We start from the raw sequence: 107,740 nt of genomic DNA on the forward strand, positions 1-107,740 counted from the left end.
ATTTGCCGACGCCCCCGCAAACCCCGCGGGGGCGTCGGCAAATCACGTGCCTCGACACCGGCGGCGTTTTGCGGGGGACGTCGAGTGCACCGCCGTAGGGGTTTGGGTGGGCTGTTGCGTGGCGGGCGAGGATCTTGTGGGCGGTTGTTCAGTTCGCGGCGGTCGCGCCGACCCGGGGCGCCGCGTCGGTGGCCAGGCCGAATCCCGCGCCCCGGCGGCCCATCAACCGGCGGGCGGCGGTGAGCAGCGGCGCCGGAACCCCGTGGACGATGTGCCCGTCGCCGGGCCGCACCCCGTCGCCGTCCCAGCTCTGGTACGCCGACCACGGCCCCTCGAACGTGCAGATCCGCACTCCCAGATCGCGGTAGAGCGGATGGGTCGGCACGCCGGGGTTGAGCACCACCCGGTGCAGCCCGCGCCGGGCGGCCAGCCGGACGGTCAGCGCGACCGGCCCGACCCCGCCCGATCCGGCGGGCGCCCGGTCCAGGAACAGCCCCTCCACCCCGTCGGCACGCCAGGCGTCCACGTCGGCGAGCACGTCGGCCAGGGAGCGGCTGCCCCAGTCCAGGTCGATCCGGCCCAGGGACTGGTGCAGGGTGCGCCGGTCGCCGGGTTGTTCCCGGACGATCCAGGTCTCGGAGTCGAGTTCCAGTTCGGGCGACGGGTGGGCGTACGGGGGAAATAGGGTTTTCACGGCGTCCTCCGAAGGTCGGCGGCGGTCAGGGCGACGATGAGCAGGCCGGCGAGGTGCGTCGCGGCGAGTACCGCGACGGCGGCGGGCAGCAGCCCGGCCGGCGGGGCGGACAGGGCCAGCACCGCGGCCGCGAGCGGCGGGATGGTGGCCAGGACGGCGGCGATCCCGTGCCGGGACCGGGCCGCCAGCAGGAAGGTGACCGCGAACACCCCGCCGAGCAGTGTTCCGGCGGCGAGTGCCAGCACCGCGTCACGGGCGCCGGGCACTCCGGAGAACCCGTACGGCAGCCGGAACGCGGCCAGCAGCAGCCCACATCCGGCGGCCAGCGGCGGCACCAGCCCGGCCAGGGTGATCGCGGTGACGTTGCGTACGTGCCGGTCGAACTCCTCGGGAGTCTCGGCCGAGTCCAGTCCCGCGTCGAGGCGGGCGGTGTGCCAGCCGATCAGCGCTTCCAGCAGGGGAACGGCCACCAGCAGAGGCAGCGCCGCGGGCACCGGCATGACCGCCGGACCGCCCCGCCAGAGCAGCGCCACACTGGTCGCCTGCGCTGCCCCGATCACCAGGTAGGCGACGCAGCGCCGCCGTTCGGCCGCCCCGAGCCGGGACATCCGTGCGGTCCCGCCGGCGGCCCGGAAGGCGTGCCCGCCGAGCACCGCGGGCTGGAAGGCACGGACCGTGACGGCCACGATCGCCGCCGGAAGCAGGGTCTCCACCGGCACGAGAGCGGCCTGGGCGACTCCCGCGGATCCGGCCATGGTCGCGGCGGCGAGCAGCCAGCAGGGCATGAACCAGCCCGCGACCACCCCTTCGGCCCGGGTCACGAGCGCCGTGGTAACGCTCCCGAGGGTCAGCAGCCCACCCAGCCCGACGGTGGCGGCGAGTGCCCGGTCCGGCCCGAGCAGCGCGTCCGGGGCGATCCACACGAGCGCGAACCAGAGCCCGATCACCCCGGCGAACCCCGCTCCGACGATCCGCGCCGCGGCGCCCGGCCCACCCCGGCGGGCGACGCTCACGCCCACGCAGGTGAGCCCCTGTGCCGCGGTCCACCCGAGCAGAAGCATCACCGCCGGCACCGGCCACGCCACCCGCCCCAGCGACTCGGCCCCGGCGACGGCCGCGCTGAGCGGACCGAGATAGAGACCACACCGGATGACCGCGGCGCTCAGATATCCGCTACGAGCGCGCCGGCCGTGCGTCCCTCGCCCTGATCGCCGCCGTCCCTCTTTCCGGTGCTCCTCCACACCCCTTCCCCGGTACGCCTCCCGAGCGCCCGCCTCGTCGCTAGAGGCGGCGGACCGGCCACCGGATCCGGCGTCGGCTTCCCCGGCACTGTGCGTGCTCCCGCCCTCTGCCCGGACCGCGAGTCCGGCGTCGGCTTCTCCGGGCGCTCGGGTGGCTCCGGTCCAGGCTTTCGATCCGGTGCCGGTTTCTCCGGGGGTGTGTGTCGTACCGGTACCGGCCCAGATCTCGGGCGCGGCGTCGTCCACCGGGGGCCACGTCCAGGACCCGGTCGGGTGGTCGCCGGCTCGGATCGCCGGATCCCATCCGCTCGTGGTCCCGTTCCCGGCCGTCGGAGCCCACGTCTTCACCGCGTCGCCCCGGCCCCAGTGGCCCTCGCCCTCAGCGGAGTCCGGCTCATCCCAGGCCTCGCCCGGCGGCACGGCTCCGATCCCGTCCGCGGTCCCGGCCGGGAAACCGTCCCAGCCGGTGTCCGGACCGGAGGGAACGGCCGTCGGCGCCGGGCCGGAGGGCGCGGCTGTCGGTGCCGGACCGGACCAGAAGGCCCGTCCGTCCACGATCCCCGAGCCCTCCATCGGGTCGGTGATGCTCGCGGCGGGAAGTCCGTTGCCGGCCGCCGCCCACGGGTCCCAGGCCGGCGCCGGGCTCTCCGGGTCCGGGAGCGAGGCCCCGCCCGCCGCGAATGATCCGTCCGCGTGCGGCCCACCGATGCGGCGCCCCTCACCGGCGTGCGCGGCTCCGCCCGCGGCGCCGTCGAGGAACGAGCCCGCGGTGGGATCGGGATGACCGGAGCCGTCACCGTGAGGCGCCGCCGTGCCGGTCTCGGCCGGGTGGGGCGCGGGCGCTTCCGGCTCGGCGGCCGCGTGCCGGCCGGCCCGACGGCGCGGGGGTGACAGTTCCGGCTGGCCGGCGGCGTGGCGGGGATCGGTGGCGGCGTTCTGGCGGCGGCGGTTGCGGCTCCGTACGGAGCGCGTCGTCGTCCCGCCGGTGCCGCGCGGGGGAGTGATCGTCATACCTTCTCCCGAGTTAGCCAGCGCACGGTCGCCGGCGTGGTGATCCGGGGCGCGGGAACGGTGAGCGCCAGTTCGAAGGCCGGCGCCGGCGGTGGCGCGGCCAGGTCGGTGTAGAGGGCGCCGTACACCCGCACCACCCGGTCGACGGTGAAGTGGGTGAGGGCACGCTGGCGGGCCGCGTCGCCGAGGGCCCGGCGGCGACCGGGTGACCGGAGCAGCCCGACGATGGCGATGGCCAGTTCGGACGGGTCGCCGGGCGGCACCAGCAGGCCGGTGTCGCCGAGTGTCTCGCCGGCCGGGCCGACGTCGACGCCGACCACCGCACGGCCGGACATCATGGCTTCGACCAGCCGGTACGGCGGATCGGCCGGCCCCGGAACGTGCGCCACGACCTGCCCGACGGTGTACCGGTCCCGCGGGTCGGCGGGCAGCGGGTGCAGCCGTACCGCCCGTCCGAGCCCGGTCCCTTCGATCTGTTCGGCGCAGTGTTCCTCGTGGGCGGCGGTGACCCCGACCAGGTGCAGTACGGCCCCGGGTACGGCCGCCGCCACCTCGGTGAAGGCTTCCAGCACGCAGGCCAGTCCGCTGTCCGGCCCGCCGCTGCCGGCCCACACCACGGTCGGTGTCTCGGCGGGTTCGACGGCCCCGGGATACTCCCGCGGGTCCACCCCGGCGGGCACCTGGACGAGCCGGGTCGGCTGCGCGCCGTGTTCCAGGGCCCAGCCGTGGTGGTAGGTGGAGAGCGGTGCGATCAGCTCCGCCTCGGCGTACCCGGTGCGGGCCACCGACGTGCGGAACCGCCGCAGCACGGTGCGCACCCCGGCGGAGAGCCGGTCCTCGGCGGGTCGGTGCCGGGGCACCGCGGCGCGTGCCTCGGTGAGCAGCAGCGGGATCCCGGTGCTCCAGCGTCCGGCCAGCGCGGTGAGCAGCGGTGTGGTTCCGCCCACGCAGTGCACCAGTTCCACCGGGGGCAGCGGTACGGCGAGCGCGCGCAGGGCGTGCCGCAGCAGGGTGGCGGCGGTTCGCGCGTCGCGCACGCTGAGCCGGGGCAGCGGCGGGCGCCCGTCGGACGCGTCGGCCTGCCGTTGCCGCCACGCCTCGAGCAGCGCCTCGGTCAGGGGCAGCGACGACAGCGCGCCCGCGTGGACGGTGTCCTCGGTGGGAGGGCACAGCGCGGCGATGCGTCGCAGACCGTCGCCGAACAGGGCGTTGACCGGTGACGTGTCGCCGAGCAGGCCCCGGCAGAGCAGAGCGGCGGCTTCGGTGGCGCCGTCCGGTGCGGCACCGCGCCGCCGGTCGGCACGAGCCTGGTCCCGGCCGAGCGCGATGGCACGGGCCGAGCCGACGTTGAACGGTAGCGGGTACACGGGCGCGGACGGTTGTTCACGGTCCGTGACGGTCAGCAACTCGAAGCGGAACCGGCGCAACCCTTCGACGAGGGTCCGGCACCATCCGCCGAGGGCGTCCCGCCGGTACGGGTACCCGCCGCCGGTGAGCAGACAGATGCGCTCGCGCGACGGGGTCGGATTCACGCTGGAGGCAACGACACAACCTGCCGAACTCACCGGAGCATGTCGGCTAGGCGACACAATTACGTACCTTTTATACCGGTTTGTCGGCCGTCTTTGCCCGTTTTTGCCCGAAAGGCCATGACGTGCGTGCCTACTACTCGCGTTCGTGCCCGCACCGTCCGTCGATCTACGTGGCGCCACGCCCTCCCACCGCCGCCTCCCCCGCCCCGCGCCATCGCCGCGAGCCGGGCCCACGCCGCTCGCGCCGAGTTGCCAGATCTTGCATAAATCGCCCCCGCCTGATGAGATCGACATGCCCACGGAGGAGGCATAACGCCTGATCAAATGCCGTGGTGGCGTGATTCACTTGACTCCGGCACGCCACCGGCATCCCCTCGGCTTGACGGAGAGTGGGTATCGGCGGACTATGGAGTTGTCGCCAGTCGCGCCCACTCATGCCCCGGATCATTCGTGGCTTGAGTCTCCGCACCACCTAGAGCCTCGCTGATTCTTGGCGGGATTCTGTGCTCTCGCGTGCCCGGGAGCATGTGGTGCGTTCAGTTCGCACAGAGTTGGTTACTGCGTACTGAGTCAGCACGCTGGGCGCCACGTTGGCCGGCTATTCCGGCAACGCATCACAAATCGAGACGCAGCGCGTCACAAGGAGTCACGATGGCGAAGGCCCTCTTTGGCCACGTAGGTGCGGCGCCCGACCGGCGCCTCCTCGACGAGGTCACCCGACTGCGTTCCAGGGTGCAGGCCCTGGAGTTCGAGGTCACCCGCCTCCGGGCGGAGAATGATCGTCTCGCCGCGGCGGCGGTGGAGGCAGAGGATTTCGCGCGGCTGACCGAGCCCGCACTGACCTGAGCTCCGTCCTGATGCCGGTGGGTACTCGGGGTAGCCGGCCGGCGTCATCATCCCCTCGCACACCAGACGCACCGAAGAAAAAGCGCGCCTCCACTCCCGTGGCGGCGCGCAGCTTTTTGACCACGTGATTCCGCTGCGGGATAGCACCGGCGGGTAGCCTGCCTCCCAGCAGACGTACCCGGCCGACCTTTCTCGGAGATCCGTGCACCTCAAGAGCCTGACGGTCAAGGGCTTCAAGTCCTTCGCCTCCGCCACCACGTTGCGGCTGGAGCCGGGCATCACCTGTGTGGTGGGTCCGAACGGCTCCGGCAAATCCAACGTCGTCGACGCCATCGCCTGGGTTCTCGGCGAGCAGGGCGCCAAGGCGCTGCGCGGCGGCAAGATGGAGGACGTCATCTTCGCCGGCACGGCCGGCCGGGCGCCGCTGGGCCGCGCCGAGGTGACCCTCACGATCGACAACAACGACGGCGCTCTGCCGATCGAGTACACCGAGGTGTCGATCACCCGGCGGATGTTCCGGGACGGCGCGAGCGAGTACGAGATCAACGGCAACTCCTGCCGGCTGCTCGACATCCAGGAACTGCTCAGTGACTCCGGCATCGGCCGGGAGATGCACATCATCGTCGGGCAGGGCCGGCTCGACGCCATGCTGCACGCCAAGCCCGAGGACCGCCGTGCCTTCATCGAGGAGGCGGCAGGCGTACTGAAGCATCGCAAGCGCAAGGAAAAGGCGATCCGCAAGCTGGACGCCATGGGGGTCAACCTGAACCGCCTGGGTGACCTGACCACCGAGCTGAGGCGGCAGCTGAAGCCGCTCGGCAAACAGGCCGAGGTGGCCAGGCGGGCCGCCGGCATCCAGTCCGATCTGCGTGACGCCCGGCTCCGGCTGCTCGCCGACGATCTGCACACGCTGCGCACCACCCTGGACAAGGAGATCGCCGACGAGTCGGCGATGCGGGAGCGGCGCGGGCAGGTCGAGGAGGAGAACCAGGAGGTTCAGCGCCGGCTCGCCGACCTGGAGCTGGCGCACGCCGAGGACGCGCCGCTGCTGGCCGCGGCGCAGGACACCTGGTACAAGCTGTCCACCCTGCAGGAGCGGTTCCGGTCCACCGAGCAGCTGGCCACCGAGCGGTTGCGGCACCTGGCGGCCACCCCCGACGACGAGCGTCCCGGCCGTGACCCGGAGATGCTGGAGGCCGAGGCCGAGCGGGTCCGCGAACAGGAGGAGGAACTCCGCGAGGCGCTCACCGAGGACCAGATGCGGCTCGCCGAGGCGGTCGAGTACCGGCAGGACCTGGAACGCCAGCTTGCCGCCGCCGAGGGCGAGCTGCGATCCGCCGCCAAGGCGATCGCCGACCGGCGCGAGGGCCTGGCCAAGCTGACCGGCAACGTGAACGCGGCCCGTGCCCGCACCAGCAGCGCCGCCGAGGAGATCGAGCGGCTCGCCGCCGCCCACGACGACGCCCTGATGCGGGCCGAGGCGGCGCAGGCCGAGGTCGACCTGGTCGCCGCCGAGTCGTCCGAGGCCGACCGGGACAACGCCGACCTGGACGCGCGGCACGACGAGGCGGTGGCCGCGCACGACCGGGCCGCGGCCGTGGTCCGCGAGCTGAACGACGCCGAACGGGCCGCCGAGAAGGACGCGGCCGGCTGGAAGGCGCGTGAGGAAGCCCTGGCGATGGGTCTCAAGCGCAAGGACGGCGCCGGGGCGCTGCTGGCCCGGGCCGGTCAGGTGCCGGGGCTGCTGGGCAGCCTCGCCTCGATGCTGACGGTCCGGCCGGGTCACGAGGTGGCGCTCGCCGCCGCGCTGGGCGGGCTGGCCGACTCCGTCGCCCTGACCGGTGTGGACGAGGCGATCGAGGCCATGCGCACCCTCAAGATCGCCGACGCGGGCCGGGCCGACCTGATCGTCGCCGGATCCGCCGGGCCGGGCATGCGGGGTTCGCTCGCGAGCCTGCGGCCGGAGCTGCCGGAGGGCGCCGTCTGGGCGCCCGAGGTGATCGACTGCCCGGAGCGGATCCGGGCCGCGATCAACCGGGCGCTGCGCGACGTGGTGCTGGTCGCGGACCTGGCGGCCGCGGCGAGCCTGATCGCGGCGAACCCCGAGCTGCGTGCGGTGACACCGGAGGGCGACGTGCTGGGCGCCTACGCCGCGGCCGGCGGCTCGGCGAAGGCCACCAGCTACATCGAGGTGCAGGCGGCCGTCGACGAGGCCAAGACGAAGCGGGCCGCCGCCGAGCAGAGCATCGCCGAGCTCAAGGAGCGGCTGGGCGCGGCCCGGGCCGAGGTGGCCGAGCTCAAGCAGGCGGTCAACGTCGCCGCCCAGGCCAAGCGGGCCGCCGAGGGCGAGCGCAACGCGGCCGCCCGCCGGCTCGCCGAGCTGGGCGCCGCCGCACGGTCCGCCAAGGCGGAGACCGACCGGCTCGGGGCGTCGCTGCAGAAGGCGCAGGCCGCCCGGGAGACCGATCTGATGCGGGTGGCCGAGCTGGAGGAGCGGCTGCGGCTGGCCGAGGACACCCCGCTCGACGAGGAGCCGTCCACGGAGGAACGCGACCGCCTCGCCGCACTGGTGCCGCAGTCACGGCAGAACGAGATGGAGGTGCGGCTCTCCGTCCGTACCGCTGAGGAACGGGTCTCCTCGATCGCGGGCCGCGCCGACTCGCTGATGCGCCAGGCCAACGCGGAACGGCAGGCCCGGGAACGGGCCGCCGCGAGGCGGGCCGCGCGCGCGAGAGGCGCCGAGATCGCCCGCGCGGTCGCACACGGCGCGGCGGCCGCGCTGGAGCGCGTCGCGGTCTCCCTGGCCGCGGCGGCCGAGCACCGCGATCAGCTCGCGAGCGCGCGGACCAGCCGGGAGGCGGAGCTCCAGGAGGTACGCGCGACGGCCAAGCGCCTGGTCGCCGAACTGGAGCGGCTGACCAGCGAGGTGCACCGGGACGAGATGGCCCGGGCCGAGCAGCGGATGCGCATCGACCAGCTGGAGGCCAAGGCCGCCGAGGACTTCTCGCTCGACGTGGAGACGCTGATCAGCGAGTACGGCCCGGATCAGCTGGTGCCGCCGACCCAGGCCGACGTGGCGCAGGCGGAGAAGGACGGCAAACCGGCGCCCGGGCCGGTGCCGTTCCACCGGCCCACCCAGGAGAAGCGGGCCAACAAGGCGGAGCGGGACCTCACCCTGCTGGGCAAGGTCAACCCGCTGGCGCTGGAGGAGTTCGCCGCCCTGGAGGAGCGGTACAAATTCCTCTCCGACCAGCTGGAGGACCTCAAGGCCACCCGGCGGGATCTGCTCACCGTGGTCAAGGACGTGGACGACCGGATCCTGGAGGTGTTCACGTCGGCGTTCGAGGACACCGCCCGTGAGTTCCAGGCGGTGTTCCAGGTGCTCTTCCCGGGTGGCGAGGGCCGGCTGATCCTCACCGACCCGGAGGACATGCTCACCACCGGCGTGGAGGTGGAGGCCCGCCCGCCGGGCAAGAAGATCAAGCGGCTGTCGCTGCTGTCCGGTGGCGAGCGCTCGCTGACCGCGGTGGCCATGCTCTGTGCCATCTTCCGGGCCCGGCCGTCGCCCTTCTACATCATGGACGAGGTGGAGGCGGCCCTCGACGACGTCAACCTGGGCCGGTTGATTACCCTCTTCCAGCAGCTTCGCGAGAAGAGCCAGCTGCTCATCATCACGCACCAGAAACGGACGATGGAGGTCGCGGACGCCCTGTACGGCGTCACGATGCGGGCCGGCGTCACCCAGGTGATCAGCCAGCGCCTCGCACGCGACCCGGACGAATGAGGGAAACGCATGCGCGACCGTGCCCGGGCACTGTTGATCGACCTGGACGGCGTGCTGCGCCGCTGGGATCCGGCTCCGATGATCGCGATCGAGATCGAGTACGGGCTCAAGCCGGCCGCGCTGCTGGAGACCTCGATGTCGTGGGACATCTACCGGCCCGCGATGGCCGGCGAGATCACCGACGCCGAGTGGATGAAGCTCGTCGCCGACCGGCTGCCCCTTCCCGAGGCCGAGTCCACGGCGGCGGTCGCCGCGTGGCAGGCGTACCGGGGTGAGGTGGATCCGGAGGCGCTCGCCTTCGTCCGGGAGGTGCGCGCCGCGGGCCGGAAGGTGGGCCTCGCCACCAACGCCACCGACCGGCTCCGCGGCGACCTGGACGCGCTCGGCCTCACCGGCGAGGTGGATCTGGTCGTCAGCTCCTGGGAGACGAAGATCCACAAGCCGGCCCCGGAGTACTTTGAGCAGGCCTGCCAGGCGATCGGCGAGCTGCCGAAGCACGTCCTCTTCGTGGACGACGACGACCGGGTGATCCGGGGGGCGCGCTCGGCCGGGCTGTCCGGCTACCGCTGGGCCGGGCCCGAGCACGTCCCCTATCTGCGCAAGGTCCTCGACCTGCCGGAATGAGGTAGGTCAGGGTCGGTAGCGGGCGGCCGCCACCTCGATCAGTTCACCGTCCTTGGTGGTGCCCTCGATGCGGGCGATCGCGGTCGCGCCCTCCAGGTGGAGGGTGCCGACCGCGTTGCCGAAGTACGGGCCGGCCAGCCGCTTCCAGCGCAGCGCCGGCTTGTGTACCGAGACGGTCCGGGCCAGCCCGCGGACGACCTGCGCCACCGCCCGGGACCAGGCGATCCGCATCAGCGGTCGCATCGGCAGCGGCACCTCGTTGTGGATCGGCGAGCAGGTGAGCTGGTACACCGGCGTGGTCATGGCGTGACCGAAGTCGGCACGTGCCACGTACGAGTGATGAACGTCACCGGAAAGAACGCTGATCGAGGCGGGCGCCGCATACACCCCGCCGGCGCCGACACGGTGGCCCTCGGCGGCCGGATCGCCCTCGCCGAGCCGCCGGAACAACTCGCCCAGCGCCGCGAACGACTTGCCGAACGCGGCCCAGTGCTCCAGGTCGAAGGCCCGCCGGACCTTCTCGCCGAACGCCGCCACCCGGGGCCGGTGCGACTCGGCCACCCGCTCGTTCCACGCCTCCAGGTAGTGGATGGCGGGCGGCATCAGCCACGGCAACGACGAGCCGATCACCAGGTGGTCGTAGTCGCCGTGGGCGCGGTCCAGGAACCAGTTCCACTCGGTGGCCGGCAGCATGGACCGGGCGCCCGGGGTGAGCACCCGGTTGCAGCGGTTGTCCAGCACCACGAGCCGGGTCCGGCCCAGGTCGAGGGCGAAACTCCATTGGTACGGCACGTCGGTGTTCTCCGCCGAGGACGGCTCGTCCACCTGGTGGCCGAACTCGCGCATCAGGCCGGTGGCGTCCTCGGCGGCGATGACCTTCTGGAACAGCGGATCGGCGGCCAGCTCGTCCGGGCTCAGGTTGCCCAGGTGCTGGTAGATCCAGTAGGAGGCGAGACCACCGGCGATCCGCTCCCGCCACCACGGCTCCCGCGCCATGTCGGCACGCCAGGAGGCCGAGGTGTTCCAGTCGTCGATCAACTCGTGATCGTCGAAGACCATCACACTCGGCACGGTGCTGAACAGCCAGCGCACCTCTGGGTCCCGCCACGACTCCAGATACAGCTTCGTGTACTCCTCGAAGGACACCACCTGGTTCTCCGGGCCCTGGTGACCGTTACGCCGGCGGCGCCGCAGGAAACGCCGCACCTTGGCCGAGGTCTCGTCGGCGTAGACCTGGTCGCCGAGCAGGACCAGCAGATCCGGGCGCTCCACCGGGCCGGTCATCAGGCGGCGGGCGTAGGCGTCCAGCGCGTCCGGGGGCAGCCGTCGGCGGCTCGCCTGCGGGGTGGCCTCCCGGCACGAGCCGAAGACCAGGCACACCGGCTGCTCACGGTCGTCGGCGGCCCGGGTCCGGATCACCGGCGCCGGGTACTCCGACTCCGCCTCCGGCCAGACCTGCCGGTCGTCGAGGAACAACCGGTACGGGTTCGCCGAGTCCGGGGCCAGGCCGTCCACCACCACGACGGCGTAGTGGTGCCCGTACGCCGAAAAGGTGTGCGCCGCGCCGGCGCCCGCGCCGTCGACCTCGACCCGCGCCTCGGCCGGCTCGCTGGTCTCCAGCCACAGGGTGGCGCGGTCGCCGACCACCCGGCGCAGCACCGGGCCGATGAGAAGCTGAGCGGTCAACGGGTGGTTCCGGGGGTGTGACACATGGGGAGATCCTCCGCGCTGTTGAGGGGGCGTCCCATCCTCCGCCAGGACGGCCCGGGATCGCCAGTGCGCGGCCTCTCCCACGGCCGGACGGCTCATCTGTCAGGATTCGGGCATGGAATACGTGGTCGCCGCAGTGATCCTGCTCGTCGTCCTGGTCGTGGGCGCGGTCGGGCTGGTGGTGCCGAAGATGCGCCGCCGCGATCTTCCGCCGCCGCCCACCACGGGCGGGACCACCACCCTGGAGCGCCCGCCGGCCGCGCCCACGGTGCCGCCGGTCGAGGAGGAGATCCCGCCGCTCATCGAGCCGCCCGCGCCGGTCGTGGTGGAGGAGCCGCCGGCCCCGGTCGTCGAGGAACCGGTCCTCGAGAAACCGGAGCCCTCGGTCGGCCGGCTGGTCCGGCTGCGCGCCCGGCTGGCCCGCTCGCAGAGCGCGCTCGGCCGGGGCCTGCTCAGCGTGCTCTCCCGGGACCACCTGGAGGAGGACGACTGGGACGAGATCGAGGAGAGCCTGATCACCGCGGACGTCGGGGTCGAGGCCACCCAGGTGATCGTCGAGCGGCTCAAGGAACGGGTCCGGATCCTCGGCACCCGGACCCTCACCGAGGTGCGGGAGCAACTCGCCGAGGAGCTCGTGTCGGCCCTGGAGCCGGAGATGGACCGCACCCTGAAGACCGTCCCGCACGACGGCCGGCCCGCCGTGGTCCTGGTCGTCGGGGTGAACGGGGCCGGCAAGACCACCACCTGCGGCAAGATCGGCCGGGTGCTGATCGCCGACGGGCGCACCGTGCTGTTCGGTGCGGCCGACACGTTCCGGGCGGCGGCCGCCGACCAGATCCAGACCTGGGGCGAGCGGGTCGGCGCGGAGACCGTCCGTGGCCCGGAAGGGGGAGATCCGGCGAGCGTGGCGTTCGACGCCGTGAAGCGGGGTATCGACACGTCCGTGGACACCGTGCTGATCGACACCGCGGGCCGCCTGCAGAACAAGGTCGGCCTGATGGACGAGCTGGGCAAGGTCAAGCGGGTGGTGGAGAAACACGGCCCGGTCGACGAGACCCTGCTCGTGCTGGACGCCACCACCGGGCAGAACGGTCTCGAGCAGGCCCGGGTCTTCACCGAGGTGGTGGACGTCACGGGAGTGGTGCTCACCAAACTCGACGGCACCGCCAAGGGCGGCATCGTCATCGCCGTGCAGCGGAAACTGGGGATCCCGGTCAAGCTGGTCGGTCTCGGTGAGGGGCCGGACGATCTGGCGCCGTTCGAGCCCGCCGCCTTCGTGGAAGCCCTCCTCGGAGCGGACGCGTAGGCTGCGGGTTGTGCTCCGCCTTCAGTCCGACCTATGAGCGGTGGGCGGGGCGGTTGGATGGGAGACCTGGAGGCCGTGAGTGACGCATGAGCCGGTGCGCGAGATACCGCTGCACGGTGGCAACGTCAGCACGGTCTCCAAAGTCGGGAACACCGTCCGGCGTAACGCGGGGCCGTGGACGCCCGCCGTGCACGCCCTGCTGCACCACCTGGAGCGGGTCGGGTTCACCGGTTCGCCGCGCGCCCTCGGCATGGACGAGAAGGGCCGGGAGGTGCTCTCCTACCTGGACGGCGAGTGCGGGGAGTATCCTCTCGCGCCCCACTGGGTCACCGAGGAGGCGCTGGTCACCGTGGCGACCATGCTGCGGATGTTCCACGACGCGCAGTACGGTTTCGTCCCCCCGCCCGGCGCGGTCTGGCGCTCGTTCGGGCCGCCCCCGCCCGACACCGAGGTGATCTGTCACCACGACGCGGCCCCGCACAACGTGGTCTGGCGGCCGGACGGGACACTCGCGCTGATCGACTTCGACCTGGCCTCGCCCGGCTCACGGCTGTACGACGTGGCCTACGCGGCGTGGACCTGGGTGCCCCTGTTCAGCGACCGGGATTCGTACACGCTCGGGTGGAAGCGGCCCAACCGGCCGCGGCGGCTGCGGTTGTTCGCGGACGCGTACGGGTTGATCCCGCGGGACCGGCACCGGCTGGTGCGGACCATCCGGAAGCGGATCGTCGACCATGTCGAGGGCATCCGGCGGATGGCCGCGGCCGGCGATCCGGCGTTCGTCCGGATCGTGCACAAGGGCCATCTGCGTCGCCCGATGCGGGACTTGCGCCTGTTGGATTACGAGCGCCACATCCTCGAGTACGCGTTGCGCTGAGTCCCCCGAAGCGCTGCGACCCGGGCGAATCCGGCGATATCGTGGCAGCTCAGAGGCCGTGACATTCCTGACTGTGAGTTTTTCTTCACACGTCGGAAACAACGCGTGACGTCCCGGAAACCACGCGTAGACCGTGCTCGAAACAGCCGACCGGAAGGCTTCCGCCGAACCGGCCGACAGGCGACGCTGCCCCAGGTCCGGTGTGAGAGGACACCTATTCCGAGAGGAGGCAGCGTGGAGATCAACACCGGCAATACCGCCTGGTTGCTCCTGTCGTCTGCGCTCGTTTTGCTCATGACACCCGGGCTGGCGCTGTTCTACGGTGGCCTCAACCGGTCCAAGGGTGTCCTGAACATGATGATGATGAGTTTCTCCTGTCTGGGGCTCATCAGCGTCCTGTGGATCCTCTACGGATTCAGCCTGGCCTTCGGCGTCAACGAGAGCTCCGGCCTGAACAACATCATCGGCAACTTCGACTACCTCGGCGCCGACGCCGCCAAGATCACCGAGGAGTGGCTGTTCTTCGGGGCCAACACCGGCATCCCGGCGTACGCCTTCCTGGTCTTCCAGATGATGTTCGCGATCATCACCGTCGCCCTGATCAGCGGCGCGGTCTCGGACCGGATGAAGTTCGGCGGCTGGGTCCTCTTCGCCGTCGGCTGGTTCACCCTGGTCTACATCCCGGTCGCGCACATGGTGTGGGGTGGCGGCTTCATCGGCACCGAGATCCGGGCCCTGGACTTCGCCGGTGGCACCGCGGTCCACATCAACGCCGGCGCCGCGGCTCTCGCGCTGGTCCTGGTCCTCGGCAAGCGCATCGGCTGGCCGAAGGAGAACATGCGGCCGCACAACGTGCCGTTCGTCGCCCTCGGCGCCGGCCTGCTGTGGTTCGGCTGGTTCGGCTTCAACGCCGGCTCCGAGCTGACCGTCGACGGCACCACCGTGATCGCCTTCATCAACACGCAGGTCGCCACCGGCGCCGCGCTCGTCGGCTGGGTCGCCGTCGAGTGGATCCGGGACCGCAAGCCGACCCTGGTCGGCGCCTCCTCCGGCGCGGTCGCCGGTCTGGTCGCCATCACCCCGGCCTGTGGCTTCGTCGAGCCGGTCCCGGCCGTGATCATCGGCCTGATCGCCGGTGCGGTCTGTGCCCTCGCCGTCGGCCTCAAGTACCGCTTTGGCTACGACGACTCGCTCGACGTGGTCGGTGTCCACTTCGTCGGCGGCTGGATCGGCTCCCTCGCGATCGGCTTCTTCGCCACCGACTCCGTCAACGCCGGCATCACCGACAAGGCGATCCTCAACGCCAGCAACGGTCTCTTCTACGACGGCGGCGCCACCCAGCTGCTCCGCCAGTTCGAGGGAAGCGCCCTGGTCACCGCCTACTCCTTCGTGGTGGCGGCGGTCCTGGCACTGATCCTCAAGGCGATCAAGCTCGGCCGCGTCAGCGAGGAGAACGAGGTCGGCGGCATCGACATCACCGCCCACGGCGAGAGCGGTTACGACCTCACCCCGGCAGCCGGGGCCGGCGGCGGTGGCGCGTTCGCCATGGCCGGTATCGGCACCAAGGAGACCGTGGACGCTGACGGGAAGGCCTCCGTCAGCCAGAAGGTCTCCGGCTAAATTCCCCCGATGGCTGCTGCGATGGAAGGACTGAGCATGAAGCTGGTGACCGCGGTCATCAAGCCGTACCAGCTCGACGCGGTGAAGGAGGCTCTGCACGCCCTGGGCGTCGCCGGGCTCACCGTGAGCGAGGTACAGGGTTACGGTCGGCAGAAGGGACACACCGAGGTGTACCGGGGCGCCGAGTACACCGTCGAGTTCCTGCCGAAGATCAAGGTCGAGGTGCTGACCGACGAGATCGACGTCGAGAAGATCGTCGACGCCATCGTCACCGCCTCGCGGACCGGCAAGATCGGCGACGGGAAGGTCTGGGTCACCTCGGTCGACGAGGTGGTCCGGGTCCGCACCGGCGAGCGCGGCCTCGACGCCCTGTAAACCCATGACGAACCCGTTGAGTGAGCCGCCGGCCCCACCGGCACGCCCGGCCGCCGGTGGCTCACTCGACAAGCTGAAGGAACACATCGGCGCCGCCGCCCGCGACGAGCGGGCGACGGCGCTCGACGTCTGGCTCAGCCGGCTCTTCCCCTCCCACCTGCCCGGCGTCAGCCTTCTCGCGGTGGGCGGGCTCGGCCGGCGCGACTGCGCGCCGTACAGCGATCTCGACCTGGTGCTGCTGCACCGCGGCGCGGCCGGCATCGACCGGATCGCCTCCGCCCTGTGGTATCCGATCTGGGACGCCCGCCTCGGGCTGGACCACTCGGTGCGGACCCTCCCCGAGGCTCTCTCCGTCGCCCACGACGACGTGAAGGTGGCACTCGGCCTGCTCGACGCCCGGCACGTGGCCGGCGACGCGGACCTCTCCCACGAGCTGATCACGGCCGCCTCGGACCAGTGGCGGCGGACCGCGGTGCGTCTCGTGCCACAGCTCAAGGAACTCACCACCGCCCGCTGGACCAGCCACGGCGAGCTCGCCTTCCTGCTCGAGGGCGACCTCAAGGAGGCGTCCGGCGGGCTGCGCGACGTCACCCTGCTGCGCGGCGTCGGCCGCGCCGGGATCGCCGACACCATGCGGCCCGCGGTCCGCGCCGCCACCCTGCGCCTGCTCGACACCCGCGACGCCCTGCACCTGGCGGTCGGCCGGCGGGTGGACCGGCTCGTCGCCCAGGAACGCGCGGCCGTCGCCGGGCTGCTCGACATCGAGGACCCGGACACGCTGCTGCGCCGCGTCTCCGGGGACGCCCGGACCATCGCCCACGCCGTCGACGACGCCTGGCGCGCCATCGACCGGCTGCGCGGCAGCCGCCGCCGGGGCGGGCCGTCCAGCCTGCCCGGCCGCCGCCCCGTCGCCCGCGACGTCGTCGAACAGGACGGCGAACTGGTCCTCGCCCGGACCGCCATCGGGCCGGTGCCCGACCCCAGCCTGTCGCTGCGGGTGGCCGCCGCGGCCGCCATCGTGCGACTGCCCATCGCCCGGGCCACCAGCGAGTGGCTCGCCTCGTTCTGCCCGCCGCTGCCGACCCCCTGGCCGCCCGCCGCCCGCGCCGCGCTCGTCTCGCTGCTCGGCTCCGGCCCCGGCCTGCTGCCCACCTGGGAGACCTGCGACCGGTACGGGCTGATCGACGCCTGGCTGCCCGAGTGGGCCCGGATGCGCAGCCTGCCGCAGCACCACCCGATCCACCGGTTCACCCTCGACCGGCATCTGGTGCAGGCCGCGTACGAGGCGACCGCCTACACCCGCGAGGTGGACCGTCCCGACCTGCTGCTGATCGGCGCGTTCCTGCACGACGTCGGCAAGGGCCTGCCCGGTGACCACAGCGTCGTGGGCGCCCCGATCGCCGCCGAGATCGCCACCCGGATCGGCCTGCCGCCCGCCGACGTGGCGTGTGTCGAGCGGATGGTCCGGCTGCACCTGCTGCTGCCCGACGTGGCCACCCGCCGCGACCTGAGCGACCCCAAGACCATCTCGTCGGTGGCCGGAAAGGTCGGCGACCCGGCCACCCTCGACCTGCTGCACGCGCTGGCGCGGGCCGACTCCCGCGCCACCGGGCCGGCCGCCTGGTCGGACTGGAAGGGCCGGCTGATGGCCGAACTGGTCGGCAAGGTGCACACCGCCCTCGACACCGGCGCCCTCCCGGAGCCGCCCGAACCCGACCCGGAACTGCTCGGCGGCACGCTGCCGGTGGTGCGCCTCGACGGCGACCGGGTCGCGGTGGCCGCCGCCGACCGGCGCGGGCTGCTCGCCGGGGTGGCCGCCTGCCTGGCGATGCACCGGCTCGACGTGGTCGGCGCCAACACCGTCACGGTCGACGGCCGGGCCATCGTCGAGTTCTACACCCAACCGCGGTACGGGACGCCGTACGATCCGGTGGCTCTCGCGGCCGACCTGCGCCGAGTCGGCGCCGGCGACGTCTCGGTGACCCAGCGGGTCCGCGCCCGCGCGATGAGCGGGCGCGGCGGCACCGCCTCGCCCCGGGTGGTCTGGCAGCGGGACGTGGCCACCGACGCGGTGGTGCTGGAGCTGCGCGCGGCCGACTCGCCGGGCCTGCTGTACCGGGTGACGCACGCCCTCGACGAAGCCGGTGCGGAGATCCGCGCGGCCCGCATCTCCACCCTGGGCGGCGACGTGGTGGACGCGTTCTACCTGGTCGGCGGCTGGTCGGAGGCGGCCGACCGGGATCGGGTGGAAGCGGCCGTCCTGGCGGCCGTCTGACGACCGTGTGGCTTTCGGGTGCGGAGCGCGCCTGAAGTCGACACGCGGTCCTGGCGTCACCCCGGCTGTCGCGTCCGCGTTGATCCGAACGGATCAACACGGTACGGACGGAGAGTCGATGGCTGAGGCGCAGCCGGTCGCATTGCTGGACGATCACGTTGCCCTGGCCGGCGCCGGGGCGGAGGTGTCACTGCCGAACACGGCGATGCGAACCCGATCGGTGGCGGCCCGCCGGGTCCTGGCCCGCGCGGCCGGCGTCACCCTCGAGGAGGCCCTGGAGGCGGCCCGGGCCGGGGACGCGCGCCGGCTGCGGCGGGGCGCCGACCCGGCCCGGCTCGCCGAGCTGGCGCGGACCATCGCCCTCCAGGAGGAGCTGCCCGGCGACCGGGACGACGCGCTGGCCCTGTACGCCCTGCTGCGGTCCCGGCTGCCGGCCGACCACCAGGCCCTGCACGCCCAGCTGGCCTACGCCTGGCAGGGCCCGGAGAAGGCACGGGAGCTGCTCGGGGCGTACCGGCGGATCCCGGCCCCGGCCCGGGAGACGCTGGAGATCGATCTGGCCAACCCGTACGCTGGCGGAAAGGAGCCGGAGGAAGCCTGGCTGGCCCGGTTCGGCCGGCTGTTCCCGGAGCCGCCGCCGGTGCTGGCCGCCGCCCCGGAGCGGGCCCCGTTCGACCGTCTCGCCGGATCGGCCGGGCAGCCCGCGGAGACCGGCGGTGAGCGTGTCACGGTCGTGGTGACCGCCTACCGGCCCGGGCCGGGCCTGCTCACCGCGGTCCGGTCGGTCGCCGCCCAGTCCTGGCCGGACCTGGAGATCATCGTGGTGGACGACGCGTCGCCGCCGGAGCACGACGCGACGCTGGCCGCCGCCGAGGACCTGGACCCGCGGGTGCGGCTGATCCGCCTGCGGGAGAACGGTGGCACCTACGCGGCCCGCAACGCCGGGCTGGAGGCGGCCCGCGGCGACTTCGTCACCTTCCAGGACTCCGACGACTGGTCCCACCCGCGCCGGATCGAACTCCAGCTGCGGCCGCTGCTCGACGACCCGGCCCTGGTGGCGTCCACGTCGGAGGGCATCAGCGTCACCGACCGGCTGGTGATGACCCGTCCGGGGATCCGGCGCGGCCGGGTCAACGTGTCGTCGCTGCTGTTCCGCCGGGACCCGGTGATTCAGCGGATCGGCTGGTTCGACGAGGTCCGCAAGGCCGCCGACTCGGAGTTCCTGGAACGGATCCAGACCGCCTTCGGCAAGCGGGCCATCCGCCGGGTCGGCCGTACGCTGGCCCTGATCCGGCTCTCCGAGGGCTCCCTGTCACGGGCCGAGATCCGGGCCTACTGGATGCATCCGGCGCGGACCGCGTACATGTCGGCGTACCGGTGCTGGCACGCCTCGGCCCGGCCGCCGCACCGGGAGCGGTCCGGCGCCGACCGCCCGTTCGTGGCGCCGGCGCACCTGAGCGGTGCCGCCGCGACCGGCCGGTACGACGTGGTGGTGGCCGCCGACTGGCGTTTCCTGGCCGGAACCCAGCGGGCCGCGCTGGCCGAGATCGCCGCCCTGCGCCGGGCCGGGCTCTCGGTGGCGATCCTGCACCTGGAGGCGCTGCGGTCGGTGCACCGGCAGCGCCGCGGCCTCAGTCCCGGCGTGCAGCGGCTGATCAACGCCGGCCGGCTGGAGCAGGTGCTGGAGACCGACCCGGTGCGGGCCGGGATGGTGCTGGTCCGGCAGCCGGAGGTGCTCCAGTTCGCGCCGGAGGACGGTTGCCGGGTGCGGCCCGGCCGGGTGCTGGTGGTGGCCGATCGAGCGCCGGCCCGCCGTGACGGCGCCGACCGGCGGTACACCGTGGACGCGGTCACCGTGGCGGCGGCCCGGCTCTTCGGAACCGATCCGCTGTGGTGCCCGGGTGACCCGGGCGTGCGCGAGCTCCTCGCCGGCGCCGAGCTGACCGGTTTCGACCTGCCGTCCGTCGTCGAGCCGCAGGACGTGGCCCGGCCGCTGCCCGACCCACGCGGCCCGGCCGTCGTCGGCACCGACCTGTGCGACGCCGGCGAATGGCCCGGCGACCTGGCCGGGGCGCTGGCCGTGCCGCGCCGGTGCGACGGGGCCGACGTCCGGCTGCGGCTGCCGGAGAGCCCGCTGCGCCCGACCGCCCTGCCCGCGTCCTGGCTGGTCTACGAGGCGGCCGACGTGGAACCGCGGACGTTCGCCGCCCAGCTCGACTTCTACCTGCACTTCCCGCCGGAGCAGGCGGTCGAGCCGATGTCGAGGCCGGCCCTGGAGGCGGCCGCCACCGGCTGTGTGGTGCTCGTCCCGCCGCGTCTCGCGGGCGCGTTCGGTGCCGCGGCGGCGGCCTGCGATCCGGCCGACGTGCCGGCCGTGGTGCGCCGGTTCCGGTCCGATCCGGCCCGCTACACCGCCCAGAGCCTGCGGGCCCGGGCCGCCGTCGAGCGCGACCATCGGCCGGGCCTGCTGGCCGAGCGGCTCGGGACTCTGCTCCCGCACGTGCCGGCCGAGGGCGTAACGAGGTCGCGATCCGCCCCGTTACCCCGGGGGAAATGCACCCAGGAGGAGTTGTCAGCATGAGCACCCTGAGCCGAATCCGCCGCCGGCTGCCGCGTTCGACCGGCCCGCGGGCCGTGGTGCCGGCGTCCGCCGGTGTTTGCAGCGCCGGGGCCGTGGCCGCCGCGCTCACCGGGCACGACGGGATCGCCACCGCCCTGCTCGCCCTGCTCGGCGGCGTCATCGTGGCCGCGCTGCTGATGCTGTACCGGCGCCTCGCCAAGGTGCAGAAGGCCGGGGTCGCCGCCCAGTGGGACCTGCGGACCACGGTCGAGGAGATGCAGCGCCGCCTGGTCGCCGCCGTGGAGCGGGAACGCCTGACCGCCGGTGACCGGCACCTGGAGCTGGCCGAGGCGATCGCCCGGGTCAGGCAGCTCACCGACCGCAAGGCCGGCTCCGCCCAGGTGCTGTCGCTGCCCCGCGAGTTCGAGGCGACCGTGCAGCTGTTCCAGGGCTTCATCCCGCGGGCGCCGATGCCGTCGTCCGGGGACTTCGCGCTCAACCCCACCGACCTGCTGGAACTGCTGCACCTGATCCGGACCCGGCGGCCGCGCCTGGTGCTGGAGCTGGGCAGCGGCACCTCGTCGGTGTGGATCGCCTACGCGCTGGAGAAGTCCGGCGGCAGGCTGGTCTCGCTGGACCACGAGCCGGGGTACGCGTACCGGACCCGGGCGGCGCTGGCCACGCACGGGCTCACCGAGATCGCCGAGGTGCGGGACGCCCCGCTCACCCCGGTCGGCATCGACGGCCGCGACTACTCCTGGTACGACCCGGAGGCGCTGGCCGACCTGCACGACATCGACTTCGTGCTGATCGACGGCCCGCCCGCGGCGACCGGACCGGACGCCCGCTACCCGGCCCTGCACATGATCGAGAAGCGGCTCGCGGACCAGGCCACGATCGTCTTCGACGACGCCGGGCGGCCCGACGAGCAGGCCGCGCTGGCCGACTGGACCCAGCGGTACGACGGGCTGACCCGGGAGGGTGAGCTGCTCGGCCGGCACGCGGTGCTGACGTTCGCGCGGCCGCCGGCGATGGCCACCGTACGCGGCTGAGCATGACCGTCACGCTGCCCGGGCGCCGGAGCCGTCCGGCGCCCGCCGCGGCACGGCCGGCGTACCGGGGTGACATCGAAGGGCTGCGCGCCGTCGCGGTGCTGCTCGTCGTCCTGGCCCACGTGGGCGTGCCGGGAGTGGCCGGTGGTTTCCTCGGCGTCGATGTGTTCTTCGTCGTCTCCGGATTCCTGATCACCTCGCTGCTGCGCCGGGAGATCGCCTCGACCGGGCGGGTGGATCTGGTGCGGTTCTACGCGCGCCGGGCCGTACGGCTGCTGCCCGTGGCCACCCTGGTGATCGTGGTGAGCCTGGCCGGGGCCTGGTTCTGGGCGCCGCCCGTCCGGTTCACGTCCTTCGCCCAGGACGCGATGGCCGCCGCCACGTACACGATGAACCTGCGCCTGGCCGGGACGGAGACCGACTACTTCGGGGATCCGGCGCCGTCGCCGTTCCAGCATTTCTGGTCGCTGGCCGTGGAGGAGCAGTTCTACCTGGTCTGGCCGCTGATCCTGCTGGTGGCCCGGGGCCGGTGGGCGCTCGCCGTGCTCGCCGCGGGCACGGCCGGCTCCTTCGCCTGGAGCATTGCCGGCAGCGGATATTTCGGCACGGAGGGGCGCGCCTGGGAACTCGGCGCCGGCGCGATCCTCAGCTACCTGGGAAGCCGGCGGGCAGTGCCGTGGCTCGGCTGGGCCGGGCTCACGGCCGTCCTGCTCGGCGTGTTCACCGCAGGCGAGACCCGCACCTTCCCCGGGCTCGCGGTCGCCGGCACCGTCGCGATCATCGCCGCGAACGGCAACCGGCTGCTGGAGACGGCGCCGATGCGCTGGCTCGGCCGGATGTCCTACGGCTGGTACCTCTGGCACTGGCCGCTGTTGCTCCTCGCGCCCGCCGGCCTCGCCGCCCGGGCCGCCACCGCCACCGTCGCGCTGGGACTCGCCGTCGCCAGCCACCACCTGCTGGAGGATCCGGTGCGCCATCATCGCCTGTGGACCGTACGCCCCCGCCGCGGCCTGTTCCTCGGCATCGCCCTGTCCGCGGCGGCCGCCGCGATCGCCGGCGCCGGCATGAGCCACCCGCCGGCCGTGCCCACCAAAGGCACCGCCGCCGGCGCCCAGCAGGCCGTCGCCGCCGCGGACCGGCCGGCCGTCACCCTGAACCGGCTGCTCCGCGCCGGTCAGACCGCCACCGACCTGCCGCGCAACCTGAACCCCACACTGGAGGCCGCGGCCCGGCAGCGGCTCGCCCCGCAACTCGACGGCTGCCACGCCGGGCTGTCCGGGCCGTTCCGCCCGAAAAGCGACTGCGGCTACGCCGACCGCGCCTCGGGGCGGGTGGTCGTGCTGTTCGGCGACTCGCACGCCCTCCAGTGGTTCCCCACCATGGAAACGCTGGCCCGGCAGCGCGGCTGGCGGCTCCACAACTTCACCCGAAGCTCGTGCAGCCCGGCCGGGATCGCCGTCAACGAGCGCCGCGCCCAGCGCCGCTACCTGGAGTGCGACGACTGGCGGCAGGAGGCGCTGACCCGGATCGCGCGGCTGCGCCCGGCCCTCGTGGTGGTCTCGTCCAGCGTCAACTACCGGCAGGTGCTGGCCGGCGCGCCGGCTGACCCGGACGCCGTCTGGCAGACCGGATGGGTACGCACCCTGACCGCCCTGAAACGGACCTCCCCGAACGTGACGATGCTCGTCGACACGCCGTTTCTCACGGTGGCGCCGGCCGACTGCCTGAGCACCAGGTCCACCGCGATCTCCGCATGCGCCGCCCCGCGCCGCGACGTGCTGCCCGAGCCGCGGTGGCGGGAGATCCAGCGGGCCACGGCGGTCGCCGCCGGCATCTCGGTGGTCGACCCGGTGCCGTGGCTGTGCGCCGCGAAATGCCCGCTGGTGGTCGGCGACACGCTCGTCTATCGGGACAGCAATCACCTGACGGAGGCGTACGCCAAGGTCGTCGCTCCGTTGATGGCGCCGCACCTGCCGCGAGTGTGAGACAGGCGCGTGCCCCCGCCCGGGGGTGATGGGCGGGGGCACGCGTTCGCGGTGCGGGGGCACCGCGGGCGAAGCCGGGAGGGGGTTCCGGCCTCGCCACCGTTCTGATCGGCGGCGGCCGTGCCGATCCGATCGCCGGCCGGGTGCCTTCGCGTCGCGGTCCGGTTGCGCTCACTTCCTTTCCGGTACGCGTGACCGCCTCTGCCCGGGCGGCTTCCCTCGCCGGATGGCCCGGCACCGGACTGATCTCTCGGCTGGGCGGCCGGGATGGGGAGCGATGTCTACACCATGCATGAGGCGAAGACCCATCTGTCTCGCGTCATCGAGCGAGTGGAGCGCGGGGAGGAGATCATCATCGATCGGGCCGGTACCCCGGTCGCACGTATCGTCCCGTTGGTGCGCCGAGTCGATCGGACCGGTATCGGCTCCCTCGCCGGGCAGGTGGATCTGTCGGGTGACTGGGACTCTCCCGAGACCGATGCGGAGATCGCGGACGACTTCGGGATCAAAGTCTGATCTGGTCGATCTCCAGGAGGGTGGCGACCGCGTCGGCGTAGCGGGCGTGCTGGTGGTGGGTCTGCACGAAGGCGAGGCCGCGTTCACTCTGGGCCAGGAGGGCGGCCGGGTCGGCGTGCAGGCCGGTGATCAGGGCCGGGACGTCCGCCCCGGTGGCGTAGACGGCGGCCGTGCCGAAGGCCGGGGAGAAGCGGTGCGGCAGGACCGGCACGCAGCCGGCCGCCATGGCGACCAGCACCTCGGGGCAGGCCGGGCCGGCCGGATCGTCGTCCGGCGGCAGATGCAGGTAGAAGTCGAGCTGTTGGAGGAATCCGCGGGTGTCCAGATCGGAGGCGCGGTAGACCAGCCAGCCGTCGGCCGGGTGCGGCGACTTCTTGTTCAGGTCGAGGATCCGGACGTCGAGTTCCGGGGACCGGGGCAGGGCACCGCGCAGCCGCTGCCACTCGTCCGGGCCGCCCGCGCAGATCCGGCCGATCACCGGGCGGTCGGCGCGCGGGCCGGGGCGGTGCAGTCGCCAGCGGCGCAGGTTGACGGTGCCGGGCAGATCGGCCGGGGCGAGGCGGGCGCCGAACGGCCCGGCGGCCAGCTCGCCACGGGAGGACGGGCCGGTGGGCGCCCACAGCGGTTCGACGCCGAAGAGCCGGCGGGCCTCGGCGGCGCAGTGCGCGGCGGCCGGGCTCCAGGCCGGATCGGCTTCCACGACCACCAGTGCGCCGCGGACCGCGGACGGGGTGCCGGGCGCGAACCCGAGCACGGCGGGGCCGTGCACCAGGATCAGCCGGGCGTACACCTCGTCGGCGAGCATCACCTGGTCCACCACCCCCGCGTTGATCATCTGCTGGAGGGCGGGGTCGATCCGGGCCGGGCGGCTCGCCACCCCGGCCAGTTCGTCGAGGTGCAGCACGGCGACCGAGCGGCCCGGCCGGAGCAGGGCCTGGACCCGTTCGGCGGCCGGCCAGGACAGGTCGCCGCGGGCGCTCCAGTCGCCGGCCAGGATCACGTCGAAGGTGGACCGCCGGGCCGCGGCGTCCCCGGCCAGACCGCGGGGCACGGCGAACGGCCGGCGGCCCGGGACGCGCGGCCGGACGGCCGGCTCCTGCCCGGCGGCCACCCGGGAATGCCAGGCCTGGAAAGCCGAGAGGTACGCGTGCCGCGCCGGGATCATCCAGCCCGGCCCGATCTCGGTGCTGGACAGGGACCCGGACGTGAGCCGGATCAGTGCCAGCGGCTCGCCGTCCAGGTGCCGTATGGCGGGGCGGCCGAAGACGGCACGGGCACGTTCCACGTACTCGGCGTCGGCGCCCTTGCGTACCGGGTCGAGGTGGCCGAGCCGGTCCAGGGCGGCCTCCCGGCGGATCATCAGCGACGACAGGTTGTACGACCGGAAGGCGGTGTACCCGGGCCGGGTCACCACCAGGTCCTCGGTCACCCGGATGGCCGCCGACGTGGTCGCCACCGGGCCGTCCGCGGCGAGCAGCGGGGTGACCTGGCGTTCCAGCCGTAGCGGGTGCGACCAGTCGTCGGAGTCCTGGAAGGTGACGAAGTCGCCGCTGGCGTAGTCGAGTCCGGCGTTGCGGGCCCGGTAGGTGCCGCCGTTCGCGGGCATCCGGATGATCCGCACCCGTGGGTCGAGCGACGCCGCCAGGGCCAGGATCGACCCGTACGCCTCCCCGGACCCGTCGTCGACGACGAGGATCTCGTGGTTGGTCCAGCTCTGCGCCACCAGCGACCGGACCGCGGTGATCAATTCCGGTCCCGGGCGGTACGTGGTGACGATCGTGGTGATCCGGTGCGCCGACCCGGTGCGGGTCACCGGCCCGGACCGGATCCGGTCGAAGGAGGTCGCCTCGTCGCCGTCCAGCGACAGCCCCGGGGCGGGCAGCAGACCGGCGAACCGGCCCGGCCATTCGTCCTTGGTGGCCAGGTCGACGACGAGCGCCTCGCGGACCGGATCCGGCACCTCGGGGTAGTCGGCGAGCAGTTTGGCCACGCGTACCGGGTCGCCGGCCGCGAACGCGATCTGGGCGTGCAGCCCCTGATGGGCGGGCGCCACCCCGGCCGGGCCGAAGGTGCGCAGCAGCGAGTCGAACAGGGCCAGCCCGTCGGCCCGGTCGCCGGGGTACAGGTCCTGGCACGCGACCACCCGGGCCAGCTCACCGAGCGCGAAGGCGTCGGCGTCCGGGAACAGCCGGCCCTCCCGGGCGGCGACGACCAGCTCGTCGGCGGAGCGGCGGGCGGCGGCGTACGCCAGCAGCGTCCGGGCGGCCGCCGACCGGGTGTGCAGGGCGGCCGTGGCGGGCCCCGTGGGCGCCACCGCGGTCAGCTCCCGCCAGTGCCGCTCCAGCAGGTCGGCGCCGTACGCCTCCGGTGTCGTGTGCTGCCTGCGCATGACCCCCCTCAACTGTCGGGAGGATCAACGCGCCGGGGCCGGGGAGCGTGACGCCGGGTGCGGGCGGTTCGTTGATCCGACCATGACCGCGACCGTCCACGACGTGGCGATCCTCTCGGACTTCCGGTATCCGGGCGGCACGTCGGCCAGCATCGCCGCGGAGGTCCGCGCCCAGGCCCGGGCCGGCCTCACCACGGTGCTCGCACATGTGAGGTCGCCGCACCTCAAACGGAACCGGCCGTTCCATCCGCTGCTCACCGAGCTGATCCGGGACTCCTCGGCGCACCTGGCCGCCGAGGGTGAGGAGATCACCGCCCGGCTGCTGGTGGTCCGCCAGCCCCGGATCTTCACCGAGGACCTGAGAAGCGTGCCGCGGATCCGGGCGGGCCGTGCCGTGATGGTGCTCAACCAGGCGCCCGGCGACGCCGGCGACCCGGCGCGCTACTACGACTTCGCCGAGGTCCGGAAGCGGGTCGAGGGGTGTTTCGGCGCGGGCATCGAGTGGGCGCCGATCAGCCCGCAGGTCCGCGCCGAGGTGCTGCGGTCCGAGCCGGGGGCGGTGCTCACCGCCACCGACTGGCACGAGATCATCGACGGGTCCGAGTGGTGGACCGACCGGCCTGGCCCGGTCGGCACGGTTCCGGTGATCGGCCGGCACGGGCGGCCCGATCCGGTGAAGTGGCCGCGGACCGTGCGTGAGCTGCTGGCCGCCTACCCGGACACGCCCGACGTGCGGGTCAGCATCCTCGGCGGTGGTGAGCTGGCGGTCGCGAAGCTCGGCCGTACCCCGGCGAACTGGGAGATCATCGAGTTCGGCGCCCGGCAGCCGGCCGAGTTCCTGCGCGGGATCGACTTCTTCGTCTACTTCCACGACCCGGACCTGATCGAGGCGTTCGGGCGGACCGTCATGGAGGCGATGGCGGCCGGGGTCCCGGTGGTCATCGGTGATCACTTTCGGCCATTGTTCGGCGATGCGGCGCTTTACACCACCCCCGAGGGAGTGCTCCCGCTCATCCGCGGCCTGTACGCGGACCGCGCCCGGTACCGTGCCGTGGCGCTGCGGGCCCGCGAGTTCGTCGAGTCCCGCTTCGGCTACCGGTCGCACCTGGCCCGGCTGGCCGAGCGGGGTGTCCGCCCGGGCGCCCCGCCCCCGGCCGCGCTGGCACCGCCCCCGCCCCCGCCGCCCCGCTCGGTGCTGCTGGTCAGCGACAACGGGGCCGGGCTCGGCCACCTGTCCCGGCTGATGGCGATCGGCCGGCGACTGCCGGAGGACACCCCGGTGGTGGTGGCCACCCAGTCGCACGGCGCGCTGGTGGCCCACCGGGAGGGATTCCTCACCGAGTACATCCCGTCCCGGGGCGTGCTGGGCCTGCCCCGCGACGACTGGGCCGAACTGTTGCGCAGCCGTCTGGAGCACCTGATCGAGCTGCACCGGCCGGCCGTCGTGGCGGTGGACAGCGTCCCGCACGACGGCATCGTCGCGGCGGCCCGGGCGCACCGGGAGATCACCTGGGTGTGGGTGCGCCGCCCGATGTGGCGCCGGGACACCGGCGCCGAGTGGATCGAGCGGCGCGCCGCCTTCGACCACGTGCTGGAGCCCGGCGAGTTCGCTGCCGCAGCCGACGAGGGCCCGACCGTGGCCGACCGGGCCGGGGTGCGCGAGGTCGGCCCGATCACCTACCTCGACGCCGCCGACCTGGTGACGCCGGAAGCCGCCCGGCAGGCCCTCGGGATCGGCCCGGACGGCCCGGCCGCCCTGCTCCAACTGGGCGCCGGCAACATCAACGACATCTCGTCGCCGGTCGCCCGGATCGCCCGGCGGCTGCGCGACGCCGGCTTCCGGGTGGTGCTGGCCGAGTCGGCGATCGCCACCGGGCCGATGCCGCCGGTGGACGGGGCGCACGTGGTGAAGCTCTACCCGATCAGTCGTTACCTGCGCGGATTCGACCTGGTGGTGAGCGCGTCGGGGTACAACTCGTTCCATGAGCTGATCACCTTCGGCATCCCGGCGGTGTTCGTGCCCAACCGGGAGACCGTCCTGGACGACCAGGTGAGCCGGGCCCGGTTCGCGGCGGCCGCGGGCGCCGCGCTGATCGTCGAGGACCCGGACGGGCCGGACCTGGACCGGGTGCTGGCCAGGGCGGTGCGCGCCGACGTCCGGGAGGCGCTGAGCCGCCGCTGCGCCGAGGTGGCCCCGCCCGGCGGCGCCGCCGACGCCGCCGGGTGGCTGGCGGCCCTCATCGAACGACCGGAGTGTGCGCGGTGACCGTCGGCGGCGAGGAGATGCAGGCGCTCGTGGTCCGGCTGCGGACGGTCGAGCAGGAACGCGACGCGTGGCGGGCCCGCTGCGCCGGCCTGGCCGGGGAACGCGACTCCGAACGCGAACAGGCCCGGCGCCTGCGCGGCAGCGGCTCCTACCGGCTGGGCCGCACCCTGGTCGGGTTCGCCCGCGACCCGTTGCACCAGCCGCCGCGGCTGATCCGGCGGCTGGTGGGCCGGATGCGCCGCCACCCGGACACCCCACCGCGGCGCACCCGCACGGTCAAGCGCCCCCCGCCGGCCCGCCTGTACGTGGCGATGGGCCTGGACCTGCCGCTGCTGCGCGAGTTCACCCAGACCGTACGGCGGAGGCTGACCGTCGAACCGGACCACCGGGCCGTGGTGCTCACCGACAATCCGGAGTTCTCGCTGCTGCGCAACGCCGGCCTGATCCTGGAGTACCTGCCGGACCGCGAGACCTGGCAGCGGCACCGCCCGGACCGCCCCTGGGACCGGGTGCTCGCCGACCGCCTGTCCCGCCTGTACGCCGAGCACGCCGCCACGCACGTCGTCTTCGTCGACCCGGAACGGCCCCCGGCGCTGGCCGAGTTGCTGGCCGACACAACCCCGTCGGCGCCGCCCTCGTTGCAGCAGACATGACGGCCCAAACCAGGATGCTACCGGCGCAGGCCGCCGCGGAACCGCCGGCGCCGCCCCGCCCCCGCCTCTGGGGGCACGTGGCCCGGCGCTGCGTGCTGACACCGGTCGTGGTGCTGACCCCGCTGCTGGCCGTGGCGCCGTCCCGGGACCACCGGTTCAACGTCTACTGGCACGGCGGCATGTTCCGCGGCGACCCGGGCGGCATCGTGTCGCACACCATCGCCAGCGGCGACGCCTACCTGCGGCTGGGCAACTTCCGGCCGCTCGGGCGGATGCTGGAGAAGACGCTCGACCTGGTCGCCTTCGTCGGCATGCAGCAGCTCAACCTGCCGGCCACGGTGACGCTGCGGGCCGTCTCGATCGGCGCGGCGATCCTGCTGACCGTGGCCGCCGTGGTCCTCGCGGAGAGCATGCTGACCCGGGGGCGACTGTCCGGCGGCACCCCCTCGACCGTGGCGCTGCTGCTGCCGTACGCCGTCGGCGCCGGGTTCGTGGCCGCCGGACAGGACAGCACCACGATCCTGTTCGGCGGGCTCTACCTCACCACCGCGGCCCTGGTCCTCACGGTCGCCGCGACGGCCTGCCGGCTGGACCGGCTGCGCTGGTGGAACGGGGTGCTCGCGGTGACCGCCGGAGCCGCCCTCGCGGTGTTCAACGAACCCGCCTACTTCGCCGTGCCGCTCGCCACGGCCGCCGTCCTGATCCGCGGCCGGTTCGTCCTCGGACTGTCCGGACGGGAGCTGCTCGCCTCCGCCGGGACGCGGTTCGCCGGGCTGCTGTGGGCCGGATTCCTGCCGGTCTTCGCGACGGTCCGCTGGATCATCCGCGGGTTCTGCGCCGACGGCGGCTGCTACCAGGGGTCGGACCTGATCGTGGACGGGCGGTCGGCGCTGCTGCTGCCGGTCCGGATGGTGGCGTGGCTGCCGCCGCTGCAATGGCGGGCCGCGACCGGCGCCACCGGGGACGGCTGGCTGCGCGGTGTGCTGCCGGTGGTGGCGTTTCTGCTGCTGGGGGCGCTTGCCGTGGGTACCCTCAGGCTCCTGCCGAAAGCCACCCGCCCGGCCGCGCGCCCGCTGATCGGTCTCGCCGCGCTCAGCGTGGTGGTCCTGGCGTGCGGGGCGCTGCTGGCCACGCTGAGCGTGGCGGTGCGGGCCGCGATGAGCGGCCGGGAGCTGTGGGAACAGGGCTGGCGGGACTCGGCGCTGACCGTGCCGGGCGGGATGCTGCTGGTGGTGGCCCTGCTGCTGCTCGCCGGCCGGCGAGCGGCGGCCGGCACGCTGGCCGCGATGGTGCTGCTGGGCGCGGTCTCGGCGACCGCCAACCGGGCCTACGCCGACGGCGTCGCGGTGCAGCGGGCCGCGCAGCTCGACAACCGGATCGCCGCGGCGATGGGCTCCTTCGAGCGGGGCCGCGCCGGTGACGCCCGGCGCTGCGCGCTGCTCGACGAGGCGCTCGCCGCGAACCGGGGGAAGCCGTTCCTGCAACGGCGCTACCGGGACTCCCTCGACGTGGCGTCCCGCAGCCTGGCCGGCGTCCGATTCTGTGAGCGGGCCGGATGACTGAGTCGTCGCGCCCGCTGATCTCGGTCGTCGCGCCGATCTACAACGAGGGCGAGGGCGTCGACCGGTTCGTGGCCCGGCTCGGCGAGGTGCTCGGCGCCGCCTCCCTCCACTACGAGCTGGTCCTGGTCGATGACGGTTCGTCCGACGACTCGTGGTCCCGGATCGCCCGGCAGGCGCTGGTCGACTCGCGCGTCCGCGGGCTGCGGCTGTCCCGCAACTTCGGCAAGGAGGCGGCGCTGCTCGCCGGGCTGGAACACGCCGCCGGCGACGCGGTCGTGGTGATCGACTCGGATCTCCAGCATCCGCCGTCGGCCATCCCGGCGATGGTCCGCCGCTGGCAGGAGGGCGCGCACGTGGTCGAGGCGGTGAAACGCAATCGGGCCGGCCAGGGGATCGGCAACCGGCTCGGGTCGCGGATCTTCAACCGGTCGTTCACCCGGCTCACCCGGGTCGACCTGGTCGACGCCACCGACTTCCGGCTGCTCGGGCGCCCGGCCGTGGAGGCGCTGCGGCGGCTGCCCGAGCACTCCACGTTCTTCCGCGGCACCAGCAGCTGGATCGGCTTCACCCGGGCCACCGTCGAGGTGGACATCGACCATCGCGAGGGCGGGGCGTCCCGGTGGACGCTGCGCGGGCTGTTCCGGCTGGCGGTCAACGGCCTGACCTCGTTCACCTCGGCCCCGCTGCACATGGTCACCCTGGCCGGACTGGCGTTCGCGGTGTTCGCCGTGGTCCTCGGCGTGCAGACACTGGCCCGCTGGATCAGCGGCGGATCGGTCGCCGGCTTCACCACGGTCATATTGCTGCTGCTGGTGACCGGGACGTTCGTCCTGATCGGCCTCGGCGTCATCGGCGAATATCTCGCCCGCATCCACGAGGAGGTCCGCGCCCGTCCCCGCTACCTGGTGCAGGAACGGGCCGGGACGCCGCAGGCCGCCGGGCGCTGGGTGATCGAGCAGCGTGCCGAACACTGACCGGCTCCTCCGCTACGGCGTGAGCGGCGGCCTGAGCGCGCTCACCCACTTCACCGTGGGCCTCGCCGGAACCGGATCGGGCCTGCCGCCGGTGCCCGCCTCGACGGCCGGGTTCGCGGCCAGCGTCGTGGTGTCCTACCTGCTGCAACGATCCTGGGTGTTCCGCTGCGGCGCGCCGCACGCCGGCACCGCGCCGCGTTTCCTCACGGTGACCGCGGCCGCCCTCGCCCTCAACACCGCCGTCCTCTGGATCGGCGCGGAACTCCTGAACGGCCCCTACCCGGTGGTCCAGGCCGTCGCCCTCTTCCTCATCCCGGTGCTCAACTACCTGCTCAACTCACGCTGGACCTTCGCCTAGAAAACCCGTCTCCGGTACGCGGCGGACCGTCCCCCACCACACCACGACCGTCCCGTGGCGCACCGCGAGGCCCGTGCGGGGTGCGGCCCGTGCCGCGCCCGCCGGGCTAGAGCGGGTGGTCTCCCTCGGCCGTGCGCCGGCCGAACCACCGATCTCAGCCCGGCACCCGCAGCACAGGCGCAACCACGCATGAACCTCGCGGGTGCGCCAGAGGACGTCCGGGATGCGGTCGGGAACGCTCCGTCCCGTACCGGAGATGGTCTTCGAGAAGGAGACGGCCTGGCGGTGATCGTCTTCGCGGGGGGACGGGCCGGCGGTGATCGTCTTCGCGGGGGGCGTGGGATCACAGACGATGCGCTTCGCGGACCGTGGTGACGCCGCGGGTGTCGAAGAAGCGCTTCGCGGTGCGGGCCAGGTGGTCCGGGTCGTATTCGCGGTGGTTCTGGACCAGGATGACCAGGTCGGCCGAGGCGGTGGCGCCGTCCAGGTCGTCGGTGCGGCAGACCGGCACGCCGTCCAGATCCCAGGTGGTCACGTGCGGGTCGTGGTAGGCGACCGTGGCGCCCAGCGCGGACAGGTGCCGGGCCAGTGGGGCGGCCGGCGACTCCCGCTGGTCGGCGATGTCGGCCTTGTAGGTGATGCCGAGCAGCAGCACGGTGGCCCCGCGGACGGCCTGGCCGTCGGCGTTGAGCAGGTTCTGGGCGCGCCGGGCCACATAGGCCGGCATCGTCGTGTTGATCTCCTGGGCCAGCTCGACGAACCGGAACGGGTAGCCGAGCTTGCTGCGCACGTTGTGCGAGAGGTAGTTCGGGTCGATCGGGATGCAGTGCCCGCCCACGCCCGGTCCGGGGTAGAACGCCTGGAAGCCGAACGGTTTCGTGGACGCCGCGTGGATCACGTCCCACAGGTCGATGTCCAGTTCGTGGCAGAACCGGGCCATCTCGTTGACCAGCGCGATGTTGACGTGCCGGTAGGTGTTCTCCAGCAGCTTGGCGGTCTCCGCCTCCCGGGTCGAGCGGGTCCGCACCACCGTCTCCACGAACCGGCCGTAGAACGTCTCGGCGGCGTCCGTGCACGCCGGGGTGTAGCCGCCGACCACCTTCGGGGTGTTGTGCGCGCCGTACACCTCGTTGCCGGGGTCGATCCGCTCCGGTGAGAACGCCAGGTGGAAGTCGATGCCCGCGGTCAGCCCGGACAGCTGCTCCAGCCGGGGCCGGACCTCCTCGTCGGTGGTGCCCGGATAGGTGGTCGACTCCAGCACCACCAGCATCCCGGGCCGCAGGTTGCGCCCCACCGCCGAGGTGGCGCCGAGCACCGCCCGCAGATCCGGCCCGTCCCCTTCGGACAGCGGGGTCGGCACGCAGATCACCGCGGCCCGCGCCCGCCCGATCAGGGTTTCGTCGGTGGTCGGCAGGAAGCCGCCGGCCAGCATCTTCTCCACGTCCGTGCCGCTCAGGTCATCCACGTGGGAGTGGCCTTCGGCGAGGCTCCGGACCACGGTCTCGTCGATGTCGAAGCCGAGGACCGACATGCCGGCCCGGATCGCCTGCTGCGCCAGTGGCAGCCCCACGTACCCGAGTCCGAGGATGACGACGTCGTAACTCAAGGGTGTCTCCTTCACGCGTTTGGTCAGGCGACGGGCGGCAGTGCCACGTCGGGCGGGACGGCCGGTCGGTGTTCGGCCGCCGCTGTGCCGCGATCGCCCGCATACCCCGGTGCTGCGACTCGAACGGCGACACGAACGGCAGGTAGGCGGGCAGGAACTCGCTGACCACCACCTCCGGCTCGCGCCGCCGGCGACGGCCGGCCGGACCGTCCGCAGGGCCACGCCGTCGTCCTTTCGCCGCGCAGTCGACGACATAACGTCAGTGCCGAGACGGAAGTTGCGGTCTATATCAGGAGTTGCACCTTCATTTGCGGTCTATACGCGTTTATCCGGATCCAGACCGGAAACGCGGAAGCCTCACCCTTAGGGGAACGGATCGGGGTCTCGGCTGATGCGGGCGGTTGCGCCGAAGGGCCATGGTGGAAAGCGGCGACAACGCGACGACGGCGGGAGGCCGCGATGGGCAAGGCAATCGGGTATCTGGTGGCACTGGTCGCCGGGGTGGCCGTGGTGGGATGGGCCGTGGGGTGGTTCGTCAGCTCGGTTCTCGGCCCGCTGCTCTTCTACATGCTCCTGGGGGCTCTCGTGGTCACCGGCGGCGTCCTCGTCTACTCGAAGATGAAGAAGGGCCTGGCTCCCGGCACCCGCACCCAGCGGCGGATCGAGGCGGCCGCGCGGACCTACCGGATGCGGAACCGGTGAGCCGGCGGCGGTCCGGCTAGGCTTGCGGTCGACGCCAACAGTTACGACCAACGGGAAGTCGCATCGTGTTTGACACCTTGAGTGACCGCCTCTCCGGGATCTTCGGCAAGCTCCGCGGCAAGGGCCGGCTCACCGATGCCGACATCGATGCCACCGCCCGCGAGATCCGTCTCGCGCTGCTGGAGGCGGATGTCGCGCTCCCGGTGGTCAAGGCGTTCATCGCCACGCTGAAGGAGCGGGCGCGGGGCGCCGAGGTCTCCCAGGCCCTCAACCCGGCCCAGCAGATCATCAAGATCGTCAACGAGGAACTGATCCAGATCCTCGGCGGCGAGGGGCGGCGGCTGCAGTTCGCCAAGCAGCCGCCGACCGTGATCATGCTGGCCGGTCTCCAGGGCTCCGGTAAGACCACGCTGGCCGGCAAGCTGTCCCGCTGGCTCAAGGGTCAGGGGCACCAGCCGCTGCTGGTCGCCTGTGACCTGCAGCGCCCCAACGCGGTCAACCAGCTCCAGGTGCTCGGCCAGCGGGCCGGGGTGGACGTCTACGCCCCGCAGCCGGGCAACGGCGTCGGCGACCCGGTCCAGGTCGCGCGTGACTCGATCGAGCACGCCAAGCGGACCGCCAAGGACATCGTCATCGTCGACACCGCCGGCCGTCTCGGCATCGACGCCGAGATGATGCAGCAGGCGGCCGACATCCGCTCCGCCGTCGACCCGGACGAGGTCATCTTCGTCATCGACGCGATGGTCGGCCAGGACGCGGTGCGCACCGCCGAGGCGTTCCGCGACGGCGTCGGCATCACCGGCGTGGTCCTCTCCAAGCTCGACGGCGACGCCCGCGGTGGCGCCGCGCTGTCGGTCCGGCACGTCACCGGCCAGCCCATCCTGTTCGCCTCCACCGGTGAGAAGCTGGAGGACTTCGACGTCTTCCACCCCGACCGGATGGCCGGGCGGATCCTCGACATGGGCGACCTGCTGACCCTCATCGAGCAGGCCGAGCAGGCCTTCGACGAGGATCAGAAGGAGAAGATGGCCAGCAAGCTGCTCGGTGGCGAGCAGTTCACGCTGGAGGACTTCCTGGACCAGCTGATCGCGGTCCGCAAGATGGGCCCGATCGCCAACATCCTCGGCATGATGCCCGGCATGGGCCAGCTCAAGGGCCAGCTCGACGACCTCGACGACAGTCACTTCGACCGGGTCACCGCGATCATCCGCTCGATGACCCCGGGCGAGCGCACCAATCCGAAGATCATCAACGGCTCGCGCCGGCTGCGCATCGCCAACGGCTCCGGCGTCACGGTCATGGACGTCAATCAGCTTCTCAACCGCTTCACCGAGGCGCAGAAGATGATGAAGCAGATGACCGGGATGATGGGCCTGCCCGGCTCCCGGCGCAGCGCCACCAAGAGCTCGAAGAACAAGCGCAAGGGTACGAAGGGCGGCAACCGCCCGCGGGTCGGCGGCCGTCCCGGGGGCATGCCCGCCGGGTTCCCGGGTGGGATGCCGCAGCTGCCGCCGGGCCTCGACCCGGGCGCGCTGGGTGGCGGGCAGGGGATGCCGCCCGGTTTCAAGCTGCCGAAGCTCGACTTCAACAAGCTGAGCAAGCCACCGAAGGATGACAATCGCTGATCTGGGATGGCAGGGCTAGTCATGGTCCAGGTAGTCTTATGACACCCCCCGACCAGGAGGTGCCCATGACTGCGGCCCTGCGTATCCCGGACCTGCTCGACAAGCAGGACTGGACCACTGACGATCTGGACAGCCTTCCCGAGGGACTCCGTTACGAGTTGATCGACGGAAGGCTGATCTTGCCGTCCCCTACCGGTTTTCATCAGATTCTCGGCTTGCAGCTGACCTTGGCGGTGGGGCAGAACTGTCCCACCGGCTATGCGGCGGTTCCCGACCTGTCACTCGAGGTTGATCGGCGCAACGAACCACGGCCCGATGTGGTGGTGGTGCAAGAGCGGTACATGATGGTTTCGCCGGTGCCGGTCAAGGGCGCGATGCTCGTCATGGAGGTCGTCTCACCGACATCCCACTTCCGAGATATGCATGCGAAGACCGAGGTCTACGCGGCGGCGGGCGTTCGGAACTACTGGGTCGTCGACCCCACCTTCGACGGTGGCGTGGTGATGACCGTTTTCCGGCCGGCGGAGGACGGCAAGTATGAGCGCGTCATCAGCACCGTCGACGTTTTCCATACCGACGATCCGTACCCGATCACCATCGATCTGCCGGCGCTGACGGCGTTGCGTGATAAATACCTCGCTGCACAAGAGGAGGCTTGATCCGGTAGGACTTACCCATGGCGCTTCATGTGCGTGGGACGGTTCTGCCGGACGGTGAGGTCCGGGACCTGTGGCTGGTGGGGGACAGAGTCACCTTCGAGCCGGTGGCCGATGCCGAGACGATCAGCGACGGTGGGTTCATCCTGCCGGGGCTCGTCGACGCGCACTGCCACCTCGGGATCGCCTACGGGGCGAAACCGATCGAGAGCGTCGATCAGGCCCGTGAGCTGGCCCGTCAGGATCGGGACGCGGGAGTCCTGGCCCTTCGGGACGCCGGCTCGCCGTACCCGTACCCCGAATTGGACGACGAACCGGGCGTGCCGCGCCTCGCCCGCGCCGGCCGGCACGTGGCCGCGCCCCGCCGCTATCTGCGCGACATCGGCGTCGAGGTGGCCGGCGAGGAGGTCGCCGTCGCCGTCACCGCGCAGGCGAAAGCCGGGACCGGCTGGGTGAAACTGGTCGGCGACTGGATCGACCGCAGCGTGGGGGATCTCGCGCCGAGCTGGGACGCCGCGACCATGGCCGCCGCCGTCGAGGCCGCGCACGCCGCGGGTGCCCGTGCCGCCGTCCACACCTTCTCCGAGGAGGGGGTGGAGATCATGGTGCGGGCCGGGGTCGATTCGGTGGAGCACGGCACCGGGCTCACCCTGGACCTGATCGACGAGATGGCCCGGCGGGGGACCGCCCTGGTGCCCACGATGATCAACATTCGGACGTTCGGGAAGATCGCCGACAACGCGCGCGGCAAGTTCGACGGCTACGCCGACCACATGATCGCGCTGCGGGACCGTTTCCCGTCCGTGGTGCTGGCCGCGCACGAGGCCGGTGTCCCGATCTACGTGGGCACCGACGCGGGCGGCGGCATCCGGCACGGGCTGGCCGCCGAGGAGATGCTCTACCTGCACGAGGCCGGCATCCCGGCGGTCGACGTGCTGGCCGCCGCCTCCTGGGGTGCCCGCGCCTGGCTGGGTTTCCCCGGCCTGGTCGAGGGCGGCCTCGCCGACCTGGTGGTCTACGACACCGACCCGCGCGCCGACCTGCGGGTGGTGCGGGCCCCGCGCCGGATCGTGCTGCGCGGGGCCGTCATCAGGTGATCAGCGGGTGAAGCGCCAGACCCGCAGCTCACGTCCGGCGGGGCAGGCCAGCACCGTCTCGTCCCAGTCACACCTGCCGGAGATCTCCGGCAGGACGCCCAGTCTGGTCTTCCGGTAGTCGATGGTGGAGACGCCACGGGCGGTGTACCGACGGTCGCCCGCGTCCTGGGTGAGGGTGATCACGTTGCCGTCGTCGACGAACCCGCCGAAACCGTTGTCGGAGTACATCGCCTGGCCGTTCGGGTCGTAGAGGGCCGTGCCGCCGTCACCGCCGAAACTCATCATGAGCCGGCCGGTCCGTATCGACGCGATCCCGTCGCCCGGCACCGCCCCGGTGGTCCGCAGCACCGTCCCGGTGGCGGCGTCGATCATGACGGTGCGGGCCTCCCGGGCACCCCGGTGTTCGAAGACGCAGAGCCGCCGGCGCCCGCAGGGCACGAAATCCTCCCAATCCCACGAGGCCGGACGCCGGTGCAGGATCCGGTCCGGGGTGCCGAGCTGGGTCCCCTTGTCGTCGTACGCGGTCAGGTAGACGGTCCCCTCGTAGGCGATCACCGAATCGATGCCGATCACACCCGGGCGCTGCTCCCAGACGTCCAGCGCGGTCGTCCACGCCTGAACGGTCGACCGGACCTTGCCGGTGCGGATGTCCCGGATCACCACCCGGCCGGCCGCGGTCACCTGGACCAGGCGGTCGTCGGTGAACGGGAAGGCCCGCTCCGACGACGGATCGAACAGCGCGGTGTTGGCGCTGCCGTACTCGTGAGCGCCGTTCTCGGTCGCCATCCCGTCCATCAGCCTCGGCCGGTCCGGTCCGGCCGGAACCGACCACAGTCTCCGGCCGGTGGCCAGGTCGTACGCCTCGGTCACCCCGGTGGTGTAGATCAGCCGGACCAGTACCTTCTCGTGCAGCACCAGCCGGTCGCGGTCGATGTGCCGCAGCTCCCAGCGTCTCGTCCCGGTTGCCGGATCGTGGAAGTACAGGATCCGGTCCTGCGGCGCGGTGACATCCTCACTCCGCGTGTCCAGTTCGCGCAGCAGGATCACCGCCTCGGCGGTGGCCGCCACCCCCCGGTAGAACGTGTCCGTGCTGGACAGCCGCCACAGGGTCGCGCCGGTCGAGGAGTCCACGGCGACCGTCTCGTGGCCACCGTCCCCGACCATGGAGAAACCGATCACCCGGTTCCCGGAGATCCGGGCGTTGCTCCACATCCGGCCCTCGCCGAGGCGCAGCGGCTCGCCGGCCGGCGCCAGCCCGCGGACCCGGGCCGGGGTGGTGGCCGGAAGGATCGGCTCGGCGTGCCGGTCCCGGGTGACGGCCACACCGATCCCGGTGAGCACCGCCAGCACGGCGACACCGGCCAGCACGGCGCGGTTGCGGGCGCGGCGCCGCCGGCCGCGCTGCCGGGCGTGGCCGGCGCCGGCCAGCGGGAGCGTGTCGGCCTGCCGGCCCAGCGCGGTGAACAGATCGTCCAGGTCAGCGGGCACGGCGGGCTCCTTCCGGGGTGACGGTGGCGCGGGTGTCGCCCAGCGCGGCCGCCAGTGCGGTCCGGCCCCGCGACAGCCAGGACTTGACGGTGTTCTGGGAGGCGCCCGACTCGGCGGCGATCTCGGCGATCGAGCGGTCCAGCAGGTAGTGCAGGGCCAGCGCCCGTCGCTGCCTGTCCGGAAGCGCACGCATCGCCCGGACGAGCAGGACCACGTCCTCCGAGGGCGGGCTCACCGGTGGGACCGGCGGTTCGGCGGCGGCCCGGGCGCGGCGTACCCCGAGGCGGCGCCACCGGTCCGCGGACAGCCGGTTCACCACGAGACGCAGCCAGGCCTCCGGGTCGTCGTACCCGGACACCCTGCGCCAGCGCTGCCACGCCCGCGCGTACGCCTCCTGCACCAGATCCTGCGCCTCGCCCGGATCGCCGGTCAGCCCGTACGCGTATCGCAGCAGCCGCCGGGACGTGTCCCGGTAGAAGCCATCGAAGTCCATCCGTCACCCCGTCTTTCTCCGATGAGGGACACGGGATGCCCACCCGGCCGGTTGCGCCGGCCCACGACTACGATGCTTCCTCATGGCTCGCGTGCTCACTCCCCGTGCGGAGGACTTCCCCCGCTGGTACCAGGACCTCATCGCCAAGGCGCAGCTCGCCGACAACGGCCCGGTGCGCGGGACGATGGTGATCCGTCCGGTGGGCTACGCCATCTGGGAGCGCATGCAGGCCGACATGGACGCCCGCATCAAGGAGCAGGGCGTTCAGAACGCGTACTTCCCGCTCTTCATTCCGGAGAACTACCTGCGCCGCGAGGCCGACCACGTGGAGGGCTTCTCGCCGGAGCTGGCCGTGGTCACCCACGCCGGTGGCAAGGAGCTGGCCGAGCCGCTGGTCGTGCGCCCCACCAGCGAGACCGTGATCGGCGAGTTCATGGCCAAGTGGGTCGACTCGTACCGTGACCTGCCGCTGCTGCTCAACCAGTGGGCCAACGTGGTCCGGTGGGAGCTGCGCCCGCGGACCTTCCTGCGGACCACCGAGTTCCTCTGGCAGGAGGGCCACACGGCGCACGCCACCGAGGCCGACGCGCGTGAGCACGCCCGCGACATCCACCGCAACGTCTACCAGGCGTTCATGGAGGAGTTCCTGGCCATCCCGGTCATCCCGGGCCGCAAGACCAGGGGCGAGCGGTTCGCCGGGGCCACCAACACGATGACCGTCGAGGCCATGATGGGCGACGGCAAGGCGCTGCAGATGGGCACCTCGCACGAGCTGGGGCAGAACTTCGCGAAGGCGTTCGACATCACCTACTCGTCGGCCGAGCGGACCGTCGAGCACGCCTGGACCACCTCGTGGGGCACGTCCACCCGGATGGTCGGCGGCCTGATCATGGTGCACGGCGACGACAACGGCCTGCGGCTTCCGCCGCGGCTCGCGCCGATCCAGGTCCAGGTCATGGTGGTCAAGGCGGGCGAGGGCGTCGCGGAGGCGGCGGCACAGCTCACCGCAGACCTCAAGACCGCCGGCGTACGCGTGAGGCTCGACGACCGCGCCGACATCCCGTTCGGGCGGCGTGCCGTGGACGCGGAGCTCCAGGGTGTTCCGATCCGGATCGAGGTCGGCCCCCGTGACCTGGCCAACGGCAACGCCGTGGTGGCCCGCCGGATCGACGGCACCAAGTCGCCGCTCGCCCTGGCCGAGGTGGTGGACGCGGTCGTGGCCGCTCTCAAGGCCGACCAGCAGCGGATGTTCGACGACGCGCTGGCGTTCCGGGTGGAGCGCACCGTCGAGGTGAAGACGCTGGCCGAGGCGATCGAGGTGGCGCAGACCGGGTTCGCCCGGGTGCCGTGGTCGGCGGTCGGCGAGACCGGCGAGAAGGAGGCCAACGGCAAGGCCGTGACGGTCCGCTGCCTCACCCGCGAGGACGGCTCGATGCCGGAGTCGGACGAGGAGCCCGGCCTGATCGCCTACCTGGCCCGCTCCTACTGATGGTTTTCGCGCCGGGCCGGCTGATCCTGCACCGGGACCTCCACCACGGCCGGATCGCCTTCGTGCATCCCGGCCGGGTGGTCTCGGACGACGACCGTGGGCTGCTCCTCTGGGTGGCCCGTGGTTCGGTGATCGCGGTCGAGACGACGCTGGACGGCCGTCACCCGCGCGATCTCGCGTTCGCCGACTGGATGGCCGCCGAGCGGGCGCCCCGGATCGCCCGGTGGCAGGGCCCGGGTGTGCTGCGTTTCTTCCCTCCGGGGGAGAACCACTCGGTCTGGTTCTTCCACGACGACGAGGGCGTCTTCAACCGGTACTACGTCAACCTGGAGGAGCCCGGCGTCCGCTGGGACGACGGTGCCGTCGCCGGGATCGACGTGATCGACCAGGACCTCGACATCGTCGCCACACCGGACCGGAGCTGGAGCTGGAAGGACGAGGACGATTTCGCCGAGCGGCTGGCCCATCCCGACCTCTACTGGGTCCCCGACGAGGCGGCGGTGTGGGCCGAGGGCCGTCGCGTGATCAAGCGCATCGAGGCGGGGGAGTTCCCGTTCGACGGCACGTGGACGGATTTCCGCCCGGACCCGTCCTGGCCGACCCCCGGCGAGCTGCCGGCGGGCTGGGACCGCCCGATGGCCGCCCGCTCTTGATCTTCACCATTCACGCACGATGAAGGGCCAGGGCCGGCGAAGCCGGGCCCCGGCCCGGCCTCGGCGGGAGCGACGGTCCGCACCATGCAGCCGGATGCGACATCAAGCCTTTGATCTTGATTTTCCCAACCTCGGCCCGATTGGGAACCAGCCGTCGGCGTCTGGCAGAATGGTTCATTGGTATCCGGCACGCGATCGGGCGCCCTCTAACCCCTGATCGCGAAGCCAGTCCACGAGGCATCGGTCCCACCTCCCCACGTGGGTTCCGGTCGGCTCACCCACGCAGTCATCAGGAGCGAATAAACCGTGGCCGTTAAGATCCGGCTCCTGCGGATGGGCAAGATCCGCAACCCGCAGTACCGCATCGTCGTCGCCGACTCGCGCACCAAGCGCGACGGCCGCGCCATCGAGTACATCGGCATCTACCAGCCGAAGGAACACCCCTCGGTCATCGAGGTCAAGTCCGACCGCGTGCAGTACTGGCTCAGCGTCGGCGCGCAGCCGAGCGAGCCCGTGCAGCGCATCCTGGAGAAGACCGGCGACTGGCAGAAGTTCAAGGGCCTGCCCGCTCCGGCCCCGCTGCTGGTCGCGCCGAGCAAGCAGAGCCGCGCCGAGGTCTACGAGGCCGAGGCGAAGGCCGCTGCCGGCATCGCCGACAAGCCCGCCGCCACCACCCCGAAGAAGGCGCCGAAGCCCGCCGAGGCCGCCGAGCCGAACCGCGAGGCTGTCGCCGAGACCGCTGAGGACCCGGCCGGTGCCGGCGCCGACGCGAGCTGACGGGGCGCTCCGGCCCGCGCTGGAGCACCTCGTCAAGGGCATCGTCGACAACCCGGACGACGTCCGGGTCCGGCTGGTCGACTCGCGCCGCGGTAAGCGGCTCGAGGTTCGCGTGCACCCCGAGGACCTGGGTACGGTCATCGGGCGCGGCGGGCGGACGGCCAAGGCCCTGCGTCAGGTGATCGGGTCGATCGGCGGTCGCGGCATCCGGGTCGACATCGTCGACGCGTACTGATCGATGCTGCTCGTCGTCGGCCAGATCGGTAAACCGCACGGCATCCGGGGCGAGGTCTCGGTGGTCGTGCGGACCGACGAGCCCGAGGAACGCTTCACCGCCGGGTCGGTGTTCATCACGGAGGTCCCCCGGGACCGCCGGGTGAGCGCCGGTCCGGCGGGCGCTCCCGATCCCGGTGCTCGTTTCGAAGTGCCCGAGCAACTCGTCCTCGAGTCGATCCGCTGGCATCAGGGCCGCGGCATCGCCGTCTTCGAGGGCGTCCACGACCGCAACGTCGCCGAGGCGTTGAAGGGCGTGTTCCTCCAGGTGGACAGTGCCGGTCTGGCGCCGCCGGAGGACCCGGAGGAGTTTCACGACCATCAGCTCGTCGGGCTGCGGGTGGAGTCGGTGGACGGTACCGAACACGGCACCGTGCAGCGGATCGAGCACGCCCCGGCCTCGGATCTGATCGTGCTCGCCAAGAAGGGCGGCGGGACGGCTCTCATCCCGTTCGTCACCGCGATCGTCCCGACCGTGGACCTGCCCGGCGGCCGGGTCGTCGTCGACCTCCCGGAAGGCCTGCTCGACCTGTGAGGGTTCTCCTGTGAGGGTTCTCCTGTGAAGGTCGACATCATCTCGATCTTCCCGGACTACTTCGCGCCGCTCGAGCTGTCGCTGATCGGCAAGGCGCGGACCACCGGGACGCTGAAACTCGCCGTGCACGACCTGCGCGCCTGGACGTCCGACGTGCACCGGACCGTGGACGACACACCGTACGGCGGTGGCCCCGGCATGGTGATGCGCCCCGAGCCGTGGGGTCAGGCTCTGGACGCGGTGGTGTCGCCGGACACCACCCTGGTCGTGCCGTCCCCGGTCGGCAAGCCGTTCACCCAGGCCGACGCCCATCAGCTCGCGGAGCTTCCCCATCTGGTCTTCGCGTGCGGCCGTTACGAGGGCATCGATCAGCGGGTGATCGACGACGCGGCCGCCCGGATGCCGGTACGTGAGGTGTCGCTCGGCGACTACGTGCTCTTCGGTGGCGAGGTCGCGGTCATCGTGATCATGGAGGCGGTCACCCGGCTGCTGCCCGGGGTGCTGGGCAACGCCGACTCGCTGACCGAGGAGTCGCATGCGGCCGGCCTGCTGGAGGCCCCGGTCTACACCAAGCCGGCGTCCTGGCGCGAGCGGGAGGTGCCGGAGGTGCTCCGCTCCGGCGATCACGGCCGGATCGCCCGCTGGCGGCGGGACCAGAGCCTGCTGCGGACCGCGACCCGGCGGCCCGACATGTACACCTCCTATCCCCCGGAGAACCTGAACAAGAAAGACCGGGCGACGCTCACCGAGGCCGGATTTCAGATCCCGCCTCCGCGTGTGGCAGAGTAGGGAGGTTGCCGTCTACGTCCCGCGCCGCGGGGTGTGGGCGAGGACTCTCCAAGCCTGATCAAAACCAGGGGTGGAGGGTCAGAATCACCCATCCGCGCACCGACTTCCGGTGCGCTACGAGTACGACGAGGATGCAGCGATGAACACGCTGGACGCTCTTGACGCCCAGTCGCGGCGCACCGACCTTCCCGACTTCCGGGCCGGTGACACGCTCAAGGTGCACGCCCGGGTCGTCGAAGGAAACCGTTCCCGTGTCCAGGTCTTCCAGGGCGTCGTGATCGCCCGCCAGGGCGCCGGTCTGCGCGAGACCTTCAAGATCCGCAAGATCAGCTTCGGTGTCGGCGTCGAGCGGACCTACCCGCTCAACAGCCCGGCGATCGACCGGATCGAGGTCATCACCCGTGGTGACGTCCGCCGCGCCAAGCTCTACTACCTGCGTGAGCTCCGTGGCAAGAAGGCCAAGATCAAGGAGCTTCGGGAGAAGCAGACCGTCTGATCCACTCGGTGCGGGGCGGCGGGCGCGGGCGAACTACGCTTGCGGCTGTGCCTGGCGCGCTGTAGGTGAACCTTTTCAGTCCTACCGCTCGTAAATTTCCCTAGCCGGGAAACTCGGGCGGTAGTGCTGTATCCGGGGGCGGTTCGGCCGGTAGGCGGCGGGAGATGCGAAGCGTGGATCCGATGGAAGGCTATCGGCCGTCTCGGCGGCGGCGGGCTGCGACGCGGCGTAAGGAGATGCCTCTCTGGCAGGAGTTGCCGCTTCTTCTGATCGTGGCGTTCTGCCTGGCCGTTCTCATCCGGACATTTCTGGTCCAGGCCTTCTACATCCCGTCGGGATCGATGGAGAACACCCTGGAGATCAAGGACCGGGTCCTGGTCAACAAGGTCGTCTACGACATGCGTGACCCGCTGCGCGGCGAGATCGTCGTCTTCCGCGGGACCGACGACTGGGCGCCCGAGATCACCGAGGCGGTCAGCAACACGTTCCTGGCGAAGCTCGGCCGCACCATCGGTGACCTGGTCGGTGTCAGCCGTCCCGGGGAGCGCGACTTCATCAAACGGGTGATCGGTCTTCCGGGCGACAAGGTGGCATGCTGCGACGCGCAGGGCCGGATCACCGTCAACGGGGTCGGCATCGACGAGCCCTACATCTCGGAGGGCTTCAATTCCGATCTGAGCCAGCCGCCGATCGCCGGGCAGTGCACCAGCCGCCGGTTCACCGAGGTGACCGTCCCGGAAGGTGAGATGTTCGTGATGGGCGATCACCGGTCGGTCTCCCAGGACGCGCGCTGCCAGGGGACCGTGCCGATCGAGAACATCATCGGCCGGGCCTTCGTGGTGGTGTGGCCCAGCGACCACTTCACCAGTCTCGACGTTCCCGACGTGTGGCGACAGTTCGCCGAGCAGTTCCCGACGGCCGCCGCCGCGCATCCCGTGAGGGCCCGGGAGGAGCGCCCGGCGGTCGCCACGGACGTGTTCCCCCTTCTGCTCGGAGTGGCGTTGTCCGCGCGTTCCGGCATGTCGTTCGTGACTCGACGACGTAGGCTCCGATCGTGATTGACGAGCAGACCGAAAAACGCAAGGGCTCCTTCTGGCGTGAGCTCCCCATCCTGCTGGGCGTGGCGATCCTCGTCGCCTACCTGGTTCGGGCGTTCGTCCTGCAGACCTTCTACATCCCCTCCCCGTCCATGCAGCACACGCTGGAGCTCTGGGACCGGGTGCTCGTCAACAAGCTGGTCTACGACTTCCGGGAGCCACGCCGCGGCGAGATCATCGTCTTCAAGGCGCCGGGCGCGTGGCAGTCCGGCGCCGACGGTGAGGACTTCATCAAGCGCGTCATCGGCCAGCCCGGCGACAACGTGGTCTGCTGCGACCAGCAGCAACGGCTCGTCATCAACGGCAAGTCCCTCGACGAGCCCTATGTCTACGTCGAGGCCGACGGCACCCGCAACCAGGTCGCCGATCAGAACTTCGACATCACCGTCCCGGCGGGCCGCCTCTGGGTGATGGGCGACCACCGTGAGGCGTCCGGCGACTCGCTGGAGCACTACGAGCAGAGCAGCGCGACCGACGAGGCCGGCAAGATCCAGGAGGCGACGATCCCGGTCGACTCGGTCGTCGGCCGCGCCTTCACGATATTCTGGCCGGTCGACCGGGCGACCTGGCTGACCGTGCCCGGCGAATTCGATTCGATCCCCGACGCTGGCAAGTAACCATCCGAGCATAGGCTTGGTCGCGTGACCGAGGTGATTGACCGCCGCGCCGGCCGGGTTCTCCTGGTCGATCTGGCCGGGCGGGTCCTGCTGCTGCACGGCGGCGACCCGGCTCGCCCGCGGCAGCGCTGGTGGTTCACTCCCGGCGGCGGCCTGGCGCCCGGGGAGACGGTCGCCGACGCCGCCCGCCGCGAGCTGTTCGAGGAGACCGGCCTGCGCATCGGCCCCGCCGAACTGGGTGGGCCGGTCCACCACGAGGTGACCGAGTTCTCGTACGACCGCCGTCAGTACCGTCAGGAGCAGGACTTCTTTCTGGTCCGGGTGGCCGACTGGCAGGTCGACACGGCCGGTATGGAGGAGGCCGAGCGGCTCACCATCACCGAACATCGGTGGTGGTCGGCCGCCGAGATCGAGGCGAGCACCGAGCAGATCTTCCCGGTCGGCCTGGCCGCCCTGCTGCGCCGGCACACCGTCGACGCCGTACCGGATGGAAGTTAGATGCTGGCCCCACCACGCACCGTGGTCCGCCGCGAGGCCGGGCTCTACGCGCTGGAGCAGGCGCTCCAGCGCCGCGGCTTCCGGCACGTGGCCGGCGCCGACGAGGCGGGCCGGGGTGCCTGCGCCGGACCTCTGGTCGCGGCCGCCGCGATCCTGCCCGAGGGCCGGCGCGGCGAGATCCCCGGCCTGGCCGACTCCAAGCTGCTCACCGCCGCCGCCCGCGACCGCGTCTACGACCACGTGGTCGCCAAAGCCCTGGCCTGGTCGGTGATGATCATTCAGCCGGCCGAGGTCGACGCTCGCGGCCTGCACGTCTGCAACCTCGCGGCGATGCGCCGCGCGCTGGCGTCGCTCACCGTCCGCCCGGAGTACGTGCTGACCGACGGCTTCGGAGTCGACGGCCTCGGCGTGCCCGGTCTCGCGGTGTGGAAAGGCGACCGGGTGGCCGCCTGCGTCGCGGCCGCCAGCGTCCTGGCGAAGGTCACCCGGGACCGGCTCATGATCGAGTTGGACGAGAAGTACCCGGACTACGGGTTCGCCGTGCACAAGGGCTACATAACCGAGGAGCACAGCACCGCGCTGACCAGGCACGGACCGTGCCCGGAACACCGGTTCTCGTATGTCAACGTCGCCGCCGCCTCCGGCCGCGGCAACCGGCCGCCGCGGGCCCGTCGTCCCGTTTCGTCATCCGTACCTTCTTTGTTCGACGATGTATCCGTTACCGAGCCGCTGCTGCTTCCGGAGGTGGCGGCGAGTACCGTCGGCGTGGCGTCGGGCGAGCAGCCTCAGCCGTCGCCGTCGGTGGGGGAAGATGAGGCCATGGAGGGCGAAGAACGATGAGCGCAGAGGATCTCGAGAAGTACGAGACCGAGATGGAGCTGCAGCTCTACCGGGAGTACCGCGACATCGTCCGCCAGTTCTCCTACGTGGTGGAGACCGAACGCCGGTTCTACCTGGCCAACCAGGTGGACCTGCACGTGCGCAACTCCGACGGCGAGGTATATTTCGAGGTCGAGATGCACGACGCCTGGGTGTGGGACATGTATCGTCCGGCTCGCTTCGTGAAGAACGTGCGGGTGATGACGTTCAAGGACGTCAACGTCGAGGAGCTGGAGAAGCCGGACATCTCGCTGCCGGACGACGCCGGCTTCGGCGGCTGACGGTAATCCACAGTTCGCGGTCGTCCACAGGGGCGGCCGCGCGAAGCCGGTCGAACGGGCAGGCTCTCCGGCATGTCCGGGCTCGCCGCTCTCCTGTCGTTCCTGCTGTCCCTCTCGCCGTCCGGCCACACCTGGCCGGTCACATCACCGTCGGTGCTGCGGCGCTTCGACCCGCCGCCACAACCCTGGCTGGCCGGGCATCGCGGGGTCGACCTGGCCGCGCCCGCCGGCGCGGTGGTGCGGTCCGCGGGCGCCGGCGTCGTCGTCTACGCACAACGGCTCGCCGGCCGCGGTGTGATAAGCGTCTCCCACTCCGACGGGCTGCGGACCACCTACGAGCCGGTCACCGCCACCGTCACCTCGGGTGAACCGGTCGCCGCCGGGCAGCCGATCGGCGCGCTCGAGCCCGGCCACCCCGGCTGCCCCCGAACCGCCTGCCTGCACTGGGGCCTGCGGCGCGGCGACCACTACCTCGACCCGCTCACCCTGCTCGGGCTCGGCCGGGTCCGGCTCCTGCCGCTCACCTCTGCATCTCCCTGAGCAGCGCGGGCAGCCGCTCGGCCAGTTGGTGGTACTCCTCCGGCCGGTTGTAGATCTGCGCGCTCAACCGCAGCAGCCCGCGACCGCCCCACGCGTTCACCGCCACCTCCGCGGCCAGCTTGTCGGCGATCCGCAGCCGCAGCTCGTAAGCCTCCGGGTGGGTGGTGGCCAGCCCGGCCGGCAACGGCACCACCCGCATGGCCACCCCCGGTCCACCCGGGCCGGGCAGATCGGCGGGCGCGACACCGAGCGCCGCACCGACAACCCGTTGACCGTAGGCGGCGAGCGCCGCGTTGTGCTCCCGGACCGCCTCCGGACCGAGCGTGCGCAGCGCGAAGATCCCGGCCGGTGCCGCCAGCCACGACGTGTAGTCGATCGTCCCCTGGAACTCCACCGACAACGGAAACCCCTGATCGTGCTCCCACGACACCACGAGCGGGTCGATCCGGCGCCGCCACGGCGGGGCCACGTTCAGCAGGGCGGTCCCACGCGGCGCCCAACCCCACTTGTGCAGGTTGCCCACCCAGAAATCGGCGCCGATCGCGCCCACGTCCACCGGCAGCATCCCCGGCACGTGCGCCGCGTCCACCAGCACCGGGATGTCGAGCTCACGGGCGGCGGCGGCGATCTCGCGTACCGGGAAGAGGGCCGCCGTCGCCGACGACAACTGGTCGATCACCAGGAGCCTGGTCCGGCCCGGCCGCAGCGCCGCCCGCACCCGGGCCGTGACCTCCGCCGGCGCGGCGCCCAACGGGATCGCCACCGTCCGCGCCGTCGCCCCCGACCGCCGGCACTGCCGCCGCACCGCCATCGTCACCGCGCCATAGGCGTGATCGGTGAGCAACACCTCGTCGGCCGGCCGAAGCCCCACCGACTGGAGGATCAGCGAGACCGCGGCCGTCGTGTTCGGCACCAGGGCGCTGCCGTCCGGGTCGGCGCCGAGGAACGCGGCCAGATGGCGCCGGGTGTGGACGACCCGGTCCAACAGCCCACTGCCGTAGAACCGCAGCGGATTCGCCTCCACCTCGTCCCGCAGCCGCTGCTGGGCCCGCTGCACGCTGATCGGAAGCGCGCCGAACGAGCCGTGATTCAGATAGGACACCGACGGATCCAGCGAGAAGAGAAGACGGGCGCCCGGAATGGGTCGCGGCTGCTCCGGGGTGGTCATCAGATCTCTCCCGTGGATACTCCGGCTCTCAGCTCACGGCCGGGTTGGTGACGCTTCGGATCGTACGATGTCAGGCCCGCGGGTGCGCCTGCCGGAAAGCCTCCCGCAGCCGCTCCGTCGACACATGGGTGTAGATCTGGGTGCTCGCCAGCGAGCTGTGCCCCAGCAGCTCCTGAACGGCCCGCAGATCAGCGCCACCGTCCAGCAGATGCGTGGCAGCCGAATGCCGCAGATCATGCGGGCGGGTGTGCGGCAGCCCCGCCGCCCGTGCCGCGCCCGCCACGATGCGCCGTACCACCGTCGGCTGGAGGCGGCCACCCTTCACCCCGAGAAAAAGGGCGTCCCGGCTGCCCCGGTCCACCAGCTCCGGTCGGCCCCGGCGCAGCCACTCCTCCAGCGCCCGGCGAGCCGGATGCCCGAACGGCACGGCCCGCTCCTTGGCGCCCTTGCCGAACACCCGGACCACCTGCCGTGCGTGATCGACATCGGCTCGGTTCAGGTTGCAGAGCTCGCTCACCCGTACGCCCGTCGCGTAGAGCAACTCCAGAACGGCGCGATCCCGGATCTCGAGGGCGCCGCCACCCGCCGCGGATCCTTCCGCCCCGCCTTCCAGGTGGGCCTGCCCGCTTGCGGCCGCGTCACCGTCCGTACGGCTTCCGGCGTCGCCGTCCACGGCCGTGTCACCGTCCGTGCGGCCGGGGCTGGAGTCGCCGTGCCGGCTGCCCGGGCTGGAGTCGCCGTGCCGGCCGCCCGGGCTGGAGTGGACGGGTGTGCTGCCCGGGCTGGGTGTGTTGCTCGGGCTGGAGTCGCCGGCTGTGCTGCTCGCATTCGGGTCGCCGGGTGGGCTTCGGCGCCTGGATCGGCCGGGCGTGCCGTCAGGGCTGCTGTCGCTGCGCCCGCTGCCCGGGCTCGATTCCTCGGATCGCCGGTATCGGCCCGGGGCGGAGGTCACCAGGGTCGCGGCCTGGTCGGCGCGGAGCACCGTCGGCAGGTTGCGATGCGCCCGCGGAGTCGCGAGCTGCGCGCCCGGGTCAGCGGGGGCGCGCCCGCTGCGATGGGCCCATCCGGTGAAGGCGCGGGCCGCCGCCGCGCGCCGCGCCTGGGAGGCACGGGCGGCGCCCGACCCCATCCGGGCCGCGAGCCATCCCCGCAACAGCGTGATGTCCAGCTCCGCGACGCTGGATCGGCCCTCGACGGCGGCATGGTCGAGCAGGGACACCACATCCCCCGTGTACGCGCGCACGGTGTGCTCCGAACGGCCCTCCACCACCGCGAGGTGCCGGCTGAACTCGTCCACCGCCTCGCGCAGCCCTCTGGGCAGTCGCTCATGCATGTCACGGATCCCCATCACCCCTGACCGTCCACCGGCGGAGAGGCGACGTCAAGCTCCCCGCCACGGTGCGTGTCATCGGATTCCTCCGTGGATCGGGCGTTGGAACCGAACGCGGCCCACCCCACGGCCGGGCTCCGCGCAACTGCCTGCTCAGCCGGTGGCCGGTCAGTTGGCTGTCCGCGCTGTCTCACGCCCGTTTGAGACAGCGCGGACCAGCCGGTGTGGAGCGCCGGCTGGTACCCGGACACTCCCGTCTTCGGCGACGGCTCCGCAGGACGGGTGTGTCCGTCCGCGGGTGGCGATGCGCTGTAGCAGATCTTGCTCAGCTGGTCGTGAGGGCTGTCTCGGAGCGTCTGAGGCAGCGCCCACGACCAGCCAGAACCGCCCGGCTGGCGCTGCGGGTCGTTCTCAACGGTGCTGTGACGGCAGTGACGACCGGCCGAACAGGATCAGCCAAGATCCGGACAGTCACCGCAAGGCCGTCCGTACCTGCCTCCGCACCTGAAATGAGTACCCGGACAGCAGGTCGAGTGGCCGGGAGGGGGCCGGTGACTTTCGGGTGGGCGGCCGCCGGCCGGGTGCGATTCCGCCGCCCGGCCGGGGCCGGAAGGGTGAAAGCCGGCGGCTATCGGGTGGGTGGCCGGTTGCGCGCCCAGGAAATGAAGCGCTCGTAGAGGTTCAGCGGCGCGGGCTCGCCATGGGCCGTGAAGTCGTCGAGGGCGTCATACATCTGCGCCGACAGATAGATCTTCAGGAGCGAGGGGAAGTCACTGTATTCGGCCAGCAGGCGTGTCCGCGCTTCCAGGCACGGCCACGGCTCCCCGCAGATCCGGCAGAGCCAATCAGGACGGGCATGCAGATGTTCCGGCTCTTGTGCTGTGGACAAGCGTTCCCCCGAAGGTTCGGCATTGGTTGCGGTGTCTGGTTCGCGGCGGTCTTCCGTCGGAGCGGGCCCGTTTCTCGCGGCGTAGGTGTGCGAGGAGGGGCAGTGGGCGTAGCCGGGCATGGCGAGGCGTGCGGTGGGGTCCCCGTACGTCGCGGCGTGGGTGGATCCGCAACCTCGTGATCAGCGGGCGTGCGTTGGGATCATGGGCGTGCGTCGGCCAGTGAGGTGCCGGCGGGTGAGGACAGCGCCTCACGGCTCGGCTGAGCCGCGACGCGTGCGGGAAGCGAAGCCGCGTGCCGTGGTACGGCAGTGGCCGGCGCCGCGTGCCGTGCGGGAGGAGGCCACGAGGCGCGTGTCGCGGCTGTGAGAGCGGTGCGACGCGCCCTGGAGGGCCACGCATCACGCGGCCTCGACCGCGGCAGCGAGATCTTCGAGCGGTTGTTCCCGCGCCTGGCCCGGTCTGCTCAGGAGACCGCCTCTCCGACGGACCGGGCACCCGCCCGTCTCCGGTGCCGTCGTGTCGATGGCGCCGCCCACCGGTCACCCACTCGTGAGGGCCACGGCTTCCGGGGCGAGGGAATCCGATCGAGTGGTGATGCCGCCGTCGGGGGAGTGCTCACTGTGACCGGACCGCTCCGGGAACGCGGGCCGCGCTCCTATGTGGCCGACGTCCCGTGGCCGCGACGCCGGCGGCGGGTGGGCCGTGAGCCGGTGCGGTGCTCCTGGGCCGGAGTGAGCCGGCCGGCCCGCCCGATGTCGGACTCCGGGCCGGAGGTGCGCGGGGGAGGTTGAGGACCGGGCGTCCCTTTCGCCTCGGGGCGGGCGGCCCTCGACCGGTAGAGCCCCGGGCCACCCTGTGGTGGCGGCTCCGGGGCGGGCGGCCGGGGCGGGTAAGGCGGTTGCGGCAGCGGTGGGACGCGGTCGATGCAGGGCGCGGGAAGGCCGCATATGCAGCGACGCCACATGGTCCTCCAGTCACGTCGATGGCGGGGATGATGGGGTACCGGGCCGGTTGTCTCATGACGCGTAGGCATGCGACCACTCTACTTGTCTGATGCCAACCTGCTTCTTAACAAGTTGGAGTTTGACTAATTGACCCGCGCCTACGGTCGATCATGTGGGAGTGAAGCCGATCCGACTCATGGGCGCGCACGAGATCCGTATCCGCCTGGGTGGTGTCAGTCGCCAGCGGGCGTACCAGATCACCAGCCGCGCGGACTTTCCGAAACCGGTCGCAGACCTGGCGCAGGGCAAGGTCTGGCTGACCGAGGATGTCGAGGCCTGGATGAAGGTGCACCGCCGTGACCTGGACGAGTCTGAGGACTGACCCGTCCGGTCGCGTGCCGTGACCTGATCGCCGGCTCGTGCGCCGGCCGCCGTGTCCGCGGCGGCCGGCGCGCTCGACGAGCCGGCCCCAGGCATGCCCTCCGGACGGTGACGGGATCGTTGAACGTCACTGCGCCGGAGGGCTCTCAGGTGCGCCCGCAGATCCCGGCGAGCGGCCGCGGTGCGGGGGATAACTCCGGAAAAGTCGCTAGGTGCACGTGGGCGTGGCGCTCACTCGTCAGAGTGACGGGCCGGTCGCCGACCGGGTGAGAGCGCGAATCCGTCTCCGGTCCGGACCACCAATCCGGCCATCTCCAGCAGCGAGAGCCGCCCCAGCACGGTCCGCAGACTCAGCCGGGCGCCGGCGGCGAGTTCCTCCGGAGTGGCCGACCCGCGTGCCGGAACCGACTCCAGGATCAGCGCCGACTCCTCGTCCAGGCTGTCGTGCCGGCGCTCCGGGCCGCGTGGTGGGTCCGCCAGGTACTCGCCGATCCGCCCGACCTCCTCGAGCACATCCGTCGCGCAGGTCACCACCCGGGCGTACGGATGGGTGCGCAGGATCTCGTGGCAGCCGACCGACATCGCCGACGTGACCGGGCCCGGCACCACCATCGCGGGCCGGCCGAGAGCCAGCACCCGGCTCATCGTCTGGGCCGCGCCGCTGCGAGCCGCCGCCTCCACCACGACCGTGCCGGCGGTGGCCGCGGCGATCACCCGGTTGCGGATCAGGAAGCGGTGCCGGAACGGTTCGGCGCCGATCGGCCACTCGCTCACCAGCAGGCCCTGCTCGGCGATCTGCTCGAACAACGCCGAATTCCCCGCCGGATAGGGCCGGTCCACACCACAGGCGAGGACCGCCGAGGTCAAGCCGTCGCCGGCGAGCGCACCGCGGTGAGCGGCCGCGTCGATGCCGAAGGCTCCCCCGGAGACGACGGTCCATCCCTGGCGGGCGAGCGAATACGCCATCTCGCCGGTGACGTGTGTGCCGTACGCGGTGGCGGCCCGGGCGCCGACGATCGCGACCGACCTCTCCAGGGTCTCGCCGAGGGGCGGCCCGCCGCGCACCCAGAAACAGAGCGGTGGCCGGGTGTCCTGATTGACTCGGCCGCCGGTGTCGAGCTCCAGCGTCGCCAGCTCGTCGACCCGGGTGGGCCACTCGTCGTCTGCGGGGACGACGAGACGGGCGCCGAGCCGGTCCGCCCGCCGCAGGGCGATCTCGGCCAGCCGGCGCGGGTCACCGGATCTGAGCCGGGCGCTGATCGCGGCGCGCAGGCGGGTGCCCGGGATGTCGCCGCTGAGCAGCCGCTCCAGTGCGTCCGGCGCTCCGGACTGCTGCACGAGCGTCCACACCGCCCGGTCGCCGGGCTCGGCGAGCCAGGTGAGCGCGGCCCGGGCGGCCCGGTCGGCCGGACCGCCCGGCTCACCCCGGCCGCTCATGCCGGACATCCCGCGGCGAGCACGAACAGGAGCACGGCCCGGGCGGCCCGGTCGGCCGGACCGCCCGGCCCACCCCGGCCGCTCATGCCGGACATCCCGCGGCGAGCACGAACAGGAGCACGACGGCGGCGAGGAGCGCCGCCCGGCCGAGAGCGCGAGCACGCCCGGCGAGGAGGTTCATCTCAAACTCCGAAAGGGGATCGTCCGACGCGGCGAACAGGCCGTCCGCCGGGCGGGAACCGGTAGGTGAAAAGGAACGGGACAATCAGGCGGTCGCGTGGGCGCCCGGCTCGCCCATGCGCAGCTGGTACGCCACGCAGACGTCCGCCGCCACCGGCCGGTCGCGCCCGTCGAGGTCGGCGAGGGTCCAGGCGAGCCGCAGGCAGCGATCGAAGCCGCGCGCCGACAGCACGCCGGTCTCCAGGGCGTCGTGCAGGACGGCCGTGTCGCGGGACGGCAGCCGCCACGGTGGCCGCCGCAGCCGGTGACCGGGCACCTCGGCGTTGACCCGCCACCCGCCGGGCGCCCACCGGTGCTCGGCGGCGGCCCGGGCCCGCGCCACCCGGGTGGCGACCACCGCGGACGACTCGGCCGGCTCGGCGGCGACGGTCAGCTGGACGGCCCGAACCGGCATCAGGTGGATCTTCATGTCGATCCGGTCGAGCAGCGGCCCGGACAGCTTGCCCAGATAGCGGCGGCGGACCAGAGGAGTGCACTGGCAGGCGTGGTCCCCCGCCGGGCTGGCACAGGGGCAGGGGTTGGCGGCGACGATCAGCTGGGCGCGTGCCGGGTACTCCGTGGTGCCGCGGGCCCGGGACAGCACCACCCGGCCGCTCTCCAGCGGCTGCCGGAGCGCCTGGAGCGTGGCGCGGCTCATCTCGGGCACTTCGTCGAGGAAGAGCACACCCCGGTGGGCGAGGCTGATCGCGCCCGGCCGGATCAGCCCGGACCCGCCGCCGACCAGGGCGGCCAGTGACGAGCTGTGGTGCGGCGCCTGGAACGGTGGCCGGCGGATCAGCCCTCCGTCCGGCGGCAGCACACCGGCGATCGACTGGAGGGCGGTGACCTCGAGGGCGGCGTCGTCGTCGAGCTCCGGGAGGATGGACGGCAGCCGTTCGGCGAGCATCGTCTTGCCGGATCCGGGCGGGCCGAAGAGGGCGAGGTGGTGGCCGCCCGCGGCGGCGATCTCCAGGGCGTACCGGCCGGTCCCCTGCCCGGCCACGTCGGCGAGGTCGGGGCCGGGCGGCTCCGCGGCCTCCGGCGCGGTCGGCGGGTCGAGCAGCGGGCCGGCGCCGCGGGCGAACGCGACGAGACCCTGCAACGTGTCGACGGCCCGGACGGTGACGCCCGGCACGACGCTCGCCTCCAGGGCGTTGCCGGCCGGCACGATGACCCGGGTGATCCCGGCCCGGGCCGCCGCCGCGACCATCGGCAGCACGCCACGGACCGGCCGAACCGTGCCGTCGAGCCCGAGCTCGCCGAGCAGCGCCACCCGGTCGAGCGGGGCGGCCGGCAGCTCGCCCGCCCCGGCCAGCACCGCCGCGGCGATCGCCAGGTCGAACGCGCTGCCGTGCTTGGGCAGGGCGGCCGGTAGCAGGTTGACCGTGATCCGCCGGTTGGGCCAGTCCTGCCCGGAGTTCACCACGGCGGCGCGGACCCGGTCGCGGGCCTCGTTGAGGGCGGTGTCCGGCAGGCCGGTGAGCACCAGGGTGGGCAGGCCGGCGGAGAGGTCCGCCTCGACCTCGACCAGGTGGCCGGCGACCCCGACGAGGCCGACGCAGAGGACGCGGGCGTAGCTCATGTCGCCACCTCCGCTGCGCCTCGGCGTCGCCACGAGTGCGAACCTGAGCTCCGGCGTCGCCACGAGTGCGAACCTGAGCCGCGGGATTCGCTCACAAGCTCGTTCATCGGAACGCGTCCCGGATGTGCACGAGCCGGGCGGCGCCGCGTGGTTGCGGCAGGACTTCCACCACGTCGAAACGGACGCGCTCCGCACGTACCCCCGCTTCGGTCAGCCAGCGGGCCGCCAACTGGCGCAACTTGCGCACCTTGCGGTGACCGACCGCTGCCGCCGGTGGACCGAAGGTCGCCGTGCGGCGGGTCTTGACCTCGCAGAAGACGAGGTCGTCGCCGTCGCGCAGGATGAGGTCGACCTCGCCGTCGGCGCAGCGCCAGTTGCGTTGCAGGAGCACCAGGCCGCTGTCCTGGAGGTGCCGGGCGGCCAGCCGCTCGCCGTAGGCGCCGACCGCTCGTCGCTGAGTCGTCATGACGGCACCGTGGCACCGATCGCGGGCCGGCAGAACGCGCACTGTGGGTTCCGCGGCGATGTGGATGACGCTCAGCGATCCGCCGGAGTGTGATAAGGCTGCCGGAAACGACATACGCCGCGGATCCGGCCGGTGGTGGGGCGGCGGCCGAGGGCGGACCGGCCCGGCGCGGGCCCTGGCGTATGCTTGTCGACGGCGACCGCCCAAGCGGTCGACCTCGCGCGCCCTCCGAACGTGCCGTGATCTGGATCACCCAGAGTAGCGGTCGTCGGCGGTGGCCCTCCCTGGTCCCGATCTTTCGGGCCCGATCGTGGCCGCCGACCGGGCGCCAGGACGCCCACCGCCGGTGAGCGTGACAACCAGGGAAGATCAGGGAGCCCCACCATGGCCGTCGTGACCATGCGTCAGCTGCTGGAGAGCGGTGTTCACTTCGGACACCAGACCCGGCGCTGGAACCCGAAGATGAAGCGCTTCATCTTCACCGAGCGCAACGGCATCTACATCATCGACCTGCGCCAGACCCTCGACTACATCGAGAAGGCGTACAGCTTCGTGCGGGACACCGTCGCCGAGGGTGGCCACATCCTCTTCGTCGGCACCAAGAAGCAGGCGCAGGAGGCCATCGCCGAGCAGGCGACCCGGGTCGGCCAGCCGTATGTGAACCACCGCTGGCTCGGCGGCATGCTGACCAACTTTCAGACGGTGTACAAGCGTCTCCAGCGGATGAAGGAGCTCGAGGCCCTGGGTGACCTGAGCGGCACCGCCGCCGGTTACACCAAGAAGGAGACCCTCCAGCTCTTCCGGGAGAAGACCAAGCTCACCAAGACCCTCGGTGGTCTGCGTGACATGACCAAGACGCCGTCGGCGATCTGGGTCGTGGACACCAAGAAGGAGCACATCGCGGTCGACGAGGCCCGGAAGCTCAACATCCCGGTCATCGCGGTGCTGGACACCAACTGCGACCCGGACGAGGTCGACTTCCCGATTCCGGGTAACGACGACGCGATCCGCTCGGCCGAGCTGCTGACCAAGGTCATCGCGGCTGCCGTCGCCGACGGTCTGATCGCCCGTTCCGGCCGTGGCCGCGGTGGCAACGCCGACGAGAAGCCCGAGGCGGGCACCGTGGCCGCCGGCGAGCCGCTGCCCGAGTGGGAGCGGGACCTCTACGAGGGCGCCGAGAAGAAGGCCGAGGAGCCGAAGGCCGAGGAGCCCAAGGCTGAGGAGCCGAAGGCCGAGGAGCCGAAGGCCGAAGAGCCGGCCGCCGCCGTCCCCGCCGAGTAACTCGACCGACTGACATCGAGAGAAGAGTCATGGCTAACTACACCGCCGCGGACGTGAAGAAGCTCCGCGACCTCACCGGTGCCGGCATGATGGACTGCAAGAAGGCGCTCGAGGAGTCCGAGGGCGACTTCGACAAGGCCGTCGAGTTCCTGCGCGTCAAGGGCGCCAAGGACGTCGGCAAGCGGGCCGGCCGGACCGCCGCGAACGGCATCGTCAGCCACTCGGGCGGCGCGCTGCTCGAGCTGAACTGCGAGACCGACTTCGTCGCCAAGACCCCGGACTTCGTGGCCCTGGGTCAGCGTCTGGTCGAGTTCGGCGAGGCCAACAAGATCGCCGACGCCGCCGCTCTGCTGGCCGCGTCGATCGAGGACGGCAAGACCGTCGCCGACCTGGTCCAGGACTACGCCGCCAAGATCGGCGAGAAGATCGTGGTCAACCGCTTCACGATCGTCGACGGCACCGTCGCGGTCTACCTGCACCGCAAGGCTCAGGACCTGCCGCCGCAGGTCGGCGTCCTGGTGCAGTACACCGGCAAGGACGACGAGACGGCCGACTCGGACGCCCGTCAGGTCGGTATGCAGATCGCCGCGATGCGGCCGAAGTACCTGACCCGCGATGAGGTCCCGGCCGAGGTCGTCGCGACCGAGCGCCGCGTGGCCGAGCAGACCGCTCGCGAGGAGGGCAAGCCCGAGCAGGCAATGCCCAAGATCATCGAGGGCCGGGTGAACTCCTTCTTCAAGGACTTCGTCCTGCTCGAGCAGGCTTCGGTCGTCGACAACAAGAAGACGGTCAAGCAGGTCGTCAGCGAATCCGGTATCGAGGTAACCCGCTTCGTCCGGTACGAGGTCGGCCAGGAGTAAGGCGAGTAACGCTGTGACACGGGAGGTCGGGTACGCGATTGAGCGCCCGGCCTCCCGGTCGCATAAGGTCTCCTGCAGATAGCGAAGGGAAAGGCGGGTCTCATGACGATGGTGACCGAGCAGTCCGCCACGGATGATCGGAACCCGCCGACCGTGCGGCCGCGGCGGGTCGTCCTCAAACTCTCCGGCGAAGTCTTCGGTGGCGGCGCGGTCGGCGTCGAGCCGGACGTGGTCCAGTCGCTGGCGAAACAGATCGCGACCGTGACGCGGCGTGGCATCCAGGTCGCCGTGGTGGTCGGCGGCGGCAACTTCTTCCGTGGCGCGGAGCTGCAGAAGCGCGGCATGGACCGCAACCGGGCGGACTACATGGGCATGCTCGGGACGGTGATGAACTGCCTGGCTCTTCAGGACTTCCTGGAGAAGGAGGGCATCGAGACGCGCGTGCAGACGGCCATCACGATGGCCCAGGTCGCGGAGCCCTATCTCCCGCTGCGTGCGATCCGGCACCTGGAGAAGGGCCGGGTCGTGATCTTCGGCGCCGGCGCCGGCATGCCGTACTTCTCCACCGACACGGTGACCGCCCAGCGGGCTCTGGAGATCCACGCGGACATGGTGCTGATGAGCAAGAACGGCGTGGACGGGGTCTACACCGCCGACCCCCGGATCGACCCCACCGCCCAGAAGCTGGAGACCATCACCTTCCAGGGAGTCCTCCAGCGCGGGCTGCGGGTGGCCGACCAGGCCGCGTTCAGCCTCTGCGAGGAGAACAAGCTGCCCATGCTGGTCTTCGGCGCCGAGGGCGACGACACCATCGTGCGCGCGTGCGCCGGCGAGCGGATCGGCACGCTGATCACCGCAGACTGAGCCGCGCTCCGTCCCCACATCCCGCACCACCGAAGACAGCAAGGAGGCGAGAAGAGCCGGTGATCGAGGAAACCCTCTTCGAGGCCGAGGAGAAGATGGAGAGCGCGGTCGAGCACGCCAAGGAGGAGTTCGCCGCCATCCGGACCGGGCGGGCTACTCCCGCGATGTTCTCCAAGATCCTGGTCGACTACTACGGTGCGCCCACGCCGGTGACGCAGATGGCCTCCGTCGGCGTCCCGGAGCCGCGCATGGTCATCGTGAAGCCCTACGACGCGTCGCAGCTGGGCCCGATCGAGCGGGCGATCCGTGACTCCGATCTGGGGGTCAACCCCAACAACGAGGGTACGCAACTGCGCATCCACCTGCCGCAGATGACCGAGGAACGCCGCCGGGAAATGATCAAGGTGGCCCGGGGCAAGGCCGAGGACGGCCGTGTCGCGATCCGTAACGTCCGTCGCAAGGCCAAGGACCAGATCGACAAGCTGGTCAAGGACGGCGAGACCGGTGAGGACGACGGTCGTCGCGCCGAGAAGGAGCTCGACGATGTGACGCACCGCTACGTCGCCGTCATCGACGAGCTCGTCAAGCACAAGGAAGCCGAGCTGCTCGAGGTCTGAGCACCGGAGGAAGCCCGGCCCGCCGCACCGGAGGAGCCGGGCTTCGGCCTGTTCGGCCGGTCCTGGTTCACGGGTGGTTAAATTGCCCGCCACCTCGACCCCTGTTGGAACGTCACCTTTGCAGTACGCTCTGCACGGTTTCTGTGAGCTACACGTTTCGGCGCTGTGGCGCTCACGTGGATTTCTCGGCGGGTAGGGGTACGGCTTTGTCAATGCAGTCAGCGGCGGCGCCGCCCGCGTACCCCGGAACGGAACCGATGACCGACCCCGGAATCCAGCAGCAGGAGCCCGGCAAGGGCGGCGGCAAGGGCCGTCGCCGCGCCGGCCGGGGCCGTAAGCCGCAGGGCGGCGGCCGTGCCGGCCGTAACCTGCCGGCCGCCATCGCGGTCGGCCTGAGCCTGGGCCTGATCGTCCTGGCCGCGTTGCTGATCGAGCCGATGGCGCTGCTCGTCATCCTGGTGGTGGCCTCCGGCATCGGCGCCTGGGAGATGGTCCGGGCGTTCGCCGCCGTCGGCGCCCGCCCTCCGCTGATCCCGCTGATCGCCGGTGCCACCCTGATGACCGGTCTGGCGTGGTTCTACGGTCCGGACGCGCTGGCTGTCGGCCTGGCAGTCACGGTGGGCGCGGCCTGCCTGTGGCGCGTCGCCGACGGGTTCGCCGCGGTCCGCCGCGACTTCACGCCGAGCCTGCTGATCGCGGTCTACGGGCCGTTCCTGCTGAGCTTCGCGGCGATGCTGGTGCAACTCGACGACGGCCCGCTGCGGGTGGTCTGCACCCTGGTCGCCGTGGTGCTCTCGGACACCGGGGGTTACGCCGCCGGCGTGTTCCTCGGCAAGCATCCGATGGCACCGAGGATCAGCCCGAAGAAGTCCTGGGAGGGCTTCGCCGGCTCGGTCACGGCGGCCGCCATCGGCAGTGGCGCGCTGCTCTTCTTCCTGCTGGACGTGCCGGTCTACTGGGGTCTGTTGTTCGGCGCGGTCATCTCGGTGATGGCGGTGCTCGGCGACCTGGCCGAGTCCATGCTCAAGCGGGATCTCGGCGTGAAGGACATGAGCAATCTGCTGCCCGGCCACGGCGGTCTGATGGACCGGCTGGACTCGATCCTGTTCGCCGTTCCCACCGCCTACCTGCTGTTCGCGATCATCACCCCGAGCTAGCTGTGGGCGACCGACTCGGCGGACGTGGGACACTGGATACGCCATGACGATTCTTCCGGTCATCCCGATCAGCCCCGATCAGCCAGACACCCTGCAGTCGGGGGCGGTGAGCGCCCGCCGCCGTCCCAGCATGCCCCCGCGTCACCTCGCCGACCTCGATCTCGCCGGCCGCAAGAGCGCGGTGGTCGGCCTGGGTGAGCCCGCGTTCCGGGCGAGGCAGCTCTCCACCCACTACTTCGGCCGCCTGGTGCGGGACGTCTCCGAGATGACCGACCTGCCGGCCGCCTCTCGTGAGCGGCTCACCGCCGACCTGCTGCCCACGCTGCTCACCCCGATCCGGGAGCAGGCGTGCGACGACGGCGCGACCCGCAAGACCCTGTGGAAGCTGCATGACGGCGCGCTCGTGGAGAGCGTGCTGATGGGTTACCCCGACCGGGTGACCGCGTGCGTGTCGAGTCAGGCCGGGTGCGGCATGGCCTGCCCGTTCTGCGCGACGGGCCAGCAGGGCCTGACCCGCAACCTGTCGGTGGCCGAGATCGTGGACCAGGTGGTCTACCTGGCCGGGGTGGCGGCGTCCGGCGCGGTGACGGGTTCCCCGCCGCGGCTGTCGCGGGTGGTCTTCATGGGGATGGGTGAGCCGCTGGCCAACTATCCGCGGGTCATCGAGGCGGTGCGGCGGCTCACCACGCCCGCTCCTGAGGGGCTCGGATTGTCACAACGGCACATCACCGTGTCCACGGTGGGTTTGGTGCCCGCTATGCGCCGGTTGATCGACGAACAGCTCTCGGTGACTCTTGCGCTGTCACTGCATGCCCCCGATGATGATCTGCGCGATGAGCTTGTGCCCGTCAACCAGCGTTGGAAGGTGGCCGAGGTGCTCGATGCCGCGTTCGATTACGCGGCGCAGACCGGCCGTCGGGTTTCCATCGAATACGCCCTGATCCGGGACGTAAACGATCAGTCCTGGCGTGCCGACCTGCTCGGCCGCCTTCTGAACGGCAAGCTGGCCCATGTGAATCTCATCCCGCTCAACCCGACGCCGGGGAGCAAGTGGGATGCCAGCCCCAAACCGGTCGAGCGCGAGTTCGTCCGCCGGTTGCGTGATGCCGGCGTCTCGACGACGGTCCGCGACACCCGGGGGCGGGAGATCGACGGCGCATGCGGCCAACTGGCCGCGGGCGAGCTGACGCACGCGAGCGCAGGGGGCGCCGCAGCCGACGCGGAGGTGGCACAGTGACTGGGCGTAGGTCCCAGCGAGCGGAGTGGGAGACGTTGTGACGAGTCAGGGGCAGCGTTTCCGAAGGCGTGCGCTGCGGCGTGGCTACAAGGTCGACGAGGTCGACGCGTTCCTGGACCGGGTCGAGGCGACCCTGGCCGGGGAGCAGGTCGGCCCGCCGGTGGGCGCGCAAGAGGTGCACGACGTCGTCTTCCGTGTGCGCTTCGGTGGCTATGACGAGTGGCAGGTCGACCTGCACCTCGATCGGGTCGAGCGGCAGCTCGCCGAGTTCGAGGAGCGGGGCGGCCGTCCCGCGACGGACCCCATGCGTGACTCCATGCGCAGTGGTCTGACCGCCGCGTCCGCGTCCGGCGCAGCGGCCATGGGCCCCGGTCCCGGCGGTCCCGGCCAGGGCTTCGAGCGTGGTGGGTTCGACCGCGGTCCCGGCCCCGGCGGTCCGGGCGGCATGCCGCAGGGCCAGGGTGGCATGCCGCAGGGACAGGGTGGCTTCCCGCCTCCCGGCCAGGGTTTCCCCCCGGGTCCCGGCATGCAGCCGCAGGGCATGCCCGGCCAGGGCGGTTTCGGCGGCCCGCAGCAGCAGCCGGCCGGCCCGGCGATGAACCCGGCGGCCCGGATGGCGTCCCCGCCGACCGAGCGGCTGCCCGCGCCGGTGCGTGACGACCGGATGATGCCCCCGCAGATGCCGCAGCGCCAGCAGCAGCAGCAACAGCCGCAGCAGCTTCCGCCCGGCCCCGACCCGTACGGGCGGTATGACGAGCCCACCGGTTACGGCCAGCAGCCTCCGCCGCCGCAGCAGCCGCCGCAGCGTCCCGGCCCGCCGCCCGGTTACGACCAGGGTGGTTACGACCACCAGGGCGGCTATGACGGTTTCGAGCCCGGCCGGCACGGCAAGGCCGACATGACCGCCGAGCTGCGGATGCCCGACCGGGAGCCGCGCGGCGGCTACGGTCAGATGCCGGGCGCCCCGATGCCGGGTTCGCCGATGGCCATGCCCGGTTCGCCGATGCCCGGCGCCCCGATGAGCGGCCCGCCGTACAGCGGTGGTTACGGCCCGCAGCAGCCGCAGCTGGGCCCGCCTCTGGGTGAGCCGGGTGGCGAGCTGTACCGGGTGGACCAGTTGCGCCGCACGTTTCAGCCCCGCCGGTTCGGCAGCGGTTACGACCCGATGCAGGTGGACCGCCTGTTCGAGGGCATCCTGCAGGCGATGACCGGCCGCGGCCCGATGCCGGTGAACGAGAACGACCTCGACATGCTGCAGTTCGGTCTGGTACCGAACGGCTACTTCGAGGCTGAGGTCGACGCCGCGCTGCGCGAGGTGAAGGACATCCTGCTGCGGCGCCGCTGAGTCAGCGAAACTGAAAGAGGGGGCCGCCGGCCCCCTCTTTTCGTCGTCCGAGGGGCTACTGGTCGTTCGGCCGGAGGCCGCTGCGGCGCAGGACGGCGTCGCCGATGATGACGGCGATCAAGCCTACGGCGATCACGGCGAGCCACACCTTCTCGGTGTTGCCCTGCTGGTTGCCCCAGAAGAAGAGCAGCAGGATCGCGGCCGAGATGATCGCGCCCTTCTGAGCCCGCTTGCGGTTGCCGGGCTTCAGCTGGTCGGGCGCGTAGACCTCCTCGTGGTGTTCTTCCGCAGCCACGGTGGCGACCTCCTTGTCGATGTCGAATCGGAAACAGTCTGTCACGGGGTCGACGGGCGAACCGCAGCAACCCGGCTGTACTTTCGAGGCGTTCGAAAACCGCAGAGGCGGTCAGCTAAGGCGCGAGCAGAGGAGCGATTCAGTGCGGATCACGGGCACCGGCCATGCGAGCATGCGGATCGACACCGCTGCCGGCAGCATTCTGTGCGATCCGTGGGTGAACCCGGCGTACTTCGCCTCCTGGTTCCCGTTTCCGGACAACTCCCAGCTGGACTGGGAGACCCTGGGCGACGTCGACTACCTGTACGTCTCCCATCTGCACCGGGACCACTTCGACGCCGAGCACCTGAAGCGGTTCGTCAACAAGAAGGCCACCGTGCTCCTGCCGGAGTACCCGACCAGCCAGCTCGAGGACGAGCTGCGGGCGCTGGGGTTCACCAGCTTCCTGCGGACGAGGTCCGACGAGGTGCACGAGCTGGACGGTGGCCTGAAGGTGATGATCCAGGCGCTGATCAGCCCGACCGACGGGCCGATCGGGGACTCGTCGCTCTGGGTGGAGTACGACGGCGTCCGCGTGCTGAACCAGAACGACGCCCGCCCCGCCGACCTGACCCGGTTCAACGAGCTGGGCCACGTGCACGCGCACATGCTGCAGTTCTCCGGCGCGATCTGGTATCCGATGGTCTACGAGCTGCCGGAGAGCGCGAAGACCGCGTTCGGCAAGCAGAAGCGGGAGCGGCAGTTCGACCGCACCTGGCGTTACATCGACGACTTGAAGGCGGACTTCGTCTTCCCGATCGCCGGCCCGCCGTGTTTCCTCGACGACGAGCTGTGGCAGTTCAACGACATCCACGGTGACGAGGGCAACATCTTCCCGGATCAGTCGGTGTTCCTGTCCGAGTACGCGAAGGTCGGCGGCACCAACGCGGTCGTCCAGCTGCCGGGCAGCGTCACCGAGCTGACCGACGGCGGCACGAGGCAGACGACCACGCACCCGATGCCGGTCGACGAGTTCTTCGCCAACAAGAAGGCGCACCTCGAGGAGATGCGGGAGCGCAAGCGCCCGATCATCGAGGCGGAGAAGGCGTCCTGGCGGCACCCGGAGATCGACGTCCTCGGCGAGCTGAAGAAGCGGATCGAGCCGCTGCTCGAGGAGTCGATCTACATGGCCAAGGGTGTCGGCGGCCCGGTCCGGTTCGACCTGGTCTCCTACGACGGCGACGAGATCGAGTCGATCGTGGTGGACTTCCCGGGCAAGCAGGTCCGGGCGTACGCCGACGAGAAGGTCCGCTACCGCTTCCGCACCCGGCGCGAGCTGATCGAGCACCTCATCTTCATCGACGAGGGCGACTGGGTGAACTCGCTGTTCCTGTCCTGCCGCTTCTCCGCGGCCCGGATCGGTCAGTACAACGAGTTCGTCTACGCGTTCTTCAAGTGTCTCTCCGAGGAGCGCCTGCAGTACGCCGAGGGCTGGTACGACGAGCACGAGAAGGCCGTCGACGCCGAGGACATCGAGTTCGGTGACTGGACCGTGCAGCGCCGTTGCCCCCACCTCAAGGCCGACCTGTCCCGTTTCGGCATCGTCGAGGGCAACGTGCTGACCTGCCAGCTGCACGGCTGGAAGTTCGACCTGCCCAGCGGCCGTTGCCTGACCGGCGTCGGCCACCAGATCCGGGCCACCAAGAAGGCTTAGAAGGCCAGGTCGCGCAGGATGCGGCGGGCCGCGTTGTGGCCCGCCGCGCCGATCACGCTGCCGGCCGGGTGCGCCCCGGCCGAGCCGTGGTAGAGCCCGTCCAGTCCGGTGAAGTACGGCATCCGCTGGTCGAAGGCGACCGTGTTGTCGACGTGGTGGATGTGCCCACCGGTCATCCCGAAATGTCGCTCGATGCCCGGCGGGGTCAGCGGCATCACGTCCGCCACCAGGTCCGACGTGCCCGGCGCGTACCTGTCGCAGATGGCGAGCAGCCTTTCCACGTACCCCGGAAGCTCTTGATCCCAGGACGAGCCGGACGGCTCGAAGGGCACCGACTGCACGAAGAGCGCCGAGGAGTGATGTCCGTCGTCGTCGCGCAGCGACGGGTCGATCGTGGTGTGCAGGTACCACTCGATGGTCGGTTCGGCGGGGAGCCGGCCGGCCCGGACGTCGGCCCACATGGCGCGCAGGTTCGTCATCGGTGACGCGTCGCCCGGCAGCAGGTGGATGGTGGAGCCGAACGGCGACGGCGCCCCCTCCGGCAGGCACGAGAAACGCGGCAGGTCACGCAGCGCCAGATTCACCTTCATCGTGGCGCCCGGCCGGCGGACCGCGGCCATCCGGTCGGTGAGCGCGGCCGGCAGCGACCCCTCAGGCACGAGATCCATCAATCGGTACGGGTCGCAGCCGCCCAGAACGACCCGGGCCGACACCTGCCGTCCATCGGCCAGGACGACTCCACTGGCCGCCCCGCCGTCCACCGTCACCGCCGTCACCCGGGCATCGGTGAACAGGCGTGCCCCGGCGGCCCGGGCGGCGTCGGCGAACACCCGGGACACCGTGCCCATCCCGCCCTCGGCGATCAGCCAGGTGCCGTCCGAGCCGGGCAGCCGGCACATGTTGTGGACCAGGAAGTTGTGCCCGGTGCCGGGATCGTCCGGACCGGCGTGCAGTCCGGACAGGCCGTCGGTCACCGTGTACATCGCCACGAGCAGCTCACTGGCGAACCCGAAACGGGCCAGGTAGCCGACGACGGATCCGCGTACCAGATCGAGGAAGGTGCTCTGCAGCTGCGGCCGGATGTGGCGGTCGGCGATCTCCTCGACGGACGTCGGCTCCTCCAGCCAGGAGGGCGCGAGATCGGCGCGCAGCGCGCCGATCTCGCAGGCCAGCGTCTCGTCGGCGGCGGCGTCGCGGGGCGACAGTTGCGCCCGGTTGGCCTCGCCGTCACTGCCGAAGAGGAGGTACGGCGAACCGGCCGGCCCGGTAGACGGCAGGAAGTAGTGCGGATCCCGCCGCAGCACCGGGATGTCCACGTCGAGTGTCTTGAGCAGCTCCGGCGGCATGAGGCCGAGCAGGTAGGAGCCGGTGGACTGGCCGAGGCCGGGAACCTTGGCGAACGGATGCTCGGTACGGGTGGCGCCGCCCAGCACACCGGCGGCCTCCAGCACCACGACGTCGAGGCCGGCGCGAGCCAGGAGGACGGCGGAGACCAGGGCGTTGTGGCCGGCTCCGATGATCACCACATCGGCGCGGCCCGGAATGGGGGTCATAGGCAGCGACGCTACCTCGCGTTGTTGACGGATCGCGTGGCCGCGAAACCGGTCAGCACGATCACATGGAACAGATAGAGCCAGAGGCCCACCGCGACCACACCGCCTATCTCGGTGAATCCGCCGAACGGCAGACCCAGGTCCAGCGGAAGGGAGCAGAAGAGCACGAAACCGTGCAGGAAACCGGAGAGGTTCGCCGCCGTGAACGAGCCGATCAGCGTGGTGGCGAGCCAGGGTGGACGACCCGGCGCCACATAGCGGAAGACCCAGATCACCACCGGGGTCAGCACCAGCCAGACGGCCAGGAACGACAGCACCACGCCCAGCACCGACCACCAGCCGCCGCGCAGCCACAGGGCGCTCGTCGTGGGCAGTGCCAGCAACAGGGCCAGCAGCAGGGCCGGAGCGGCCGCCAGCAGCGGCAGCCACAGCAGCCGGCCGCGCCAGCCGACCAGCTTCTCGCCGGGCAGGGCGATCGAGGCGAACGCCCGGCGCAGGCCTTCGCCGTACAGGGTGGCCGGGAGCAGGCTGGCCAGCGCCAGCATCGGGGTCAGCGCCAGCCCGGCGTCGATCAGGGCGCTCAGTGCCCGCGGCGCGCCGATGTCGTCCGGCAGCGCGGTGATGGTCCGGCCGGTCAGACGGCGTACGCGTTCCGCGCCCACTGCCAGCCCGGTGAGCCAGATCGCCAGCAGGGCGACCGGAACCACCGCGATCCCGGCGTAGAACGTGATCGCGGCCGAGTGCAGCGCGAGATCCTTCCCGCGCGGTAGGGCCAACGATCTCATGGTGGACCGATACCCCGTTCCGGCCTGACCGCAACCGGCGTGCGGCTGTCCGGGAGGATGGGCGGTATGCGTGATCTCGTACTGCTCGGCTCCACCGGGTCCATCGGGACTCAAGCCATCGACATCGTCCGGCGCAATCCGGACCGGTTCCGGGTGGTGGCTCTCGGCGCCGGGGGTGGCAACGTCGAACTGCTCGCCGCTCAGGCCCTGGAACTCGGGGTCGAGGTGGTCGGGGTGGCCCGTTCCTCGGTCACCCAGGACCTCCAGCTGGCCTTCTACGCCGAGGCGCAGAAACGCGGCTGGGCCACCGGCGACTTCAAACTCCCCAAGATCGTGGCGGGGCCGGACGCCATGACCGAGCTGGCGAGGTGGCCGTGTGACGTCGTGCTGAACGGCGTGGTCGGCAGCCTCGGCCTGGCGCCCACCCTGGCCGCGTGCGAGAGCGGCCGGATCCTCGCCCTGGCCAACAAGGAGTCCCTGGTCGCCGGCGGTCCGTTGGTCCGCCGGATCGCCAGACAGGGGCAGATCGTCCCGGTCGACTCCGAGCACTCGGCGCTGGCCCAGTGCCTGCGCGGCGGGAGCGCGGCCGAGGTGCGCCGGCTCGTGCTGACCGCGAGCGGCGGGGCGTTCCGGGGCCGGCGGCGCGAGGAGCTGACGAACGTCACTCCCGAGGAGGCGCTCAAGCACCCGACCTGGGACATGGGCCCGGTCGTGACGATCAACTCGGCGACGATGGTGAACAAGGCGCTCGAGGTGATCGAGGCGCACGAGCTGTTCGGTGTGCCGTACGACGACATCGAGGTGATGGTCCACCCGCAGTCGGTGCTGCACTCCCTGGTCGAGTTCACCGACGGATCGACCCTGGCCCAGGCCAGCCCACCGGACATGCGGTTGCCGATCGCGCTGGCCCTGGCCTGGCCGGAGCGGGTGCCGGAGGCGGCCGCCGCGGTCGACTGGACCCAGGCGCACACCTGGGAGCTGCGCCCGCTGGACGACGAGGCGTTCCCGGCGGTGCGCCTCGCCAAGCAGGCGGGCCGGGCCGGGCGCTGTCTGCCGGCCGTCTACAACGCGGCCAACGAGGAGTGTGTGGCCGCCTTCGTCTCCGGTCGGCTACCGTTCTTGGGCATCGTCGACACCCTCGAGCGGGTGCTCGAGGCTGCCCCCGACTTCGCGGAACCGGGTACCGTCGATGAGGTGCTTGCCGCAGAGGCATGGGCGCGTGCCCACGCACAGCGGACGATCGCGACTGTGGCTGAAGGAGCTTGATGCTGTTCTGGCTGGGTGCGGGTGCCTTCGCACTGACCATTCTGATCTCCGTGAGCCTGCACGAGCTGGGCCACATGATCACCGGCAAGCGTTTCGGTATGAAGGTCACCAAGTACTTCGTCGGCTTCGGCCCGACGGTCTTCTCGTTCCACCGCGGGGAGACGGAGTACGGCCTCAAGCTCATCCCGCTCGGCGGGTTCTGCAAGATCGTCGGCATGACCCCGCAGGACGACGACGTCGCCCCGGAGGACCAGCACCGCGCCATGTGGCGGTTCCCGGTGTGGAAGCGGACCATCGTGATGGGCGCCGGGTCGGCCGCCCACTTCGCGCTGGCGCTGGTCGGCGCCTGGGTGATGGCGTGGAGCATCGGCCTGCCGAACATCGCTCTGCCCAACACCGCGGAGGAGCAGCGTGCCGCGCCCGCGATGATCTATGTGGGTGACTGCATCCGGACGTCGCTCTCCGACACCAGCACCGAGTGCGTGCCCGGCCAGGGCAGCGCCGTGAGCGCCCCCGCCAAGGCGGCCGGCCTCCAGACCGGCGACGTGATCACCATGGTCGGCACCACCACGGTCGCCAACTACGGGCAGCTCACCGACGCCATCCGGGCGCAGCCCGCCGGCCCGACCGCCTTCCGTTTCGTACGGAACGGCCAGACCGGGGCCACCACGGTGAACCTGGTCGCCGCCGAACGGACTCCGATCAACGATCCGAACGGCCCGGTTTCCCAGGTGGCGGTCGCCGGTGTGAGCTGGGAGACGGACCAGCCCGCGGTGATCGAATACAGTCCTCTCGGCGCGATCCCCGCGTCCGGCGAGTTCAACTGGTACCTGGTGGAGAGCTCGGTCAAGGCGATGGCCCGGATCCCGGAGAAGATCCCCGCGCTGTGGAACTCGATCACCGGTGATCAGCGTGACCCGGAGACCCCGATCAGTGTCGTCGGGGCCAGCCGGATCGGCGGCGAGGCCATCGAGAAGGGTGTGCCCGAGGTCTTCTGGCAGGTCTTCATCTCGTTGAACGTGTTCATCGGACTGTTCAACCTGCTGCCGCTGCTGCCGGTCGACGGCGGGCACATCGCCATCGCCTGGTTCGAAGCTGTTCGCTCCTGGATCTACAAGCGTTTCCGCCGGCCCGATCCCGGACGGGTGGACTACTACAAGCTGATGCCTTTGACGTACGCGGTCATCCTCATCGGCGGTGCGTTCACACTGCTGACCGTGACGGCCGACATCATCAACCCGATCACGCTCTTCAAGTGAGTGGAGACCGTGGATCCGAACTCGCTCCCCCTGCAACTCACGGAAGGTCGTGAACAACTTCCAATGACCTCGATCAGTCTCGGAATGCCGGCCGTGCCTCCGCCGCCCCTGGCGCCGCGCCGGCAGAGCCGCCAGATCAACGTCGGCGGTGTGCTGGTCGGTGGCGGCGCCCCGGTCAGCGTCCAGTCGATGACCACCACGCTCACCTCCGACGTGAACTCCACGTTGCAGCAGATCGCCGAGCTCACGGCCGCCGGCTGTCAGATCGTCCGGGTCGCCGTCCCGTCGCAGGACGACGTCGAGGCGCTGCCGGCGATCGCGAAGAAGTCGCAGCTGCCGGTGATCGCCGACATCCACTTCCAGCCGAAGTACGTGTTCGCCGCGATCGACGCCGGCTGTGCCGCGGTCCGGGTGAACCCGGGCAACATCCGGCAGTTCGACGACAAGGTCAAGGAGATCGCGAAGGCCGCGTCCGACGCCGGCATCCCGATCCGGATCGGTGTCAACGCCGGGTCGCTGGACAAGCGGCTGCTGGAGAAGTACGGCAAGGCCACCGCCGAGGCGCTGGTCGAGTCGGCGCTCTGGGAGTGCTCGCTGTTCGAGGAGCACGGTTTCCGGGACATCAAGATCTCGGTGAAGCACAACGACCCGGTCGTCATGATCCGGGCGTACCGGCAGCTCGCGGAACAGTGCGACTACCCGCTGCACCTCGGCGTGACCGAGGCCGGCCCGGCGTTCCAGGGCACCATCAAGAGCGCTGTCGCGTTCGGGGCGCTGCTGGCCGAGGGCATCGGCGACACGATCCGGGTGTCGCTGTCCGCCCCGCCGGTCGAGGAGATCAAGGTCGGCAACCAGATCCTGGAGTCGCTGGGCCTGCGCGAGCGGGGCCTGGAGATCGTGTCCTGCCCGTCGTGCGGTCGGGCCCAGGTCGACGTCTACACCCTCGCCGAGCAGGTCACCGCCGCGCTCGACGGCTTCCCGGTGCCGCTGCGGGTGGCCGTCATGGGCTGCGTCGTCAACGGTCCGGGCGAGGCCCGCGAGGCCGATCTCGGGGTGGCGTCCGGCAACGGCAAGGGCCAGATCTTCGTCAAGGGCAAGGTCATCAAGACCGTGCCCGAGTCGATCATCGTGGAGACCCTGGTCGAGGAGGCGCTGCGCCTCGCCGACGAGATGGGCGCCGATCTGCCGGAGGAGCTGCGCGACCTGATCCCCGGCCCGACGGTGACCGTGCACTAGAGGAGCCGGATCCGACGGGTGACAGTGCCCTGGAGGAGCCGGATCCGACGGTGACGGTGCCTGGAGGAGCTAGAACAGCACCGTCGCGAACGAGCCCGCCGAGACGAAGCCGCAGCGTGCGTAGACTCGGCGGGCCGCCGTGTTGTAGTCGTTGACGTAGAGACTGACCGTCGGCGCGACCCGGCGCAGCGCGTCCGCCACGACGGTCGCCATCGCGCCCGTGGCGATCCCGCTGCCGCGGTAATCCGGGTGCACCCAGACGCCCTGGACCTGTGTGGTCCGCCGGGTGACGATCGCCAGCTCGGCCTTGAAGACGACCAGGTCGCCGTCGTACTTCGCGTACGCCCGCTTCGCTTTCACCAGCTCGGCGATCCGCCGTTTGTAGCCGCGTCCGCCGTCGTCGGTCAGCGGCGAGACGCCGACCTCCTCGGTGTACATCGCCACGGCGGCCGGGAAGAGCTGATCCACCTCGCCGGCGCGGACCAGCCGCACCGAGGGGTCCGCGCGCACCGCCGGATCCCGGTCGGTGACCAGCAACGGCTGATGGGGCCGAACGTCGCGGGCCGGCCCCCAGTTGCCACCGAGCCTGTTCCACAGGTCGAGCACCGCCTCCGAGCGGCCGATGATCGAGGAGCACGCGCGCGGCTCGGCGCCGAGCAGGTCGGCGAAGGCGGCCGTGGCCGACGGCGTCGCGCCCACCGGGACCAGATGCGCCCCGGACCAGATGATCGACTCGATGTGGCGCTCCGGCTCGTAGCCGTAGATCCGCCCGTCGGACCGCCACCAGTTCAAGCCGTGTGCCGCGACCCGCTCAGCGATCTGGGCGCCCGCGTAGGGGTCGGCGTCGAGGATCCGCTCGACGGCCGCGCGCTCGGGCTCACCGAGCTGGCGAATGGGCACCGTCAACACAGGTACCAGATTGCCAGATGCCGGCCGCTCGGTACGTATCGCAACCCCGCGATCTCAGAAACCCTTGCCGCCGACAAGTTGCCGATATATCGTCCACCTATCGGCGACAGAACGGAGAAGATCATGAGGTACGCACACGGAGGACACGGGCCCGGCGGCTGGATGGGCGAGGCACGCCGGCGCGGCTTCGGTTTCCCGCCCGGATTCCCCTTCGGCGGCCCGGGTGGCCCCGGATTCCCGCCGCCCGAGTTCGGCGGCAGGCCCGGGCCGCGGCGCGGTGGCCGTGGCAGCCGGCAGAACGTCAGGCCCGCCATCCTGGCGCTGCTCGTGGAGCGCCCGATGCACGGTTACGAGATGATCCAGGAGCTCGATTCCCGTACCGGGGGGATCTGGCGGCCGAGCCCCGGCTCGGTCTACCCGACCCTGCAACTGCTGGAGGACGAGGGCCTCATCGAGGTCACCGCCGAGGGCGGCCGCAAGAGCTACCGGCTCACCGAGGACGGGCGGCCCGAGGCCGAGACCGCGGCACAGAACCCGCCGTGGTCCCAGATCGGCGCCGACACCATGTCCCAGGTGCAGGACTTCCGCGATGCGGCGGTCGGCATCATGGGCGCGCTCAAGCAGGTCGGCTTCAGCGGCACGGCGGAGCAGCGCCAGAAGGCGCTCGAGGTGCTCAACGAGACCAGGCGGAAGCTCTACGCCATCCTCGCCGAGAGCGAGTGATCCGCACGAAAGGCGCATTCGGTTCGATCGGGTGCGCCTTCTCCGTGCGGCGGGTCGGCGGCCATCCGGATTCACCGCGCTGAAATGTGTAAACGGCTTACGCTCGATGTGCTGACGAACATGGACGGCGACCGGATGAGGTGCAGCGCCTTGAGCCAGCCATCCGATGCTGTGGTGATCGGCCTCCTGGAGGCTGCGCCCGACGCGATCATCGCGGTCAACCACGAGGGTCGCATCGCCGTGGTCAACGCACAGACCGAGCGCATGTTCGGCTACCAGCGGCGGGAACTGGTCGGGCGGCCCATCGAGCTGCTGGTGCCGGAACGATTCCGGGAGCGGCATCCGGCACACCGCAGGGACTATCTGAAGGATCCGCGGCCCCGGCCGATGGGCTCGGGCCGTCCGCTGGCGGCCCGCCGCAAGGACGGCAGTGAGTTTCCCGCCGAGATCTCCCTGTCCGCGCTCGAGTCCGACAAACTGGTGGTCGCCGCGGTCCGGGACGTCAGTGACCGGGTGCGCCGCGAGGCGAAATTCCAGGGGCTGCTGGAGGCCGCGCCGGACGCCATCGTCGGCGTCGCCGGGGACGGGCGGATCACGCTGGTCAACGCGCAGGCGGAGCGGCTGTTCGGCTATCAGCGCAGCGAGCTGCTCGGCCAGCCGATCGAGGTGCTGGTGCCGGACTCGGCGCGGGCCGGGCATCCCGCCCAGCGCAACCGGTACTTCGCCGATCCGCGGCCGCGGCCGATGGGCTCGGGCCGTTCCCTGGCCGCACGGCGCAAGGACGGCAGTGAGTTCCCCGCCGAGATCAGCCTCTCCGCGCTGGAGACCGAGGACGGCCTGATCGTCTCCGCGGCCATCCGGGACGTCACCGAGCGTATCGAGGCGCTGGCCGAACGGCAGCGCCTGGAAGCCGAACGGGAACGGCTCGCCGCGGCCGCCGAACGGGAACGGCTGGAAGCCCAACTGCACCAGTCCCAGCGCCTGGAGAGCCTCGGCCAGCTGGCCGGCGGCGTCGCCCACGACTTCAACAACCTGCTGGCCGTGATGCTCAACTACGCCACCTTCGTGGCCGAGCAGATCCAGGAGGCGGCCGAGGCCGACCCCGCCGGCAACTGGCCGCAAGCCGCCCGCGACCTGCAGCAGGTGCTCCGGGCCGGTCAACGGGCCACCGAGCTCACCCACCAGTTGCTCGCCTTCGGCCGCCGTGAGGTGGTCCGCCCGCGTGTGCTCGATCTCAACGTGGTCATCCGTGAGGTCGAGCAGCTGTTGTTGCGTACCCTCGGCGAGCACATCCAGCTGCACGCCGAGCTCGAGCCGCGGCTCTGGCCGGTGCTGGCCGATCCGGGCCAGATCGAGCAGGTGCTGGTCAACCTGGCGGTCAACGCGCGGGACGCGATGCCCGGTGGGGGCACGCTCACCGTGCACACCGGCAATCGTCAGATCGGCGCCGATGAGGCCGAGCGCATGCGGCCGCCCGCCTCACCCGGCCGCTACGTGCGCCTGCGGGTCGCCGACACCGGCACCGGCATACCGCCCGACGTGCTGGAACGCGTCTTCGAACCGTTCTTCACCACGAAGGCACCGGGCGAGGGCACCGGGCTCGGACTGGCCACCGTCTACGGCATCGTCACGCAGGCCGGCGGTTACGCCACGCTGCAGTCCCGGATCGGCGCCGGCACCGCCTTCATCGCCCTCTTCCCGGCCACCGACGAAGCCCCGATCAAGGCCGTCGTCCCGGTGACGCCCGCCCAGCCGCAGCGTGGCGGTGAGACGATCCTGATCGTCGAGGACGAGGACGCCCTGCGCGCCGTCACCGAACGCATCCTCACCCGCAACGGCTACCGGGTCCTGAGCGCCGGTGGCGGCCCCGAGGCCATCAAGATCGCCGAGAACCCGGCCACCCACATCGACCTGCTCCTCACCGACGTGATCATGCCGAACATGCACGGCCAGGAGCTCGCCGAATGCGTCCGCCATCTGCGCCCCGAGATCCCGGTCGTCTACATGTCCGGTTACGCCCAGCCGTTCATCACCGGCGAGGGCACCCTCGAACCCAACACCATCCTGATCACCAAGCCGTTCACCCAGGCCGAACTCATCGAGCATCTCCGCGAGGCGCTCGACCGCGCCTGATCACCCGTCCGCTCCCACCCGCGTGCCCGGCGCCCGGTCACACCCAGACCCTTTTCCGGTACGCGGTGAGCCGCCCCGCCGAGATTCCCCGTCCCGGAGTTCCACGCGAGCCGGGTGCCCGGTCCCGGCCGTGCCGCGCCCCGCCGGGCGTGAGTGGGTGGCCGCCCTCACCCCGGCGCGCGCCGCCTGCCCGGTCAGGAGGGTTCGCGGCCCAGCCCGGTGATCAGGTCGAGGAGCGCCGGGAGACCGCCGCGTTCCAGGTCGGGAGTAGGAGCGAGAGCCATGATCGGGACGGTGACCCCGGCGTCCGCGTAGGCCTGGACGCGGGCCCGGCACTCGGCCGGCGAGCCGTGCACGATCAGCTCGTCCACCAGGGAGTCGGGGATGGCGGCCAGCGCACCCTTGCGGTCGCCGGACTCCCACGCCCGCCACATCGGGGCGAGGATCTCCGCACGGCCCAGCCAGCGGTGGAAGGCGGCGTACGCCGGGACGGTCAGGTACGACGTGATCATGCGGCGGCCCACCGTGCGGGCGTAGCCGGCGTCCTCGGTGGGGACCATGAAGATCCGGGTGGCCACCTCGAAGCCGGGTTTCGCGTCCTTCGTCTCGGCGAGCGCGGTCGCGACGTCGCCGGCGGACAGCCAGTTCAGGATCACGCCGTCGGCCTCGGCGGCGGCCAGCCGCAACATGCCGGGCCGCAGCGCGGCGAGCATCAGCCGCGGCGGGACGGCCGGCGGGCGTTCCAGACGGAACCGGCGCACCTGGAACGTGTCGAACGCGCCGTCGACCAGCTCGCCGGCGAGCGCCGAGCGGACGAACCGCAGCACGTCCCGGCTGCGCGCGAGCGGGTTGGTGAAGTCCACCGCGTTCCAGTCGCCGACCACGACCGGGGAGGAGGCGCCGATGCCCAGCTGGAAACGGCCCGGAGCGGCCTCGGCCAGTGCCGCGGCGGTCATCGCGAGCAGGCCGGGGCCCCGGGTGAAGACCGGGGCGATGGCGGTGCCCAGCCGCAGTCGGGGCTCCCAGGCGGCGGCGAGAGCCAGCGGGGTGAACCCGTCGGTGCCGGCGACCTCGGCCGACCAGGCGTCGGTGAAACCCGCGTCGGCCAGCGCCGTGAAGACGCTTGCGTGCTCGGACAGCGGAACGCCGCCGAACGGTACGGTCATGCCCCATCGCATCGACATGCCCCCGATCCTGCCGGGCACGATCACGTGATGTCCACCACCTCCGTACGGATGTGGGATTTCTCCGCGCGCCGCGAAGCGCGGACCGGTCAGCCGACCGGGGTGGGGTTGCGCCAGGCGGCGGCGATCGACGTCCGCCCATTGGTGCGCAGCAGCGAACCCTGGTAGACGCGGGCCCCGGCCAGCAGCGTGAGCGCGCTGGTGAGCAGCAGCAGCGCCAGCGACAGGAACGGCTCCCAGGCGGCGGCCTCCCCGGTGAAGAGGCGGACCGGCATGGCCACCGGCGCGGAGAACGGCACGTAGGAGAGCACCGCCATCGCCGTCGGGTTCGACTGGAAGGCCAGCACGAGGAAGAACGGGGTCATCACGGCGAGCTGGAGCGGGGCCGTGGTGCTGCCCAGGTCCTCCTGCCGGGCGGCCAGCGCGCCGACCCCCGCCCAGAGAGTGGCGAGCATCAGGAAACCGACCACGAAGAACGGCAGGAACCAGCCGATCGCGGGCAGCACCGCGTCGATCAGCGGGCCGCCGACGTCGGCCACCCGCATGCCGACCAGGCCGACCACGGCGATCAGGGCGAGCTGGCCGAAGGCGAGCAGGGTCATGGCGGCGACCTTGCCGATCAGCAGCGCCCGGACCGGGATGCTGGAGACCAGGATCTCCACGATGCGGGTCTGCTTCTCCTCGGTGACGCTCTGCGCGATCTGCACCCCGAACGAGAGCGTCGTGAAGAAGAAGAGTGTGGCCAGGATGAACGGGACGAGGAAGAGGGCCGCCGGGTCGAGCGCGTCCGGGTCCAGGAACTTCACCGGGGGAGACGTGCTGAGCGCGGCGACCACCTCGCGCGGGGTCTCGTCGAGGGCCAGCACGGTGGGCCCGTCGACCACCGCGGCCGTCACCTCGTCGTCGTGGACCATCTGTTCGGCGGTGGCCGTGTCGGGCACGGTGACCACCTCGAGGCCGGCCTGCTCCAGCGCGGCGGTGTGGGTGGAGCCGACCACGGCCACCTTGTCCGGGCCGCTGTTGACCAGGATCGGCAGCGCCACCCCGAGCGCGGTGAAGAAGAGCAGCAGGACCGTACTGAAGAGGAAGGTCTTGTCGCGGATCTTGACCCGGATCTCCCGGCCCGCGACCAGTCTGGCGGCTTCGAACGTGGTCACTGGACAACCTCTCGGAAGATCTCGGCGAGGGACGGGCGGACCGGCGTGAACGCGCGGACCGGGCCGCGGGCCAGGGCGGCGTGCAGGACGGCCTGATCGTCGGCGCCCGGATCGAGGTCGAAGACGGCGTGGCGGCCGTCGAGTTCGAGCAGGGTGACGCCCGGCTCGTCGCGCAGCCAGCCGGCGTCGGTGTCCACCTCCAGGCGGAAGCGCGGGAGCGTGTACTGCTCGCGCAGCCAGGCGCGGGAGCCGGCCGCCCGGATCGTCCCGTCGGCGATGATCACCAGGTCGTCGCAGAGGCGCTCGACCAGCCCGAGCTGATGGCTGGAGAAGAGCACGGCGGTGCCGGACCGGGCTCGCTCGCGGAGCACGGCGAGCACCGTCTCGACGGCGATCGGGTCCAGTCCGGAGAACGGCTCGTCCAGCACCAGCACCTCCGGGTCGTGCACCAGCGCGGCGGCGATCTGGGCACGCTGTTGGTTGCCCAGCGACAGTTTCTCCACCGGATCGTTCGCCCGCTCGGCCAGCTCCAGCCGCTCCAGCAGGGCGGTGGTGCGGCGGCGGGCGTCGGCCGCGCCGACCCCGTGCAACCGTCCGAGGTAGACGATCTGCTCGGCCACGGTCATCTTCGGGTAGAGGCCGCGTTCCTCCGGCATGTAGCCGAAACGTTGCAGTTCCGCCTGGGTCACCGCGGAACCTCGCCAGGTCACCGTGCCGGTGTCGGCGGCCAGCACGCCCAGGATGATCCGCATCGTGGTGGTCTTCCCGGCGCCGTTCGCGCCGACGAAGCCGGTGAGCCGGCCGCCGTCCACGGTGAACGAGACGTCCTTGAGGACCCGGCGCTCGCCGAACGACCGGTTGACGGCCTCGACGTTCAGGACGGTGTTCATGCCGTCCACGTTAGGTTCCCGCCGATCTCTCGTCGTCGGGCCGGAGGACTCGTCCTCGCGGAGGACCTCAGCCGCCGGGCCGGACCACTCCGAGCTCGTACGCCAGCACCACGGCCTGGGTCCGGTCGCGCGCGCCGATCTTCATCAGCACCCGGCTGACGTGCGTCTTCACCGTGGTCTCGCCGAGCCGCAGGGTGGTGGCGATCTCCGCGTTGGTGGCCCCGCCGGCCAGGAGGACGAGCACCTCGTGCTCGCGCGGGGTGAGCTGGCCGAGGCGGACCCCGGCGGTGGCCGGCGCGGTGAAGGTGGAGATGACCCGGCGGGTGACGGCCGGCGCGAGCAGGGCCTCCCCGGCGGCGATGACCCGGATCGCCTCGGTCAGCGCCTCCGGTGTGCCGTTCTTGAGCAGGAACCCGCTGGCCCCGGCCCGGAGCGCGGCGAACAGGTAGTCGTCGCGGTCGAAGGTGGTCAGGATCAGCACCGACGGGCCGCCCTCGGCAGCGATCCGCCGGGTCGCCTCGAGGCCGCCCATGCCGGGCATCTCGACGTCCATCAGCACCACGTCGGGTCGCAGCCGCAGGGCGAGCTCGACGGCCCGGGCCCCGTCCGCGGCCTCGCCGGCCACCGTGATGTCGTCCTCCATCTCGAGGATGACCCGGAAGCCGGTCCGCACCAGCTGGTGGTCGTCGGCGAGGAGGACGCTGATCATGTGGCCGTCCCCACGGGGAGCGGGATCCTCGCCCGGACCCGGTAACCGCCGTCCGGCTGCGGGCCGTGCTCCAGGGTGCCGTCGTGCACGGCGACCCGTTCCCGCATGCCGATCATGCCGAGCCCGCCGCCGGTGGCCGGTCCGCCCCGGCCGTCGTCGGTCACGTCCAGCTCGATCTGCCCGGTCAGATAGCGGACCCGTACGTCGGGATATCGGCGGCGCACGGTCAGCGGCAGCGTGATCGCCAGCACCCAGCAGATCTGCTCGGGCAGGGACGCGGCGTGCTCGGAATCGAGGAACCCGGCGCGCCGGACGATGAGAAGGTTGAGCAGGCCGACGGCGGCGACCGCCAGGCCGGTCCACGCGTCCACGCGACGATGGCGGGCGGTCGGCCCGGGACGGCGCCATTCGTCGAGGTTCACCGATGGCATGTGGTGAGCGTCGCACGCCGGTTACAAAAGTCCAGGGCCCCGGCGGGTAACCGGGGCCCTGGCTTTTCAATTCTTGTGCCGGTCTCTGCCGGCGCATGTGGTCGACCGGCTGCGTGCCGCTAGCGGTCGACCGGAGTGATGAGCATCGGCTGCGATCACCTCTTGTCGGGTCGGGGACGTTCCGATTACGCGTTGCTGCGGTATCTCGTCCTCCTTCTCCAACTCAGCGACTGTGCCAGTTGCTTGCCGACCGTGGCCGACACATCGAATGTATGCCTGCGGAACCAGAATTTCTAGCCTCGCCGCTGTAGATCTTTTCTGGCAAAAGTCAGACTGAGCTGCGAAAACGCTTTCCCGGGGAGCGTGCGGCGCGAGGCGGGCGCTTGCCGAAGAGAGAGGTGACCGCGCCTCGCGCCGCACGCTGGGAGGTGAATCCCGGGAGGCGAACCGGCCGAGGAATCGCCTGCGACAAGGCTCGCACCGGCCCTGTCACGCGGCAACGCAATTAACCCCTGTCATTGACGCCCGTAACACGACGGCGAGATCATCACGGCAGTAGTGGCTAAGGTCACACACCTGCGGGTAGGGGGTACTCAGATGAGCACCGACGAAGAACGACTCGCTCAACTCGGATACAAACAGGAACTCCACCGGCGCCTCTCCGGCTTCTCCAACTTCGCCGTCTCCTTCTCGATCATCTCCATCCTGGCCGGTGCGATCACCTCGTACGGCATCGCCATGAAGGCCGGTGGACCGGTCTCCATCACGCTGGGCTGGATCTTCGTCGGTGGCATGGTCACCTTCGTGGCGCTGGCGATGGCGGAGGTGTGCTCGGCCTACCCGACCGCCGGCGCCCTCTACTGGTGGGCCGCCGCACTGGCCAAACGGAACAAGGCCGCCTGGGCCTGGTTCATCGGCTGGTTCAACTTCCTCGGCGAGGTGGCGGTGACCGCGGCCATCGACTTCGGTGCGGCGATCACCACGGCGGCCTTCTTCAGCCTGACCCTCGGCATGGAGGTGACGGCGCTCAAGACCTTCCTGATCTTCCTGGTCATCATCCTCGTGCACGGCCTGCTGAACACCTTCGGCGTCAACCTGGTCCGCGTGCTCTCCGACGTGAGCGCCTGGTGGCATCTGATCGGCGTCGCCGTGATCGTGGGCGTGCTGGCGGTCGTCCCGGACCAGCACAAGCCGATCTCCGAGGTCTTCTTCGAAGTGCACAACGCCACCGGCTTCACCTTCGCCGGGGCGAGCGTCTACGCCGTGCTGGTCGGCCTGCTGATGGCGCAGTACACGTACACCGGCTACGACGCCTCGGCGCACGTGGCGGAGGAGACCCACGACGCGGCCAACGCGGCGCCGCGCGGCATCGTGATGTCCGTGGTGGTCTCGGTCCTCGCCGGCTTCGTGCTGCTGGTCGCGATCACCTGGTCCATCCAGGACTACGAGGGCTCGCTCGGCACGCCGCTCGGCCTGCCGCCGGCGCAGATCTTCATCGACGCGGCGGGGCACGACCTCGGCGCCTTCCTGCTGTTCATCTGCATGATCGCCCAGTGGTTCTGCGGCATGGCGTCGGTCACCGCCAACTCCCGGATGTCCTACGCCTTCGCCCGCGACGACGCGCTGCCCGGATCGCGGATCTGGAAGAAGGTCAACTCCCGCACCGGTACGCCCACCAACTCCATCTGGCTGTGCGTGACACTCTCCACGCTCCTGGTCCTGCCGTCGCTCTGGAACGTGGTCGCCTACTACGCCGCCACCTCGATCGCGGTGATCGGGCTCTACATCGCCTACGTCGGTCCGGTTCTGCTGCGCCGGCTCAACCCGGACTTCCAGCCCGGCCCGTGGAGCCTCGGGAAGTGGAGCGCCCCGGTCGGCTGGATCGCGATCGTCTGGGTAGGTGTCATCTGTGTGCTGTTCGTGCTGCCGCCCGGCTCGCCGATCACCGCCGAGACGTTCAACTACACGATCGTCGCGGTGGCCGTGGTGCTCGGGGCGGCCGCGATCTGGTGGTTCGCGAGCGCCCGTAGGTGGTTCACGGGCCCGAAGCAGAACCTGCTGGAGAAGGCCGCACACGGCGAGCCCGTCGACTGAGGGTCGTTCAGGGCCACCCGTGCCTGATGCTGTGAATCAGTGGGATCGCCCGGTCTCCACCGTCCGGAACAACTCTCATCGATAGGACTGAGTACATGGATCTCGAGGAGCTGGACGTCGCCGTCGACAACGGCAGCATCGACACGGTGCTGCTGGCGCTGACCGACATGCAGGGACGGTTGCAGGGCAAACGGCTGCACGGGCGCTACTTCATGGACGAGGTGGTGTCCGGCGGCAGTGAGGGATGCAACTACCTGCTCGCGGTCGACGTCGACATGAACACCGTCGACGGCTACGAGATGTCCTCCTGGTCCACCGGTTACGGCGACTTCGTGATGCGACCCGACTTCTCCACGCTGCGCCGTGTCCCGTGGCACCCGGGCACGGCGCTGGTCCTGGCCGACCTGTACGACGTGTCCGGGGCGCCGGTGCCGGCCTCGCCCCGGCAGATCCTGCGCCGCCAGCTCGACCGGCTGGCCGAGCACGGCCTGTCCGCGTACGCCGGGACCGAGCTGGAGTTCGTCCTGTACCGGGACTCGTACGAGCAGGCTTCGGTGAAGAGCTACCGCGACCTGGTGCCCGCCAACCAGTACAACGTGGACTATTCGCTGCTCGGCACCGCACGGGTGGAGCCGCTGCTGCGCCGGATCCGCAACGAGATGTACGGCGCCGGGCTGCTGCCGGAGAGCGCCAAGGGCGAATGCAACCTCGGCCAGCACGAGATCGCCTTCCGGTACGCGGACGCGCTCACCGCCGCCGACCACCACGTCGTCTACAAGAACGGGGCCAAGGAGATCGCCGCCCAGGAGGGCATGTCGCTCACCTTCATGGCCAAGCCCAACGAGCGGGAGGGCAACTCCTGCCACATCCACTTCTCGCTGCGCGACGAGAACGGGCGGTCGGCGATGCTCGGCGACGGCCCGGGCCACCTGAGCCCGGCCGGGCAGCGGGTGCTCGCCGGGCTGCTCGCCACGATGCGCGAGTTCAGTCTGCTCTTCGCGCCGAACATCAACTCGTACAAGCGGTACCAGCCGGGGTCGTTCGCGCCGACCGCGCTGCGCTGGGGCGTCGACAACCGCACCTGCGCGCTGCGGATCGCCGGGCACGGGCAGGGCATGCGAGTGGAGAACCGGGTGCCGGGCGGGGACGTCAACCCGTACCTGGCGATCGCCGCCCTGGTGGCCGGGGCGCTGCACGGGATCGAGAACGAGCTGCCGCTGGAGGACGAGTTCACCGGCAACGCCTACCTGGACGAGACCGCCGGCCGGGTGCCGTCGACGCTGCGCGCGGCCACCGAACTGTGGGCGGGCAGTCCGGTGGCGGAAAACGCGTTCGGCGCGGACGTGGTGGCCCACTACGCCAACATGGGACGGGTGGAACTGGCGGCTTACGACGCCGCGGTGACGGATTGGGAGTTGCGCCGTGGATTCGAGCGCCTCTGAGTGTGAGGATCTTGGCGTGGGTACTACAGAGGTGATCGATCCCGCGACGGGCGAGGTCTTCACGACCGTACCGTCGCTGGGTTCGGCGGAGACCGACGCGGCGATCGAGCGCGCCCGGACCGCCTTCGGTGAGTGGCGTCAGGTGTCGCCGGGGGACCGGGCGCGGCTGCTGCGCCGCTTCGCGGCGGTGGTCGAGGACCACCTCGAGGAACTGGCGACTCTCGAGGTACGCAACGCCGGTCACACCATCGGCAACGCCCGCTGGGAGGCGGGCAACGTCCGGGACGTGCTCAACTACTACGCCGGCGCCCCGGAGCGGCTGTCCGGGCGGCAGATCCCGGTGCCCGGCGGCGTGGACGTGACGTTCCACGAGCCGCTCGGCGTGGTCGGGATCATCGTGCCGTGGAACTTCCCGATGCCGATCGCCGGCTGGGGGTTCGCGCCCGCCCTGGCGGCCGGCAACACGGTCGTGCTCAAGCCCGCCGAGCTCACCCCGCTGACCGCGATCCGGCTCGGCGAGCTGGCGCTGGAGGCCGGGCTGCCGGAGCACGTCTTCCAGGTGCTGCCGGGCAAGGGCTCGGTGGTGGGGCAGCGGTTCGTCACCCACCCGGCGGTGCGGAAGGTCTGCTTCACCGGGTCCACCGAGGTCGGCAAGTCGATCATGGCGGGCTGTGCCGACCAGGTGAAACGGGTGACCCTGGAGCTCGGCGGGAAGAGCGCCAACATCATCTTCGCGGACGCGGACCTCTCGGCGGCCGCCGCCGCGGCACCCGGCGCGGTCTTCGACAACGCCGGCCAGGACTGCTGCGCCCGGTCCCGCCTGCTGATCCAGGAGTCGGTGTACGACAGGTTCCTGGAGCTGCTGGAACCGGCGGTCCGGCGATTCCGGGTGCTCGACCCCTCCGACGACTCGTCGGAGATGGGGCCACTGATCTCCGCCGGGCAACGGGACGCCGTCACGTCGTACCTCGAAGGCTCTGACATCGCGTTCCGCGGCACCGTGCCGGAGGCGAACGGATGGTGGTTCCCGCCGACCGTGCTGCTGGCCCGCTCGAACGCGGACCGGCACTGGCGCGAGGAGATCTTCGGCCCGGTCGTGAGCGTGCTGCCGTTCCGGGACGAGGAGGACGCGATCCGGCTGGCCAACGACACCGAGTACGGCCTGTCCGGCTCGCTCTGGACCCGGGACGTGGGCCGGGCGCTGCGGGTGTCCCGGGCGGTCGAGACCGGCGCGCTCAGCGTCAACAGCAACTCCTCGGTGCGCTACTGGACCCCGTTCGGTGGCATGAAACAGTCCGGCCTGGGCCGTGAGCTGGGACCGGACGCCCTGTTGTCCTTCACCGACGTGAAGAACGTGTTCATCTCGACGGGAGCCTGAGTGGAACGTCTACAGGACCGGATCGCCGTGATCACCGGCGCCGGCAGTGGGATCGGCCTGGCCACCGCGCGGCGGTTCGCCGCCGAGGGCGCCAAGGTCGTCGCGGTCGACATCTCCGAGGAGGCCGGAAAGGCGGTCGCGCAGGAGGTCGGCGGCGAGTTCGTGGCCTGCGACGTCAGCGACGAGAAGCAGGTCGAAGCCCTGTTCGACGGGGTCGCGGAACGCCACGGCCGGGTCGACATCGCCTTCAACAACGCCGGCATCTCGCCGCCCGACGACGACTCGATCCTGGTCACCGGCCTGGACGCGTGGGAGCGTGTGCTCCGGGTGAACACCACGAGCGTCTTCTTCTGCTGCAAGTACGCGATCCCGCACATGCGGCGGCAGGGCAAGGGCTCGATCATCAACACCGCCTCGTTCGTCGCCCTGCTCGGCGCGGCCACCTCGCAGATCGCCTACACCGCCAGCAAGGGCGGGGTGCTGGCGATGACCCGCGAGCTGGGCGTGCAGTTCGCCCGCGAGGGCATCCGGATCAACGCGCTCTGCCCCGGGCCGGTGGCCACGCCGCTGCTCATGGAGTTGTTCGCCAAGGATCCGGAGCGGGCCGCCCGGCGGCTGGTGCACGTGCCGATGGGCCGGTTCGCCGAGCCGGAGGAGATCGCCGCCGCGGTGGCGTTCCTGGCGAGTGACGACGCGTCGTTCATGACGGCCTCCCAGTTCGTCGTGGACGGCGGCATCACCGGGGCGTACGTAACCCCACTGTGACGTTTGCCGACCCGCTACGGTGGGAACGAGACCCGTACATCCAGCTCAGCGAGGCAATGAGGGGTGTGGGGTCGAATCCCCGCCCGGACGGGTCAGATCCCCGTGTGGGTGGGACAGATGGGCCCGTGACGCGGCGCCGGTTCACCGGCGCCGCGCGCCTGTGACTACGGTGGTGCGATGCGTCCGATCATCGGCATAACGTCCTACGTGGTGCCCGCGACGTGGGGCGTCTGGGTCGATCTCGAGTCGGCGCTGGTGCCGCACGACTACGTCGAGGCGGTGCGGCTGGCCGGCGGCCGGGCCGTGCTGCTGCCGCCGGACGATCGGGACCCGGACGTCCTCGACCGGCTCGACGGGCTGATCCTCTCCGGCGGTCCCGACGTGCAGCCCGTCCGGTACGGCCGGCGGGCGCATCCGGAGACCGTCACCCATCCGGACCGGGACGCCGGTGAGCTGACCCTGCTCCGCGCCGCCCTGGACCGGGACCTGCCGCTGCTCGGCGTGTGCCGGGGCATGCAGCTGCTCACCGTGGCGGCCGGTGGAACCCTGCACCAGCACCTGCCGGACGTGCTGGGCCACGAGAAGCACCGCCCGGGCCCGGGGGTCTACGGCTCGCAGTCCGCCGAGTTCGCCGTGGGCAGCCGGATCGCCGAGCTCATGGGCGACGACCTGACCATCAACTGCTTCCATCACCAGGGGGTCGCCGATCCCGGTTCGCTGACCGTCACCGGTTGGGCCGCGGACGGCCTGCCCGAGGCGGTCGAGGACCCGGATCGGAGGTTCGTCCTCGGTGTCCAGTGGCATCCGGAGGTCGGCCGTGACCGGCGGCTCTTCGGCGCCCTGGTGACGGCGGCGACGAAGGAGAGCACCGGAAGATGCGCAGACCGCTGATCGGCCTTACCGCCTACGCCGAGCAGGTGCAGTACGGCCGCAACGACCTGATGGCCGGGATGCTGCCGATGTCCTACGTGAAGGCGGTGCACGCCACCGGGGGCCGGGCCGTCCTGATCACCCCCGACGACCCCGGCACCGACGTGCTGGAGGCGCTCGACGGCATCGTGTTCTGCGGCGGCGGCGACATCGACCCGGCGAACTGGGGCGCCCCGCCGCACCCGGCCACCGAGGTGGACAAGGTCCGTGACGTCTCCGAGCTGATGCTGATGCGCGCCGCCCTGGAGTCCGGCCTGCCGATGCTGGGCGTCTGCCGGGGCATGCAGTTGATGGCCGTGGCCACCGGCGGCTCGCTGCACCAGCACCTGCCGGACCTGGTCGGCCACGAACGGCACCGGGCCGCGGCGGGCACCGACCCGCTGGCCGCCAACGCCTCCGACTACGGCCGGCACGACGTCGTGGTGGAGGACGAGACGCTGGCGCACACCCTTTTCGGCCGCACCCTCACGGTCAACTCGTTCCACCATCAGGCGATCGCCGATCCGGGCGAGTTCGTCCCGGTGGGCTGGTGCCCCGACGACCGGGTCATCGAGATCGTCGAACATCCCGGGCGGGCCTTCGCGCTCGGCGTCCAATGGCACCCGGAGCGGACCAGCGACCTGCGGTCCTTCGAGGCGCTGGTCGAGGCGGCGGTCCGGGGGCGGGTCGTCGCCGCCTGATGAGCGGGCACGCCGGTCCGGTGTTAACGTGCCAGCGGACCGGGTGTGCCATCCGTGTCCCGTGGATCCGTGGGAGGCGTGCATGGGTGCCCTGCCGAGGCGGTTGCGCAACGCCTTCGAGCGGGGCGGTGAGATGGGCGCCCGGATGTCCGCACTGGACTGGTCGGAGAGCCCGGTCGGAGACCCGTCCACCTGGCCGCCGGAACTGGCCGGCGCGGTGTCCACGATGCTCGCCTCACGGGCACAGATGATCATCTTCTGGGGGCCGGAGTACGTCGCGCTCTACAACGACGCCTACGTCTCGACGATGGGCGGCAAACACCCCGGATTCCTCGGCCGCCCCGGCCGTGAGCTGTGGGCCGAGGCGTGGGAGCTGCTGCACCAGCTGTTCGACGGGGTGCTGGCCGACGACCAGTCGTTCTACGCCCGCGACCACCTGTTCATGCTGGAACGGTACGGGTTTCTCGAGGAGACGTACTTCGACATCTCGTACGACCCGATCCGCGCCGACGACGGCACGCCCGGCGGGGTGATGTGCATCGTCACCGAGACCACCGGGCGGGTGCTCGGCGAGCGGCGCGTCCGTACCCTCAGCGCCCTGGGCCGTCGCCTGGCCGACTCGCCGGACCAGGAGGCGCTCGCCGCCGAGGCCGCCGCGGTCCTCACCGAGAACGCCGACGACGTGCCGTTCGCCGCGCTGATCCTGGACGACCCCGATCCGCACCCGGCGATCCGGGCGGTCCGCGCCAGTGGCCGGCCCGGGCTCATCCCGCTCGCCGACCTCACCCTCCCCGCCGAGCCGGCCGCCGGGGAGGCGCTGGTGCTGCCGATCGGCGTGGCCGCGGACACGGTCGGCGTGCTGGTCGTCGCGGTGAGCCGGTTCCTCGCACTGGACGGCGACTACCGCGACTTCCTCGACCTGGCGGCCGCCCAGATCTCCCGGGCGGTGGCCAACGTCCGGGCGTACGAGCAGGAGCGCCGCCGGGCCGCCGAACTCGCTGCCCTGGACCAGGCCAAGACCAACTTCTTCTCGAACGTGAGCCACGAGTTCCGTACCCCGCTGACGTTGATCCTCGGCCCGATCGAGGACCTGATCGACGACCCGGCGCTCGACGATCCGGTGCGCGACCGGCTCACCCTGGTGCACCGCAACGGGCTGCGCCTGCTCAAACTGGTCAACACGGTGCTCGACTTCTCCCGGATGGAGTCCGGGCGGATGCGGGCCGTCTACCGGCCGACCGACCTGGCCGGGCACACCGCCCGGCTGGCCGGCACCTTCCGCCCGGCCATCGAGCGGGCCGGGCTCGCGCTCACCGTCGACACCCCGCCGCTCGGCGAACCGGTCTACGTCGACCACGAGCTGTGGGAGAAGATCGTCTTCAACCTGCTGTCCAACGCGGTCAAGTTCACCCGCGACGGCGGCGTCGAGGTCCGGGTCCGGGCCCGGGACGGACACGCCCTGCTGTCGGTCCGGGACACCGGCACCGGCATCCCCGACGACCAGCAGGCGCTGCTCTTCGACCGGTTCCACCGGGTCACCGGCGCCTGGTCGCGCAGCCACGAGGGCACCGGCATCGGGCTGGCGCTGGTCCGTGAGCTGGCCGAACTGCACGGCGGCTCGGTCGGGGTGACCAGCCGTCCCGGGATGGGCAGCGAGTTCACCGTGCGGATCCTGTTCGGCACGGCCCACCTGCCGCCGGACCGGATCACCGACGAACCGGCGCCACCCGGGCAGTCGGCCGAACCACGGCTCTGGGTGGACGAGGCGACCTGGTGGGCGGGAGACGGCCCGGCGGCGCCGCAACCGTCCGGCCACGGCGCCGGCGGGCGGATCCTGCTCGTCGACGACAACGCCGACCTGCGGGAACACATGTCGCGGCTGCTCGGCCCGTACTGGGACGTGGTCACCGCGGTGGACGGGCTCGACGCCCTGGAACTGGCCGCCGAACAGCAGTTCGACCTGGTGCTGACGGACGTCATGATGCCGCGGCTGGACGGCTTCGCGCTGATCGCCCGCCTGCGCGCCGGCGAGCGCACCCGCGACGTGCCGATCGTGGTCCTGTCGGCCCGCGCCGGAGAGGAGGCCGCGGTCGAGGGACTGGCCGCCGGCGCCGACGACTACCTGGTCAAACCGTTCTCCACCCGGGAGCTGCTGGCCAGGGTGCGGGCCAACCTGGAACTCGGCCAGCTGCGCCGGCAGATCGTCAGCCGCCTGCGCGGGCTGGTCGACGTGGCGTCCGCGCTCAACGCCGTCACGACCACGGCCGAGGTCCTCGAGACGGCGGCCCGGCACGTGATCACCATGACGTCTGCCGGGCGGGTGGTGCTGACCGCGCCGGGCGCCCGGGCCGAGCGGGACGGCGGCGCCGTGGCGGGCGCCCCACCGGACGTGGTGCTGCCGCTGCCGGACACCGCCGGGCCGCCGCTGGGCGAGCTGCGGGTCTGGTCCGGACCGGACGAGCCCGCCGACCCGGCCGTGCTCACCCAGCTGGCCCGGCTCGTCGGGCTGCGGCTGGCCAACACCCGGCTCTACGAGACCGAGCACCGGATCGCCTCCACCCTCCAGCACAGCCTGCTGCCCCAGTCGCTGCCCCGGGTTCCGGGCGCCCTGGTGTCCGGCCGCTACGTGCCGGGCAGCAGCGAGGCTCGGGTCGGCGGCGACTGGTACGACGTGATCCCCGGCCCGGACGGCGAACTGTTCCTGGTCATCGGCGACGTGGTCGGCAAGGGTGTGCAGGCGGCGGCGGGCATGGGGCAGTTGCGGAACGCGCTGCGGGCGTACCTGCTGGAGGGTTTCGACTGCGGCACCGCGCTGAGCCGCCTCAACCGCCTGGTCGACACGCTGGGCCGGCGGCAGTTCGCCACGGTCCTCTGCGTCGGCTTCGACCCGCGGACCCGCCGGGTGCGCTACTCCTCGGCCGGCCACCCGTCCCCGGTCGTGGTCGTTCCCGGCGAGCTGGGCACGTTCCTCCACGGTTCGGCGCTGGGCCCGCCGATCGGGGCGCTCGCTTCGGTCACCTATCCCACCCGGGAGGCGTGGCTGACCGCCGGCACCCGCCTGCTGCTCTACACCGACGGGCTGATCGAGGACCGCAGCGAGGGCATCGACAGCGGCCTCGCCGAGCTCACCGCCGACGCCGCCAAACCGGCCGACCACATCGACGATCTGCTGGACGCGCTGCTCGCCGAGGCGTCCCGGCACACCCGCCGGGACGACATCGCCCTGGTCGCCCTGGAGGTGACCGAGCCACGCGAGTTCGTGCTCCGGTTGCCCGCCGATCCGGGCCGGCTCAGTGTCCTGCGCCGCCGGCTGGAGGACTTCCTGGCCGCGCACCAGGTGCCCGAGGCGGACGCCTTCGACCTGGTGGTGGCGGTCTCCGAGGCGGCCGCGAACGCCATCGAGCACCCGGTCGACCCAGCCGAGCCGGTGGTCACCGTCACCGCGTCGCTCACCGCCGACGCGGTCAGCGTGACGGTACGCGACACCGGAGGCTGGCGCCCCGCCACCGACGCCGGGTTCCGCGGCCGTGGCCTGGCCCTGATCGGCGCGCTCACCGAACTGTCCGTGCACCGCAGGATGGACGGCACCGAGGTGACGCTGCGGCGCCCGCTCAGCCCGTCTTGAGCCAGGGCTGGTCGCCGAGCCCGGAGATGTCCAGCACCCGGCGCACCCGGTCGGACGGGTAGACCTCGAGCGCACCCGGGTAGTGGTCGGCCAGCCGGATCAGCGTGTGGATGGCCGCCGAGTCGAAGAAGGTCACGGCCCGCAGGTCCAGCAGGGCGGCGGTGACCCGGTCCGGGGTGGCGGCCTGGAACAGCGCGTCGGCGGTCGCCATGTCGACCTCGCCGGTCACCGTGACGGCGACCCGGTCACCGGTCACCTCACCGACCGCCGAGAAGTTGGGGTCCAGGCCGTCTTGATCCACGAGAACACGATTTCACAGGGTCCCGGGGGCGGCAAGGACGGGTCCGGTCGGCGCCGGGGCGGCCGGTTAGGCTGTGCTCATGACCGTTCGTGCCCCACTCGTGCCGGGAAGACGCTCGCGGGAGCGGCCGGTCCCCGCGCACATCGTCCGCCCTGAGTACGTGGGCAGGAAACGCCCGCGTGAATGGCACGGATCGCATGTCCAGACCCCCGAGGTCATCGAGAGAATGCGGGTCGCGGGGCGGATCGCGGCGCAGGCCACCCAGCTGGCCGGCGAGCACTGCAAACCGGGCGTGACCACCGACGAGATCGACCGGGTGGTGCACGAGTTCCTGCTCGACCACGGCGCCTACCCGTCGACGCTCGGCTACAAGGGCTTCCCGAAGTCCTGCTGCACCTCGCTCAACGAGGTGATCTGCCACGGCATCCCGGACTCCACGGTGCTGGAGGACGGCGACATCATCAACGTGGACGTCACGGCGTACCTCGACGGGGTGCACGGGGACACCGACGCCACGTTCTGTGTGGGCGACGTCAGCGAGGAGGCCCGGCTGCTGGTCGAGCGCACTCACGAGGCGATGATGCGGGGCATCCGCGCGGTCGCCCCGGGCCGCCCGATCAACGTGATCGGCCGGGTCATCGAGGCGTATGCCCGGCGGTTCGGCTACGGCGTGGTCCGTGACTTCACCGGACACGGCATCGGCGAGACGTTCCACTCCGGCCTGTATGTTCCGCATTACGACAACCCGCAGCTCACCACGGTGATGGAACCGGGCATGACGTTCACCATCGAGCCGATGATCACGCTCGGCACGTATGAGTACGAGATCTGGAAGGACGGCTGGACGGTCGTCACGAAGGACCGCCGGTGGACCGCCCAGTTCGAGCACACACTGGTGGTCACCGAGGACGGTCACGAGATCCTGACCCTTCCGTGAAACGGATCAGTCGAAGAGCGCGCCGAGGCGGCCGTCCACCGGGCGGCCGCGGGCGGTCAGCTCCTCGGCCTGGTATTTGAGGATCGCGCCCAGCTCCTGCATGTCGGCCGCGGCCACGCCGGTGCGCTTCACCGCGTCCGGCGCGTTGCGGAAGTGGGTGCGGGTCAGGAGACCGGTCACCAGGGCGGCGTGCAGCCGGGCCTCGGCCATCAGGATCATGGCGGCGTCGGTGTCATACCACTGGGCGAGCCGCACGGCCCGGGTGTGCGCGCCACTCGCGACCGCCCAGTCCTGCCGGGCCAGGCCGGTGAACTCCATCGGCCGCGCCTCGGCGAGCAGCGACAGGTGGGCCTCCCGCCGGTCGGCGAACCAGTTCTGCGGGTCGTAGAGCGGAAACGTGGTGAGGTAGCAGTCGGCCAGCAGCGGCCAGCGCGGCGTCAGCTGACGGGCCTCGCCCAGCCCCTGCTCGGCGGTGACCACCCGCAGGTCGACCGGGATGCCGTCGACCTTGCGCAGCGCGGACCGGGGACCCGTCTTCGGACGGTAGGTGACCACCACGACGTTGACGTCGCTGCTCTCGCTGTCGTCGCCGTGCGCCATCGAGCCGGACAGCCCGATGGCCTGCACCTCGGCGGACCATCGTTGCTGGATGACGTCGCGGAGACGGATAGCGAGCGACCCACGGGGCGAGGAGGCGTCGAGCTCGTCGATCACCCCACCATTGTCGGCCATCCGCCCTCCCGGGGTGGGCCGATCATCAGCCCGGCCGCCCCGGAAACGCCATCGTCAGCGGCGTGACCTCGGCGATCCGGCGCCATCGTGTCGCGCGAACTGCCGAGTCGGTCAAATACGACAGCGGATCGGCCCGTTCGTCGCCGTCGGTCACCGGCAGCAGCGCCCGCCAGGCCTGTGCCACGCCGTCCTCCACATGGACGGCCAGCTTCAGCGCGTCCTCCCGATCGGCCACCTCGAACGGCAGCCGGTACGCCGGGGGCGCGGGCGCCGTGCTGGCCCGGAGCTCGTCGAGCCGGTCCACCAGCTCGTCCCGCCGGCGGCGGTGCTCCAGCTCACAGGCCCGGGCCCGGGACACCTCGTCGGCGTCGCTCAGGCGCACCCCGATCACGCCGTACGCGTAGATGGCCGCCTCCTCGGCGGCGAGGGCGGCGGCGAGTTGTTCCGTCACGCCGTGGACAGTAGCCCGTCAGCGCAGCGCCTCGGCATGCGTGGCCCGGCAGGCCGCGATCGACCCGGCGAGCCCGGCCCGTTCCCGGGGCGCCGCCTTGCACGCCGCCATCGCCGTCTTCTGCGCGGCCTGTTCGGCCTTACGCAGCGTGGCCGTGGTGTCGGCGGCGCCGGCCGGTGCCGAGGCGGGCGGGGCCGCCGACGGCGCGGTCGTGCCGATCACCCGGGCCAGCTCGGTGGCGTGCGCCCGGTGATCGTCGGCCAGCGGGGTCAGCCGGGCGGCCAGCGCGGCGTCCGCCAGGATCACCCGGTCGTACGCCGCGGCCAGCGCCAGAGCCTCGTCCAACAGGGGTTGCAGCGGGTCCGGCAGCGGGTCCGGCGCAGGCGTGCGGTCGAGGAGACCACACCCGGCCAGGGCGGTGGCGCTCAGCGCCGTCCCGAGCAGGAGCCGCCGTGAAGTCGATAGCACCCGGCCAGTCAACACCATTCGGTGCGGCGCTGCTCCGACCCGCCCACCGGCGCGTTACGCTCAGCGTCAGCCGCGGGGCCGCATCGGGCCCGGCGGCATATAGTCGTTCCTGCGAGAAAGCTAACGAGAGGTCGAGCCCGATGACGCAGCGTGGTCGCGCCGGGGCCCGGCCCGGTGGACGCCCCGGCAGCCGCCGCACCAGGCCGGAGCCGGATACCCGCAATGCCCCTGCCCAGCCCCGGGTCGACCTGGGTGCGGCCCGCTCCCGGATCCGTGCGGTGATCGAGCCGGTGGTCGCCGAGGCCGGCTACGACCTGGAGGACCTCACCCTGTCCCGGGCCGGCCGCCGGTTCGTGGTCCGGGTGCTGATCGACACCGACGGTGGTGTCGGGCTGGACGACGTGGCGGTGGTCTCCCGGGAGATCTCCGAGGCCCTCGACCTGGCCGAGGAGTCCGGCGGCGAGCTGCTCGCCGGGGAGTACCAGTTGGAGGTCGGCTCGCCCGGGGTGGACCGGCCGCTGACCGAGCCACGCCACTGGCGCCGCAACATCGGCCGCCTGGTCGCGGTCGGCGGGCTCACCGGGCGGGTCATCGAGGTCACCGAGTCCGGCGTGACGCTGGACGTGGACGGTCAGACCCACGAGCTGGGCTTCGCCGGGCTGGGACCGGGCAAGGTCCAGATCGAGTTCAAGCGTATGGACGAGGCCGACTTCGGTGACGAGGACGGCGAAGAAGACGACGACGAAGGGGAGGGCGGGGAATGAACATCGACCTCGCGGCGCTGCGCGCCCTGGAGCGCGAGCGGGAGATCCCGTTCGAGACCATCCTGGCGGCCATCGAGACCGCTCTGCTGACCGCCTACCGGCACACCGAGGGAGCGGAGAGCCACGCCCGGGTGGACATCGACCGCAAGAGCGGCGTCGCCTCCGTCCTGGCGCAGGAGCTGGACGCGGACGGCTCGGTGGTCCGGGAGTGGGACGACACCCCGCACGACTTCGGCCGGATCGCCGCGATGACCGCCAAGCAGGTCATTCTCCAGCGTCTCCGGGAGGCCACCGACGAGCAGCACTTCGGTGAGTACGCGGGGCGCGACGGCGACCTGGTCACCGGCGTGGTGCAGGCGGACGCGGCCAGGGCCGAGAAGAACATCGTGACCGTGGACCTGGGCAAGCTGGAGGCGGTTCTGCCGCAGTCCGAGCAGGTGCCGGGGGAGGCGTACCCGCACGGCGCCCGGATCCGCTGCATCGTGGTGCACGTGGCCAAGGGTTTCCGCGGCCCGCAGATCACCCTGTCCCGCTCGCACCCGGCCCTGGTGAAGAAGTTGTTCGCCCTCGAGGTGCCGGAGATCGCGGACGGGACCGTGGAGATCGCCGCCATCGCACGTGAGGCAGGTCACCGTACGAAGATCGCGGTGCGGTCGACCGTCTCGGGGGTGAACGCGAAGGGCGCGTGCATCGGCCCGATGGGCCAGCGTGTCCGCGCGGTGATGAGCGAGCTGCACGGCGAGAAGATCGACATCATCGACTGGTCGGACGACCCGGCCCACTTCGTCGGCAACGCGCTCTCACCGGCCAAGGCCCTGCGGGTCGAGGTGGTGGACGCGGCCAGCCGAACGGCCCGGGTGACCGTGCCGGACTTCCAGCTGTCACTGGCCATCGGCCGGGAGGGACAGAATGCCCGGCTCGCCGCCCGTCTCACCGGATGGCGCATCGACATCCGTTCGGACAGCGAGCCGACCGGAGTCTCGGACCGTGATGCGGCCGAGGCGGGGAACTGACCGGATACGCGGTCGGCGCGGTCGAGGGGTAGACTTGGACTCGGTCGGCCCGACGCGAACCTGCGTCGGCTGCCGCAAACGCGCGCCGGCCGCTTCATTGCTGCGGTTCGTCGCGGCAGATTCGGAGGGAAACCTCCGGCTTCTGCCCGATCCGGCCCGCCGACTGCCGGGGCGGGGAGCTCATCTGCATCCCGATCCGGCCTGCTTCGCGCAGGCAGAGCGACGTCGCGCCTTCGGGCGTGCGTTGCGTCTCACTGGATTTGCTGACCCAGAGCTGCTCGCGGAGCACATCCGTACGGTCCCCGTGCCGTCCGGATCCACCGATGGCGCGGCGTAGCAGCCTCGTCACGACCCAGCAAGGTAGGACGACCCAGATGAGCACACGATGAAGTCCCTGAAATGACCAGGCTTCTAGTGCACGAGTGAGGTCTGTGCGGGTACTGCTCGCACGACCTCGAAGTGAGGAGTGCAGTGCCAGGCAAGGCCCGCGTACACGAGCTCGCCAAAGAGTTCGGGGTCGACAGCAAGACCGTTCTCGCCAAGTTGAAAGAAATGGGCGAGTTCGTCAAATCCGCGTCCAGCACCGTCGAGGCCCCCGTGGCCCGGCGGCTCCGTGGCGCCCTGGAGCAGGGTGGCGCCATTCCGGCGTCCCCGTCGTCTCCGGTGTCTCCCGCAGCGTCCGGTGGTTCGAGCGCGTCCACGGCCCCGCGGCCGGGACCGCCGATGGGGCGGCCCCAGCCGCCGCGCCGCCCGGGTCCCACGCCGGGAGCGCCCACCAACACGCCAACCTCCCCGGCGCCCTCGCCCGGCCAGTTCGCGCGGCCCAAGCCGCCGGGCGGCCGTCCGGGCCCGACGCCCGGTCCGGTCGCCAAGCCGGCCAGCGCGCACGACATCGAGGTGGCGGCCGCTGAGGCCCGTGCCTCGGCGCTGAAGGCCGAGCAGGAGGCCGCGGTCAAGGCCGCTCAGGCAGCGCAGGCAGCCCGTTCCCGGGACGCCGAGCGCCGCCAGGGCCCGTCCGAGGGCGGTGGCCAGCGTGGCCCGCGTCCCGGTCCGGGCAGCGTCCCGCCGCGTCCGGGCTCTCCGGCGGCGACCCGTTCCACGACCCCCGGCACCCCCGGTGGTCCTCGTCCCGGTCCGGCCGGCGGAGCTCCGCGCCCGCCCGCGCGCGGTCCGGGTAACAACCCGTTCGGTGTCTCCGGTGGCGGGGCTTCGCGCCCGTCGCCGGCCTCGATGCCGCGTCCGAACCCGGCGGGCATGCCGCCGCGGCCGAGCCCTGCCTCGATGCCGCCGCGGCCCAGTCCCGCCTCGATGCCCGCGCAGCGTCCCGGTCGTCCGGCCGGTCCCGGCGGCGCCGGTGGTGCCGGTCGTCCGGGTGGTCCCGGCGGTGGCCGTGGCGGCCCCGGTGGCGGTGGCGGCGGCTACCGCGGCGGTGGTGGCGGCGGCGCTGGTGGCGGCTTCCGTCCCGGTGGCGGCGGCGGCGCTGGTGGCGGCTTCCGCCCTGGTGGCGGCGGCGGCGCTGGTGGCGGCTTCCGTCCGGGTGGTCCCGGTGGTGGCGGCGGCGGTCCGGTCGGCGCTGGTGCGCCCGGCCGTCCCGGTGGCGCCGGTGGCCGTGGCCGTGGCGGCGGTGCCGCGGGTGCCTTCGGGCGTCCGGGTGGCCGGCCGACCCGTGGCCGTAAGTCGAAGAAGCAGCGGCGTCAAGAGTTCGACAACCTGTCCGCTCCGCAGATGAGCTCCGGTGCTCCGCGCGGTAACGGCCAGGAGATCCGGCTCTCGCGCGGCGCGTCGCTCTCCGACTTCGCCGACAAGATCAACGCCAACCCGGGCTCGCTCGTCCAGGAGATGTTCAACCTGGGCGAGATGGTGACCGCCACGCAGTCGGTGTCCGACGACACCCTGCTGCTGCTGGGCGAGCACCTGGGCTTCACCGTGAAGATCGTCAGCCCCGAGGACGAGGACCGCGAGCTGCTCGCGCAGTTCGACATCGACCTCGACGCCGAGGTGGCGGAGGACCGTCTGGTCACCCGTCCGCCGGTGGTGACCGTCATGGGTCACGTCGACCACGGTAAGACCAAGCTGCTCGACGCGATCCGCAAGACCAACGTGGTCGCCGGCGAGGCGGGTGGCATCACCCAGCACATCGGCGCCTACCAGGTCGTCGTCCCCCACCAGGGGGAGGAGCGGGCGATCACCTTCATCGACACCCCGGGTCACGAGGCGTTCACCGCCATGCGTGCCCGTGGCGCCAAGGTGACCGACATCGTGATCCTGGTGGTCGCGGCCGACGACGGCGTCATGCCGCAGACGGTCGAGGCGCTCAACCACGCGAAGGCGGCCGACGTGCCGATCGTCGTCGCGGTGAACAAGGTCGACAAGCCGGACGCCAACCCGGACAAGGTCCGGCAGCAGCTGACCGACTACGGCCTGCTCGCCGAGGAGTACGGCGGCGACACGATGTTCGTCAACGTCGCGGCCAAGCCCGGCATCGGCATCGACGACCTCCTCGAGGCCGTCCTGCTGACCGCCGACGCGGCGCTCGAGCTGACCGCCCCGATCGACGGCCCCGCCCAGGGTGTCGCGGTCGAGGCCCACCTGGACAAGGGTCGCGGCGCCGTCGCCACCGTCCTGGTGCAGAAGGGCACGCTGCGTGCCGGTGACTCGATCGTCGCCGGTGGTGCCCACGGTCGCGTCCGGGCCATGCTCGACGAGAACGGCCAGCAGATCGCCGAGGCGGGTCCGGCGCGTCCGGTCCTGGTCCTGGGTCTGACCTCGGTGCCGAGCGCCGGTGACACGTTCCTCGCGGCTGAGGACGACCGCACCGTGCGGCAGATCGCCGAGCAGCGGCAGGCTCGCCGTCGTGCGGCGACCTTCGCGAACTCGACCCGCCCGAAGACGATCGACGAGATCGTCAAGGAGATCAAGGAGGGCGAGAAGGCTTCGCTCACCCTGATCATCAAGGGTGACGGCTCGGGTTCGGTCGAGGCTCTCGAGGACGCGCTCTTCAAGATCGACATTCCGGAAGAGGTGCAGCTCAAGGTCATCCACCGCGGCGTCGGTGCGATCACCGAGAGCGACGTCAACCTGGCGTCCGCCTCCTCCGACCAGAGCGCGACGATCATCGGGTTCAACGTCCGTGCGTCGAACAAGGTCAAGGAACTGGCCGACCGCTCCGGCGTGGAGATCCGCTACTACAGCGTGATCTACCAGGCCATCGAGGAGATCGAGGCCGAGCTCAAGGGCCTGCTCAAGCCGGAGTACGAGGAGGTCGAGCTCGGCACGGCGGAGATCCGCGAGGTGTTCCGCTCGTCCAAGATCGGTCTCATCGCTGGCTGTATCGTCCGGTCCGGTCTCATCCGCCGCAACACCAAGGCCCGCGTCATCCGCGAGGGCACCGTGGTGGCGGACAACGTCACGATCAGCTCGCTCAAGCGGTTCAAGGACGACGCGACCGAGGTCCGCGAGGGCTTCGAGTGTGGTCTGACGCTGAGCGGTTACGGTTCGCCGCAGGTCGGCGACGTGATCGAGACCTTCGAGATGCGTGAGAAGCCGCGGGCGTAAGCTCCGCGACTCCCGACGGCCCGGCGTGCGAGCGCCGGGCCGTCGGCTTTTCCTTCGGTACGGGCACGGCCGCCCCCGTCGAGCAGGGCCGTCCCGTGGCGCCCCGCGAGGCGCTGCCCGGGCACGCCTCTGCCGCGGCCGCCGGGCTGAGCCCGGCGGCCGCGCTCTCGCTGCGCGGGTGGCTTCGCCCGGCGGTGCGGGTCCCGTCGGCGGGCGCCGAGGGGCGGCTGGGAGGATGGCGGCATGTCCCGCTACGCCATGCTGCTCGCGCCGTCCGCCAACCGTGTCTACGCCGACCAGGCGTCCCGCATGTCCCAGGCGGAGCTGGCCGCGTTCGGGCCGGTGCTGTCATCGGGTCTGGCCGACGTCGACGTGACCGTGCTGGGCGGGGTGGAGTACCTGACGTTCTCCGCCGATCTCTCCGAGCGCGACATCGCGTACGTCTCGAATCTCTCCTCGGCCCACGCCCTCTTCGAGCGGGTGGACGACGGCCTGTTGCGGCCGTTGGCGCTCGCGCCGCTGGCGCGGTATGACAGCGACCTGATCACCATCCCGAAGTACGCCGGGAAGACCAACGAGCAGTTCACCAAGCTGGTGCTGAATCTCACGGTGCTGGCGTCCGCCTCGGCCGGGCGGATGCTGGACGGGCATCTCACCGTCCTCGACCCGGTGTGCGGCCGCGGCACCACGCTGAACCAGGCGCTGATGTACGGCTACGACGCCATCGGCGTGGAGATCGACGGCAAGGACGTCGAGGCCTACAAGCTGTTCCTGCAGACCTGGCTGAAGCGCAAGCGGCTCAAGCACACCGCCGAGCTGGTCCCGGTGCGCCGGCAGGGCCGCCGGGCCGCGCGCCGCCTGGAGGTGACCATGGCGGCCAGCAAGGACGATCACAAGGCCGGCGCCGTGCAGAAGGTGACCGTGCTGCACGCCGACACCACGGGGCTGGACGGGCTGATCCGGGGCAACGTGGCGGACGTGCTGGTGGCCGACCTGCCGTACGGGATCGCGCACGGCAGCTACGACGACGAGGGCGGCCTGTCGCGGCGCCCGCTGGACCTGCTGGAGCGGGCCGTGCCGCAGTGGCTGCCGCTGCTGCGCCCGGGCGGCGCGATCGGCCTGTCCTGGAACACCAAGGTCGCCAAGCGGGAGCTGGCCGAGGACATTCTGCTGGCGAGCGGGCTGGAGCTGGTCGAGCACCTGCCGCTCGAGCACCGGGTGGACCAGGGGATCGAGCGTGATGTGGTGGTGGCCCGGAAAACCCCGCGCTGACCCGGTCCGTTGTCAGTACCCTGCTCGCTGATGTATACCGAGACCGCAGTCTTCGATCTGCTTCTGCCCGGTGACTCCCGTTCGCTGAAGCAGAAGCGTTCCTATGTCCGCCCGATTCTGGCGATGCTGAAGAAGTTCGAGGTCAGCGCCGCCGAGGTGGGCTTCCATGACCTGCATGGGCGGGCGCTGCTGGGGGTAGCCGTGGTGGCGGCGGACCCGGCTCAGGCCCGTTCCGTCGTCGACACCTGTGAGAACCAGCTGGCCGGCCGTCCCGAGGTCGAGCTGCTCTCCGTCAAGCGACGGCTGTACGGCGACGAGGATTGACGCTGGGTACGCTTCATCAGTTGGGCGGGGGCACGCTGACCCGCGGGATGAACAGTCGGAGGTGGGCGAAATGTCGGACCCAGCCAAGACACGCCGGCACGCGGAACGCGTCCGGGAGCTGGTGGCTTCGCTGGTGCGGGAGATCAAGGATCCCCGCCTCGGCATGCTGACGGTCACTGATGCCCGGATCACCGGCGACCTGCGTGAGGCGACGGTCTTCTACACGGTTCTCGGTGACGCGACGGAGCAGGCCTCGACCGCCGCGGCCCTGGAGAGCGCCAAGGGCATGCTGCGCAGCCGGGTCGGCCACGCGCTCGGGCTGCGGCATTCGCCGAGCCTGACGTTCGTGCTGGACAACGTGCAGACCCACGTCAAGGAGATCGACGACCTCCTGGCCCAGGCCAAGCACCGCGACCAGGAGGTGCAGCGGCTGGCCGCCGGGGCGAAATACGCCGGCGACCCGGACCCGTACAAGAGCGAGGACGACGAGACCGAGGACGACGAGGCCGAGCGGGTCGGTGCCCGGGAGGATCACGGGTGACCCTGTCCGGGCCGGCCGCCGAGCAGTGGGCCGCCGCGGTCGCGGCGGTCCGCTGCACCGGCGCGGACGACGAGGTTCAGCTGATCTGCCATGTGAACCCGGACGGGGACGCGCTGGGCAGCATGCTCGGCTTCGGGCTGGGGCTGCGGCGGCTGGGGTACACCCGGGTACGGGCCTCGTTCCCCGGAGAATTCGCTGTTCCCGGCCCCTATGCCGGGCTGCCCGGCTCGGCCCTGCTGGCACCGGAGACGGAGGCCTACGCCGCGCCCCGGCTGGTGGTGGTCTTCGACGTGGCGAGCGAGTCACGTCTCGGCGGGCTGGCCGGGCGGCTCGCCGCGGCGCCGGTCAGCGTGGTGCTGGACCATCACGCGTCGAACACCGGTTTCGGCACGGTGCGCCTGGTCGACCCGCGGGCGGCCGCCACCTCGGTGGTCGCCGACGAGCTGCTGGCCCGGCTCGGGGTGCCGCTGGACGCGGAGATCGCCGAGTGCCTCTACGTGGCTCTGGCGACCGACACCGGTTCGTTCAAGTTCGACATGACCACGGTAACGGTTCACGAGCTGGCGGCGCGGCTGATCGCCACCGGGATCCGGCCGGGTGAGATCTCCCGGCGGATCTTCGACAGCCGTCCGTTCGGCGCCATGAAGCTCACCGGTGAGGTGCTCGGACGGGCCGTCCTGGAGCCGGCCGCGGCCGGTGGGCGGGGCATGGTGTGGACCTACGCCACGCTCGCCGACCTGGAGCGGCACGGCCAGCCTCCGTACGTGCTGGACGCCCTGATCGACCCGGTCCGCTCGGTGGCCGAGGCGGACGTGGCGGTGGTGGTGAAGCAGGTCGCGGCCGGTGAGTGGTCGGTGTCGCTGCGCAGCAAGGGTGCGGTCGACGTGAGCGGCGTGGCGATGTCGCAGGGCGGCGGTGGGCACCGCTTGGCGGCCGGCTTCACCGCGTACGGCGAAGCCGCCGACGTGGTGGACACCGTGCGTCGGATTTTGGACGAACACCTGAGCTGAGTTGTGTTCTCGCTGCTGAGCGGGGGTCATCCGAAGGGGTGGGCCCCGCTTTTCTCATCCCGGATCGCGGGATCCAGCCCTGCGGCGGCATGAGTGAACGTTAGTTTGGGTTCCTGAACGGTGATTTGGTTTCGCGCGGCTGCCACCACCGCCTTCCGCGAGGCCTCGAGCCACCCGGGTCCACCGGCCCGGGCCGGCGTCACCTGAGCCAGTGGCCCGGCGATCCCGGGCCGGCGAGTGACGCCCCGCTCGACCCTTAGGGGCGCTCCGTCTCACGGCGCGCCCGCACCCGTTGGAAGGAACTCCCTCTCATGGCTGCCAAGCCGAAGCCTCAGCCCACCGACGACGCCCGCGAGCAGGCCCGCCAGGCACTCCAGACCTCCCTGGACACGCGTCAGTAAGGGTCCGCGCGGAGTCGGTGGGGGTAAGTGACAGGGCTGCGTTGCGGCCCTTACCTCCAGGCGGGCATCATGGGAAGCCATGAGCCCGCCTGTCGACGCGTACACCCACCCACGGCGCACCGCGACCGCCCGCCGGATCGCCGGCCTGGCGCTGCCCGCCCTCGTGGTGCTGGCCGCCGAGCCGCTCTACGTGCTCGTGGACACCGCCGTCGTCGGGCATCTCGGCGCCGTCCCGCTGGCCGCCGTCGCCATCGGCGGCACCGTCATGTCGCTGGCCGCCTGGTTCGGCACGCTCATGGCGTACGGGACCACCGGCCGCGCCGCCCGCCGCTTCGGCGCGGGCGACCGGCACGCCGCGGTCGCCGAGGGGGTCCAGGCCTCCTGGACGGCTCTCGCCGCCGGCGTCCTGCTGGCGGTGCTCGGCCTGGTCGGCGCCGGCCCGCTCACCACCCTGCTGGCCGGTGACCCGGAGATCGCCGAAGCCGCTGCCGGCTGGCTGCGGATCGCCGTCCTGGGCGCGCCCGGCCTGCTGCTGGCCGCCGCCGGGAACGGCTGGATGCGCGGCGTGCAGGACACCCGCCGTCCGCTGTGGATCGTCCTCGGCGCGAACGTGCTGTCCGCGATGCTCTGCCCGATCCTGGTCTACCCGGCGGGACTCGGCCTGACCGGCTCCGCCATCGCCAACGTCACGGCGCAGAGTCTCGGCGGCGCCCTCTTCCTGGCCGCGCTGGTCCGCGAGACCCGGGCTCTGCGGCCGGTGCCCTCGATCATCGTGCGCCAGCTGGTACTCGGTCGTGACCTGCTGATCCGCGGCGCCGCCTTCCAGGCGTGCTTCCTGTCCGCGACCGCGGTGGCGGCCCGCTTCGGCGTCGCTGCCGTCGGCGCCCACCAGATCGTGCTGCAGCTCTGGTTCTTCGCGGCGCTGGCCCTCGACGCGGTCGCGATCGCGGCGCAGTCGCTGGTCGGGGCGTCTCTCGGAGCCGGCGACGAACACGAGGCCCGCGACGTGGCCCGCCGCGTCACCCTCGCCGGCGGCATGGCCGCCCTCGCCTTCGCGGCCCTCGCGGCGGCCGGCGCCCCGGTGGTGCCCGGCTGGTTCAGCGGCGACCCGGCCGTCCACCAGCAGGCCGCCGTCATCTGGCCGTGGTTCGTGGCGCTGCTCCCGATCGCCGGGGTCGTCTACGCCCTCGACGGGGTGTTCATCGGCGCCGGGGACGTGGCCTTCCTGCGTACCGTCACGGTGCTGTCCGCCCTGTTCGGCTTTCTTCCGGCGATCTGGCTGGCCTATGCCTTCGACCTCGGCCTCGGTGGCGTCTGGGCCGGTCTCGGCCTGTTCACGCTCGGCCGCTTCGTGGCGCTGATGTGGCGGTGGCGCTCACCGCACTGGGTGGTCACGGGCGTCACCCGGTAGAGGCCGAGGCGCTCTTCGCCATGCGCGCGGCAGGGCACGGCCACCTCGGGCCGGGCGGGGAAATAGGGTGAGCCGGTGAACACGGACGGACTGATCGTGGTGGACAAACCGGCCGGGATGACGTCGCACGACGTCGTCGCCCGGATCCGCCGGCTGGCGAAGACCCGGCGAGTGGGGCACGGGGGCACGCTGGACCCGATGGCGACCGGCGTGCTGATCATCGGGGTGAACCGGGCGACCCGCCTGCTGACCTATGTGATCGGTTCGGAGAAGAGCTATGCCGCGACCATCCGGCTCGGCGAGTCCACGGTCACCGACGACGCCGAGGGCGAGGTGACCGCGACCGCCTCCACCGGTGCGGTCACCGACGACGCCGTCCGGGCCGGGCTGACCGTTCAGACCGGCGAGATCGACCAGGTCCCGAGCGCGGTGAGCGCCATCAAGATCAACGGGCAGCGGGCGTACAAGCGGGTCCGTGAAGGTGAGTCGGTGGAGATCCCGGCGCGGCGGATCACCGTCCACCGGCTCGACGTCCTCGACATCCGGCGACCCGAGGGCCGCGACGTCATCGACGTGGACATCGACGTGACCTGCTCCTCCGGCACGTACATCCGGGCCATCGCCCGTGACCTCGGCAACACGCTCGGCGTCGGCGGGCACCTCACCGCACTGCGCCGTACCGCGGTCGGCGGCATGACCCTGGACGCCGCCGCCACCCTCGCCGAACTCGAGGAACGCGCCCCCGACGTGATCGGCCTCCCGCTGTCCGAGGCGGCCCGCCGGTCCTTCCCGCAGCGCACCGCCACCGAGGAGGAGACCCGCGTCCTCCGTCACGGCGGCCCGCTCGCGGCGGCCGGCATCGACGGCCCCTACGCCGTCTTCGATCCGGCCGGCGAGGTCCTGGCCATCGTCAGCGAACGGGCCGGGCGCGCCCGGGCCGAGATCGTCCTGGCTCCGGCCTGAACGGCAACCCCACATTCACCGGTACGGAGATGAACCCTCCCCACCCACGGGCACCGTCCCGCCGAGCCACGCGAGCACCTGCCGGCTCGATCCCGTGCCGCGCCCACCGGGCTGACCTCGGTGGCCCGGCCGGCTCTCAACGCTGACCCTGCCGGCTGTTCAAGAAAGGGCTCTCCACCAGCTTTCCTTGAACAGCCGACATGTCAGCTCTGATGCTGATGGCCGATTGTTCTCCGTGCCTTCCCGCGGCCGGTAGGTGCCGACCGGCGCGCACGTCTGGCTTTGCGTGGTCGTTCACGGGTGTCGTAGCGGTGGTCCGGGCACATGATCGGTGCGCTGTGCGCGCCCACCTGGCCGGCACGGGCGGGGCGAGGGCGAGCGTTTTGCCATCTATGTCAGGGCTGACCCTGCCGGCTTATCAATGAAGGCTCGCTATCAGCGCATGTCCGGTCCGGCCCCGCTTCGCCAGGCCTCACGACGCGGGTGCGAGGTAGCGGGGACCGGACCTGGATCAGGGATTCGATGACCGACGACGGCGACGGCGACCGTGTCGGTGACCGGTGAAGACTCGTCCGTTGCGGTGGTTGCGGATGCGGACGGCGTTGCGTGAACGGTGCGCTCGTCCCTGAGCAAGACCGGCGAAACGACCCGGCCTGCCGGTGATGACTCCCCGGCGACCGCCGCTGACGCTGCCCCGTGAACCCCACCGTGCGGCACCGGCCGGCCGTCACACGCCATCACCATCACGTTCCCCGGCTGGCCGCGCAGGCAGGAGCGAGTCTTCGTCGGGGGAGGCGGGACGCGGATCACGGGCTATCGGTGTTCGGCAGACGTGACACCTGCAACGGGTGTCGTCACACCCACTATGGGTGTCGTGTTCTTCGAGCACACATCGCTCTGCACGCTGGCCCTCCGGCCACCGGTGGTGACGCCGTCCCGTGGACTCCAGCGTGTGGCATCGGCTGGCCGCCACTCGCCATCACCGCCACGTTCCCCGGCTGGCCGCGCACGCAGGAGCGAGTCTTCGTCGGGGGAGGCGGGACGCGGATCACGGGCTATCGGTGTTCGGCAGACGTGACACCCGCAACGGGTGTCGTCACACCCACGACGGGTGTCGTGTTCTCCGAGCACACATCGCCCTGCACGCCGCCCTCCGGCCACCGGCGGTGACGCCGTCCCGTGGATTTCAGCGTGTGGCATCGGCCGGCCGTCACACGCAACCACCGCCACGTTCACCGGCTGGCCGCGCACGCAGGAACGAGTCTTCGTCGGGGGAGGCGGGACGCGGATCACGGGCTATCGGTGTTCGGCAGACGTGACACCTGCAACGGGTGTCGTCACACCCACTATGGGTGTCGTGTTCTCCGAGCACACATCGCTCTGCACGCCGGCCCTCCGACCACCGGACGCCAGGGCGCCGGGGCGACAGGACGCCAGGACGACAGGGCTATAGGGCGACAGGGCGGCAGGACGCCGGGGCGGCAGGGCGACAGGGCGACAGGGCGGCAGGGCGACAGGGCGGCAGGGCGGCAGGGCGCACCGTCGGAGCGCTGGGGGCGCCCGCCCGGCGGGCAGAGGGGGCCGAGCGATTCGGCACGCACGCAGGGCCCCGCGCGGTCGCTCACCAGTGTCACAGCGGTGCTCGGGGCGCACCGTCGGAGCGCTGTGCGCCCCCCGCCCGCCCGGTGGGCGTGCAGGCGGGCGGGGCGGGGCGAATTGGCCAGCAGGGTCAGCCCTGAAAGCCAGCCGAAGACGATCTCTCACCCGACGGCGCACCACGGCCGCGACCCGGCAGCCGCGTCGCGAGAAAGCCGGACCCAGTGGCCCGTGCGGCGCCAGCCGCCCGGGCCGGATCGTGCGGCGCCAGCCGCCCGATCAGGC

The 107,740-nt window shown here is 71.7% G+C and carries 92 protein-coding genes and 1 pseudogene; 66 read left to right on the forward strand and 27 right to left on the reverse strand.

Annotation, left to right across the window (positions count from 1 at the left end):
- Positions 1 to 148: 148 nt before the first annotated feature.
- From AB0I88_RS19390 to AB0I88_RS19400, 3 genes are read right to left on the reverse strand one after another with little or no spacing between them, the layout of a single operon-like run.
- Entirely contained in the window at positions 149 to 694 is a 546-nt protein-coding gene (locus AB0I88_RS19390) for a spherulation-specific family 4 protein (RefSeq protein ID WP_361025895.1), read from the reverse strand.
- The gene (locus AB0I88_RS19395) at positions 691 to 2,946 is read right to left on the reverse strand and encodes a hypothetical protein (protein ID WP_361025898.1); all 2,256 of its coding nucleotides are present in this window, start codon (positions 2,944 to 2,946) and stop codon (positions 691 to 693) included. The genes AB0I88_RS19390 and AB0I88_RS19395 overlap by 4 nt, the downstream gene beginning before the upstream one ends.
- A complete protein-coding gene (locus tag AB0I88_RS19400; protein ID WP_361025901.1) occupies positions 2,943 to 4,478 on the reverse strand; it encodes a DUF3492 domain-containing protein in 1,536 nt (511 codons plus the stop codon). Before AB0I88_RS19400 ends, AB0I88_RS19395 begins: the two co-directional genes overlap by 4 nt.
- 651 nt (positions 4,479 to 5,129) lie before the next feature.
- Between AB0I88_RS19400 and AB0I88_RS19405 the strand changes: the two genes are divergently transcribed.
- The 3 genes from AB0I88_RS19405 to AB0I88_RS19415 all read left to right on the forward strand — a co-directional run bounded on the left by AB0I88_RS19405 (position 5,130) and on the right by AB0I88_RS19415 (position 9,732).
- Complete coding sequence (locus AB0I88_RS19405; RefSeq protein ID WP_361025904.1) at positions 5,130 to 5,324, forward strand: hypothetical protein; 195 nt, start codon at positions 5,130 to 5,132, stop codon at positions 5,322 to 5,324.
- 202 nt (positions 5,325 to 5,526) lie between these two features.
- On the forward strand, positions 5,527 to 9,108 hold the full coding sequence (gene smc / locus AB0I88_RS19410) for a chromosome segregation protein SMC (protein WP_361025907.1): 3,582 nt from the start codon (positions 5,527 to 5,529) through the stop codon (positions 9,106 to 9,108).
- 9 nt (positions 9,109 to 9,117) lie between these two features.
- The gene (locus tag AB0I88_RS19415; protein WP_361025910.1) at positions 9,118 to 9,732 is read left to right on the forward strand and encodes an HAD-IA family hydrolase; all 615 of its coding nucleotides are present in this window, start codon (positions 9,118 to 9,120) and stop codon (positions 9,730 to 9,732) included.
- Between the two features lie 6 nt (positions 9,733 to 9,738).
- Here AB0I88_RS19415 and AB0I88_RS19420 read toward each other — a convergent pair whose 3' ends face one another.
- Positions 9,739 to 11,418 carry an alkaline phosphatase D family protein gene (locus tag AB0I88_RS19420; protein ID WP_361026142.1) on the reverse strand — a complete coding sequence of 560 codons (1,680 nt, stop codon included), beginning with the start codon at positions 11,416 to 11,418 and terminating at the stop codon, positions 9,739 to 9,741.
- A 139-nt stretch (positions 11,419 to 11,557) separates the two neighbouring features.
- Here AB0I88_RS19420 and ftsY point away from each other — a divergent pair, with 139 nt between their 5' ends.
- The 9 genes from ftsY (at position 11,558) to AB0I88_RS19465 (ending at position 24,008) form a co-directional block, all read left to right on the forward strand.
- A complete protein-coding gene (ftsY, locus tag AB0I88_RS19425) occupies positions 11,558 to 12,748 on the forward strand; it encodes a signal recognition particle-docking protein FtsY (RefSeq protein WP_361025913.1) in 1,191 nt (396 codons plus the stop codon).
- 79 nt (positions 12,749 to 12,827) lie between these two features.
- Complete coding sequence (locus AB0I88_RS19430) at positions 12,828 to 13,625, forward strand: aminoglycoside phosphotransferase family protein (RefSeq protein WP_361025916.1); 798 nt, start codon at positions 12,828 to 12,830, stop codon at positions 13,623 to 13,625.
- A gap of 234 nt (positions 13,626 to 13,859) precedes the next feature.
- Positions 13,860 to 15,245: an ammonium transporter gene (locus AB0I88_RS19435; RefSeq protein ID WP_361025919.1), complete on the forward strand. Its 1,386-nt coding sequence runs from the start codon at positions 13,860 to 13,862 to the stop codon at positions 15,243 to 15,245.
- Positions 15,246 to 15,281: 36 nt separating this feature from the next.
- The gene (locus AB0I88_RS19440) at positions 15,282 to 15,620 is read left to right on the forward strand and encodes a P-II family nitrogen regulator (RefSeq protein WP_183216535.1); all 339 of its coding nucleotides are present in this window, start codon (positions 15,282 to 15,284) and stop codon (positions 15,618 to 15,620) included.
- Positions 15,621 to 15,624: 4 nt separating this feature from the next.
- Positions 15,625 to 17,895 (forward strand): [protein-PII] uridylyltransferase, encoded by a 2,271-nt coding sequence (locus AB0I88_RS19445; RefSeq protein WP_361025922.1) that lies wholly within the window; start codon positions 15,625 to 15,627, stop codon positions 17,893 to 17,895.
- Positions 17,896 to 18,013: 118 nt separating this feature from the next.
- Complete coding sequence (locus AB0I88_RS19450) at positions 18,014 to 20,476, forward strand: glycosyltransferase family A protein (RefSeq protein ID WP_361025925.1); 2,463 nt, start codon at positions 18,014 to 18,016, stop codon at positions 20,474 to 20,476.
- Positions 20,473 to 21,507 (forward strand): class I SAM-dependent methyltransferase, encoded by a 1,035-nt coding sequence (locus AB0I88_RS19455; RefSeq protein WP_361025928.1) that lies wholly within the window; start codon positions 20,473 to 20,475, stop codon positions 21,505 to 21,507. The genes AB0I88_RS19450 and AB0I88_RS19455 overlap by 4 nt, the downstream gene beginning before the upstream one ends.
- 2 nt (positions 21,508 to 21,509) lie before the next feature.
- Positions 21,510 to 23,492: an acyltransferase family protein gene (locus tag AB0I88_RS19460; RefSeq protein WP_361025931.1), complete on the forward strand. Its 1,983-nt coding sequence runs from the start codon at positions 21,510 to 21,512 to the stop codon at positions 23,490 to 23,492.
- 288 nt (positions 23,493 to 23,780) lie between these two features.
- The gene (locus AB0I88_RS19465) at positions 23,781 to 24,008 is read left to right on the forward strand and encodes a type II toxin-antitoxin system prevent-host-death family antitoxin (protein ID WP_361025934.1); all 228 of its coding nucleotides are present in this window, start codon (positions 23,781 to 23,783) and stop codon (positions 24,006 to 24,008) included.
- Here AB0I88_RS19465 and AB0I88_RS19470 read toward each other — a convergent pair.
- Positions 23,998 to 26,397 (reverse strand): glycosyltransferase family A protein, encoded by a 2,400-nt coding sequence (locus tag AB0I88_RS19470; RefSeq protein ID WP_361025937.1) that lies wholly within the window; start codon positions 26,395 to 26,397, stop codon positions 23,998 to 24,000. The genes AB0I88_RS19465 and AB0I88_RS19470 overlap by 11 nt on opposite strands.
- 82 nt (positions 26,398 to 26,479) lie before the next feature.
- Between AB0I88_RS19470 and AB0I88_RS19475 the strand changes: the two genes are divergently transcribed.
- The 5 genes from AB0I88_RS19475 to AB0I88_RS19495 are packed head-to-tail and all read left to right on the forward strand — an operon-like array spanning position 26,480 to position 32,210.
- Positions 26,480 to 28,663, forward strand: a complete 2,184-nt coding sequence (locus AB0I88_RS19475) for a glycosyltransferase (protein WP_361025940.1) — start codon at positions 26,480 to 26,482, stop codon at positions 28,661 to 28,663.
- On the forward strand, positions 28,660 to 29,316 hold the full coding sequence (locus AB0I88_RS19480; RefSeq protein WP_361025943.1) for a hypothetical protein: 657 nt from the start codon (positions 28,660 to 28,662) through the stop codon (positions 29,314 to 29,316). Before AB0I88_RS19475 ends, AB0I88_RS19480 begins: the two co-directional genes overlap by 4 nt.
- Positions 29,313 to 30,875 carry a hypothetical protein gene (locus tag AB0I88_RS19485; RefSeq protein WP_361025946.1) on the forward strand — a complete coding sequence of 521 codons (1,563 nt, stop codon included), beginning with the start codon at positions 29,313 to 29,315 and terminating at the stop codon, positions 30,873 to 30,875. The genes AB0I88_RS19480 and AB0I88_RS19485 overlap by 4 nt, the downstream gene beginning before the upstream one ends.
- On the forward strand, positions 30,872 to 31,852 hold the full coding sequence (locus AB0I88_RS19490; protein WP_361025949.1) for a glycosyltransferase family 2 protein: 981 nt from the start codon (positions 30,872 to 30,874) through the stop codon (positions 31,850 to 31,852). The genes AB0I88_RS19485 and AB0I88_RS19490 overlap by 4 nt, the downstream gene beginning before the upstream one ends.
- Entirely contained in the window at positions 31,839 to 32,210 is a 372-nt protein-coding gene (locus tag AB0I88_RS19495) for a GtrA family protein (protein ID WP_361025952.1), read from the forward strand. The genes AB0I88_RS19490 and AB0I88_RS19495 overlap by 14 nt, the downstream gene beginning before the upstream one ends.
- Positions 32,211 to 32,553: 343 nt before the next feature.
- On the opposite strand, the gene AB0I88_RS19500 is transcribed toward AB0I88_RS19495, so the two are convergent.
- Positions 32,554 to 33,816 (reverse strand): nucleotide sugar dehydrogenase, encoded by a 1,263-nt coding sequence (locus tag AB0I88_RS19500; RefSeq protein ID WP_361025954.1) that lies wholly within the window; start codon positions 33,814 to 33,816, stop codon positions 32,554 to 32,556.
- A gap of 459 nt (positions 33,817 to 34,275) precedes the next feature.
- Here AB0I88_RS19500 and AB0I88_RS19505 point away from each other — a divergent pair, with 459 nt between their 5' ends.
- The 4 genes from AB0I88_RS19505 to AB0I88_RS19520 all read left to right on the forward strand — a co-directional run bounded on the left by AB0I88_RS19505 (position 34,276) and on the right by AB0I88_RS19520 (position 37,896).
- Positions 34,276 to 34,518 carry a hypothetical protein gene (locus AB0I88_RS19505; RefSeq protein ID WP_361025957.1) on the forward strand — a complete coding sequence of 81 codons (243 nt, stop codon included), beginning with the start codon at positions 34,276 to 34,278 and terminating at the stop codon, positions 34,516 to 34,518.
- 65 nt (positions 34,519 to 34,583) lie between these two features.
- On the forward strand, positions 34,584 to 36,143 hold the full coding sequence (ffh, locus tag AB0I88_RS19510; protein ID WP_361025960.1) for a signal recognition particle protein: 1,560 nt from the start codon (positions 34,584 to 34,586) through the stop codon (positions 36,141 to 36,143).
- A gap of 65 nt (positions 36,144 to 36,208) precedes the next feature.
- A complete protein-coding gene (locus tag AB0I88_RS19515; RefSeq protein WP_361025963.1) occupies positions 36,209 to 36,802 on the forward strand; it encodes a Uma2 family endonuclease in 594 nt (197 codons plus the stop codon).
- A 17-nt stretch (positions 36,803 to 36,819) separates the two neighbouring features.
- A complete protein-coding gene (locus tag AB0I88_RS19520) occupies positions 36,820 to 37,896 on the forward strand; it encodes an amidohydrolase family protein (protein ID WP_361025966.1) in 1,077 nt (358 codons plus the stop codon).
- Here AB0I88_RS19520 and AB0I88_RS19525 read toward each other — a convergent pair whose 3' ends face one another.
- Together AB0I88_RS19525 and AB0I88_RS19530 are read right to left on the reverse strand one after the other, a co-directional pair.
- Positions 37,897 to 39,384, reverse strand: coding sequence for a PQQ-binding-like beta-propeller repeat protein (locus tag AB0I88_RS19525; RefSeq protein ID WP_361025969.1), 1,488 nt, complete (start codon positions 39,382 to 39,384; stop codon positions 37,897 to 37,899). It lies immediately after the preceding gene.
- On the reverse strand, positions 39,374 to 39,877 hold the full coding sequence (locus tag AB0I88_RS19530; RefSeq protein WP_361025972.1) for a SigE family RNA polymerase sigma factor: 504 nt from the start codon (positions 39,875 to 39,877) through the stop codon (positions 39,374 to 39,376). Before AB0I88_RS19530 ends, AB0I88_RS19525 begins: the two co-directional genes overlap by 11 nt.
- A gap of 82 nt (positions 39,878 to 39,959) precedes the next feature.
- On the opposite strand from AB0I88_RS19530, the gene proS reads away from it, so the two are divergent.
- The 13 genes from proS (at position 39,960) to AB0I88_RS19595 (ending at position 48,801) form a co-directional block, all read left to right on the forward strand.
- Positions 39,960 to 41,366, forward strand: coding sequence for a proline--tRNA ligase (gene proS, locus AB0I88_RS19535; protein ID WP_361025975.1), 1,407 nt, complete (start codon positions 39,960 to 39,962; stop codon positions 41,364 to 41,366).
- Entirely contained in the window at positions 41,366 to 42,019 is a 654-nt protein-coding gene (locus AB0I88_RS19540) for a DUF402 domain-containing protein (RefSeq protein WP_361025979.1), read from the forward strand. Before proS ends, AB0I88_RS19540 begins: the two co-directional genes overlap by 1 nt.
- A gap of 306 nt (positions 42,020 to 42,325) precedes the next feature.
- A complete protein-coding gene (gene rpsP / locus AB0I88_RS19545) occupies positions 42,326 to 42,796 on the forward strand; it encodes a 30S ribosomal protein S16 (protein ID WP_361025982.1) in 471 nt (156 codons plus the stop codon).
- Positions 42,774 to 43,031: an RNA-binding protein gene (locus AB0I88_RS19550; RefSeq protein ID WP_014447131.1), complete on the forward strand. Its 258-nt coding sequence runs from the start codon at positions 42,774 to 42,776 to the stop codon at positions 43,029 to 43,031. The genes rpsP and AB0I88_RS19550 overlap by 23 nt, the downstream gene beginning before the upstream one ends.
- Before the next feature lie 6 nt (positions 43,032 to 43,037).
- Entirely contained in the window at positions 43,038 to 43,604 is a 567-nt protein-coding gene (rimM, locus tag AB0I88_RS19555; protein WP_361026146.1) for a ribosome maturation factor RimM, read from the forward strand.
- 24 nt (positions 43,605 to 43,628) lie between these two features.
- Complete coding sequence (gene trmD, locus AB0I88_RS19560; RefSeq protein WP_361025985.1) at positions 43,629 to 44,393, forward strand: tRNA (guanosine(37)-N1)-methyltransferase TrmD; 765 nt, start codon at positions 43,629 to 43,631, stop codon at positions 44,391 to 44,393.
- Positions 44,394 to 44,532: 139 nt separating this feature from the next.
- Positions 44,533 to 44,889 (forward strand): 50S ribosomal protein L19, encoded by a 357-nt coding sequence (rplS, locus tag AB0I88_RS19565; RefSeq protein ID WP_361025988.1) that lies wholly within the window; start codon positions 44,533 to 44,535, stop codon positions 44,887 to 44,889.
- Positions 44,890 to 45,053: 164 nt separating this feature from the next.
- A complete protein-coding gene (gene lepB, locus AB0I88_RS19570; RefSeq protein WP_361025991.1) occupies positions 45,054 to 45,947 on the forward strand; it encodes a signal peptidase I in 894 nt (297 codons plus the stop codon).
- On the forward strand, positions 45,944 to 46,603 hold the full coding sequence (gene lepB / locus AB0I88_RS19575; RefSeq protein ID WP_361025994.1) for a signal peptidase I: 660 nt from the start codon (positions 45,944 to 45,946) through the stop codon (positions 46,601 to 46,603). The genes lepB (AB0I88_RS19570) and lepB (AB0I88_RS19575) overlap by 4 nt, the downstream gene beginning before the upstream one ends.
- A 24-nt stretch (positions 46,604 to 46,627) precedes the next feature.
- Positions 46,628 to 47,101, forward strand: a complete 474-nt coding sequence (locus AB0I88_RS19580; protein ID WP_361025997.1) for an NUDIX domain-containing protein — start codon at positions 46,628 to 46,630, stop codon at positions 47,099 to 47,101.
- Positions 47,102 to 47,941, forward strand: coding sequence for a ribonuclease HII (locus tag AB0I88_RS19585; RefSeq protein ID WP_361026000.1), 840 nt, complete (start codon positions 47,102 to 47,104; stop codon positions 47,939 to 47,941).
- The gene (locus AB0I88_RS19590) at positions 47,938 to 48,261 is read left to right on the forward strand and encodes a DUF2469 domain-containing protein (protein ID WP_014447123.1); all 324 of its coding nucleotides are present in this window, start codon (positions 47,938 to 47,940) and stop codon (positions 48,259 to 48,261) included. Before AB0I88_RS19585 ends, AB0I88_RS19590 begins: the two co-directional genes overlap by 4 nt.
- Positions 48,262 to 48,333: 72 nt before the next feature.
- A complete protein-coding gene (locus tag AB0I88_RS19595; RefSeq protein WP_361026003.1) occupies positions 48,334 to 48,801 on the forward strand; it encodes a M23 family metallopeptidase in 468 nt (155 codons plus the stop codon).
- On the opposite strand, the gene AB0I88_RS19600 is transcribed toward AB0I88_RS19595, so the two are convergent.
- From AB0I88_RS19600 to AB0I88_RS19610, 3 genes are all read right to left on the reverse strand, one after another.
- Positions 48,782 to 49,969: an aminotransferase class V-fold PLP-dependent enzyme gene (locus tag AB0I88_RS19600; RefSeq protein ID WP_361026006.1), complete on the reverse strand. Its 1,188-nt coding sequence runs from the start codon at positions 49,967 to 49,969 to the stop codon at positions 48,782 to 48,784. The two genes, AB0I88_RS19595 and AB0I88_RS19600, sit on opposite strands and share 20 nt — an antisense overlap.
- A 70-nt stretch (positions 49,970 to 50,039) precedes the next feature.
- Entirely contained in the window at positions 50,040 to 51,302 is a 1,263-nt protein-coding gene (locus AB0I88_RS19605) for a tyrosine-type recombinase/integrase (protein ID WP_361026009.1), read from the reverse strand.
- Between the two features lie 625 nt (positions 51,303 to 51,927).
- Positions 51,928 to 52,308, reverse strand: a complete 381-nt coding sequence (locus tag AB0I88_RS19610; protein WP_361026012.1) for a hypothetical protein — start codon at positions 52,306 to 52,308, stop codon at positions 51,928 to 51,930.
- Positions 52,309 to 53,329: 1,021 nt separating this feature from the next.
- Here AB0I88_RS19610 and AB0I88_RS19615 point away from each other — a divergent pair.
- Entirely contained in the window at positions 53,330 to 53,515 is a 186-nt protein-coding gene (locus tag AB0I88_RS19615; RefSeq protein WP_052164533.1) for an AlpA family phage regulatory protein, read from the forward strand.
- Positions 53,516 to 53,745: 230 nt separating this feature from the next.
- Here the strand turns inward: AB0I88_RS19615 and dprA are convergent, their stop codons facing one another.
- The 3 genes from dprA to AB0I88_RS19630 all read right to left on the reverse strand — a co-directional run bounded on the left by dprA (position 53,746) and on the right by AB0I88_RS19630 (position 57,218).
- Positions 53,746 to 54,951 carry a DNA-processing protein DprA gene (gene dprA / locus AB0I88_RS19620; protein WP_361026015.1) on the reverse strand — a complete coding sequence of 402 codons (1,206 nt, stop codon included), beginning with the start codon at positions 54,949 to 54,951 and terminating at the stop codon, positions 53,746 to 53,748.
- Positions 54,952 to 55,216: 265 nt separating this feature from the next.
- On the reverse strand, positions 55,217 to 56,752 hold the full coding sequence (locus tag AB0I88_RS19625) for a YifB family Mg chelatase-like AAA ATPase (RefSeq protein ID WP_361026018.1): 1,536 nt from the start codon (positions 56,750 to 56,752) through the stop codon (positions 55,217 to 55,219).
- Positions 56,753 to 56,855: 103 nt separating this feature from the next.
- On the reverse strand, positions 56,856 to 57,218 hold the full coding sequence (locus AB0I88_RS19630; protein ID WP_361026021.1) for a YraN family protein: 363 nt from the start codon (positions 57,216 to 57,218) through the stop codon (positions 56,856 to 56,858).
- A gap of 384 nt (positions 57,219 to 57,602) precedes the next feature.
- Here AB0I88_RS19630 and rpsB point away from each other — a divergent pair, with 384 nt between their 5' ends.
- The 7 genes from rpsB to AB0I88_RS19665 all read left to right on the forward strand — a co-directional run bounded on the left by rpsB (position 57,603) and on the right by AB0I88_RS19665 (position 64,579).
- A complete protein-coding gene (gene rpsB / locus AB0I88_RS19635; RefSeq protein ID WP_361026024.1) occupies positions 57,603 to 58,499 on the forward strand; it encodes a 30S ribosomal protein S2 in 897 nt (298 codons plus the stop codon).
- Positions 58,500 to 58,528: 29 nt separating this feature from the next.
- A complete protein-coding gene (gene tsf, locus AB0I88_RS19640; protein ID WP_361026027.1) occupies positions 58,529 to 59,359 on the forward strand; it encodes a translation elongation factor Ts in 831 nt (276 codons plus the stop codon).
- A 108-nt stretch (positions 59,360 to 59,467) separates the two neighbouring features.
- The gene (gene pyrH / locus AB0I88_RS19645; protein WP_361026149.1) at positions 59,468 to 60,223 is read left to right on the forward strand and encodes a UMP kinase; all 756 of its coding nucleotides are present in this window, start codon (positions 59,468 to 59,470) and stop codon (positions 60,221 to 60,223) included.
- Between the two features lie 59 nt (positions 60,224 to 60,282).
- Positions 60,283 to 60,840, forward strand: a complete 558-nt coding sequence (gene frr, locus AB0I88_RS19650) for a ribosome recycling factor (protein WP_317790548.1) — start codon at positions 60,283 to 60,285, stop codon at positions 60,838 to 60,840.
- A gap of 257 nt (positions 60,841 to 61,097) precedes the next feature.
- Positions 61,098 to 61,997 carry a phosphatidate cytidylyltransferase gene (locus AB0I88_RS19655; RefSeq protein ID WP_361026030.1) on the forward strand — a complete coding sequence of 300 codons (900 nt, stop codon included), beginning with the start codon at positions 61,098 to 61,100 and terminating at the stop codon, positions 61,995 to 61,997.
- A gap of 43 nt (positions 61,998 to 62,040) precedes the next feature.
- The gene (rlmN, locus tag AB0I88_RS19660) at positions 62,041 to 63,234 is read left to right on the forward strand and encodes a 23S rRNA (adenine(2503)-C(2))-methyltransferase RlmN (RefSeq protein WP_361026033.1); all 1,194 of its coding nucleotides are present in this window, start codon (positions 62,041 to 62,043) and stop codon (positions 63,232 to 63,234) included.
- 37 nt (positions 63,235 to 63,271) lie between these two features.
- Positions 63,272 to 64,579, forward strand: a complete 1,308-nt coding sequence (locus AB0I88_RS19665; RefSeq protein WP_361026036.1) for a DivIVA domain-containing protein — start codon at positions 63,272 to 63,274, stop codon at positions 64,577 to 64,579.
- Between the two features lie 55 nt (positions 64,580 to 64,634).
- Here AB0I88_RS19665 and AB0I88_RS19670 read toward each other — a convergent pair whose 3' ends face one another.
- Positions 64,635 to 64,874, reverse strand: a complete 240-nt coding sequence (locus AB0I88_RS19670) for a DUF2631 domain-containing protein (protein ID WP_361026152.1) — start codon at positions 64,872 to 64,874, stop codon at positions 64,635 to 64,637.
- 142 nt (positions 64,875 to 65,016) lie between these two features.
- Here AB0I88_RS19670 and AB0I88_RS19675 point away from each other — a divergent pair, with 142 nt between their 5' ends.
- A complete protein-coding gene (locus AB0I88_RS19675) occupies positions 65,017 to 66,567 on the forward strand; it encodes a Rieske 2Fe-2S domain-containing protein (protein WP_361026039.1) in 1,551 nt (516 codons plus the stop codon).
- Here AB0I88_RS19675 and AB0I88_RS19680 read toward each other — a convergent pair.
- Positions 66,564 to 68,120: an NAD(P)/FAD-dependent oxidoreductase gene (locus AB0I88_RS19680; RefSeq protein WP_361026042.1), complete on the reverse strand. Its 1,557-nt coding sequence runs from the start codon at positions 68,118 to 68,120 to the stop codon at positions 66,564 to 66,566. The two genes, AB0I88_RS19675 and AB0I88_RS19680, sit on opposite strands and share 4 nt — an antisense overlap.
- Before the next feature lie 11 nt (positions 68,121 to 68,131).
- Positions 68,132 to 68,905 (reverse strand): YhjD/YihY/BrkB family envelope integrity protein, encoded by a 774-nt coding sequence (locus AB0I88_RS19685; RefSeq protein WP_361026045.1) that lies wholly within the window; start codon positions 68,903 to 68,905, stop codon positions 68,132 to 68,134.
- 57 nt (positions 68,906 to 68,962) lie between these two features.
- Here AB0I88_RS19685 and dxr point away from each other — a divergent pair, with 57 nt between their 5' ends.
- The 3 genes from dxr to ispG all read left to right on the forward strand — a co-directional run bounded on the left by dxr (position 68,963) and on the right by ispG (position 72,666).
- Positions 68,963 to 70,171: a 1-deoxy-D-xylulose-5-phosphate reductoisomerase gene (gene dxr / locus AB0I88_RS19690; RefSeq protein ID WP_361026155.1), complete on the forward strand. Its 1,209-nt coding sequence runs from the start codon at positions 68,963 to 68,965 to the stop codon at positions 70,169 to 70,171.
- Positions 70,171 to 71,430 carry a site-2 protease family protein gene (locus AB0I88_RS19695; RefSeq protein WP_361026048.1) on the forward strand — a complete coding sequence of 420 codons (1,260 nt, stop codon included), beginning with the start codon at positions 70,171 to 70,173 and terminating at the stop codon, positions 71,428 to 71,430. The genes dxr and AB0I88_RS19695 overlap by 1 nt, the downstream gene beginning before the upstream one ends.
- A gap of 63 nt (positions 71,431 to 71,493) precedes the next feature.
- Positions 71,494 to 72,666, forward strand: a complete 1,173-nt coding sequence (gene ispG / locus AB0I88_RS19700) for a flavodoxin-dependent (E)-4-hydroxy-3-methylbut-2-enyl-diphosphate synthase (protein ID WP_361026051.1) — start codon at positions 71,494 to 71,496, stop codon at positions 72,664 to 72,666.
- A gap of 69 nt (positions 72,667 to 72,735) precedes the next feature.
- Here ispG and AB0I88_RS19705 read toward each other — a convergent pair whose 3' ends face one another.
- A complete protein-coding gene (locus tag AB0I88_RS19705; protein ID WP_361026057.1) occupies positions 72,736 to 73,575 on the reverse strand; it encodes a GNAT family N-acetyltransferase in 840 nt (279 codons plus the stop codon).
- 123 nt (positions 73,576 to 73,698) lie between these two features.
- On the opposite strand from AB0I88_RS19705, the gene AB0I88_RS19710 reads away from it, so the two are divergent.
- Complete coding sequence (locus AB0I88_RS19710) at positions 73,699 to 74,298, forward strand: PadR family transcriptional regulator (protein ID WP_361026060.1); 600 nt, start codon at positions 73,699 to 73,701, stop codon at positions 74,296 to 74,298.
- A gap of 150 nt (positions 74,299 to 74,448) precedes the next feature.
- Positions 74,449 to 76,431 (forward strand): PAS domain S-box protein, encoded by a 1,983-nt coding sequence (locus AB0I88_RS19715; RefSeq protein ID WP_361026063.1) that lies wholly within the window; start codon positions 74,449 to 74,451, stop codon positions 76,429 to 76,431.
- Positions 76,432 to 76,625: 194 nt separating this feature from the next.
- Here the strand turns inward: AB0I88_RS19715 and AB0I88_RS19720 are convergent, their stop codons facing one another.
- The 5 genes and pseudogenes from AB0I88_RS19720 to AB0I88_RS19740 all read right to left on the reverse strand — a co-directional run.
- Positions 76,626 to 77,636 (reverse strand): LLM class F420-dependent oxidoreductase, encoded by a 1,011-nt coding sequence (locus tag AB0I88_RS19720; RefSeq protein ID WP_361026066.1) that lies wholly within the window; start codon positions 77,634 to 77,636, stop codon positions 76,626 to 76,628.
- Positions 77,637 to 77,704: 68 nt separating this feature from the next.
- Positions 77,705 to 78,772, reverse strand: coding sequence for an ABC transporter permease (locus AB0I88_RS19725; RefSeq protein ID WP_361026069.1), 1,068 nt, complete (start codon positions 78,770 to 78,772; stop codon positions 77,705 to 77,707).
- Positions 78,769 to 79,662, reverse strand: coding sequence for an ATP-binding cassette domain-containing protein (locus AB0I88_RS19730; protein WP_361026072.1), 894 nt, complete (start codon positions 79,660 to 79,662; stop codon positions 78,769 to 78,771). Before AB0I88_RS19730 ends, AB0I88_RS19725 begins: the two co-directional genes overlap by 4 nt.
- Before the next feature lie 67 nt (positions 79,663 to 79,729).
- Positions 79,730 to 80,371, reverse strand: coding sequence for a response regulator transcription factor (locus AB0I88_RS19735; RefSeq protein WP_361026074.1), 642 nt, complete (start codon positions 80,369 to 80,371; stop codon positions 79,730 to 79,732).
- Positions 80,368 to 80,577 (reverse strand): annotated as a pseudogene (locus AB0I88_RS19740) (ATP-binding protein); the annotation flags it as partial. The pseudogene AB0I88_RS19740 and the gene AB0I88_RS19735, both read right to left, overlap by 4 nt.
- Before the next feature lie 822 nt (positions 80,578 to 81,399).
- On the opposite strand from AB0I88_RS19740, the gene AB0I88_RS19745 reads away from it, so the two are divergent.
- The 7 genes from AB0I88_RS19745 (at position 81,400) to AB0I88_RS19775 (ending at position 91,716) form a co-directional block, all read left to right on the forward strand.
- Positions 81,400 to 82,896: an amino acid permease gene (locus AB0I88_RS19745; RefSeq protein ID WP_361026077.1), complete on the forward strand. Its 1,497-nt coding sequence runs from the start codon at positions 81,400 to 81,402 to the stop codon at positions 82,894 to 82,896.
- A gap of 95 nt (positions 82,897 to 82,991) precedes the next feature.
- On the forward strand, positions 82,992 to 84,338 hold the full coding sequence (locus AB0I88_RS19750) for a glutamine synthetase family protein (RefSeq protein WP_361026080.1): 1,347 nt from the start codon (positions 82,992 to 82,994) through the stop codon (positions 84,336 to 84,338).
- A gap of 16 nt (positions 84,339 to 84,354) precedes the next feature.
- Positions 84,355 to 85,716: an aldehyde dehydrogenase family protein gene (locus AB0I88_RS19755; protein ID WP_361026082.1), complete on the forward strand. Its 1,362-nt coding sequence runs from the start codon at positions 84,355 to 84,357 to the stop codon at positions 85,714 to 85,716.
- Positions 85,717 to 86,481 carry a 3-oxoacyl-ACP reductase gene (locus AB0I88_RS19760; protein ID WP_361026085.1) on the forward strand — a complete coding sequence of 255 codons (765 nt, stop codon included), beginning with the start codon at positions 85,717 to 85,719 and terminating at the stop codon, positions 86,479 to 86,481.
- Between the two features lie 177 nt (positions 86,482 to 86,658).
- On the forward strand, positions 86,659 to 87,372 hold the full coding sequence (locus tag AB0I88_RS19765) for a gamma-glutamyl-gamma-aminobutyrate hydrolase family protein (RefSeq protein WP_361026088.1): 714 nt from the start codon (positions 86,659 to 86,661) through the stop codon (positions 87,370 to 87,372).
- The gene (locus AB0I88_RS19770; RefSeq protein WP_361026091.1) at positions 87,357 to 88,091 is read left to right on the forward strand and encodes a gamma-glutamyl-gamma-aminobutyrate hydrolase family protein; all 735 of its coding nucleotides are present in this window, start codon (positions 87,357 to 87,359) and stop codon (positions 88,089 to 88,091) included. The genes AB0I88_RS19765 and AB0I88_RS19770 overlap by 16 nt, the downstream gene beginning before the upstream one ends.
- An 82-nt stretch (positions 88,092 to 88,173) precedes the next feature.
- Positions 88,174 to 91,716: a SpoIIE family protein phosphatase gene (locus tag AB0I88_RS19775; RefSeq protein WP_361026094.1), complete on the forward strand. Its 3,543-nt coding sequence runs from the start codon at positions 88,174 to 88,176 to the stop codon at positions 91,714 to 91,716.
- Here AB0I88_RS19775 and AB0I88_RS19780 read toward each other — a convergent pair.
- Entirely contained in the window at positions 91,703 to 92,017 is a 315-nt protein-coding gene (locus tag AB0I88_RS19780; protein WP_361026097.1) for an STAS domain-containing protein, read from the reverse strand. The two genes, AB0I88_RS19775 and AB0I88_RS19780, sit on opposite strands and share 14 nt — an antisense overlap.
- 79 nt (positions 92,018 to 92,096) lie before the next feature.
- On the opposite strand from AB0I88_RS19780, the gene map reads away from it, so the two are divergent.
- Positions 92,097 to 92,954, forward strand: a complete 858-nt coding sequence (gene map, locus AB0I88_RS19785) for a type I methionyl aminopeptidase (protein WP_361026100.1) — start codon at positions 92,097 to 92,099, stop codon at positions 92,952 to 92,954.
- 6 nt (positions 92,955 to 92,960) lie between these two features.
- Here the strand turns inward: map and AB0I88_RS19790 are convergent, their stop codons facing one another.
- Genes AB0I88_RS19790 through AB0I88_RS19800 form a run of 3 tightly spaced genes read right to left on the reverse strand, consistent with a single transcriptional unit; the run spans position 92,961 to position 94,623 of the window.
- A complete protein-coding gene (locus AB0I88_RS19790) occupies positions 92,961 to 93,686 on the reverse strand; it encodes a nucleotidyltransferase domain-containing protein (protein WP_361026103.1) in 726 nt (241 codons plus the stop codon).
- 25 nt (positions 93,687 to 93,711) lie between these two features.
- Positions 93,712 to 94,137: a ferritin-like domain-containing protein gene (locus tag AB0I88_RS19795; protein ID WP_361026106.1), complete on the reverse strand. Its 426-nt coding sequence runs from the start codon at positions 94,135 to 94,137 to the stop codon at positions 93,712 to 93,714.
- Between the two features lie 18 nt (positions 94,138 to 94,155).
- Positions 94,156 to 94,623, reverse strand: coding sequence for a hypothetical protein (locus AB0I88_RS19800; protein WP_361026109.1), 468 nt, complete (start codon positions 94,621 to 94,623; stop codon positions 94,156 to 94,158).
- A 122-nt stretch (positions 94,624 to 94,745) separates the two neighbouring features.
- Here AB0I88_RS19800 and rimP point away from each other — a divergent pair, with 122 nt between their 5' ends.
- The 10 genes from rimP to truB all read left to right on the forward strand — a co-directional run bounded on the left by rimP (position 94,746) and on the right by truB (position 105,859).
- Positions 94,746 to 95,369: a ribosome maturation factor RimP gene (gene rimP / locus AB0I88_RS19805; RefSeq protein WP_361026112.1), complete on the forward strand. Its 624-nt coding sequence runs from the start codon at positions 94,746 to 94,748 to the stop codon at positions 95,367 to 95,369.
- On the forward strand, positions 95,366 to 96,382 hold the full coding sequence (gene nusA, locus AB0I88_RS19810) for a transcription termination factor NusA (RefSeq protein WP_361026115.1): 1,017 nt from the start codon (positions 95,366 to 95,368) through the stop codon (positions 96,380 to 96,382). The genes rimP and nusA overlap by 4 nt, the downstream gene beginning before the upstream one ends.
- Positions 96,383 to 96,416: 34 nt before the next feature.
- The gene (locus AB0I88_RS19815; protein ID WP_361026118.1) at positions 96,417 to 96,719 is read left to right on the forward strand and encodes a YlxR family protein; all 303 of its coding nucleotides are present in this window, start codon (positions 96,417 to 96,419) and stop codon (positions 96,717 to 96,719) included.
- Between the two features lie 134 nt (positions 96,720 to 96,853).
- Complete coding sequence (infB, locus tag AB0I88_RS19820) at positions 96,854 to 99,937, forward strand: translation initiation factor IF-2 (protein ID WP_361026121.1); 3,084 nt, start codon at positions 96,854 to 96,856, stop codon at positions 99,935 to 99,937.
- 243 nt (positions 99,938 to 100,180) lie between these two features.
- Positions 100,181 to 101,209: an SAM-dependent methyltransferase gene (locus AB0I88_RS19825; protein WP_361026124.1), complete on the forward strand. Its 1,029-nt coding sequence runs from the start codon at positions 100,181 to 100,183 to the stop codon at positions 101,207 to 101,209.
- A 30-nt stretch (positions 101,210 to 101,239) separates the two neighbouring features.
- Positions 101,240 to 101,533 (forward strand): DUF503 domain-containing protein, encoded by a 294-nt coding sequence (locus AB0I88_RS19830; RefSeq protein ID WP_361026127.1) that lies wholly within the window; start codon positions 101,240 to 101,242, stop codon positions 101,531 to 101,533.
- A 70-nt stretch (positions 101,534 to 101,603) separates the two neighbouring features.
- Positions 101,604 to 102,074 (forward strand): 30S ribosome-binding factor RbfA, encoded by a 471-nt coding sequence (rbfA, locus tag AB0I88_RS19835; RefSeq protein ID WP_361026130.1) that lies wholly within the window; start codon positions 101,604 to 101,606, stop codon positions 102,072 to 102,074.
- Positions 102,071 to 103,084 (forward strand): bifunctional oligoribonuclease/PAP phosphatase NrnA, encoded by a 1,014-nt coding sequence (locus AB0I88_RS19840; protein ID WP_361026133.1) that lies wholly within the window; start codon positions 102,071 to 102,073, stop codon positions 103,082 to 103,084. The genes rbfA and AB0I88_RS19840 overlap by 4 nt, the downstream gene beginning before the upstream one ends.
- A 480-nt stretch (positions 103,085 to 103,564) precedes the next feature.
- Entirely contained in the window at positions 103,565 to 104,896 is a 1,332-nt protein-coding gene (locus tag AB0I88_RS19845; protein WP_361026136.1) for an MATE family efflux transporter, read from the forward strand.
- 75 nt (positions 104,897 to 104,971) lie between these two features.
- Entirely contained in the window at positions 104,972 to 105,859 is an 888-nt protein-coding gene (gene truB / locus AB0I88_RS19850; RefSeq protein WP_361026139.1) for a tRNA pseudouridine(55) synthase TruB, read from the forward strand.
- Positions 105,860 to 107,740 lie beyond the last annotated feature (1,881 nt).

Origin of the sequence: Actinoplanes sp. NPDC049802 (assembly GCF_040656595.1) — a bacterium.
Lineage (GTDB): Bacteria > Actinomycetota > Actinomycetes > Mycobacteriales > Micromonosporaceae > Actinoplanes.

Coding starts and splice junctions, on each gene's coding strand:
- AB0I88_RS19845 (WP_361026136.1), top strand. CDS start 103,565: ATGAGCCCGCCTGTCGACGCGTACACCCACCCACGGCGCACCGCGACC.
- AB0I88_RS19770 (WP_361026091.1), top strand. CDS start 87,357: ATGCGCAGACCGCTGATCGGCCTTACCGCCTACGCCGAGCAGGTGCAG.
- tsf (WP_361026027.1), top strand. CDS start 58,529: ATGGCTAACTACACCGCCGCGGACGTGAAGAAGCTCCGCGACCTCACC.
- AB0I88_RS19610 (WP_361026012.1), bottom strand. CDS start 52,308: ATGCCCGGCTACGCCCACTGCCCCTCCTCGCACACCTACGCCGCGAGA.
- AB0I88_RS19595 (WP_361026003.1), top strand. CDS start 48,334: ATGTCCGGGCTCGCCGCTCTCCTGTCGTTCCTGCTGTCCCTCTCGCCG.
- AB0I88_RS19685 (WP_361026045.1), bottom strand. CDS start 68,905: ATGAGATCGTTGGCCCTACCGCGCGGGAAGGATCTCGCGCTGCACTCG.
- AB0I88_RS19485 (WP_361025946.1), top strand. CDS start 29,313: ATGACGGCCCAAACCAGGATGCTACCGGCGCAGGCCGCCGCGGAACCG.
- AB0I88_RS19655 (WP_361026030.1), top strand. CDS start 61,098: ATGACCGACCCCGGAATCCAGCAGCAGGAGCCCGGCAAGGGCGGCGGC.
- rlmN (WP_361026033.1), top strand. CDS start 62,041: ATGACGATTCTTCCGGTCATCCCGATCAGCCCCGATCAGCCAGACACC.
- AB0I88_RS19765 (WP_361026088.1), top strand. CDS start 86,659: ATGCGTCCGATCATCGGCATAACGTCCTACGTGGTGCCCGCGACGTGG.
- AB0I88_RS19615 (WP_052164533.1), top strand. CDS start 53,330: ATGGGCGCGCACGAGATCCGTATCCGCCTGGGTGGTGTCAGTCGCCAG.
- AB0I88_RS19710 (WP_361026060.1), top strand. CDS start 73,699: ATGAGGTACGCACACGGAGGACACGGGCCCGGCGGCTGGATGGGCGAG.
- pyrH (WP_361026149.1), top strand. CDS start 59,468: ATGGTGACCGAGCAGTCCGCCACGGATGATCGGAACCCGCCGACCGTG.
- AB0I88_RS19790 (WP_361026103.1), bottom strand. CDS start 93,686: ATGGCCGACAATGGTGGGGTGATCGACGAGCTCGACGCCTCCTCGCCC.
- dxr (WP_361026155.1), top strand. CDS start 68,963: ATGGGCGGTATGCGTGATCTCGTACTGCTCGGCTCCACCGGGTCCATC.
- AB0I88_RS19440 (WP_183216535.1), top strand. CDS start 15,282: ATGAAGCTGGTGACCGCGGTCATCAAGCCGTACCAGCTCGACGCGGTG.
- AB0I88_RS19745 (WP_361026077.1), top strand. CDS start 81,400: ATGAGCACCGACGAAGAACGACTCGCTCAACTCGGATACAAACAGGAA.
- AB0I88_RS19445 (WP_361025922.1), top strand. CDS start 15,625: ATGACGAACCCGTTGAGTGAGCCGCCGGCCCCACCGGCACGCCCGGCC.
- AB0I88_RS19490 (WP_361025949.1), top strand. CDS start 30,872: ATGACTGAGTCGTCGCGCCCGCTGATCTCGGTCGTCGCGCCGATCTAC.
- proS (WP_361025975.1), top strand. CDS start 39,960: ATGGCTCGCGTGCTCACTCCCCGTGCGGAGGACTTCCCCCGCTGGTAC.
- lepB (WP_361025991.1), top strand. CDS start 45,054: ATGCGAAGCGTGGATCCGATGGAAGGCTATCGGCCGTCTCGGCGGCGG.
- map (WP_361026100.1), top strand. CDS start 92,097: ATGACCGTTCGTGCCCCACTCGTGCCGGGAAGACGCTCGCGGGAGCGG.
- rpsB (WP_361026024.1), top strand. CDS start 57,603: ATGGCCGTCGTGACCATGCGTCAGCTGCTGGAGAGCGGTGTTCACTTC.
- AB0I88_RS19800 (WP_361026109.1), bottom strand. CDS start 94,623: ATGGTGTTGACTGGCCGGGTGCTATCGACTTCACGGCGGCTCCTGCTC.
- AB0I88_RS19405 (WP_361025904.1), top strand. CDS start 5,130: ATGGCGAAGGCCCTCTTTGGCCACGTAGGTGCGGCGCCCGACCGGCGC.
- rimP (WP_361026112.1), top strand. CDS start 94,746: ATGACGCAGCGTGGTCGCGCCGGGGCCCGGCCCGGTGGACGCCCCGGC.
- rbfA (WP_361026130.1), top strand. CDS start 101,604: ATGTCGGACCCAGCCAAGACACGCCGGCACGCGGAACGCGTCCGGGAG.
- AB0I88_RS19515 (WP_361025963.1), top strand. CDS start 36,209: ATGACTGCGGCCCTGCGTATCCCGGACCTGCTCGACAAGCAGGACTGG.
- AB0I88_RS19830 (WP_361026127.1), top strand. CDS start 101,240: ATGTATACCGAGACCGCAGTCTTCGATCTGCTTCTGCCCGGTGACTCC.
- AB0I88_RS19605 (WP_361026009.1), bottom strand. CDS start 51,302: ATGCATGAGCGACTGCCCAGAGGGCTGCGCGAGGCGGTGGACGAGTTC.
- AB0I88_RS19455 (WP_361025928.1), top strand. CDS start 20,473: ATGAGCACCCTGAGCCGAATCCGCCGCCGGCTGCCGCGTTCGACCGGC.
- AB0I88_RS19680 (WP_361026042.1), bottom strand. CDS start 68,120: ATGACCCCCATTCCGGGCCGCGCCGATGTGGTGATCATCGGAGCCGGC.
- AB0I88_RS19590 (WP_014447123.1), top strand. CDS start 47,938: ATGAGCGCAGAGGATCTCGAGAAGTACGAGACCGAGATGGAGCTGCAG.
- AB0I88_RS19395 (WP_361025898.1), bottom strand. CDS start 2,946: ATGACGATCACTCCCCCGCGCGGCACCGGCGGGACGACGACGCGCTCC.
- AB0I88_RS19825 (WP_361026124.1), top strand. CDS start 100,181: ATGTCCCGCTACGCCATGCTGCTCGCGCCGTCCGCCAACCGTGTCTAC.
- AB0I88_RS19530 (WP_361025972.1), bottom strand. CDS start 39,877: ATGGACTTCGATGGCTTCTACCGGGACACGTCCCGGCGGCTGCTGCGA.
- AB0I88_RS19460 (WP_361025931.1), top strand. CDS start 21,510: ATGACCGTCACGCTGCCCGGGCGCCGGAGCCGTCCGGCGCCCGCCGCG.
- AB0I88_RS19520 (WP_361025966.1), top strand. CDS start 36,820: ATGGCGCTTCATGTGCGTGGGACGGTTCTGCCGGACGGTGAGGTCCGG.
- AB0I88_RS19735 (WP_361026074.1), bottom strand. CDS start 80,371: ATGATCAGCGTCCTCCTCGCCGACGACCACCAGCTGGTGCGGACCGGC.
- AB0I88_RS19475 (WP_361025940.1), top strand. CDS start 26,480: ATGACCGCGACCGTCCACGACGTGGCGATCCTCTCGGACTTCCGGTAT.
- AB0I88_RS19775 (WP_361026094.1), top strand. CDS start 88,174: ATGGGTGCCCTGCCGAGGCGGTTGCGCAACGCCTTCGAGCGGGGCGGT.
- rplS (WP_361025988.1), top strand. CDS start 44,533: ATGAACACGCTGGACGCTCTTGACGCCCAGTCGCGGCGCACCGACCTT.
- AB0I88_RS19465 (WP_361025934.1), top strand. CDS start 23,781: ATGCATGAGGCGAAGACCCATCTGTCTCGCGTCATCGAGCGAGTGGAG.
- AB0I88_RS19585 (WP_361026000.1), top strand. CDS start 47,102: ATGCTGGCCCCACCACGCACCGTGGTCCGCCGCGAGGCCGGGCTCTAC.
- ftsY (WP_361025913.1), top strand. CDS start 11,558: ATGGAATACGTGGTCGCCGCAGTGATCCTGCTCGTCGTCCTGGTCGTG.
- AB0I88_RS19600 (WP_361026006.1), bottom strand. CDS start 49,969: ATGACCACCCCGGAGCAGCCGCGACCCATTCCGGGCGCCCGTCTTCTC.
- AB0I88_RS19450 (WP_361025925.1), top strand. CDS start 18,014: ATGGCTGAGGCGCAGCCGGTCGCATTGCTGGACGATCACGTTGCCCTG.
- AB0I88_RS19540 (WP_361025979.1), top strand. CDS start 41,366: ATGGTTTTCGCGCCGGGCCGGCTGATCCTGCACCGGGACCTCCACCAC.
- AB0I88_RS19625 (WP_361026018.1), bottom strand. CDS start 56,752: ATGAGCTACGCCCGCGTCCTCTGCGTCGGCCTCGTCGGGGTCGCCGGC.
- AB0I88_RS19505 (WP_361025957.1), top strand. CDS start 34,276: ATGGGCAAGGCAATCGGGTATCTGGTGGCACTGGTCGCCGGGGTGGCC.
- AB0I88_RS19415 (WP_361025910.1), top strand. CDS start 9,118: ATGCGCGACCGTGCCCGGGCACTGTTGATCGACCTGGACGGCGTGCTG.
- AB0I88_RS19470 (WP_361025937.1), bottom strand. CDS start 26,397: ATGCGCAGGCAGCACACGACACCGGAGGCGTACGGCGCCGACCTGCTG.
- AB0I88_RS19730 (WP_361026072.1), bottom strand. CDS start 79,662: ATGAACACCGTCCTGAACGTCGAGGCCGTCAACCGGTCGTTCGGCGAG.
- nusA (WP_361026115.1), top strand. CDS start 95,366: ATGAACATCGACCTCGCGGCGCTGCGCGCCCTGGAGCGCGAGCGGGAG.
- AB0I88_RS19695 (WP_361026048.1), top strand. CDS start 70,171: ATGCTGTTCTGGCTGGGTGCGGGTGCCTTCGCACTGACCATTCTGATC.
- dprA (WP_361026015.1), bottom strand. CDS start 54,951: ATGAGCGGCCGGGGTGAGCCGGGCGGTCCGGCCGACCGGGCCGCCCGG.
- ispG (WP_361026051.1), top strand. CDS start 71,494: ATGACCTCGATCAGTCTCGGAATGCCGGCCGTGCCTCCGCCGCCCCTG.
- AB0I88_RS19750 (WP_361026080.1), top strand. CDS start 82,992: ATGGATCTCGAGGAGCTGGACGTCGCCGTCGACAACGGCAGCATCGAC.
- AB0I88_RS19630 (WP_361026021.1), bottom strand. CDS start 57,218: ATGACGACTCAGCGACGAGCGGTCGGCGCCTACGGCGAGCGGCTGGCC.